Source organism: Pseudomonas sp. RIT778 (assembly GCF_019718735.1).
Classification (GTDB): Bacteria; Pseudomonadota; Gammaproteobacteria; order Pseudomonadales; family Pseudomonadaceae; genus Aquipseudomonas; species Aquipseudomonas aphyarum.
This window is the reverse complement of sequence record NZ_JAIHBA010000009.1, coordinates 1-115,343: the sequence shown is the minus strand read 5'-3', so window position 1 is coordinate 115,343 and position 115,343 is coordinate 1. Positions and strand designations below refer to the sequence as shown.

95 protein-coding genes (1 of these 95 running past the window's edge) are annotated in these 115,343 nt (G+C 60.4%); 49 read left to right on the top strand and 46 right to left on the bottom strand.

Annotated features, from left to right (window positions below; all coding sequences use genetic code 11):
* The 5 genes in view from K5E37_RS07515 to K5E37_RS07495 are tightly spaced (at most 15 nt apart) and all read left to right on the top strand, a layout consistent with a single transcriptional unit that may run on beyond the window.
* On the top strand, positions 1 to 242 hold the final stretch of the coding sequence (locus K5E37_RS07515) for a non-ribosomal peptide synthetase (protein WP_221533507.1). Its footprint begins 3,871 nt before the window's first position; 242 of the gene's 4,113 nt are visible here — the last part of the coding sequence; its start codon lies off the left edge, out of view; its stop codon occupies positions 240 to 242.
* Complete coding sequence (locus K5E37_RS07510; protein ID WP_221533506.1) at positions 239 to 9,325, top strand: non-ribosomal peptide synthetase; 9,087 nt, start codon at positions 239 to 241, stop codon at positions 9,323 to 9,325. Before K5E37_RS07515 ends, K5E37_RS07510 begins: the two co-directional genes overlap by 4 nt.
* Complete coding sequence (locus tag K5E37_RS07505) at positions 9,322 to 10,011, top strand: hypothetical protein (RefSeq protein WP_221533505.1); 690 nt, start codon at positions 9,322 to 9,324, stop codon at positions 10,009 to 10,011. Before K5E37_RS07510 ends, K5E37_RS07505 begins: the two co-directional genes overlap by 4 nt.
* Positions 10,004 to 10,210, top strand: coding sequence for an MbtH family NRPS accessory protein (locus K5E37_RS07500; RefSeq protein WP_127797766.1), 207 nt, complete (start codon positions 10,004 to 10,006; stop codon positions 10,208 to 10,210). Before K5E37_RS07505 ends, K5E37_RS07500 begins: the two co-directional genes overlap by 8 nt.
* Before the next feature lie 15 nt (positions 10,211 to 10,225).
* Positions 10,226 to 11,095: a TauD/TfdA family dioxygenase gene (locus tag K5E37_RS07495; protein WP_221533504.1), complete on the top strand. Its 870-nt coding sequence runs from the start codon at positions 10,226 to 10,228 to the stop codon at positions 11,093 to 11,095.
* A gap of 45 nt (positions 11,096 to 11,140) precedes the next feature.
* On the opposite strand, the gene K5E37_RS07490 is transcribed toward K5E37_RS07495, so the two are convergent.
* The 7 genes from K5E37_RS07490 to K5E37_RS07460 form a co-directional block, all read right to left on the bottom strand.
* Entirely contained in the window at positions 11,141 to 11,830 is a 690-nt protein-coding gene (locus K5E37_RS07490) for a hypothetical protein (RefSeq protein ID WP_164872140.1), read from the bottom strand.
* Positions 11,799 to 12,839: a GSCFA domain-containing protein gene (locus tag K5E37_RS07485; RefSeq protein ID WP_221533503.1), complete on the bottom strand. Its 1,041-nt coding sequence runs from the start codon at positions 12,837 to 12,839 to the stop codon at positions 11,799 to 11,801. Before K5E37_RS07485 ends, K5E37_RS07490 begins: the two co-directional genes overlap by 32 nt.
* A gap of 37 nt (positions 12,840 to 12,876) precedes the next feature.
* Positions 12,877 to 13,392 carry a GNAT family N-acetyltransferase gene (locus K5E37_RS07480; protein ID WP_207985866.1) on the bottom strand — a complete coding sequence of 172 codons (516 nt, stop codon included), beginning with the start codon at positions 13,390 to 13,392 and terminating at the stop codon, positions 12,877 to 12,879.
* 61 nt (positions 13,393 to 13,453) lie between these two features.
* Positions 13,454 to 15,013: an MFS transporter gene (locus tag K5E37_RS07475; protein ID WP_221533502.1), complete on the bottom strand. Its 1,560-nt coding sequence runs from the start codon at positions 15,011 to 15,013 to the stop codon at positions 13,454 to 13,456.
* Entirely contained in the window at positions 15,010 to 16,101 is a 1,092-nt protein-coding gene (locus K5E37_RS07470; RefSeq protein WP_221533501.1) for an HlyD family secretion protein, read from the bottom strand. The genes K5E37_RS07475 and K5E37_RS07470 overlap by 4 nt, the downstream gene beginning before the upstream one ends.
* Positions 16,102 to 16,172: 71 nt before the next feature.
* Positions 16,173 to 16,586 carry a cupin domain-containing protein gene (locus K5E37_RS07465; RefSeq protein ID WP_085604959.1) on the bottom strand — a complete coding sequence of 138 codons (414 nt, stop codon included), beginning with the start codon at positions 16,584 to 16,586 and terminating at the stop codon, positions 16,173 to 16,175.
* A 31-nt stretch (positions 16,587 to 16,617) separates the two neighbouring features.
* Positions 16,618 to 17,373, bottom strand: coding sequence for an SDR family oxidoreductase (locus K5E37_RS07460; RefSeq protein ID WP_221533500.1), 756 nt, complete (start codon positions 17,371 to 17,373; stop codon positions 16,618 to 16,620).
* A gap of 251 nt (positions 17,374 to 17,624) precedes the next feature.
* Between K5E37_RS07460 and K5E37_RS07455 the strand changes: the two genes are divergently transcribed.
* Positions 17,625 to 19,193 (top strand): winged helix-turn-helix domain-containing protein, encoded by a 1,569-nt coding sequence (locus tag K5E37_RS07455; protein WP_221533499.1) that lies wholly within the window; start codon positions 17,625 to 17,627, stop codon positions 19,191 to 19,193.
* Positions 19,194 to 19,197: 4 nt separating this feature from the next.
* On the opposite strand, the gene K5E37_RS07450 is transcribed toward K5E37_RS07455, so the two are convergent.
* The 5 genes from K5E37_RS07450 to K5E37_RS07430 all read right to left on the bottom strand — a co-directional run bounded on the left by K5E37_RS07450 (position 19,198) and on the right by K5E37_RS07430 (position 24,206).
* Entirely contained in the window at positions 19,198 to 20,247 is a 1,050-nt protein-coding gene (locus K5E37_RS07450) for an NAD(P)-dependent alcohol dehydrogenase (RefSeq protein WP_085604950.1), read from the bottom strand.
* Positions 20,248 to 20,366: 119 nt separating this feature from the next.
* Positions 20,367 to 20,882: a phage infection protein gene (locus tag K5E37_RS29400; RefSeq protein ID WP_256578495.1), complete on the bottom strand. Its 516-nt coding sequence runs from the start codon at positions 20,880 to 20,882 to the stop codon at positions 20,367 to 20,369.
* 82 nt (positions 20,883 to 20,964) lie between these two features.
* Positions 20,965 to 21,219 carry a transmembrane sensor/regulator PpyR gene (locus tag K5E37_RS07440; RefSeq protein WP_085604944.1) on the bottom strand — a complete coding sequence of 85 codons (255 nt, stop codon included), beginning with the start codon at positions 21,217 to 21,219 and terminating at the stop codon, positions 20,965 to 20,967.
* A gap of 227 nt (positions 21,220 to 21,446) precedes the next feature.
* On the bottom strand, positions 21,447 to 22,085 hold the full coding sequence (locus tag K5E37_RS07435) for a response regulator transcription factor (protein WP_221533498.1): 639 nt from the start codon (positions 22,083 to 22,085) through the stop codon (positions 21,447 to 21,449).
* 153 nt (positions 22,086 to 22,238) lie between these two features.
* On the bottom strand, positions 22,239 to 24,206 hold the full coding sequence (locus K5E37_RS07430; RefSeq protein WP_221533497.1) for an alkyl/aryl-sulfatase: 1,968 nt from the start codon (positions 24,204 to 24,206) through the stop codon (positions 22,239 to 22,241).
* 105 nt (positions 24,207 to 24,311) lie between these two features.
* On the opposite strand from K5E37_RS07430, the gene K5E37_RS07425 reads away from it, so the two are divergent.
* From K5E37_RS07425 to K5E37_RS07410, 4 genes are all read left to right on the top strand, one after another.
* A complete protein-coding gene (locus K5E37_RS07425) occupies positions 24,312 to 25,235 on the top strand; it encodes a LysR family transcriptional regulator (RefSeq protein WP_221533496.1) in 924 nt (307 codons plus the stop codon).
* A gap of 91 nt (positions 25,236 to 25,326) precedes the next feature.
* The gene (locus K5E37_RS07420) at positions 25,327 to 26,550 is read left to right on the top strand and encodes a colicin E3/pyocin S6 family cytotoxin (RefSeq protein ID WP_085604932.1); all 1,224 of its coding nucleotides are present in this window, start codon (positions 25,327 to 25,329) and stop codon (positions 26,548 to 26,550) included.
* A 7-nt stretch (positions 26,551 to 26,557) separates the two neighbouring features.
* Positions 26,558 to 26,803 (top strand): colicin E3-like toxin immunity protein, encoded by a 246-nt coding sequence (locus K5E37_RS07415; protein WP_085604928.1) that lies wholly within the window; start codon positions 26,558 to 26,560, stop codon positions 26,801 to 26,803.
* A gap of 40 nt (positions 26,804 to 26,843) precedes the next feature.
* Positions 26,844 to 27,095: a pyocin S6 family toxin immunity protein gene (locus K5E37_RS07410; RefSeq protein WP_085604926.1), complete on the top strand. Its 252-nt coding sequence runs from the start codon at positions 26,844 to 26,846 to the stop codon at positions 27,093 to 27,095.
* Between the two features lie 68 nt (positions 27,096 to 27,163).
* Here K5E37_RS07410 and K5E37_RS07405 read toward each other — a convergent pair whose 3' ends face one another.
* Positions 27,164 to 28,495, bottom strand: a complete 1,332-nt coding sequence (locus K5E37_RS07405; RefSeq protein ID WP_221533495.1) for an amidohydrolase — start codon at positions 28,493 to 28,495, stop codon at positions 27,164 to 27,166.
* 193 nt (positions 28,496 to 28,688) lie between these two features.
* On the opposite strand from K5E37_RS07405, the gene solA reads away from it, so the two are divergent.
* From solA to K5E37_RS07390, 3 genes are all read left to right on the top strand, one after another.
* Positions 28,689 to 29,852 carry an N-methyl-L-tryptophan oxidase gene (gene solA, locus K5E37_RS07400; protein ID WP_221533494.1) on the top strand — a complete coding sequence of 388 codons (1,164 nt, stop codon included), beginning with the start codon at positions 28,689 to 28,691 and terminating at the stop codon, positions 29,850 to 29,852.
* 400 nt (positions 29,853 to 30,252) lie between these two features.
* A complete protein-coding gene (locus K5E37_RS07395) occupies positions 30,253 to 31,863 on the top strand; it encodes a DUF6119 family protein (RefSeq protein ID WP_221533493.1) in 1,611 nt (536 codons plus the stop codon).
* A gap of 466 nt (positions 31,864 to 32,329) precedes the next feature.
* Positions 32,330 to 34,165 carry an ATP-binding protein gene (locus K5E37_RS07390; RefSeq protein ID WP_221533492.1) on the top strand — a complete coding sequence of 612 codons (1,836 nt, stop codon included), beginning with the start codon at positions 32,330 to 32,332 and terminating at the stop codon, positions 34,163 to 34,165.
* A 125-nt stretch (positions 34,166 to 34,290) separates the two neighbouring features.
* Here K5E37_RS07390 and K5E37_RS07385 read toward each other — a convergent pair whose 3' ends face one another.
* Positions 34,291 to 34,761: a lysozyme inhibitor LprI family protein gene (locus K5E37_RS07385; RefSeq protein WP_221533491.1), complete on the bottom strand. Its 471-nt coding sequence runs from the start codon at positions 34,759 to 34,761 to the stop codon at positions 34,291 to 34,293.
* A gap of 223 nt (positions 34,762 to 34,984) precedes the next feature.
* Complete coding sequence (locus K5E37_RS07380; protein WP_074690741.1) at positions 34,985 to 35,347, bottom strand: DUF6124 family protein; 363 nt, start codon at positions 35,345 to 35,347, stop codon at positions 34,985 to 34,987.
* Between the two features lie 573 nt (positions 35,348 to 35,920).
* Here K5E37_RS07380 and K5E37_RS07375 point away from each other — a divergent pair.
* Positions 35,921 to 37,135, top strand: a complete 1,215-nt coding sequence (locus K5E37_RS07375; RefSeq protein ID WP_221533490.1) for an aldose 1-epimerase family protein — start codon at positions 35,921 to 35,923, stop codon at positions 37,133 to 37,135.
* A 58-nt stretch (positions 37,136 to 37,193) separates the two neighbouring features.
* Here K5E37_RS07375 and K5E37_RS07370 read toward each other — a convergent pair whose 3' ends face one another.
* Positions 37,194 to 37,730: an AAA family ATPase gene (locus K5E37_RS07370; protein ID WP_221533489.1), complete on the bottom strand. Its 537-nt coding sequence runs from the start codon at positions 37,728 to 37,730 to the stop codon at positions 37,194 to 37,196.
* Between the two features lie 302 nt (positions 37,731 to 38,032).
* Between K5E37_RS07370 and gabP the strand changes: the two genes are divergently transcribed.
* Positions 38,033 to 39,439 carry a GABA permease gene (gabP, locus tag K5E37_RS07365; RefSeq protein ID WP_221533488.1) on the top strand — a complete coding sequence of 469 codons (1,407 nt, stop codon included), beginning with the start codon at positions 38,033 to 38,035 and terminating at the stop codon, positions 39,437 to 39,439.
* A gap of 59 nt (positions 39,440 to 39,498) precedes the next feature.
* On the opposite strand, the gene K5E37_RS07360 is transcribed toward gabP, so the two are convergent.
* The 5 genes from K5E37_RS07360 to K5E37_RS07340 all read right to left on the bottom strand — a co-directional run bounded on the left by K5E37_RS07360 (position 39,499) and on the right by K5E37_RS07340 (position 44,826).
* The gene (locus K5E37_RS07360; protein ID WP_221533487.1) at positions 39,499 to 40,071 is read right to left on the bottom strand and encodes a DUF4157 domain-containing protein; all 573 of its coding nucleotides are present in this window, start codon (positions 40,069 to 40,071) and stop codon (positions 39,499 to 39,501) included.
* A gap of 25 nt (positions 40,072 to 40,096) precedes the next feature.
* The gene (locus tag K5E37_RS07355) at positions 40,097 to 40,537 is read right to left on the bottom strand and encodes a DUF6130 family protein (RefSeq protein WP_085604885.1); all 441 of its coding nucleotides are present in this window, start codon (positions 40,535 to 40,537) and stop codon (positions 40,097 to 40,099) included.
* A gap of 32 nt (positions 40,538 to 40,569) precedes the next feature.
* Positions 40,570 to 42,081, bottom strand: coding sequence for a diguanylate cyclase (locus tag K5E37_RS07350; protein ID WP_221533486.1), 1,512 nt, complete (start codon positions 42,079 to 42,081; stop codon positions 40,570 to 40,572).
* A gap of 157 nt (positions 42,082 to 42,238) precedes the next feature.
* Positions 42,239 to 42,745 carry a peptide-methionine (S)-S-oxide reductase MsrA gene (gene msrA / locus K5E37_RS07345; protein WP_085604879.1) on the bottom strand — a complete coding sequence of 169 codons (507 nt, stop codon included), beginning with the start codon at positions 42,743 to 42,745 and terminating at the stop codon, positions 42,239 to 42,241.
* Positions 42,746 to 43,224: 479 nt separating this feature from the next.
* Positions 43,225 to 44,826 carry a sensor domain-containing diguanylate cyclase gene (locus tag K5E37_RS07340; RefSeq protein WP_221533485.1) on the bottom strand — a complete coding sequence of 534 codons (1,602 nt, stop codon included), beginning with the start codon at positions 44,824 to 44,826 and terminating at the stop codon, positions 43,225 to 43,227.
* 220 nt (positions 44,827 to 45,046) lie between these two features.
* On the opposite strand from K5E37_RS07340, the gene ycaC reads away from it, so the two are divergent.
* Positions 45,047 to 45,679 carry an isochorismate family cysteine hydrolase YcaC gene (gene ycaC, locus K5E37_RS07335; protein WP_221533484.1) on the top strand — a complete coding sequence of 211 codons (633 nt, stop codon included), beginning with the start codon at positions 45,047 to 45,049 and terminating at the stop codon, positions 45,677 to 45,679.
* Between the two features lie 77 nt (positions 45,680 to 45,756).
* Here the strand turns inward: ycaC and K5E37_RS07330 are convergent, their stop codons facing one another.
* From K5E37_RS07330 to K5E37_RS07320, 3 genes are all read right to left on the bottom strand, one after another.
* Positions 45,757 to 46,494: a Fic family protein gene (locus K5E37_RS07330; protein WP_007958137.1), complete on the bottom strand. Its 738-nt coding sequence runs from the start codon at positions 46,492 to 46,494 to the stop codon at positions 45,757 to 45,759.
* Positions 46,491 to 46,754 carry a hypothetical protein gene (locus K5E37_RS07325; protein WP_007958136.1) on the bottom strand — a complete coding sequence of 88 codons (264 nt, stop codon included), beginning with the start codon at positions 46,752 to 46,754 and terminating at the stop codon, positions 46,491 to 46,493. Before K5E37_RS07325 ends, K5E37_RS07330 begins: the two co-directional genes overlap by 4 nt.
* Before the next feature lie 177 nt (positions 46,755 to 46,931).
* Positions 46,932 to 47,921, bottom strand: a complete 990-nt coding sequence (locus K5E37_RS07320; protein WP_221533483.1) for a zinc-dependent alcohol dehydrogenase family protein — start codon at positions 47,919 to 47,921, stop codon at positions 46,932 to 46,934.
* A gap of 126 nt (positions 47,922 to 48,047) precedes the next feature.
* Here K5E37_RS07320 and K5E37_RS07315 point away from each other — a divergent pair, with 126 nt between their 5' ends.
* The gene (locus tag K5E37_RS07315; RefSeq protein WP_127797798.1) at positions 48,048 to 48,929 is read left to right on the top strand and encodes a LysR family transcriptional regulator; all 882 of its coding nucleotides are present in this window, start codon (positions 48,048 to 48,050) and stop codon (positions 48,927 to 48,929) included.
* A gap of 11 nt (positions 48,930 to 48,940) precedes the next feature.
* On the opposite strand, the gene K5E37_RS07310 is transcribed toward K5E37_RS07315, so the two are convergent.
* From K5E37_RS07310 to xylA, 4 genes are all read right to left on the bottom strand, one after another.
* Positions 48,941 to 50,077 carry a sugar ABC transporter permease gene (locus tag K5E37_RS07310; RefSeq protein ID WP_221533482.1) on the bottom strand — a complete coding sequence of 379 codons (1,137 nt, stop codon included), beginning with the start codon at positions 50,075 to 50,077 and terminating at the stop codon, positions 48,941 to 48,943.
* Complete coding sequence (gene xylG / locus K5E37_RS07305; RefSeq protein ID WP_221533481.1) at positions 50,078 to 51,634, bottom strand: D-xylose ABC transporter ATP-binding protein; 1,557 nt, start codon at positions 51,632 to 51,634, stop codon at positions 50,078 to 50,080. It lies immediately after the preceding gene.
* A 166-nt stretch (positions 51,635 to 51,800) separates the two neighbouring features.
* Complete coding sequence (xylF, locus tag K5E37_RS07300) at positions 51,801 to 52,802, bottom strand: D-xylose ABC transporter substrate-binding protein (protein WP_007958130.1); 1,002 nt, start codon at positions 52,800 to 52,802, stop codon at positions 51,801 to 51,803.
* Between the two features lie 142 nt (positions 52,803 to 52,944).
* Positions 52,945 to 54,261, bottom strand: a complete 1,317-nt coding sequence (gene xylA / locus K5E37_RS07295) for a xylose isomerase (protein ID WP_221533480.1) — start codon at positions 54,259 to 54,261, stop codon at positions 52,945 to 52,947.
* 202 nt (positions 54,262 to 54,463) lie between these two features.
* Here xylA and K5E37_RS07290 point away from each other — a divergent pair, with 202 nt between their 5' ends.
* A complete protein-coding gene (locus K5E37_RS07290) occupies positions 54,464 to 55,639 on the top strand; it encodes a XylR family transcriptional regulator (protein ID WP_221533479.1) in 1,176 nt (391 codons plus the stop codon).
* Positions 55,640 to 55,647: 8 nt separating this feature from the next.
* Here K5E37_RS07290 and K5E37_RS07285 read toward each other — a convergent pair whose 3' ends face one another.
* The 5 genes from K5E37_RS07285 to K5E37_RS07265 all read right to left on the bottom strand — a co-directional run bounded on the left by K5E37_RS07285 (position 55,648) and on the right by K5E37_RS07265 (position 62,155).
* Positions 55,648 to 56,910 (bottom strand): FAD-binding oxidoreductase, encoded by a 1,263-nt coding sequence (locus tag K5E37_RS07285; protein WP_221533478.1) that lies wholly within the window; start codon positions 56,908 to 56,910, stop codon positions 55,648 to 55,650.
* Positions 56,900 to 58,492, bottom strand: coding sequence for an aldehyde dehydrogenase (NADP(+)) (locus K5E37_RS07280; protein WP_221533477.1), 1,593 nt, complete (start codon positions 58,490 to 58,492; stop codon positions 56,900 to 56,902). Before K5E37_RS07280 ends, K5E37_RS07285 begins: the two co-directional genes overlap by 11 nt.
* Before the next feature lie 80 nt (positions 58,493 to 58,572).
* Entirely contained in the window at positions 58,573 to 59,520 is a 948-nt protein-coding gene (locus K5E37_RS07275; protein ID WP_221533476.1) for a dihydrodipicolinate synthase family protein, read from the bottom strand.
* Positions 59,521 to 59,574: 54 nt separating this feature from the next.
* Complete coding sequence (locus K5E37_RS07270; protein ID WP_221533475.1) at positions 59,575 to 60,501, bottom strand: 4-hydroxyproline epimerase; 927 nt, start codon at positions 60,499 to 60,501, stop codon at positions 59,575 to 59,577.
* 22 nt (positions 60,502 to 60,523) lie between these two features.
* The gene (locus K5E37_RS07265) at positions 60,524 to 62,155 is read right to left on the bottom strand and encodes an APC family permease (protein ID WP_221533474.1); all 1,632 of its coding nucleotides are present in this window, start codon (positions 62,153 to 62,155) and stop codon (positions 60,524 to 60,526) included.
* A 239-nt stretch (positions 62,156 to 62,394) separates the two neighbouring features.
* On the opposite strand from K5E37_RS07265, the gene K5E37_RS07260 reads away from it, so the two are divergent.
* Positions 62,395 to 63,165, top strand: a complete 771-nt coding sequence (locus K5E37_RS07260; protein WP_085604835.1) for an AraC family transcriptional regulator — start codon at positions 62,395 to 62,397, stop codon at positions 63,163 to 63,165.
* Positions 63,166 to 63,226: 61 nt separating this feature from the next.
* Entirely contained in the window at positions 63,227 to 63,508 is a 282-nt protein-coding gene (locus tag K5E37_RS07255) for a hypothetical protein (protein ID WP_085604833.1), read from the top strand.
* A 56-nt stretch (positions 63,509 to 63,564) separates the two neighbouring features.
* Here K5E37_RS07255 and K5E37_RS07250 read toward each other — a convergent pair whose 3' ends face one another.
* Complete coding sequence (locus tag K5E37_RS07250; protein ID WP_127797811.1) at positions 63,565 to 63,993, bottom strand: hypothetical protein; 429 nt, start codon at positions 63,991 to 63,993, stop codon at positions 63,565 to 63,567.
* 143 nt (positions 63,994 to 64,136) lie between these two features.
* On the opposite strand from K5E37_RS07250, the gene K5E37_RS07245 reads away from it, so the two are divergent.
* Positions 64,137 to 66,263 carry a TonB-dependent receptor domain-containing protein gene (locus tag K5E37_RS07245; RefSeq protein ID WP_221533473.1) on the top strand — a complete coding sequence of 709 codons (2,127 nt, stop codon included), beginning with the start codon at positions 64,137 to 64,139 and terminating at the stop codon, positions 66,261 to 66,263.
* Between the two features lie 10 nt (positions 66,264 to 66,273).
* Here the strand turns inward: K5E37_RS07245 and K5E37_RS07240 are convergent, their stop codons facing one another.
* The 12 genes from K5E37_RS07240 to K5E37_RS07185 all read right to left on the bottom strand — a co-directional run bounded on the left by K5E37_RS07240 (position 66,274) and on the right by K5E37_RS07185 (position 81,405).
* Positions 66,274 to 67,029 (bottom strand): ABC transporter ATP-binding protein, encoded by a 756-nt coding sequence (locus K5E37_RS07240; protein WP_221533472.1) that lies wholly within the window; start codon positions 67,027 to 67,029, stop codon positions 66,274 to 66,276.
* Entirely contained in the window at positions 67,023 to 68,084 is a 1,062-nt protein-coding gene (locus K5E37_RS07235) for an iron ABC transporter permease (protein ID WP_221533471.1), read from the bottom strand. The genes K5E37_RS07240 and K5E37_RS07235 overlap by 7 nt, the downstream gene beginning before the upstream one ends.
* A complete protein-coding gene (locus K5E37_RS07230) occupies positions 68,081 to 69,268 on the bottom strand; it encodes an ABC transporter substrate-binding protein (RefSeq protein ID WP_221533470.1) in 1,188 nt (395 codons plus the stop codon). The genes K5E37_RS07235 and K5E37_RS07230 overlap by 4 nt, the downstream gene beginning before the upstream one ends.
* 64 nt (positions 69,269 to 69,332) lie before the next feature.
* Complete coding sequence (locus tag K5E37_RS07225; RefSeq protein WP_221533469.1) at positions 69,333 to 71,747, bottom strand: TonB-dependent receptor; 2,415 nt, start codon at positions 71,745 to 71,747, stop codon at positions 69,333 to 69,335.
* Positions 71,748 to 71,841: 94 nt separating this feature from the next.
* The gene (locus K5E37_RS07220; RefSeq protein WP_221533468.1) at positions 71,842 to 72,819 is read right to left on the bottom strand and encodes a FecR domain-containing protein; all 978 of its coding nucleotides are present in this window, start codon (positions 72,817 to 72,819) and stop codon (positions 71,842 to 71,844) included.
* Positions 72,820 to 73,335 carry a sigma-70 family RNA polymerase sigma factor gene (locus K5E37_RS07215; RefSeq protein ID WP_221533467.1) on the bottom strand — a complete coding sequence of 172 codons (516 nt, stop codon included), beginning with the start codon at positions 73,333 to 73,335 and terminating at the stop codon, positions 72,820 to 72,822.
* A gap of 84 nt (positions 73,336 to 73,419) precedes the next feature.
* Positions 73,420 to 74,604: an aminotransferase class V-fold PLP-dependent enzyme gene (locus K5E37_RS07210; protein ID WP_221533466.1), complete on the bottom strand. Its 1,185-nt coding sequence runs from the start codon at positions 74,602 to 74,604 to the stop codon at positions 73,420 to 73,422.
* Between the two features lie 14 nt (positions 74,605 to 74,618).
* The gene (locus K5E37_RS07205) at positions 74,619 to 75,863 is read right to left on the bottom strand and encodes an MFS transporter (protein WP_221533465.1); all 1,245 of its coding nucleotides are present in this window, start codon (positions 75,861 to 75,863) and stop codon (positions 74,619 to 74,621) included.
* A 13-nt stretch (positions 75,864 to 75,876) separates the two neighbouring features.
* On the bottom strand, positions 75,877 to 77,730 hold the full coding sequence (locus K5E37_RS07200; RefSeq protein WP_221533464.1) for an IucA/IucC family siderophore biosynthesis protein: 1,854 nt from the start codon (positions 77,728 to 77,730) through the stop codon (positions 75,877 to 75,879).
* A gap of 45 nt (positions 77,731 to 77,775) precedes the next feature.
* A complete protein-coding gene (locus K5E37_RS07195; protein ID WP_085604799.1) occupies positions 77,776 to 78,924 on the bottom strand; it encodes an NAD/NADP-dependent octopine/nopaline dehydrogenase family protein in 1,149 nt (382 codons plus the stop codon).
* 28 nt (positions 78,925 to 78,952) lie between these two features.
* Positions 78,953 to 79,996 carry a PLP-dependent cysteine synthase family protein gene (locus tag K5E37_RS07190; RefSeq protein ID WP_085604796.1) on the bottom strand — a complete coding sequence of 348 codons (1,044 nt, stop codon included), beginning with the start codon at positions 79,994 to 79,996 and terminating at the stop codon, positions 78,953 to 78,955.
* A gap of 14 nt (positions 79,997 to 80,010) precedes the next feature.
* Positions 80,011 to 81,405, bottom strand: coding sequence for a Y4yA family PLP-dependent enzyme (locus K5E37_RS07185; RefSeq protein ID WP_221533463.1), 1,395 nt, complete (start codon positions 81,403 to 81,405; stop codon positions 80,011 to 80,013).
* A gap of 587 nt (positions 81,406 to 81,992) precedes the next feature.
* On the opposite strand from K5E37_RS07185, the gene K5E37_RS07180 reads away from it, so the two are divergent.
* From K5E37_RS07180 to K5E37_RS07045, 28 genes are all read left to right on the top strand, one after another.
* Positions 81,993 to 82,880, top strand: a complete 888-nt coding sequence (locus tag K5E37_RS07180) for a CoA ester lyase (RefSeq protein ID WP_221533462.1) — start codon at positions 81,993 to 81,995, stop codon at positions 82,878 to 82,880.
* Between the two features lie 15 nt (positions 82,881 to 82,895).
* On the top strand, positions 82,896 to 83,297 hold the full coding sequence (locus K5E37_RS07175) for a ParB N-terminal domain-containing protein (RefSeq protein WP_221533461.1): 402 nt from the start codon (positions 82,896 to 82,898) through the stop codon (positions 83,295 to 83,297).
* Between the two features lie 160 nt (positions 83,298 to 83,457).
* Positions 83,458 to 85,662, top strand: coding sequence for a TonB-dependent siderophore receptor (locus K5E37_RS07170; protein WP_085604784.1), 2,205 nt, complete (start codon positions 83,458 to 83,460; stop codon positions 85,660 to 85,662).
* A 101-nt stretch (positions 85,663 to 85,763) separates the two neighbouring features.
* On the top strand, positions 85,764 to 86,135 hold the full coding sequence (locus tag K5E37_RS07165) for a fe2+ zn2+ uptake regulation protein (protein ID WP_127797827.1): 372 nt from the start codon (positions 85,764 to 85,766) through the stop codon (positions 86,133 to 86,135).
* A 206-nt stretch (positions 86,136 to 86,341) separates the two neighbouring features.
* A complete protein-coding gene (locus tag K5E37_RS07160; RefSeq protein ID WP_221533460.1) occupies positions 86,342 to 87,298 on the top strand; it encodes an AraC family transcriptional regulator in 957 nt (318 codons plus the stop codon).
* A gap of 141 nt (positions 87,299 to 87,439) precedes the next feature.
* Complete coding sequence (gene benA, locus K5E37_RS07155) at positions 87,440 to 88,795, top strand: benzoate 1,2-dioxygenase large subunit (protein ID WP_127797829.1); 1,356 nt, start codon at positions 87,440 to 87,442, stop codon at positions 88,793 to 88,795.
* Positions 88,795 to 89,283 (top strand): benzoate 1,2-dioxygenase small subunit, encoded by a 489-nt coding sequence (benB, locus tag K5E37_RS07150; protein ID WP_221533459.1) that lies wholly within the window; start codon positions 88,795 to 88,797, stop codon positions 89,281 to 89,283. The genes benA and benB overlap by 1 nt, the downstream gene beginning before the upstream one ends.
* Before the next feature lie 46 nt (positions 89,284 to 89,329).
* Entirely contained in the window at positions 89,330 to 90,337 is a 1,008-nt protein-coding gene (gene benC, locus K5E37_RS07145) for a benzoate 1,2-dioxygenase electron transfer component BenC (RefSeq protein WP_221533458.1), read from the top strand.
* 27 nt (positions 90,338 to 90,364) lie between these two features.
* Positions 90,365 to 91,126: a 1,6-dihydroxycyclohexa-2,4-diene-1-carboxylate dehydrogenase gene (locus tag K5E37_RS07140; protein ID WP_221533457.1), complete on the top strand. Its 762-nt coding sequence runs from the start codon at positions 90,365 to 90,367 to the stop codon at positions 91,124 to 91,126.
* Positions 91,127 to 91,148: 22 nt separating this feature from the next.
* Entirely contained in the window at positions 91,149 to 92,270 is a 1,122-nt protein-coding gene (locus tag K5E37_RS07135) for a muconate cycloisomerase family protein (protein ID WP_221533456.1), read from the top strand.
* 18 nt (positions 92,271 to 92,288) lie between these two features.
* The gene (gene catC, locus K5E37_RS07130) at positions 92,289 to 92,579 is read left to right on the top strand and encodes a muconolactone Delta-isomerase (RefSeq protein ID WP_221533455.1); all 291 of its coding nucleotides are present in this window, start codon (positions 92,289 to 92,291) and stop codon (positions 92,577 to 92,579) included.
* Between the two features lie 38 nt (positions 92,580 to 92,617).
* Complete coding sequence (gene catA, locus K5E37_RS07125) at positions 92,618 to 93,532, top strand: catechol 1,2-dioxygenase (RefSeq protein ID WP_221533454.1); 915 nt, start codon at positions 92,618 to 92,620, stop codon at positions 93,530 to 93,532.
* 321 nt (positions 93,533 to 93,853) lie between these two features.
* Entirely contained in the window at positions 93,854 to 94,369 is a 516-nt protein-coding gene (locus tag K5E37_RS07120; RefSeq protein WP_007949952.1) for an Hcp family type VI secretion system effector, read from the top strand.
* A 123-nt stretch (positions 94,370 to 94,492) separates the two neighbouring features.
* A complete protein-coding gene (locus K5E37_RS07115; RefSeq protein WP_221533453.1) occupies positions 94,493 to 97,399 on the top strand; it encodes a type VI secretion system tip protein VgrG in 2,907 nt (968 codons plus the stop codon).
* Complete coding sequence (locus tag K5E37_RS07110; protein ID WP_085604753.1) at positions 97,396 to 102,117, top strand: RHS repeat-associated core domain-containing protein; 4,722 nt, start codon at positions 97,396 to 97,398, stop codon at positions 102,115 to 102,117. Before K5E37_RS07115 ends, K5E37_RS07110 begins: the two co-directional genes overlap by 4 nt.
* An 8-nt stretch (positions 102,118 to 102,125) precedes the next feature.
* Positions 102,126 to 102,566 carry a hypothetical protein gene (locus tag K5E37_RS07105; RefSeq protein ID WP_085604750.1) on the top strand — a complete coding sequence of 147 codons (441 nt, stop codon included), beginning with the start codon at positions 102,126 to 102,128 and terminating at the stop codon, positions 102,564 to 102,566.
* Between the two features lie 242 nt (positions 102,567 to 102,808).
* A complete protein-coding gene (locus tag K5E37_RS07100) occupies positions 102,809 to 103,087 on the top strand; it encodes a hypothetical protein (RefSeq protein WP_085605178.1) in 279 nt (92 codons plus the stop codon).
* Positions 103,088 to 103,108: 21 nt separating this feature from the next.
* Complete coding sequence (locus tag K5E37_RS07095) at positions 103,109 to 103,372, top strand: PAAR domain-containing protein (RefSeq protein WP_039771176.1); 264 nt, start codon at positions 103,109 to 103,111, stop codon at positions 103,370 to 103,372.
* 183 nt (positions 103,373 to 103,555) lie between these two features.
* Positions 103,556 to 104,608, top strand: coding sequence for an isopenicillin N synthase family oxygenase (locus tag K5E37_RS07090; RefSeq protein ID WP_221533452.1), 1,053 nt, complete (start codon positions 103,556 to 103,558; stop codon positions 104,606 to 104,608).
* Positions 104,609 to 104,651: 43 nt separating this feature from the next.
* Complete coding sequence (locus K5E37_RS07085) at positions 104,652 to 105,461, top strand: MetQ/NlpA family ABC transporter substrate-binding protein (RefSeq protein WP_085604744.1); 810 nt, start codon at positions 104,652 to 104,654, stop codon at positions 105,459 to 105,461.
* Positions 105,458 to 106,258, top strand: a complete 801-nt coding sequence (locus K5E37_RS07080) for a methionine ABC transporter ATP-binding protein (protein ID WP_221533451.1) — start codon at positions 105,458 to 105,460, stop codon at positions 106,256 to 106,258. The genes K5E37_RS07085 and K5E37_RS07080 overlap by 4 nt, the downstream gene beginning before the upstream one ends.
* The gene (locus tag K5E37_RS07075; protein ID WP_221533450.1) at positions 106,255 to 106,926 is read left to right on the top strand and encodes a methionine ABC transporter permease; all 672 of its coding nucleotides are present in this window, start codon (positions 106,255 to 106,257) and stop codon (positions 106,924 to 106,926) included. Before K5E37_RS07080 ends, K5E37_RS07075 begins: the two co-directional genes overlap by 4 nt.
* A gap of 8 nt (positions 106,927 to 106,934) precedes the next feature.
* Positions 106,935 to 108,491, top strand: a complete 1,557-nt coding sequence (locus tag K5E37_RS07070; RefSeq protein WP_221533449.1) for a sugar ABC transporter ATP-binding protein — start codon at positions 106,935 to 106,937, stop codon at positions 108,489 to 108,491.
* The gene (locus K5E37_RS07065; RefSeq protein WP_221533448.1) at positions 108,484 to 109,509 is read left to right on the top strand and encodes an ABC transporter permease; all 1,026 of its coding nucleotides are present in this window, start codon (positions 108,484 to 108,486) and stop codon (positions 109,507 to 109,509) included. Before K5E37_RS07070 ends, K5E37_RS07065 begins: the two co-directional genes overlap by 8 nt.
* Before the next feature lie 31 nt (positions 109,510 to 109,540).
* Positions 109,541 to 110,596 carry a substrate-binding domain-containing protein gene (locus tag K5E37_RS07060; RefSeq protein WP_221533447.1) on the top strand — a complete coding sequence of 352 codons (1,056 nt, stop codon included), beginning with the start codon at positions 109,541 to 109,543 and terminating at the stop codon, positions 110,594 to 110,596.
* A 9-nt stretch (positions 110,597 to 110,605) separates the two neighbouring features.
* Positions 110,606 to 111,271 (top strand): sulfite oxidase-like oxidoreductase, encoded by a 666-nt coding sequence (locus tag K5E37_RS07055; protein WP_085604732.1) that lies wholly within the window; start codon positions 110,606 to 110,608, stop codon positions 111,269 to 111,271.
* 388 nt (positions 111,272 to 111,659) lie between these two features.
* A complete protein-coding gene (locus K5E37_RS07050; RefSeq protein ID WP_221533446.1) occupies positions 111,660 to 114,047 on the top strand; it encodes a TonB-dependent siderophore receptor in 2,388 nt (795 codons plus the stop codon).
* A 42-nt stretch (positions 114,048 to 114,089) separates the two neighbouring features.
* Positions 114,090 to 115,343: APC family permease (locus K5E37_RS07045; protein WP_221533445.1), on the top strand; the 1,254-nt coding region annotated here is incomplete at its 3' end.

Below are 115,343 nucleotides of genomic sequence, written 5' to 3'. Positions count from 1 at the left end.
TGGCTGCCTATGAGTGCGCGCCGCGCGCCGGTCGCGTGGTGCTGATCCAGGCGCGGGAAGATTTCAGCCGCCATCAGTTGCATGAACTGCGCGGTTTCTGGCGACGCCGCGCAGGCAGCGGTTATCTGGCGAAACTGGTCAGCGGCGGGCACTGGGACATGCTTGAAAGCGCGGAAATCCATCGGGTCTCGCAAATCATCCGTCGGGAGCTGCAACGCTTCGACGCGCAGGAGGCGAAATGATGAGTGCGTCCAAAGACATGCCGTTGCTCACGCGTTTTGCCGAGCAAGTGCGGCGAAATCCGCAAGCAATGGCGGTGATCGATCAGTCGGTCACGCTGACTTACGCGGAACTGGCCAGCGCCAGCGAGCGCATCGCCCGAGGGTTGCTGGCGCGCGGTGTCGAACCCGGCCAGTCGCTGGCGTTGTGCATGCCGCGTTGCTGGCAATGGATGGCGGCGATTCTCGGCGCGTTGAAGGTCGGTGCAGTGGTGGTGCCGCTGGATCGAGCGAGCCCGCGCAAGCGTCGGGAGTTGATGCTGGCGGATGCGGCGTGTGTCGGCCTGATTACCCTGGATGAAGAACCGCTGTGGTCGCCTTCTTTGTGGCAAACCAGCGTCGAGGCCTTGCTCGATCAGCCGGACGCTCCGCCGCAAACACTGGCCGAAGACTTCGCCGAGGTGATGTTCCTGTTCTACACCTCGGGCACCACCGGCACCCCGAAAGCGGTCGAGGTGGGTGAACGCGGCTTGCTGCGGCTGGCGCACAGCGACGGCTATATCGAGATTCGCCCGACGGACCGGTTTGCCTGCCTGTCCAACCCGGCGTTCGATGCGTGCAGTTTCGAGCTGTGGGCGCCGCTGCTCAACGGCGGTTGCTGCGTGATGATCGCCGACGAGGACGTGCTGGATGCGCGACGTCTGGCCGAAGTTCTGGAGCGAACACAGGTCGACAACCTGTTCATGACGGTGTCGCTGTTCAATACGTTGATTGCCGAGTGGCCGTCGTGTTTTTCCAGCGTGCGGCAGGTGCTGATCGGCGGTGAGCAGATCAGCGCTGCCGCCGTACGCGGATGGTATCGGACCAATCCTGAGAGCCGCTGCCGGATTTTCAACGTCTATGGCCCCACCGAGTGCACCACGTTTGCCTTGTGCTGGCCGATCAGCCGCGACTTTGCCGGTGACTCGGCGCCGATTGGCCGACCGTTGCCGGATACCGGCGTGTTGGTGCTGGATGAGCAGCAACGTCCGGTGCCGGCGGGCGAGGTGGGCGAGCTGTATTTGAGTGGCAGCGGTGTTGCCCGTGGCTATCGCAACCGGCCCGAAGAAACCGCCCGTCAGTTTGTTCGTTTGCCCGACCTCGACGGCGGTGCGCAGGTGCATTACCGCACCGGAGACCTGGTGCGGCGCAATGCCGAAGGCTTGATCGAGTACCTGGGGCGGGTCGACCGGCAAGTGAAGATTCGCGGCTTCCGGATCGAACCGGGGGAGGTGGAGCAACGGCTGCTGGAGTATCCGGGCGTGGCGCAGGTGTACGTCTGCACCCGGCGCCAGGCGGCTGAAGATCATCAGTTGCTGGCGTTCATCGTGCCGCGCGGGGATCTGGACTATCACGCCTTCGAAAACCATCTGCGGGCACAACTGGCGCCGTATATGCGGCCGCATCAGTTGTTCCTGCTGGAGCGCCTGCCGCTGACGGCCAATGGCAAAATCGACCGTGACGGGTTGCTGGCCCAAGGGTTGAGTCCGTGGCATCCAGTCTTGGCGGCTACAGAAGACGAGAATGCTTCACCAGCGCTGGAATGGTTGTTGAGTCAGGCCCGTTCGCTGCTCGGTCAACCGGCCCTGAGTGCGCAGGATGACTGGCTGGGCAGCGGCGGCGATTCGCTCAAGGCCATGCGCCTGCGCTCGGCGATCCGTGTTCGTTGGCAGCGTGAGGTCGTTCTCGACACGTTGCTTAACGAGCCTTTCTCGTCATTGGCCGAACAACTGACCGGTGAGCGGAACTGCGATTCGATCTACCCGCCCGCGCCTCCGATCAGTAACGCCAAACGCCTGCCGGCCACTGCCGAACAGCGCCGTTTGTGGCTGTTGCAACAACGCTCGCCGACCTCGACTGCCTACAGCGTGCCGCTGATTCTGCACCTGGCGGCGGGTGTCGAAGTCGCGGCACTGGCCGAAGCCGTTGGACGTCTGGTATTGCGTCATCCGGGGTTGCGCACTGCATTCGTAGCGGGTGCCGACGGACTCGATCAAGTAATCGCCGAGCAGGGGCCGACCTGTCGCACCTTCGCAGTCGGGCATTTCACCGAGGACAACTGGCATGCCTTCGCAGAACTGGTGTTCACCGCGCCGTTCGACCTGACTACGCCCAACCTGTTTCAGGCCTGGCTGTTGCCGTTCGCCGATGGCAGCTGCCGGCTGTTGCTGAACCTGCATCACATCATCGTCGATGGCTGGTCGGTGAACCTGTTGTTCGACGACCTGAATCAGCTCTACACCGATGTCCTGCAAGGCCACGACAGCCCGCATCCCGCTGCCCGATTGACGACGCTGGAGTTTGGCCAGTGGCAGCGCCAGTGGAGCGTTGATCCGCATTATCGCGACCAGCGACGTGCCCTGGCCGAGTTGCATCGGCGTCATGAAGAGCCATCGCCTGCATTGATGCCAATGCGCGAAATCAGCCCGGACGCGCGGTTGCACCGAGAACTCTTGGGCACCCTGAGGAGCGCTGCCCTCGAACGTTTTTGCACCCAACAACGGCTGACCCGTTTCGAAGTGCTGTTCAGTGTCTTCGCCTGGAGCCTGTACGCCCTGACCGGGTGCGAGCGACCACGCATCGCCAGCCCGGTGTCCAACCGGCCGCTGGCGGAGTTCGAAGACACCGTCGGCATGTTTGCCAACACCGTGCTGATTCCCACTGGCGTGGAAAACGCTTTGACCCTGAGTGAGCAGTTGCGCAAACAGACCGCCACCGTGCGCGAAGTGCTGGCGTCGCAGGACGTGTCGCTGGCGGATCTGGTGGAAGACCTGCGGCTGTCGTCGAGCCCCTCGCTGTTCGATTTCATGTTCGTGCTGGAAAACACCGATTACGCGGCGCTGAACGATTCCAGCCTGCGCGCCACGCTGGAATTCAACGAGCAGTTGCACGCCAAGTGTCCGCTGACGTTGTTGATGGTGGGGAGCGGGTCGCAACTGGAATGCTGGTGGGAATATCAGTGCAGCTATTTCGATGCCGAACAGGTGCGGGCGGTGAGCGCACTGTTCCGCCGAGGCTTGGACCTGTTGCTGGAAAGCCCGGCGGCCACGCTCGACGATTTGCTGGGTCCGTATCGACTTGGTTTGCCACCCGCCAGCGAAGGTCCGCAGATTGCGCTGCCGTTCAACACATTGGCGGATGGGTTCGAGCATCAAGTGCATTCCACGCCGGAGGCGGTCGCGCTGGTTCAAGGCCAGCACCGCCTCAGCTATGGCGAACTGAATGCGCTGGCCAATACTCTGGCGGCCACCCTGATTGAGCGTCATCCCTTGCCGACCGAGAACGCGCCGCTGCATGTCGTGCTGTTCCTCGATGCCTCGGTGGAGCACATCGTCGCCTTGCTGGCGCTGGCCAAACTCAACCTGACCGCCGTGCCGCTGGATCCCGCCTATCCGGTGGCGATCCAGCGTCAGGTACTGGAGCAGGCGCAGCCGCTTTGTGTGCTGTTCAGCGACGCGACCAATGCTGCACTCGACGACCTGAACGCCGGACGATTCGCCACGCATCGGGTCGATCTGCACGCCGATGCCAAAGCGTTCGAACGTCCGCGCCACGCCGGCGAGCGGCCGCTTTACACGCTGTTCACCTCCGGATCGACCGGCACGCCGAAAGGTGTGCAAGTGTCGGAGCGCACCCTGTGCAACCTGCTGCAATGGCAGCGCACCGAAGGGCAGTTGCCGGCGAAAGCGGTGACCCTGCAGTTCTCGATGCTGTCGTTCGATGTGTCGTTCCAGGAGATTTTCAGCACCCTGTGCGGCGGCGGTTGTTATCACCTGATCACGCCGCGCTGGCGTCAGGATGCCGAGGCGTTGCTGGATTACATGGTCGAGGCGCGGATCGAGCGGCTGTTCCTGCCATACGTGGCCTTGCAGCATCTGGCGCAAACCGCCGTGGCCCGGGGCATTTACCCGTCGGCGTTGCGCGAGGTGATCACGGCCGGCGAGCAGCTGCTCTGCACCGATGCGCTGCGTAACTGGTTCGGCGGCATGCCGCAGGCCTCGCTGTTCAACCACTATGGCCCGACTGAAACCCATGTGGTCAGCGCCTTGCGCCTGCCGCCCGTGGCGCGGGACTGGCCGTTGCGCGCGCCGATCGGCCATGCCGTCGGCAATGCGCGGTTGCTGCTGGTGGATGAACACGACCGCCCGGTGCCGATCGGCAGTCGCGGCTATCTGCTGGTCGCTGGGCCGATGGTTGCCCGTTGCTATCTGGCTGATCCTGCCCTGAACGCTGCGCGGTTTGGCGAGCTGGCAGACGGCTGTTTGTACTACCGCACCGGCGATCTGGCGTGGGCCGATGCCCAGGACTGCCTGCATTACGTGGGACGTGACGATCAGCAGATCAAACTCAGCGGCCATCGTCTGGAACTGGGGCAGATCGAGGCGGCGCTGATGCAAGTGCCGGAAGTGGTCAACGCGGTGGTGGCGGTTCAGGCCGATCCGCCACGGCTGATCGCCTGGCTGCAACTCGATGGCGAACCTGCGACCTCGCAACAATTGGATCGTCAGGTCGCGCGGTGGCTGCCGGGCCATGTGCGAATCGATGAATACCGACGGATCAACCGCTGGCCACGCACCCCCAGTGGCAAAATCGACCGCAAGGCCTTGCCGAATCTGGGCGAGGCGTTGGAGCGGCGCAGTACGTCACAACCGGTTGTTCAATTGAGTGCGCTGGAGCGGCAACTGAGCGAGTTGTTCCAGGCCGTGATCGGCCGTGATATTGAGCCGGAGCAGACCTTCTTCGAGGCCGGCGCCACTAGCCTCGGCCTGATGCGTTTGCATGGCCGTTACGCCGAAGAACTGCCGCACAAGGTGACGATGGCCGATCTGTTCGAACACGTCACAGTGCGGCGTCTGGCGGCGCATCTGTCCACCGCGCCGGTGGCAGCGGCGGAGCGGGTACGGCAATCCGATGCAGGCCATCAACCGATGGCGATCATCGGCATGTCGGTCAATGTGGCCGGGGCGCAGAACCTGTCCGAGTTCTGGGCGATGGTGCAAGGCAACGAGCTCGGCATCGAGCACTTTGCCGCCGAAGAAGGCCTGGTCGGTGCCCGCAGTCAACTGGCGGGCATGCTCGATTTTGATCCCGAGTACTTCGGCATCAGCCGCCAGGAAGCGCGCCTGATGGACCCGCAACAGCGGCATCTGCTGATGGCGTGCGTGCAGGCCCTGCAACACGCGGCCATCGTTCCATCGGCGGACGGCCCGCGCATCGGCCTGATCGCCAGTTGCGGCGAAACCACCTACTTCCAGCAAATGCTGCGCGAAACTGCCGAAGACGATCTGCCGGACGGCTTCCAGCTGGCGCTGCACCACGACAAGGACTTTCTGGCGACCAAAGCCGCGTATCACCTGGACCTCAACGGCCCGGCCCTCAGCGTGCAGGCTGCTTGCGGCAGTTCGCTGATCGCCGTGCACCTGGCCAGTTCGATGCTGCGTCAGGGCGACAGTGACGTGATGCTTGCGGCCGGGGTGCTGATCGACCCGACCCTGACCGAGGGCTACCGGCATCGCTCGCAGCACATCTTCTCCGCCGACGGTCTGTGCCGTCCGTTCAGCGATGACGCCAGCGGCACCCTTGGCGCCAGTGGTTACGGCGTCGTGGTGCTCAAACCGCTGGCCAAGGCGCGGGCCGACGGCGACAGGATCTATGCGCTGCTCGAAGGCTCGGCGTTGAACAACGATGGCCGGGCCAAGATGAGTTACACCGCACCGTCGGTGGCCGGGCAGAGCGCGGTCATCCGCGATGCCTTGAGCCGCGCCGGGTTGACCGGTGCCGACATCGGCTACATCGAGGCCCACGGCACCGGCACTTTGTTGGGCGATCCGATTGAGGTCGCGGCGTTGACCAAGGCTTTCGGTGACGCACCGGCCGGCCATTGCGCGCTGGCTTCAGTGAAAAGCCAGATCGGTCATCTGGGCGCGGCGGCGGGGGTGGTCGGGCTGATTCGCGCCAGCCTCGCGGTGTTCCATGGCGTGCTGCCAGCGAACCTCGGATTTGGCCGGATCAACCCGCAGATCGATCTGGAACATTCGCCGTTCTACGTGCCGACCACGTCCCGGCCATGGCCGCAAGGGCGGCGGCGACTGGCCGGTGTCAGCAGTTTCGGGATTGGCGGGACCAATGCGCATGTCATCGTCGGTGCTGCGCCCACGGCGCAGGAAGGGGTCGAGGAAACGGTCCCGCTGCTGATGATCTCGGCCCACAGTCGAGCGGAGTTGCTGCGCGATATCGCGGCGATTCGCGAATATCTGCAAAAGAATCCTGAACAGCAGACTGCGTTGCTGCGGCACTTGCAGTCAGGTCGCCGGCAACTGCGTTGGCGCTTCGCGGTGGTCTGCCGGCCGGGTGATGACGTTCCATTGCAGCCGATCTCGATCAAGGAAATCACCGCTTCGGGCGCGCAACTTAAAGTCGTTGATCAATCGCCGCAGGAACTGTTGGACGCTTGGTACGAAGGCGCGAATATCCAATGGCCGCAGCGCTCGGCACCGCCGCCCTGGGATTTGCCGCCGTCGTCGTTCGATCTTCAGACGTATCGTTTCCAGACTCCCGTGGCTAACCAACCTGACGCGCCAGCCCTTGAGCGACAACCGCTGGCGGACTGGTTCCACCAGCGACAATGGGTGCGCACCCGGCGACTGAGCGTTACGCCGACGGCGGGATCCCGTGAGGTGCTGATCCTGTGCAGTCATGACGCGCCCGAATCGACCTTGCTGACGAGCTTGAACGCTGTATACCGACGCGTGATTCATGTGCGCGCCGGCAACGGCTTCAAGCGTTTGAACCCGGACCGTTTCGAGCTTGATCCGCTGGACACCGAAGCCCTGAACCGGTTCCTCGCCGAGGTTGCAGAACCTGAACTCGGCGAACTCGACTGGCTGCATGCCTTGCCGCTGGCGGTGTCGGGCGCGGTCAACGAGCAATCGCTGGATCTGGCGCAGTGGGCCTGTCTGGACACGGTCAGCGCATTGATGCAGGCCTGGGGGCAGACCGCGCGCACGACACGCCTGCGACTGTGGTTGATGTCATGGCAGGCGTGCCCGGTGGACGGCGAGGTTCGGCGTCCCGAGCTGGCAGCGCTGGCCGGCATCACCGAAGTGGTGCCGCAGGAATACCCGGTGCGTTGTCACTGGCTGGATTTGCCGTCGTCTCGACTCGAAACGCAGGCCGCAGTGTTGGCGGCATTGCTGGCCGATCCTTCGTCGTTGCCTCGGCGAATGGCGGCGCGCGACGGTTACCTGTGGCAGCCACGCTTGATGCCTCAGCCAATAACCGGCCCAACAACCACAACCGGACTTCTGCCAGAAGACGGCACGTTTCTGGTGCTGGGCGGCAGCGGCGGCATCGGCCGAACCCTGTGCGAACACCTGCTACAGGCACCCGCGCGCCGTGTAGTGCTGATTTCGCGCCAAGGGCAATTGCCTGAGTCACTGGCGGCGTACACGTCGCGGATCGACTGCATCAAAGCAGACATCGCTGACCTGCCACGCTGGCCGCAGATCCTCGATCAACTGGCCGTTCGTTACGGTCGCCTGAGCGGGGTGATTCATGCGGCGGGCGTCGGTGCGGGCAGTCTGATTCGTCACCGCGATGCCCGGCAAATGGCCGAGGCGATGGCCGCCAAAACTCGCGGCATGCTGGCGGTCGAAGCCTTGATCGAACACCTGACACCGGATTTTGTCCTGTACTGCTCGTCGATGTCGGCACTGTTCGGCGGCGCGGGGCATCTGGACTACGCAGCGGCCAGCGGGGTGCTCGACGGTTTCACCCACTATCGCCCGAACCCCGCCGACACTTGCCTGCGCCTCGTAATCAACTGGGACATCTGGCGCGACATCGGCATGGCCACCACCAGTAACGGCGCAGACGCCGCGCATCTGGAGCATCTGACGGTGGGGTTGTCGGCCGAAGAGGGCTGTCGGGTGTTCGATCTGGCGATGGCGACCCAGCTGCCGCAACTGCTGATCTCCACCACCGGCATCGACACGGCGCGGCGGTTTTATCCGGTTCGTCACGGTGCTGTGGCCACCCCGGTCGAGGCGCCGAAGGGCGTGGATCTTTCGACGCGTTTGCGTGAGTGCCTGTGCAAGTGGCTCGGTGTGGCCGAGCTGGAAGATGACGATTCGCTGTACGACCTGGGCGCTGATTCGCTGACGCTGCTCGACCTGATCGACGAACTGCAAGCGGCCACCGGCGAGGTGTTCCAGCTGTCGCAATTCAGCCACAAGGTCAGCCTGAGCGAGGTGCTGGGACTGGTCTCGACCGCTACGGTTGAAGAAGTGCCCCACGGCTGGCGCGACGCAGTGCGGATCGATCAATGGCATGCCGGAGCCGGGCGTGACTGGCTGTACCTGATCCACCCGGTGGGCGGCGATGTTCAGGCCTATCGGGAACTAGTGTCGGCGCTGCCGGCGGAACTGGGCGTGTGTGTGATCGCCGACCCGGCGCTGCGCCTGCCGCAGTTGCCGAACATCAGCGTGGAGGAGCGTGCACGCTGGTATCTGGAGGCAATCAAGACCCACCTTCCGCACGGCTGCGCTTGGCGGCTGGCAGGTTGGTCCTTCGGCGCATGGGTGGCGCAGGCGCTGTGTCATCAGGCCCAGGCTGACGGATTCAGACAACCGTTGTTGTACCTGATCGACCCGCCCGCGCCGGATGCCGGTGCGGAACTGGCCGGCATCGACGAACAGACCATCGAACAGGTGTTCCAGCGTGAGTTTGCCCAACGCTGGCCGGAGGTCGAAGGGCAAAGCATGGCCGAAGAGCGTCAGGCGTATCTGCAACGGCTGACGGTGTGCTGCCGCAACAACATGACCAGCATGATCGACTTCCAGCCTCCGGCGCTGGCGACCACAGCGGTGCGGCTATTCATCGCCGGGCACGCCAATCCTTATGGGCTGGGCAACGACTGGAGTCCGGATGACCTGCAACGCAACTGGCAAGCCTTGCTGCCGCAGTTGCGCAGCTGGCAAACCCTGGACACCGATCACTACGGCATCGTGGCGGGCCGCTGGGCGCGGTTGCTGGCCGAAGTCATCGGTACGGATGAGCCTTCGCCATGAGTGAACCAATCTCGATGCCGCGATGGTGGCTGACCTTGACCAAGGTGTTGTGCGAAGCCGAACCGGACAAGCCCTTGCGTCTGCGCTTGAGCCGACTCCACGGGCAGGTGCCGTTTCAGCTGTTTCATCTCTGGCAGGCCGACGTGGTCATGCCGATGCTCGGCGAAGCCTTGCCGGAGCATCGGCAGGCGCTGCTCGCGTTGCAAAGCCTGCATCAGCGGGCGGCGCTCGGTGTGATCGGGCGTCAGGGCGAATGGCGGGCCGCGCTCAAACCGGTGTTGCTGACGCTGTATCGCAAGGCCTATGCCTACGACGCGGCTTACGCCAAAGCCCACGCCAGTGCGCTGACCTACGGCCTCGCACCGGCCAACACCGCCATGATTGCCGAGCACTTCGGCGATGCCGAAGCGTTCGCCGAGTACTACGCGCAACTGAATACCGAGGCCGCTGCGACCACGTTTGCCCAGGCCCATGCCAGCGCCAACGCCGAAGTGTCGGCCAGGGCCTTCGCGGACGACGACGCAGACACCTGCGCGCAGATTTGCGGGGCATCCGTGCGGGTTTACGTCGGGGCTTGCGCGCAGACCGATGAACAGCGACATGCCGCACTCAACCATCTCGCCGCCGGGCTCGAGCGAAGCCTGGCCACGCTGCAATCCCGTTCAACAGGAGAACGACATGAATGACGCACAACTGCAATTCGATGTGGTGATCAACGCTCAGGGCCAGTATTCCCTGTGGCCGGCGGGCAAGCCGATGGCCAGCGGCTGGAGCGAGGCGGGGATGCGCGGCGAACGCCAGGTCTGTCTGGATTACATCAACGAGCACTGGATCGACATGCGCCCGCGTTCGCTGCGCGAGCAGTCATCAGCGTCGTTCCAATAAAAAAGGTGAGGGAACATGGATCAGTTGGCACTCAAGGCAATCGAGCGCATCGCCGCAGAACGGCGCGCGCCGTATCAGCACATCACGCTCGAGCGGATCACGCCGATCATCGGGGCCGAGATCGGCGGCGTCGATCTGTCGCAACCGTTGAGCGACGAGCAGCTCGCGGAAATCCGCCGGGCCTTTCTGGAGAACCACGTGGTGGTGTTCCGCGATCAACATCTGACGGTGGACGAGCACAAAGCGTTTGGCCGGCTGTTCGGTGAGCTGCGGGCGCTGCCGGTGGAGGATATCGACGGCAATGACCCGGAGCTGGTGGTGATCCGCGCCAATGCGCAATCGCGCTACGTGGCCGGCGAAACCTGGCACACCGACGGCACCGCCGATCTGGCGCCGTCCATGGGTTCGATGCTGTACGTCAAGGAAACCCCGGCCATCGGCACGGGCGGCGATACGCTGTTCGCCAACATGCACCTGGCGCTGGAAATGCTGTCGCCGACGATGCAGCAGTTTCTTGGCGAACTGACGGCGATCCACGACGGCGCGATTCCGTGGAAGGGTTATGAGGCGCCGGCCAATCTGCCGAAAACCGAACACCCGGTGGTGGTTCGTCACCCGGAAACCGGGCGAAAATCGTTGTTCGTCAATTCCGGGTTCACGTCGCACATCGTCCAGTTGTCCGGCGGTGAAAGCCAGGTGCTGCTGGACATGCTGTTCGATCTGGTGGCGCGGGAGCCGGCCCTCAGTTGCCGCGTGCGCTGGGCGCCGAATACGCTGGTGTTCTGGGACAACCGTTGCACCCAGCACCATGCGGTCTGGGATTATTTCCCGCACTCGCGGTATGGCGAGCGGGTGACGATTCTGGGGACGCAGCCGAAAGCTTGAATCTAAAAAAACGGCGGGAGCGGCGACACCGTTCCCACCGGTCATTCACAGACCTTGTTTGAGCAGTTGCTCGACGATCAACTCGCCGAACGCCAGATTCCCGTGCAGCGGGTCATCCACTTCGCAGTACGCCGAACGCTGAAAACCCTGCTCATCGTTCGCCGCTGCGCGCACGTCGATCAGCTCGATGCCGAGTCCTTGCAGGCGCTCGATCAGCAGCGCCTGCGCCGCCATGAACACTCGCGAATCGGACAACTCCGGCACCCGCTGCGGCGGCAGCACGGCGAACACTTTGAGGTTCATCGCACGGGCCTGTTCATAGAACGCCAGCGCAGGTCGGGACAAGGTGTCGACGATGGATTCGAACAGGGGACCTGCGAGAAAACCTTCGTCGAATTCGCCGTCCGGTGTCTGGTAGCACGTCCAGTTCGGCGCGGTGGCGAGGTAGTGCAGGCTCAGGCCGAGGGTGCTGACCAGCGGCACCCCGACCTTCGCCAGTTGCGGTACTTCGAACGGCTCAAGGGCCTGGCGATACAGGCGCTCCATCTCGGCCTCCCGGAACACTACGTCATGGCGGGTCAGGCTGAAAAAGTCGATCGCGAAATCCCGGCCGGTGCCCAGCGGGCCGCCGCTGAACGGCAACTCACGGGCCTGCGCCGCCTTGCCGATGACCCCGGCATGGGAGTCGCCCAGCAGCAGAAACCTAGGCGTAGTAATCGAGCACGGCGTCTTCACAGACAAGCTCCTCGCTGGACACGCAGGTGGAGGGCACGCTGGCCGGCGTGTGCACCGGTTGAACCGCATCGAGCCCGGCGAAAAACTGCTGCATGACGAACGCCACGCCTTCGGGCGTGACCTCGCGCTGGTTGGGTTGGTAGAACGCACCCTTGAACGGTGTACCGGTGATGATTTCGTAGGAGGGAAAATAGTCGACGTCGTGCAGGTCTTCGCACAGTTGCCCGGCGACGGCGCGCAGAACCGATTTGGAATAGGTGGTGGCGCTCAGCACATGCTCGCCCGTGGCGGTCGCGGTCAGGGGCACTGGTGACACGGTCAGCAGAACGCGCAGCTGCGGGTTGATCGAACGCATCAACTCCAGCGCCCGAACCATGTCGCCATAGGTGTCCATGAAGCCGAAATTGCAGAAGCGGTGCAGCTGCGGATCGAAGGTGCCGCGCACGGTGCCGGGGCACACGGGGTACACCAGACCGGTCTGACGGTTTTGCCAGGCTTCGGTCAGACCGAGAGTGAACACGAACACTTTGGCCCGGCGCAGGGCGGTGCGAATGGCGTCGAGGGTGGCTTCGCGCGATCCGAACAGCGCGTCCTCGCTGGCAAAACCGTCGGGCTCCACGGCGGGGCGGAACGGGTCGAAGAAACGCCCGTCATGGGCCCAGGTTTCGTCGGGCGGCAGGCTCACGCCCAGCGCCCATTCCAGCCATTGGCACAGCATCGCCGGGGTGTACAGATTACCGGTGCGGAACGAGAACACCCCGTAGTTGTGGGCCTTCCAGTCGGCTGCGGGCAGTTCGGCCGGGGCCGGTTCCGCTTCCAGCCAGTTCATGCCGCGCTCCACCAGCGCACGACCGATGTGCTGGGCGAAACACGAGCCGGCGGTGACGACGGCGTCCTTGTTGCCGATTTCGAACTGCGGCGTCCACAGTTGATCGATGTGCAGCGCGGGCTTGTCAGCCACGGCGGTGCGCCAGAAAGCGCGGGGTGGCAGGCATTGATAAGGATTCACGACGAGGGCCTCCTTGGCGGTCGCTGATAAAACGGGGTCAGCTGATTTGATAGCGGTAGATCAGGTCGTCAAACCATCGATCTCCAATCTGATAGGCCTGCGGCACGCGGCGCTCGAATACAAAACCGCATTTCTCCAACACCTTGCAGGACGCGATATTACCGTCGGTCACGGTCGACTCCAACGAGTCCAGGCCGATGGCGGCGGCATAGTCGATGATCGCCTGCCGCGACTCGGTGCCAAAGCCTTTGCCCTGATGCTCGGGCAACAGCAGGCAACCCACCTCGGCATGCCCCGGCGACAGGATGCGAAATCCGGTCACGCCCAGTTCCTGCGCGCTGGCCCTGTCGGTCACCACCAGACACAACCAGTGATCCGACTGCGGCCCCCAGGCCGGAAGCCGATGCTCGAAGCCTTTGCGCACCTGGTCCTCGGCGATTTCACCGAACACGTACTGCATGGTTTGCGGCTCGGAATGCAGCCTGAGGAACAGCGGCCAGTCGGATTCGACCATCGTGCGCAGGTCCAGGCGTTGCGTGGTGAGCTCGAGCATCCGCTGCTCCTTGCAAGGGCGGAAAGGGAAGACGGTTTTTTACTGGGTGTGGGGCGAAAGATCAATGGTTTGATCCGGCGTGTTTCGCAAAGCCGATCTTGATCGCCACCAGCAGCGGCGCCGCCACCGCAAACAGCAACGTCACTGCCATGAACGCACTGTCGAAGGCGATCACCAGCGACTGCTCCGACACCGTCCGCCCCAGCAGACTGGTCGCGGCACGGGCCGCCGCCGCAGGTTCCATGCCTTTGCCCGTCAGCCAGGCGCCGGTGCTTGTCAGCCGTTCGATGAGCGCGGGACTGCCGGGTGTGACGCTGCTGCCCAGGATCACGGCGTTGGCCGCATGCCCGTGTTCGATCAGCGTTTGCAGCCCGGCCACGCCGATCAGACCGCCCAGTTGCCGGCCGGTATTGAACAGGCCGATACCGGCCGCCAGATTGCGGCTGTTGAGGTGAGTGAACGCGATCAGGGTGATCGACAGAAACAGAAAGCCCAGCCCCAGCCCACGCAGCAGGATGGCGCCCATCATGTCTGCGCTGCCGCTTTCGCGGGTCGAACCGGACAACAGCCACATGGCAATCATGATCATCAGGATGCCAAACGGCACCGTGGCAAACGGCGCCACGCCGCGCGCCTGCATCAGCCAGGCCGCGATCAGCAGCGCGCCGACAAACAGTGCGCCGCTGGGCAACAACAGCAGGCCGGCGTCGGTCAGGGTGAAACCGAGCACCGACACGGCAAAGGCTGGAATCAGGTAGGCGCTGCCGAACAGCGCTGCACCTGCGACGAAGCTGACAATGAAGGCGAACGAGAAATCGCTCGACCTGAACAGACTGAAGTCGAGCACGCCTTTGCCGTTGCTTAACAGTTGCTGGCCCAGAAACCCCAGCAGGGCTGCGCTGCCGAGCAGCGTCAGCCAGACGATGCGCGGCGCTTCGAACCAGTCCCAGCGTTCGCCCTGGCTGAGCACGTAGGTGAAGCAGAGCAGGGCGGTGGCGCTCAGCAGCACGCCCAGACCGTCGAATGGATGCTGGCTGGCTCGGGCGGGTGTCGGGGTGGCCGTGATCAGTAACAGTCCGCTGGCAATCATGGCCAGCGGCACGACGCTGAGGAAAATCCAGTTCCATGACTGGCTGTCGACCAGCCAGCCTTGCAGGGCGGGCGTCAACGTGGCGGAGGCGACCACTGCACCGATGGCGAACAGCGCTTGCAGCGCGGGTTGCAGCTGGCGCCGGTAGCTGCGAAAGATCAGCACCTGAGCGGCCACCAGCAGTGTGCCGCCGGCAAAACCCTGCAGGATGCGCAGCGCTATCAGCAGATCGAGCCACGTGCTGCCGGCAGCGATGGCGCAGGCCAACCCCATGGCCAGGGTCGCAGCGACGATGACGTTGCGCGGGGCGAAGCGCGCCAGCAGCCACGACGCCGTAAGGAAACCGATCAGCTTGAACCCGGTGTAGCCGATGTCCAGCCAGGCAAATTCGTCAGGTGTGGCGGCGGTGTCACCGATGATGTCGTTACGGCCCAGCACCAGCGCAGTGCCGGCGATCGCTTCGGTGAGGCTGGCCAGCAGAATGCCGATCATCAACAACACGCCGGGCCGGGCTGCGGCAGACCGGTTCATGACCCGTCTCCACGCTCCACGTCGACCCGCGCCGACAGCCCCGGCACGATGCGCCCCGGCAAAGGGTTGTTGGCGAGGCGGATTTTCACCGGCACCCGCTGCACCACCCGGACGAAATTGCCCGTGGCGTTGTCGGTCGGCAACAGGCTGAAGGCCGAGCCGCTGCCGGGGGCAAAGCTGTCGACCACGCCCTCCAGCGCGTCGTCGGGGTAGCCGTCGACGGTGATCCGCACCGGCTGACCGGGCTGGATATGCTCCAGCTGGGTTTCCTTGAAGTTGGCCACGACCCACACGTCCTGCACCGGAACGATGTCGAGCAAGGCCACCCCCGGCGTGACGTAACGGCCGACCCGCACCTGACGGTTACCGACCACCCCGGTGACGGGCGCACGCACCACGGTGCTGTCCAGGTCGATCCGGGCCAGATCCTGCGCCGCCTCGGCCTGCGCCATGGCCGCGAGGGCCGCGCCGCGCTGGGCCAGCAGCACGGCGAGGCGTTGGCGCTGAGCCTCGACCGACGCCGAAGCAGCGTCCACCGCCGCAGAGGCGCGCGTCTGGGCCACCGCCGTCTCATCGACCAGCGCCATGCTCACGGCATTGCTGGCGATCAGTTTGCGGTTGCGGTCGTGGGTCTTGCCGGCGAGGTTCATCTGCGCGGCGGCGGAGCGGCGCTCGGCCTCGGCCTGACGGATCTGCGCATGTTGCAGTTGCGTCTGGGCATCGACATCACTGAGGCGCGCCTGCGCCGACTTGAAGTTGGCTTCGGCCTGGGCGAGGCGGGCGCGATAGTCTTGATCGTCGATGCGAAACAGCACGTCGCCGCTTTGCACCGACTGGTTGTCGCGCACCTCGACGCGGGTGACGTAGCCGGCAACCTTGGCCGCCAGGGACGTGACATCGCCACGCACATAGGCGTTGTCGGTCGAGATACTTTTGCCGCCGTACAGCACGGCATAACCGCCCGCCACAATCGCCAGAGCGGCGGCGCACAACAGCAGTCCTGCCGCCTTGCGCTTGCCTTGGCGCGGTGTCGCGGGCGTCGTTTCGGACTGCGTCGTGCTGGCGGTGGTGGGCTGGGGCGCGTTCATGATCGGGGTCCTGCTCAAAGCCGACACCTCCGGCAGTCGGGCTGCCGAAGGTGGATTGGCGAATGGATCGGTTACGGCTTGACGGGTTTGACCAGTTCGGTCTCGCTGCTGTCGAGCACGAACACCGCCAGCAGACGGGACGGTTCGGTGGTGCTGGCATTGGCGCTCACCGCGTGGAAATCACCCGGTTGTTCGACGAAGTTTTCCCCGGCCTTGTAGACTTTCTCCGGCGCGTCGCCGACCTTGCTGCGCACGGCGCCCTCTAGCACCGTGGCGTAGATGAACGCGGACTTCGGATGAAAGTGCGCCGGCGACGATCCACCGGGCGCGTATTCCACCAGCACGCCCCGCATGGATTTGCCGGGAACGTTGGGCAGGGCGCGGTCGAACACCACGGTGACCTTGCCCCCCTGCGGCTCGGCGGCCGAGACGGATGAGATTGAAAGGGCCGCAAACGTGGCGGCCAGCAGGATTCGGCTGAACATGGCGATACTCCTTCAAATCAGGTGGGGTGTTTCAGCGCTGGGTCGATTTCGCCAGCCAGTCTTCAAAGCGGGTTGGGCCCAGGCGTGGATTGCTGCTGCCGGGGGTGAGCGACTGGTCGTCGAGCACATCGCCGAAGTAACGGGCGTGCACGTCCGGGATCACTTTGCGGGTGTCGTGGGTGGCGCGGAAAAAACGCCGGACCAGCTCGTCGAGCGGCATGGCTTCGGGGCCGGCAATTTCCTGCGTGCCGTTGATCGGCGCTGCCAGTGCCACATCTGTCAGTGCAGCGGCGACGTCGTCAGAAGCCATGGGCTGAATCAACGCCGGGGACAGGCGCACTTCCTCGCCGACGGTGGCGGATTGGGCGATGCCGCCGACAAATTCGAAGAATTGCGTGGCTCGCACTAGGGTGTACGGAATGCTCGACGCCTTGATCAGGTTCTCCTGCGCGACCTTGGCGCGGAAGTAGCCGTTGGCAGGCGAGCGCTCACTGGCGACGATCGACAGCGCCACGTGATGGCGAACCCCGGCGGCGGCTTCGGCGGCGAGCAGGTTGCGGGTGGAGGTCTCGAAGAAGTCGAGTACGGCTTGGTCTTCCCACGAAGGGGCGTTGGAAACGTCGACCACCACCTGGGCGCCGTCCATCGCTTCGGCCAGGCCTTCGCGGGTGATGCTGTTGACGCCGGTGTTAGGGGAGGCGGCGCGGGCGTCGTGGCCGCGTTCGCGCAGATTGTTCACAAGTTTCGATCCGATGAGGCCGGTGCCTCCGATAACGACGATCTTCATGGCATCTCTCCACTTGCCGACGGCAACCATTGCTGTCGATGTGGGTTGAGCATGCCTGTGGCGCTCGGGCGAATCCTTGTGGTGACCTTGGATTTGCCTTGTTTTTTTGTCCAGACAGGCCAATCCGTCGGCAGACGCGTAGACCAGCGTGCAGACCGGTGCGGTGGCCCAGGGTCTGCCGTATCATTGAGCGCACGACAATCGCCCGCTCGGACACGGAGTCGGGGGCGCCAGACAAGAGAACAGCCACCGTGCCATTCGTGTTTGAAGACTACGTGCTCGACCAGCAGCGCCGGGAACTGACCTGGCGCGGGGAGGTTGTGACTGTCGGGCCGCAGGTCTTCGATCTGCTGTTGCTGCTGGTCAGCAACCGCGAGCGGGTGGTCAGCAAGGACGAACTGTTGAGCGCTGTGTGGAGTGGCCGGATCGTTTCCGAGTCGACCATCACCAGCCACATCAACGCCGTGCGCAAGGCCATCGGCGACACCGGTGAGCAACAACGTCTGGTGCGCACGGTGCCGCGCAAGGGCTATCGCTTTGTCGGTGAAATCATCCCGTGCGATAGCCCTGTCAATACGCCTGAAGCGCCTGCGAAACCCGAGGTGGCCGCGACACTTGTCCTGCCGGAAAAGCCTTCGATCACCGTCCTGCCATTCCAGAACCTCAGCGGCGACCCCGAACAGGACTACTTCGCCGACGGCATCGTCGAAGACATCATCACCGCGTTGTCGCGAATGCGCTGGCTGTTCGTCATCGCTCGCAACTCCAGCTTCACCTACAAGGGCAGGGCGGTGGATGCGCGAGGTGTCGGTCAGGAACTGGGTGTGCGTTATGTGCTGGAAGGCAGCGTGCGCAAGTGCGGCAACAAGATCCGCATCACCGGCCAGTTGATTGATACCTGCAGCGGAACGCACCTGTGGGCCGAGCGCTTCGAAGGCCTGCTCGACGATATTTTCGAACTCCAGGATCAAGTGGCCGAAAGCGTCGTGGGCGCCATCGCGCCGCAGTTGGAGCGCGCGGAAATCGAGCGGGCCAAACGCAAGCCCACTGACAGCCTCGATGCCTACGATTATTACCTGCGTGGTACGGCCAAGCTGCATATCGGCACCCGTGAGGCGATCGAGCAGTCATTGGCGCTGTTCTACCGGGCGCTTGAACTGGATCCGGAATTTGCCTCGGCGTATGGCATGGCTGCGTGGTGCCACTTCTGGCGTAAGCTCAACGGCTGGATGACCGACCGGCCCCGGGAAATCGCCGAAGGTGCGCGGCTGGCACGAATGGGTGTGGAACTGGGGCGCGACGACGCCGTGGCGCTGACCCGCAGCGGTCATGCCCTGGCCCATCTGACCGGGGATGTCGACTGTGGCATCGCCTTGCTCGATCGGGCTCGACTGCTCAATCCCAACCTGGCCCCAGCGTGGTTTCTCGGCGGTATCCTGCGTGCCTTGCGTGGCGAAACCGACGCCGCCATTGCCAACCTCGAACATGCCGTGCGTCTGAGCCCGCTGGATCCGGAAATGTTCCGCATGCAGGTCGGGATGGCGCTGGCGCATTTCTTCGCCGGTCGTTTTGACCTCTCGGCTTCCTGGGCCGAGAAAGCGCAGGGAAACCTGCCCAGTCTATTGGCAGCGCCGGCCTTGATCGCCGCAAGCAATGCGCTGGGCGGGCGAGCCGACAAAGCCGGGCAGGCCATGGAACGGGTGCGTCAGCTGGACCCGACCTTGCGGGTGTCCAGCCTGAGCGCGTGGCTGCCCATTCAACGGCCTGAAGATGTTGCCCGGTTTGCCGAAGGTTTGCGGTTGGCGGGGTTGCCGGAGTAACGGTTCAGCCAGCCAGCGTCGCGTTATCGATCACAAAACGATATTTCACATCGCCCTGCAGCATCCGCTCGTAGGACGCGTTGATCTGGTCCGCGCGAATCAGCTCGATGTCGGAAACGATGCCGTGCTCGGCACAGAAATCCAGCATCTCCTGAGTTTCCGGAATACCGCCGATCATCGAACCGGCGATGGTCCGGCGCTTCATGATCAGGTTGAACACGTTCGGTGACGGATGCGGCGAGGCGGGGGCTCCGACCAGCGTCAGGGCTCCATCGCGCTTGAGCAGCACCAGAAACGCATCGAGATCGTGAGGCGCGGCGACGGTGTTGAGGATCAAGTCGAAGCTCTTGGTGTGCGCGGCCATTTCCTCGGCGTTGCGCGACACCACGACCTCATCGGCGCCCAGTGCCTTGGCGGCTTCGCGCTTGGACTCGGAGGTGGTGAACGCCACGACATGCGCGCCCATCGCATGGGCCAGTTTGATGCCCATGTGGCCCAGGCCACCGATACCGACCACACCGACCTTTTTGCCCGGCCCGGTGTTCCACTGACGCAGCGGCGAGTACGTGGTGATGCCCGCACACAGCAGCGGCGCGACGGCGGCCAGTTGAGCTTCAGGATGGCGGATGCGCAGCACGTAACGCTCATGCACCACGATGTTTTGCGAATAACCGCCAAGGGTCCAGCCCGGTGCGTCCGGGGTCGGGAAGTTGTAGGTGCCGATCATGCCGTCACAGTAGTTTTCCAGACCGGTTTCGCAGTCGTCGCAGTGTTTGCAGCTGTCGACGATGCAGCCGACCCCCACCAGATCACCGACCTTATAGTCGGACACATGGGCGCCGACCGCCGACACGCGGCCGACAATCTCGTGCCCGGGTACGCACGGGAATTGCGTCCCGGCCCATTCGGCGCGCACCTGGTGCAGGTCGGAGTGGCAGATGCCGCAGAAGGCGATATCGATCTGCACATCATGGGCCGCCGGCGCGCGGCGATTGATCTGCATCGGCTCAAGGGGTTTATCGCCGGCGTGGGCACCGTAGGCGTGTACGAGCATGGGAGTAGTCCTTGATGAATGTGTCGAAGGACCATTCTTCCCGGATTGCTCGCACAGCCTGTAGTGCATTTCTACCGATTACTTGCCTGATCCTGCGGATCGATTTCGGTGAAATCACGTCAGTCCATCGAGAAATGCATTCGCATGTTCATCGCGGCGTCGTACTGATTGCTGGCTACCCGGCGTTCGATCAGGCGATCGGATCCGCCCTCGGCAACACGGCGTTCGAGCAGGCGATCGGAGCCGCCTTCGGCAACGCGACGTTCGATCAGGCGATCGGAGCCACCTTCGGCAACGCGACGTTCGATCAGGCGATCGGAGCCGCCTTCGGCAACACGGCGTTCGATCAGGCGATCGGAGCCACCTTCGGCAACGCGACGTTCGATCAGTCGGTCCGATCCGCCCTCGGCGACGCGCCGTTCCATCAGCCGATCCGAACCCCCTTCGGCAATCTGCGTAGGCGCCTTTCTGGCCCGGTACTGTTGCACTGATGAAGTTTCTGAATCCGGAGCACTGGTTTCCTGCCTGTTGGCAACCGGCATGTCGGGCAGGCAATTTGCGCCGAATGCATGAGTGGCAACTATCCAGGTGGCTGAAACAATGGCGACGGGTAATACCAATCCAATAGTTTTCATCGTGATCATCCTGAGTCGTGGTGGGATTTCGTTAATGAACTTCCGGGTGCAACCAGACAGGTTTTAATTCAATCGATTACTTCTAATGAGGAATGCCATGTTCCTGCGTGGCCAGGCGAATTCGGTTATGTGCAATCAGGCGCATCACATAACCCAACTTGATCGCGGTCGGCCCGAGGATCGTCATCCCGTGCGCACCGACCAGCGTGGGCAAGGTCAGGTGAGCGTCAAACACATAAGCCAGGAAAATCCCCGCCATCAACATGCCCAGACCGCCGATCAGCAATACGTGGGACAGCTTCAGCACGCGATGCGAGTCTTCAAAAAAGTCATACATGTTGTTCAGCCATCCCTGCGTTAATAAGTGGGTGGACAAGTTTCGGCGCGAACGGAAACCGCGAAGTCAATGACTTTGCAGGGCGTTGCATTTGATGGAGGGATTTTACTGTTGGCGGTAGGGATCAACCATGTTGCATAAGTCTGGTTTTATCCTTCCAGCGTATGGAGAAGTCATACCAACGTATATAAACAACTTTCAATGTGCGCTGAACAAGAGCGTTACATCTAATGGTTGATACCCAGACTTTCGGCCATTCGAACCAGATCGGCGAACGACTGCGCACGCATTTTGCGCATGGCCTGGCTGCGATGGATTTTCACGGTGATCTCGCTCAGGCCGATGGCACTGGCGATCTGTTTGTTCATCAGGCCCGAAACGGCCAATGCCATCACCGATTGTTCTCTGACCGTCAGTGTCCCGTGGCGTGTGCGCAACTCTTGATGGCGGCGTTCGCACTCGCGGCGCGACCTGTCCCGCGTATGCGCGGCGACGACGGCATCGATCATTGCCTGCTCGCGAAACGGTTTTTCCAGGAAGTCGACGGCACCGGCTTTCATGGCGCGAACGGTCATGGCGATGTCGCCGTACCCGGTCATGAAAATGATCGGCAGACCGATTTTGGCGTCGGCGAGCGCCTGCTGAAAGACCAGCCCGCTGGTGCCTTGCAATCGCACATCCAGCACCAGGCAACTGGGCAGGTCAGGTCGCTCGAATTTCATGAAGTCGGCGACCGAACCGAACAGCTCGACCTGCAGGCCGATGGAGCGCAACAGGCTGCCAAGTGCCTCGCGCAGAGGGGCGTCATCATCGATGATGAAAACGATGGGTTCCGGGTTTTGGTCGGGTGCTGATTCTACTTCCATACGCTGGATGGCTTCGCGGCGATCGGGTTGCGCAGGATGCTGAACAATTCAACGGAAAGCTTTGCCCGAGCCTCCGGTTTTCATTGGATTTTTCTTGGGTAAGCGTCCAGAGGCCATCGACCGCGTGTTCCGTCGATCAATGGCCTCGGTGGGTCAGTTTCCTGCACGGGCGACAATCGCGAAATTCCCCGGCGCCTTCTCCAGCAGCCCCAGAAATCTCACGAGATCGACCTTGCTGCCATCCACTTTCAGATCATCGGAAGTTAGCGTTTCCTTGAGTCCGGCGGTGCCGCCCAGCAGCTGGACGAACAGGTCCTTGGTGACGGTCAGCGTTGTGTTGGCGTTCGCCGCGGTCGGGCCTTTTCGGTAGTGCAGCACGGCGTTCTCGATCCATAGCACGAACGATTCATTCGTATCGGTCAGCACCAGATTGAACGTCCAGTTCTTGCCATCCGCCGCCGGCCCGTCGAGGCTCGCGGCCATGGCTTCGAGGAAGCGTTCGGTGGGCGTCTGCTTCATCAGTTCGATCAGGTCGGAGCGTTTGACGCCCTTGGCTGGCGGGCCGTTGCGCAGCTCCATGGCCGCCGTCAGGTAGCTGTTGCGCCAGGTCGCCGATTCCGCCTGATAGCCCATCTGTTCGTACGCGCGGGCCAGCAGTTCCTTCGCGGCCGTGTCGTCGGGTTTGACGAGCACGGCCTGATCCAGCAGTTCGGCGACCCAGCGGTATTCGCCCTTGTCATAGGCCACGCGGGCGGCTTCAACTACTTTGGCGTTACCTCCCATCAATTCGACGTAGCGCTTGGCGGATTCCTTGGGCACCAGAGGATTCAAGTGCGCGGGGTTGCCATCGTAGGCGCCCAGGTACATTTGGTAGATCGCCTTGACGTTGTGGCGCAGGTCGCCGTAATAGCCGCGAGTGCCGAAGTACGAGGCCAGCGAATCCGGCAACTGGATCTTGTCGGCGATCTCGTTGGGGGTATAGCCGGCGTTCATCAGGCGCACGGTCTGGTCATGCAGGTATTTGTAGACGTCGCGGTGCTTGGTGATGAATTCGCGGATCCGCTCGTTGCCCCAGATCGGCCAGTTGTGCTGACCGAAGTAGACCTCGGTGTCGCCCAGCTCGTCGAGGGCGATTTGCGTGTAGTCGGACCAGCGCAGCGCATCGCGCACCTTGGCGCCACGGATCGGCAGCAGGTTGTGCATGGTCTGCGCCAGCAGCTCCGCACCGCCGTACGCCTTGAGCGCGGGGATCGAAAAGGTAAGCTCGGCCGGGGCTTCCGCGCCGGGCATGTTGTGGAACACGAAGCTGACGCCGTCGAGCTCCAGCGGCTGGATCGGCTGGTCGATGATCTGCGTCGGCGGCAGGATGCCCATGCTGCCGTAGGCGACGTTCTTGCCCAGCCCGGTGTCGACAATGCCGGTGGCGCCCGGCGTCAGGTTCTTGCCGAACTGATACATCGAACGCCGCGCCATCGCCGGACCCGCCAGGATGTTTTCGCTGGTGGCTTCCTCCATGAACCCGGCGGGCGCGACGATGGGAATGTTGCGCTGGGCCACTTCGCTGCTCGAGGTGATGCCCAGCACACCGCCGAAATGGTCGGCATGGTCGTGGGTGAAAATGATCGCGGTGACGGGCTTGTTGCCCAGATGCTCGCGCGCAAATGCCAACGCCGCTGCGGCAGATTCACGGGAGGTCAGCGGGTCGACCACGATCCAGCCGGTTTGCCCGTCGATCAGCGTCATGTTGGCGATGTCGAAACCGCGCAACTGGTAAATCCCGTCGCGGACCTTGAACAGGCCGATCTGCGCGTTGTGCATCGCGTGCCGCCACAGGCTCGGGTTGACGGTGGCTGGCGCCTGGCCTTCGACGAAGCGGTACGCATCGAAATCGATCAGGACATTGCCGTCGGAGCCAAGGATCTTGCCGGTGGGGCGGGCGATGAAACCACGCTGGGCATCTTCCATATCCCGGTTGTCGCTGAGGTCCAGGCCCTTGATCGACGCCTGGATCACCGCTGCCGTGGCGGGCGTGGCATCTCCCGCAGCGACGCTCGGCTTGTTGTCACAGCCGCCGAGGGACACCAGCGTCAGGGCAATGATCGTGTAGAGGGTCGGTTTCATTCTTGTTGTTCTCCGAGGGTCGAATGCGCTCCAGCCTAGGGACAGGGCGGTGATGTATCCAATGCATTGTTTACATCCGGATAATGCGTCGCTAGCATCGGGCGAATGGACCTTAAACGACTTTCACACCTTCTCGCACTGGCCGATGAACGCCATTTCGGCCGCGCGGCCGAGCGCGTGCACCTCAGCCAGCCGGCCCTGAGCCGCAGCATTCAGGCGCTGGAAAGCGAAACCGGGCAGCGCCTGTTCGATCGCGACACCGGCGACGTACGCCCGACGCCGGCGGGGGAGTTCCTGATCGAGCGGGCGCGGCGGCTGCTGTTCGATGCCCGTTCGCTGGAGCGGGACATGGCGCTCTACAGCGATCGCCAACTGGGCAGCCTCGCCTTTGGCGTCGGCCCGTTCCCGGCTGCGATGTTGATGCATCAAGTGGTGCCGCGACTGCGTCAGGATCACCCGGCGGTCACCCTGCGCGTGGAAGTGAACAACTGGCAGATTCTCGAGGCGCGGCTGCGCGCTGAGGCGATCGAATTCTTCGTTGCCGATATCCGCAATTTCACGGCGGAATCCGATCTGCTGATCCGTTCGCTGGGCCAGGTTTCGGCAGGCTTCTTCGTACGTCCGGAGCACCCGCTGGCCGGGCGTAAAGTGCAGATGGGCGAACTGGAAGGCTACGGCATCGCCACGACGCGCCTGCCGGAAGTGGTGAAACTCGAGACCGCCCGAACCCTCGGCATCTCCACCCGCCAGGCGCTGCCCATCGTGCTTGAGTGTGATGATGTGGCGTTGCTCAAGACCGTCGCTGGCTCAACCGACACCATCCTCGGCGTCATCCATGGCGCCGTGGCCGAAGACGTTCGGGTGGGGCGTTTGATTGAGCTTCATGTTGTCGACAGGCCGGGATTTCATTCTGAAATTGGCGTGGTGAGTTTGCAGGGTAGAAGCCTGTCGCCGACGGCTTTGTGTGTGATTGAGGCGGTCGTTGCCGAGATGCAATTCGTTCACGTCGAACAATCCCCACGTCTTTAGAGATACGTCCTACAGCCACGATTTTCCTGCTTCGTTAACGTCGTGCAGCCTCTTGCGAGGGGCTGCCGATGCATGAACGAAAGGACAATCAGTGGCTGGTCAAAAGGACATTCCCCGGGTTTACAACCCACCGGCAGGCGACGGGCATCACGTCACCTACCGCTACATGACGGCCACCGAACTGGCCGATCAGCAAGAACGACAAAACAAGTACGACGCCATGCTGGCGAGACAGGATGCTTTCGAGCGTAGCCGTGAGGTGGCGGCGAACAAGCCTGATGCGGTGCGTGCCGGCTGCGTGTTTGCCAAGTCCTGTAGGTTGCCGGACGCGATCATCGATTACTCGAATCCTTCGGGGATGGTGCCGACTGACAGCCTGAAGGATTACGGCGAGCTGATTTTGCTGGGTGGCCGGGAAGCCGATGACAGCGGTGGCGTTGCACTCAAGAAAATCAGCGGCACGGCAATTCCTGCGGGGCTGGGCACTTTTGCCCTTGCGGGGGAAGCGTTCAAGGCGTTGCCCGCGATGGCCTCTGCTGCTGTCATCAGCCCGCTGCTCGGTTTGGTGGCGATGTTCATGCCCTCGAACCTGGGCGACAGCGCGCTTTACACCGAAGACCAGTTGCTCGCCCTCAAACAGGCCCGAACCCGTGTGCGCTTGCGTGTTGAACAGCAGGCCGACGGGAGCCTCAAGGGTTACGGCTTCTACACGGGCAAGAATCGCGATTGGGAAATGGTAGATGTCGTGCAGTTCACGGCACGTGGTAGCCGGTTTATTGCAGACCTTGGTGAAGGTGTTGAGCTGGTCTGGACGCCCGCCGTGGACGGTTCCGACATTCTTGGTATTCCGGCACTGGAGGCTGCTCCGCAGGCGCCGCATATCTGGGTGTATCCGCCGACGAAAGCGGCGGACGGGATTCTGGTGAATCCGGTTTATCCGCCGGAGTATCGGGATTTCATTCTGGTGTTTCCGGTGGGGTCGGGGGTAAAACCGTTATACGTTGTACTGAGCACCGCACGTAAAGGTTTGGCACCTGCAGGCCATAGCTACCATAAGCCGCCGACTACAGAGCAAATCACCGCATTTCCAGACCTGAAAAAAGTTAGAGACAAAAATCCGGTTCAGGGCGGAGGAGGACTTCGCAAGCGTTGGACAGATGCCAAAGGAAAGAAAATCTACGAATGGGACTCAAGGCATGGAGAGCTAGAAATGTACCGAAGCGATGGGACTCACCTAGGGGCCTTCGATCCCTACACGGGTGAGCAACGCGAAGGACCTATAAAAGAAAGAAGCATCAAAAAAAGATATCTGTGAGGACGAGATGGGACTGGAACTGAGACTGGAGTGGTACGACGCAGCAACCCAGGAATTCCAGGGCGAGGAGTCGTCAAGAGATCTGGGGGATGATGAATCAGTATTGAATGCCCTAGGCATTCCAGTAGAGGGCAACATCAATAATGGCAGCTTCAACGTCGTCGAAAAGTGGGTTGCGACCATTCAGCCGTACTTTCAGCATCAGATCGCTCTGAGTACCAACGACTATCAAATTTCGTTTGATTACAGCTAGCACCGACAGACAGCCTGACTGACAGTAAAGGGGTCAAGCCATGCTCTTTCTTTCAATAACCGGCTTTTACCCGGATGACGTCCAAGACGACACGCTGCAGTTCGAGTTGGATATCGGCGGTAGCGAAATGAATGAAAAAGTTACACAGCTCATTGAATCCAAGCCCCTGAGCGCACTGGAACCTGGTGAGTTGTTACTGAGTGAGGATCAGGTAGCGGCACTGGGAGCCCTGCTGAATGTCACCTTCCCGAGCGGTCTGGAGTATTTCATGGGCACCTGTGCGAAGTACTGAAACTGCGGAGAGCAAAGGGGGCGGATGTATTCACGAGAATACATCCGCCCCCTTTTCACATAAGCCAATCAGCCCCGCTGACCCCGGCCCGGATAATTGAGCACAAACTGCACATGCGCCTTCACCCCGGTGGCCATTGTCGCGTCATCGGCGGTGAAGTAGGGGCTGTGGTTGTTCGGCGCTTTACTCATGTCCTGGCCTTCCGGCGTGGCGCCGAGGAACACGAACAGTCCCGGCACCTTGCGTGCGTAATAGGAGAAGTCTTCGCTCGGCGACAGCGAGGCGGGCAGGCGCTCGACCTTGCCCGGTGCTGCCAGCTCAAGGGCCGGGATCATGGCTTCGGTCAGGGCCGGATCGTTGGTGGTCACCGGCGCATTGTTTACCAGCAGCAGATTGGCCTGGGTCTCGTAGGCGCTGGCGATGCTGTTCACCAGCGGCGGCATTTTTTTCAGGATCGTGTTGCGGATATCAGGGTTGTTGGTGCGAATGGTCCCGGTCATTTCCACAGTCTCGGGAATGATATTGGCCGCCGAGCCGCCGTTGATCGTGCCGACACTGATCACGCCCATGCCCTGCGTGAGATCGACGCGCCGACTGACCAGCGTCTGCAATCCGCTGATGATGCCTTGACTGGCGACAATCGGATCGACACCGCTCCAGGGCGCCGAACCGTGAGTCTGCTGGCCCTTGACCGTGATGCGAAACGAGTCGCTGCTGTTGAGCACGGTTCCGGATTTGTAGAACAGATGCCCGGTCGGATAACCCGCCATCACATGCACCCCGAACACCGCCTCAACCTTGGGCGAATCGAGCGCGCCATCGCGGATCATCGCTTGCGCGCCGATCAGGGTGTCCGTCTGGAATTCATCGACATCGGCCGCACCTTCCTCGGCCGGCTGAAACAGAAACACCACCGTCCCACGCACCTGATCCCGATGCTCGGCCAGCACTTTCGCGGCGCCCAGCAACATCGCGGTGTGGGTGTCGTGCCCGCAGGCGTGCATCACCGGCACGCTCTTGCCCAGCCGCGTGCTGGTGGCCTGACTGGCGAACGGCAGGTTCGTCATCTCCTTGACCGGCAGTGCGTCCATGTCCGCGCGCAACGCCACCACCGGCCCCGGCAATCCGCCTTTCAGCACCCCCAGAACACCCGTCTTGCCGACCCCGGTGCGCACTTCAATGTTCGATGCTTTGAGCCGTTCGGCCACCAGCGCGGCAGTCTTGAACTCTAGATTGCCCAGCTCTGGATGCTGATGAATCGTGTGGCGCAGATCGACAACTTCTTGATTGACCGCGCTCACGGCGCCATCGACCCAAGGCGCATCGGCGGCATGGCTGGCAGTGGCAACGAAGGAGGACAGAACGGCGAGGCACAGCGAGGTTTTGCAGAAACGGATCAAGGCGGGACTCTCTCTTATGGTTTTTATTGGCGTCAGAGGGTATGCCGCGATGCAAGGCGGGACAAACGAGTCTGGCCGGTAATCGCACGGCTTTTGGTTTTTCGCGTTTTTGCCTGAGCGCGGCTTTCAGCGGATTGTTTTCCGTCGCCTGATCCGCTTCACTGTGGCTCTTTTGCCTGAGCGGAAATCAATCATGGAACGATGCGAAGCACTGGTCATCGGCCTCGGCGCCATGGGCGCGGCCACGGTGTATCAACTGGCGAAGGCCGGGGTCAACGTGGTCGGCATCGACCGCCACCATCCGCCGCACACATTCGGCTCCAGCCATGGCGACACCCGCATCACCCGGCTGTCCGTGGGCGAGGGCGCGCAATACGTGCCCATCGTGCGCAACTCCCACCGCATCTGGCGTGAACTGGAAGCGCTGTCGGGCGAGTCCCTGTTCGAACAGACCGGCCTGCTGGTGCTGACCTCTAGCCCCGACTTCGACCCCGCCGACGAAACCGACTTCACCCTGCGCACCATCGCACTGGCACAGACCTACGGCATCAAACACGAAGTCCTCAACGCTGCCCAGATCCGCCAGCGCTTTCCGCAGTTTGCCCAGGTGCGCGACGACGCCATTGGCTACTTCGAGCCCGAAGGCGGTTTTGTACGGCCCGAACGCTGCATCGATGTACAACTCAGATTGGCCGAACAACACGGCGCCACGCTGTACAAGGGCGAGACCGTGACCCACATCAGCTCGGACGTAGAGGGCGTCACCGTCACCACCGACCAGCGCACCGTGCGGGCGAACAAACTGGTGGTCACCGCCGGCAACTGGGCGGGCGGCTTGCTCGGCGCGCCGTTCGACAGACTGCTCAGCGTCTATCGGCAAAAACTGTTCTGGTTCGAAACCGAGCCCGACGCAAAACTGGTCGGCCACTCACCCACGTTCATCTTCACTCACGGCCCGGACGACGATTTCTATGGCTTTCCCGCATTGCCGGGGGAGGGCAGTTTGAAGGTCGCTACGGCGCACTATCACAGCGCATCCACGCCTGAAACTCTGGATCGCACAGTCTCGGCCGAGGAAGAACGCGAGATGTACGAGCAGCAGGTGCAGGGGCGCATTGCCGGACTGACGGATCGGGTGGTGAAGTCAGCGGTTTGCGCCTACACCGTCACGCCGGATCGGCATTTCATCATTGATGAGCATCCACGGTTGCAGCACACGTTGGTGGTGTCGGCGTGCTCCGGGCACGGGTTCAAACACTCGGCGGCGCTGGGGGAGGCGTTTGCGCAGTGGTGTTTGCGGGGGGAGAGTGAGCTGGATCTTTCGTTGTTTTCGGTGGGGCGGTTTGGGAGGGAGTGACGGTGCTTGGGAGTGACTGCTATTGGCCAGAAGCAGACATTTGCGATTTATTTTATGGGCCCCAGCATAGTCATCGTGGTCGGCTACCATGCCCAACTGGTTCGTCTCTGGTTCTTTCAACCCAAGATTCAATTCCACTTTAAGAGGCTTCCGCTGAATTTGACGGGCAAAGGCACCCGGCCGGGTTCAGTTTTGTCAGCTCCATATCCGGCACTTCCGCATATCGCCTCGCTGGTGGGGGCGCGCAGTGAGCGCTCCGGTTCGGAGTAGGTGATGTATTGAAAACTTCTAAATTACTGATTCTATTGAAGAATATACTTTCAGAAAATAAGGTGTTGCAGTCCATGCTGGCAAATGGCAACTTCTCATTCGGATCCGGCCATCTTCGAATGGAAACGACATGCCAAACACTTATAATATCTATAAAATTAAACATCATAAGATAAAAGAACTTAAAGAAAAGCTTAAATCCGTAGGGCTAGTTGAGCAAAAGACTCTTCCGGCTTTCAATTATTCTAAAACTTTCTATTTTTCAGAAAACATCAAAGGGAATGATGTTTGGTGGTGGGAAACCTATAAAGAATTTTTCAACGATAATGTAAAAGAACCAAAAAACACTTTTAATTTTGGCGTTCTGCTGTGCCAAAATCTAGAGGACGAAGAAAAGATTTATGCTGTAAGCTTAGGAAAGTCCCACTTTTATCTCTCGAAATTTATTCACCTCGATTTTGGAATCGATCTTGCATTACATGTTGCAGACGAGAGCTCGATATTGCTGAAAAAAAGCCGCTACTTCACGGGCACAAAACGACAAGACGTGTCCTCCTATCAACGCTTTCAGAAAGATAGCTATGAGGCAGGCGAATCGGTCGACCACTTAAAGCTCAAGGCAGCTAACAAGGAAATATGGGGCGATCGCAATATAATTTTTGCCGATTCCATTCAGATGGATATGGATAAACAACCTTTGGAGTTGTCCGCAATTTTTCAGCTGATTGATGAAAGTTTCTGTGGTGAAAAGATTATACATTTACCTAAGCTTGAATCAGTTGGAGCCGAGGCAACAAGTGAACTTGACAAGCTACTACTTGAACACCTCACCAATGCAAGCGGTGAAGTTATAATTGAAGAGTTTCAGGTACATGGCATAGCAATTTGCTTTAGCTTTCATGATTATGATTATGAAATTAAAGCGAAGGGAGAAGGCAGTAACTATCGCAAGACTTTGGGTAATAATATAGATATCCAGTCCATCTCGGATTTCTTGGCAGAACATCCCGATATAACTGATATTAACAACGTTACTATTCAATTCAAAAACGAAGATACAGGACGTTTTACGCGATCACTGAAGGAAATTCTTGACTGCCCAATCGAATACGAAGAGCAACAATATTTTTTGAAGAATGGAGAATGGTTTCTCTTTAATCAAACGTTCATGGAGTACCTGAGGCGATCGTTAGGCAGTATTGAAATCAAGCTAGAAGAGCCATTGGTTGAATCCGCATTCATTGCTTGGCAAAAAGAGAAAAAGAAAAATGCTAAACCGGAAGATGACAAAGTTGACTATCGAGAGGCCTATTTTAATCAGAAAATATGCGTCGAGCGAGGTTATCAGCTTTTAGATCGAGTTCTGACAAATATCAAATCACTTGAACAAAAAAGACGTAGCTATCAAGTAGAGATTGCCGACATCTACAACGATGGAGAAATTATATCGGTAAAAATCTCAAAGAAAAAACCGGAACTAATCTACAATATTGAGCAGTCCAGAGATGCCATTACTCTGATTAAAAACAAAACAATAAAATTTGATGAAAAACTAGATATTGCCGCACTGTGGTTTGTATTTGAGGATGATGTTAAAAAAATCACCGACATTAATTCCATTCAATTCCTTTTGGCTGTGGAGTCTTGGCACAAACTAGTCACGAGTCACGGGCTCATACCCAGGATCTATATATCTAAACACGAAAGAGATATCGACAAGGAAGAAAAGGAAAAACCATAGACCTCAAACAAATGAGTGTACTGTAGTTGGACTTAATCTTTAGACTTTAAAGCACACAATGCATTGGATTACCGAGTAGCGAAGTCTTAAGAAGTCATTAGTAGATTACGACCTTTTTGTAGGTGTAATCATCGTTTTGAAAGGGTGGTGAGCAACTGTAACTTATGGGGGAAACAAGAGTTAAGACACGTAAGGTTGGTGAACTCGCCGGGCGTCTATACTCTAGCGTGTTTTTCGACATTAAAGTTTTCGCGTGCTCCCACGCTTGATCGGTGAATGGTCGTTTGGCCTGAAGCGCTCATTTGTGGGTGAATGCTTTCGACTAGGAGCTGACCTTTGCAAAGACCGCAACCGGCCGGAGCCTGCAATCCACGCTTAGTAATAATCCGCCAGGTGCATACGCTTGTTTAATAACTTTGATGCCTATCGATAGTGACTTCATTGATTTGTATTTTGAGTATATATAATGTCTATTAGCAAAATTTGGTCAAGTGACATAAAAGGGTATCGCACTGATATTGAGCCTGAGAAGCATCTAAGACTTCAAAGGATGAACTTCTTAATTGGCCCAAACAATAGTGGAAAAAGTAGACTTCTTCGCACTTTATTTTCAAGCCCTGTAAAGAATTTAAGCATCGGGTTGGGTTGGCAATTTCAAGAGGCTTGCCACCAGCTTGGCGAAATTTTCGATATCATTTCAAGAGGCGGAGCAATTGTTGGATTAAGTTGCAGTAGATTTATGGAGCTTTATTCTGGATCATGTAAAAGTGTAGAAGAAATAAAATCTATAATGAATGACCTATCGAAGGTGTTGAGTGACGCGGCTAACCCTAACCTAGTCTATTCCGGCGGCGGGGACTTGAGTGCCTATTACGAGCTTCAGAGAATAGTTAGACATGGCTTACCTATTGAAGAGCTTAATAGGATTATAAGCGTGAGCAGCAAGGTTGCCGATTCCAAGCGACATTATATCCCGATACTTAGAGGGATGAGGCCGCTAGGGGATGCCGCAGATCTTTATTTTGATCGGACAATTAAGGACTATTTTTACTCATCACCAAAAGATGCTTTAAATATTGTGACGGGATTTAATCTATATGATTTATTGGCTCGATTTTTGTTGGGAGAGCCAGAAGAACGCGAGAGAATTAAAGAGTATGAGCGCATATTGGGTAATGAGTTTTTTGGCGGGAGGGATATTACATTAATTCCTCAGTATGGAAAAGATACAGTAGCTGTTAAAATTGGAACTGACAATCAATTTCCCATATATGATTTGGGGGATGGGCTTCAGCAGGTAATTATCATAACTTCGGCCGCGTATCTAGAGAAGAGTACCTCAATTTTTTTTATTGAAGAGCCTGAAGCATGTCTTCATCCTGGCCTACTTAGAAAACTAGCGTTATTTTTAATAAAACATACAGACCATCAATATTTAGCTACCACTCATTCAAATCATTTACTTGACCTTGCCGAAAATAGTAAGGATGTCATGATTCACAAAGTCTATAAATTTGAGGATGATGGGCGCGCTTGCTTTCAAATTCAAGAGTGTACCAGGGATAGGGATTTATTAGCAGAACTAGGGGTGCTAGCTTCTTCTGTTTATCTCGCTAATTCTACAATTTGGGTTGAAGGAATAACTGATCGGCTTTATTTGAAAGCTTTCCTGGCTAAATATTTGGAAGGTTTGAATGACTCTGTTTTTAAAGTGAAGTTAGAGGGGATGTTGGAAAATTTCCACTATGCCTTTGTTGAATATCAAGGTGGCACCCTCGGTCATTGGGGGTTTGATGATGGAGAAAACACGGATAGGCTAAATGCATCTAAACTTTGTGCTGCAGCCTTTCTTATTGCCGATGGGGATATCATAAATAAAGGCGTCCGGTCTGAGGTGTTGAGTAGAGAATTACAAGATCGTTATCACTTATTGCCGTGCAAGGAGATTGAGAATTTACTACCACTGAATATTATTGAAGAGGTTTCAAAAAATATATTTTTGCGAAAAAAATCTAAGACCACAGTTGGGTTGGAGATTTCAAACCTAAGTAAAATATCGAGCAAGGCAGTATCTGTATCAGAGCACGGTATCGGTTATCACTTAGATAAATGTCTGGGCTTGAAAGGACGGGGAGCCACCGCTCGGCGTGTATTTGCAGATGAAAGTGGGACTATAAGTGAAAAAGTCAAATTTTGCCGAGAGGCAGTCGAGATTATGAGGACAACAGATTGGAGTTTGTCCGACGGGGCTAAAGATTTGTGCGCAAAGATTTTTGCGCACATCGTAGCATTCAATCATTAATTTTTTGTAGGTTATTGAATCGTTATTAGAAATCTTGCTTTCGATGTTATTCAAATAGGAAAAATGGGGGCGGACTTGTTTTTAGATTTATTTTTACGGAAAATAAGTTGGTTTCCTTTTTTTGATTAATAACGCTCTGGATTCCACGGGATGTTTTGCAAAAAAGAGCTTCGAGCATCTAACTCATCAAGCTCGCAACGCAATGCGGCAAGACTTATCCACGCACTGGCTCTTTCCGAAACCCCGCCATAGAAATTGCAGTGCTCGCGCACATACGTTCTCCATGAGGCATGTTCTTGCTCGAACTGCTGCCGAGTGGCGCGTACGTCATCCGAAATTTCAGGCACTTTTGCCAAAGAGTCCGCGTACAGACGCTCAACGGCAGCACGCTTTTGAACGGCGAGGTGCTCCATGCATTGCGTGACCTGCAAAATACTGTTGCCGGCCACATCACATGCCTTTTGCTCAATAGCGGCACCCCACACATGGGAAATCGAGAAGGTCAGTAACACAAAAACGCATGATTTCATGAGAGGAACGCCAAGGTCGTATGGAGTGAAATGCTTCAACGACCCGCTTTGATCAGGTGTGATCATCTACCGCGCGGAATACAACAAAGACTTTGAAATCGGATCGTGGCAAAAGACAGACCTTTTCTAAAGGCGAGGACTGAACGCCGTTAGTAAAAAGTTCACAAGACTTCTCGATTCAGAAGAACCAGCCCGATGCAACGTCTGCTTCAGGCCGATAGCTGCCATTTACTGTGGCAGCTTCGGCTGGCATCGTTTTCTCAAGCCGTCATGATGAAGGGGTTGGCTTTCAGCTCTTCACCTCAACATGATCCAACGCCTGATTCACCGCCAACTCACTCAACATCACCAACTGCGCAATCCCGATCGCAGTCTTGCGATGGGCAGGCTCCAGCGTGGCCGCAAAGTTATTAAGCATTTCGCTGGCCGATCCCAATGATTCGCTGGCGTTGGCCAAGAGGGATTCAGTGTTGTAGGCCGGGTTGGCCATGTACATGGGGTCGTGCTTGTGATGGCTGCCCATGATCCGTTGCTGCGGGGTGAGATAGTGATCAAGCGCGCGTTCGGCCGCTTCGTTGAGCGTTCGGGAGTCGGGAAATTTGTAAGGAGAAACCGGGTCGGTTTCCGGTGGGTTCGGTGTTGGTTTGAACATAGATGAATCTCCAGCACTTATTAAAGGGGAGTCATCCACTCTCGCTACCAAACGAGGGGTGGCGACCATACGCAGGTTGGTAGACCGGAGCACTGGAACCGGCGCTTCCGAAGAAGCCCTGAGCATGGCCACCATAAATCCAGTCGCATGAATGCAACTGCATGAGGTGACGCGATGCGTCAGCGCTGCGGGCTACCAAACCCGATCACTATTTTTCAGTGACCCGGAAACGATAAAACCCGCACCCCAGACGCACAAGCCGGCGGATTCTGGCGTAGTCGTAGGCAATGACGCAAGACGCTGTAGCCGTGGGGAAGTAATGCCGGGCGTTTCTAAACACCATTCGAAAAACGCTTAAACACGCCGCCCTCGTCATGTCGAAATCAGACGCCCATGCCGCTCCAGAATAAAAGCGAACTCCAGCCTGCGGGATAACACGTTCACATCGATTTCAATTCTCCTCTCCGTACCCATTCTTTCTCGTCATCTACCAGCGCACGTCACTTTTTAAGCTTGATGAAACGTTTCAGCAGGTTTATAAAAAAGGCACAACTCCAAGAAAAGGCTGCCCCCATGACCCCGCTCAAACTCGTTGTTGCCCTCAGCGCACTGTCCGCTGCCTCCCACGCCATGGCCTGGGATTACGTTCTGCTCGACACCGACAAAGCCGCTCAGAACTGGCAGATCACCAGCCAGCAACTCGGCGTGAAAACCGATAAACCCTTCAGCGTCAGCCTGCGCACTTTGCATGGTGGTCGGCAGGAGGGCGTCAGCATTGTCGACATCGATAACGGCACGATGAAACTCTCGGTGGTGCCGACGCGGGGAATGAACGTCTTGCAGGCCTCGGTCGGTAATGTGCGCATGGGCTGGGATTCGCCGGTCAAGGAAGTGGTCAATCCGTCCTTCATCGAACTCAATGGCCGCGGTGGTCTGGGCTGGTTGGAGGGTTTCAACGAACTGGTGACCCGCTGCGGATACGAATGGGTCGGCCACCCCGGCGTCGACAACGGCGAACTGCTGACCCTGCACGGCCGGGCCGCCAACATTCCTGCGAACAAAGTCACTCTGCACATCGATGAAACGCCACCGTACGCCATCACCCTGCGCGGTGAGCTGAAAGAGCAGGCGTTCAAGAAAGTCGACTTCTCCGTCGCCACCGAACTGGTCACCGAACCCGGCAGCGTAGTGTTCGCGCTTAACGATACCCTGACCAACAACGGCGACTATCCGAAGGAATACCAGGCGCTGTACCACAGCAACTTCAGCACCCCGTTCCTGGAGCAAGGCGCTCGTTTCGCCGCGCCGGTGAAACAGGTGTCGCCGTTCAACGACAAAGCCAAGGGCGATTTGGCCGAATGGCAAACCTATCGCGCACCGACCAAGGACTACGACGAAACGGTTTACAACGTCGTGCCGTATGCCGATGCCAAGGGCGATACGTTGACCGTGTTTCATAACAAGGCCGGCAGCCTGGGCGTTTCGGTTGGCTTCAATACGCAGACATTGCCAGTGTTTTCCCTGTGGAAGAACACCGATACCCAAGGTCAGGGTTACGTCACCGGGCTGGAGCCGGGGACGAGCTTTTCCTACAACCGCCGTTATCAGCGGCCACTGAACCTGGTGCCCACCATCGGGCCGAAGGAACACAAACAGTTCCGCATCAGTTACAGCTTGTTGGCGGATAAGGCGGCAGTGGACAAGGCCTTGAAGCAGGTGAGCGACATTCAGGGCGGGCGGGAGACCGAGGTGCGGCAGGCACCGTTGGTTGATCTGACCAAGGGCTGACACCGGCCAGAAAAAGGGAGGCTGATTTATTTTTCCTAAATAAATCAGCCTCCCTTTTTTAAACCAACAAGTCGTTGCCCGTTACCGGTAGCCGTTCGACGAAATTCGCAATCTCCCGCGTCCCACGTAAATGCACCACCGGAATCTCCGGCCCAATGGCCTGGCGCACTCCGTCGATTCCCGGCCGGTAGCCCCGGTCGAAATTCCACACAAACTTCAGAAAGGTCAAAAACGCCCGATCGATTTTTTCTCGACAACCCGCAGGAAGATCCGGGCGAGGGCGGTTCATCACGCTGCGTTTAATCACGCGGACGAGGCAGGTAAGGCGTGGAGTATCGAGCCAGATAATCAGGTCGGCGCGAGGCAGGCGCATGTCGAAGGTTCGTCGGGCGTAGTTGCCTTCACAGACCCAGGTTTCTGCCGCGACGGCTTGACGTACGCGGGTGCGAAACTGCTCGGCGTCGGGCTCGATCCAGCCGGGTTCCCAGAACAGTTTGTCGAGGTGGATCACCGGCAGGCCGAGGCGTTCGCCGAGGGCGCGGGCGAGGGTGGATTTGCCGCTGCCGGCGTTGCCCAGAATGACGATCCGTTGCATGGGGACTTCCTGTCGCGAAAAAAGCCGGCGATTGTGCAGGAATCGGCTCTCCGACAGAAGTCCGAACGCCACTCACCATGTCGAAATCAGACGCCCCCATGCCGCTCCCAGGCTATTTGCGATCAACGCCAGGCACGTAAGGTGACGCATCATTTCATCGCCCTGCGTCGTCGTCCGACCGATTTTTAACGCTGCAGCGCTTGAGGTGCGCCGCTCTGGAGCAGGGCAACAGGAAGAAATGATGATCGCCTGACACGTCGTCAGTACGCCCAAACGTCGATCACCAGAGAACAACAAAAACAATGAATAGCCTGAACTCGAAGGACTCGAACGGTCAGTTGGCGCAGGGCTTCAAGCCGCGTCATGTCACCATGCTTTCCATCGCCGGCATCATCGGTGCGGGGCTGTTTGTCGGCTCCGGCCACGCCATTGCCGCCGCCGGCCCGGCCGTCTTGCTCGCTTATCTCTTCTCCGGTCTGCTGGTTGTGCTGGTCATGCGCATGCTCGGCGAAATGGCCGTGGCCCATCCGGACACGGGATCATTTTCCACCTATGCCGATCAGGCCATCGGGCGCTGGGCGGGGTTCACCATTGGTTGGTTGTATTGGTGGTTCTGGGTGCTGGTCATTCCGATCGAAGCGCTGGCTGCCGGGCATGTGTTGAATCAGTGGTTTCCTCAGGTCGATGCGTGGTTGTTCGCGTTGTTGTCGATCATTTTGCTGGTGGTGACCAACCTGTTCAGCGTGTCCAAGTACGGCGAGTTCGAGTTCTGGTTCGCGATGGCCAAAGTGGTGGCGATCATCGGGTTCATCGGGCTGGGTTTTGCGGTGTTGATGGGCTGGATTCCGGAGCGTGAGGCCAGCGGATTGAGCCGGTTGATGGAAGAGCACGGCGGTTTCGCGCCCAATGGTTTGTCGGCGGTGGTCGGCGCCTTTATCACCATCATGTTCAGTTTTATCGGGACCGAAGCGGTGACCATCGCGGCCGCCGAATCGAGCAACCCGGCGCAGAACATCGCCAAGGCCACGCGCTCGGTGATCTGGCGCATCGGCGTGTTTTATCTGCTGTCGATTTTCGTGGTGATTTCGGTGGTGCCCTGGAACGATCCGCTGCTGGCGTCCGTCGGCTCTTACCAGCGCGCGCTGGAGTTGATGAACGTTCCCAACGCCAAATTCCTGGTCGATGTGGTCGTGCTGATCGCCGTGGCCAGTTGCATGAACTCCTCGATCTACATTTCCTCGCGAATGCTGTTCTCGCTGGGCCGACGCGGCGATGCCCCGCAACCGCTGAAAGTGACCTCCGCTGCGGGCGTGCCGAGGGCGGCGGTGATTGCCAGCACCGTGATCGGCGCCGGGGTGACGCTGTTCAGCTATTTCATGCCGGCCGGGCTGTTCCAGTTTCTGCTCGCCAGCTCCGGCGCGATTGCGTTGCTGGTGTATCTGGTGATCGCGGTTTCGCAATTGCGTATGCGCCGGATGCTGCGTCGGCAGAACGTCGAGCTGACGTTTCGCATGTGGCTGTTTCCGTGGCTGACGTGGCTGGTGATCGCGTTCATCTGCGCTGCGCTGGCGGTGATGATGGTGACGCCCGAGCATCGTCTGGAAGTGACGTCGACCATTGGGCTGGCGCTGGCGATTTCCTTTATCGGGCTGGTGACCACGCGGCAGCATGGGCAGGTGAGGGCGGCGGTTTCGGCGGGTGAGGCCTAGGGTTTTTCTGATGCTTGAACGGTGGGGCTATCCCCGGCATGGACGCAGGGGATGTCCGATCATCGGGCTTCGGCTCGCAGCCAACGTCTGACTTCGCCCTGTATCGCGTAGGCCGGCGCCTCGACCGCATTGAAATCCTGCGTATACCGCTGAGCAAACCCTTCGACTCCCCATTCCTGAAACTGCTGCACATGCTTCAGTTCGTGCGCCCAGAGCGCCACGTTCTGCTCTGCGGTCTCAGCGTCGCGGAACAGGATGATGTCGATCAGCGTCACCGCGCCGACATCCGGGTTTTGCAGAATGGCCGTGGCGGCGTTGTATTGGCCGTCGTCGGTGATTTTGTAGTGCACAGCATCGAGCACGGTGGGGTCATACCAGCGCAGCAGTTGCTCCCGGATATGCGGGGGAATCGATTTGATGTCGGTGCTGGCGGCTTCGGCGCGGGCCTGAATCAATCCCATGGCCAGCGCGGGAGCCGCGATCCGAAAGAGGTCTTCAGACAGACGTTCCGGGTCCGGCAGGCAAATGCAGCTGTCGAGGCATACTTGTTTTTCGCCGGCAGGGCAGGTGTCAGCCTGGGCCGGCGCTACAAGGGCAAGCCAGGTGACGAGGCTGATAAGCGTGGAGGGCATGGGCGCTTTTCGATGTATGGCCTCTTCAGGGCGTCTTCTCGGGAACGACAAAATTGACTGTCGCACTGGTGAGAACCCGGTGAGTCGGATCCGCCACTTCAAGCAGAACCTTATGATTGCCGGGTGTCAGCCCCACCAGGATGATCGGATCTTCACTGGTGTGCGCCCAGGTGCCTTTCCAGTCGTCGACAGTGACATGCAGGTGACCGAGACGAGGTGATACTTCCGCCGCCGCATTGCCAAACACCGGCATGATTCGGGCATGTTCGGTTCGGTACTGGATGATGACAACACCACGGGCAAGTGGCGCAGGGAGGGGCGGGTAGGCGATGAGCTGCGGCGCCGATTCGGATTGCACCGGGAGTATTGCGGGTGGCTGTAGTGTGTCAGCCCCTTGAACATGCGCCGTCATGCAAGAGACGACACCCATGGCAAGGGCGAACAGGTGTTTGGGGGGGAGGGGCATGGTGGTTTTCTCCCGCGTGGTTTCACTTAAGGCTAGATCAAGCCGGGCAGTTTCACCGACCTGTTTCGCCCCAAGGCCTTGGCACTGTACAGTGCCTGATCGGCGGCTTCGATCAAACCTTGCACGGGGGTGAGTCGGGAACCGGCGGCAGTGGCAATCCCGATGCTGACACTCACTCGTCCCAACGGGCTGGATTCGTGGGAAATGTTCGCTTGCTGCAACCGGTCGAGGATCAGTTGCGCCACGATCTGCGCACCTTCGCTGTCGGTATTGGGCATGATGACGCCCATCTCTTCACCGCCATACCGCGCCACAAGATCCGAGGGACGGCGCACGCACGTCTCCACGACGTTGCCAACGCGTTGCAGACAATCGTCGCCGGCAACATGCCCGTAGGAATCGTTGAACAGTTTGAAGTAGTCGATATCAATCATCAGCAGTGCCAAGGACGTGCCGTCGCGCTGCGCTCGTCGCGCCTCCAGGTCCAGCGTCACATCGAAACAGCGTCGATTGGCCAGACCGGTCAGGGCGTCCTTCATCGCCAACAGCTCGAGTTGCCTGTTTGACGAAAGCAACTGCTGCTGAGTGCCCATCAACTCCGCTTCTACTTGGGTTCTGCGTCGGATATCCAGTATCAAAAACCAGCCGATGAGACCGGTAAGCGCCAGCAAGCCCGTTACCACCACGGCCGATAGCAGCGCCTCCGTTCGCCACGCGGCGAGGGCTTCGCGTTTCCCGAGAGCGACGGTCGTGATCAGCGGCAGCCGGTCACTTTTGCGAAAGGCGTAGAGCCTTTCCACACCGTCCAGGCTGGACGTGAACGAGGCGGTGCCGACAGAGCGATCCACCAGGTACTTGGCGTAGATCGGCGACTTTGAAAAATTGCGCCCCATGTCCTGCTCGCGGAAGGGGTAGCGAACCAGCAACGTACCATCGGTATAGGACAATCCGATGGCACCCTCCTGGCCGACATCGATCTTTCCAAACAGCCGCAGAAAGTTTTCGATGCCCAAGGTCACCGCGACCACTCCGGCAAACTCACCGCGAGCATCATTGAAGCGTCGACTGACGGTGATGACCCATTCCTGATTGGAGCGGCTCTGAATGGGCGGACCGATAAAGGTCTCGGGGGAGGGATCATCGCGGTGATGAATGAAATAGGCCCGATCACTGCTATTTGCCCCGGCCGGAATCGGCCGGTTGGAGGACATCAGCCAGCGTCCCTGACTGTCGTAGATGGTGATGCCGCTGAGCTGTGGCATCAGCGGCTCCTGCCGGTCGATCAGCGAACTGATCCGCTGGATCTGAACGGGGCCACTGCCTTCGGTTTCCAGGCGTTCGACGAGCCCGAGCAAAAGCGCCGAACTTTGGCGGACAATGCCTTCGGAATAGGTGACAAGCGCCTGGGTCAGGTTCAACCCGTGAACGTCCACTTCCTCCAGCGCTCGCTCTCGAGAGGCCAGCACCTTCCAGACAGTCAGTGAGGCCAGGGAACAGCCGATAACCAACAGCAAAAGCACAACCAGGTGCGTATCTCGCTTCACGTCACTACCTTATGGAAAGTCCGTTTTTCCGTTCCAGAGGCTATTGGATCAAGGCAATAACGGCAGCCGTTCGTCCTCATCGTGCGCAAGGATACAAGCAGTCAGGTGTCGCTGCAGCAATAGATGAACGGGTTACTGCACCGACCCCCGCTGCACCTCAACCGCGTTTCGGCAGCTTCCAGTTCGGGCGAATGAAGTGGCAGGTGTAGCCATTCGGAATGCGCTCGAGGTAATCCTGATGCTCCGGCTCCGCTTCCCAGAACGGTCCCGCCGGTTCGATTTCGGTAACCACCCGGCCTGGCCAGAGGCCTGACGCGTCGACATCGGCCGCAGTGTCTTCGGCGACATCGCGTTGCTGCTCGTTCAGGTAATAGATCGCCGAACGATAGCTCGGACCGAGGTCGTTGCCCTGACGGTTGGGCGTGCTCGGATCGTGGATCTGAAAGAAAAACTCAAGGATCTGCCGATAGCTGATCACGGCAGGGTCGAAGACGATTTCGATGGCCTCGGCGTGATTGCCATGGTTGCGGTAGGTGGCGTTCGGCACGTCACCGCCGGAATAACCGACCCGCGTCTGTAGCACGCCGGGGTAGCGGCGCAACAGATCCTGCATGCCCCAGAAGCAGCCGCCGGCGAGAATGGCAGTTTCGGTTTGAGTGGTCATGGCATGTCCTTCCTCTCGAGTGGGTCGCAGATGTTCCTTGATATGAGGGAGTGTGAGCCGATTCCAAGGTTGAGCCGGTAAATAAATCGTGAAGCGTCGGCTTACGGTGTTTGCCCACCACCGGCGAGCCAACCATCAGGCTCCATTTCTTTGCCACACGTTGCGGCTACTTTCAAAAAATGCCGCTGACTGGCTGAAACCCTGATGGGCAAACCGGGTTCTTCGGTACGAAGTCTGGAAGCAAGCGCTGGTTGAGCTTTTGGCTTCTTGTGTTTCATGGACACCTCTCGTGCCTGGTTGCTTGAATCGAGGTCCAGCGGAAAGACGCCTTTTCTTCGCATCCTCTGTGTTCTGTCCGGATCAGGCAGTAGATGGTATCGAAGGCGAGGGTGCCCACGTAATCAGGCGTGAGGGACGGCTGCTGTAGGACGCTGCTTATGTACGTGAAGGACGCTGGAATTGGCTGGTTTTAGTTGCACTCAGCGATCCGTGCGCGGCATCGCCGCAATCGGCTGGATTTGCCGGGATGCCTGCGCCGAGCACCAGCGGTTCCGCCCTTGCTGCTTGGCCTGATACAGACAAGTATCGGCTGACTTGAGCAAAGTGGCCGGGGTCACCGCATCGTCAACCGGATAACGCGTGGTGATCCCGGCACTCGCAGTGACATACCCCAGTGGATGCCCGGCATGTTCAAGCTCCAGCGAGCGAATGGTCTGCAGAATGTCTTCAGCCACCTGAATTGCCCCGGCGCTGTCGGTGTTGGGCAGCAGCACGGTGAATTCCTCGCCACCGTAGCGAACAGCCAGATCCGAAGGCCGCTTGACCGCTTTGCGAATCCCGTCGCCGACCGCGATCAGGCAGTCATCGCCGGCAGCGTGACCGTACTGGTCGTTGTAGCGCTTGAAGTAGTCGACATCGAGCATGATCAATGACAGCGGAGAACCCTGACGTCGGGCCAGGCGAATCTCATCCGTCAGCGCCGCGTCCAGTCGACGGCGATTGCCGAGGCCTGTGAGGCTGTCGGTCAGCGCCATGTCGCGCATGGTCTTGTGCGCGGAACGGATCTCCCGTTCCATCGCCATCCGCTGGCGCAACTGGCTCAGGACGATGAGCCCGAAACAGGCCAGCACCAGAATCAGGAGCACCAGCACGAAGCCGTTTTTCAGCAGGTCCTGGCGCCACGGCGCGATGATGGAATCCCGGGACAAACCGGCCTCGACCACCAGCGGGTAAGTGGTTAGTGCGCGATAGCCGTAAAGCCGCTCAGTGTCGTCAACCACCGCCCTGATCTGGACAATGCCCTGATTGGCGTTGGGCAGGTAGGTCTTGAAGATCTCGCTGTTCGCCAGGCTTTTGCCGACCACCGAGGCAATGAACGGCCGGCGCACGAGAATCGTGCCGTCGCGCATCGCCAGCACCAGCGCGCCTTTGTCATCGATGCGGAAGTCACCGTAATAATCGACGAAATAACTGACCTTGACCGTCCCCAGCAGCACGCCGGCGAACGAGCCATCGGGGTTATTCAAACGTCGTGAGATCGGAATGATCAGGTCGTGGGTGGAACGGCTCTCCACCACCTGACCGATGCGCACGCGCCGGTCTTCATGGGTGCGGTGGTACTGGAAATAATCACGGTCGGCGTTGTTGGCGGTCTCGGGCGTGACCTCCTTGTCGGTCACGATCCAATGGCCGTCCGGACCGTAGATGAACAGGCCGTGCAGCTGCGGCATGATTTTCGACTGCTGGATGAGCAGCTTGTGAATCCGCGCCACATCCAGGTTCTGCAGACCATCGCCTTCGACCCGCTCGGCCAGCCCCGCAGTCAGCACATCGACTTGGCGGATGGTGTCCTCGGCATGCTGCGCCGTGGCGCGGGCGAGGTTGGTCACCGAATCACGCGCGGACGCAAAGACCGAACGATAGTCGCGCCAAGTCCGCCAGCTCTCTACCGCCAGAAAGGCCACGACCACCATCAGCATGAAACTGACGGTCAGCCGAAAGGTCGAGCCGGCCTTCACCCCTTTGCGGGGCGCGCGCGGTGCTTCATCTGGAGTGGGCGCTTGCGTCTTGCGTCCGGGCATCAACATTTCCCTGGAGGTCGTTCTGAGCGGGTGAACATTATGACAAGGATAGGCGCGAAGGTCGGGGTGGCTGTGTGAACTGCCTGGCAGTTTGAGTGGATTGTCCGTTTTGGGTTGACGGTGAAACGCTTTTCAGGCGATTTATCGCTTTCAGGCGAGTCAGTAATCTGTGCCCATCTTGAACGCAAACGCACTTCCACAACTAAAAAGGGATTCAAACATGAGCACTCCATCCTACAACCGCCTGAACAAAGACGACGCCGTAGTTCTGCTGGTCGACCACCAGACCGGTCTGATTTCTCTGGTTCAGGACTTCTCGCCAAACGAGTTCAAGAACAACGTGCTGGCGCTGGCTGATCTGGCCAAATTCTTCGAGTTGCCGACCATCCTCACCACCAGCTTCGAACAAGGCCCGAACGGCCCGCTGGTGCCGGAGCTCAAGGAAATGTTCCCGGACGCGCCGTACATCGCCCGCCCAGGCCAGATCAACGCTTGGGACAACGAAGACTTCGTCAAGGCGATCAAGGCCACCGGTCGCAAGCAGATCATCATTGCCGGTGTCGTGACCGACGTGTGCGTAGCGTTCCCGACCCTGTCGGCGCTGGCGGAAGGGTTTGACGTGTTCGTGGTGACCGACGCTTCCGGCACCTTCAACACCACCGTGCAGCAAGCCGCGTGGAACCGCATGACCCAGGCCGGCGCACAGATGATGAACTGGTTCTCGGTCGCCTGCGAACTGCACCGCGACTGGCGCAACGACATCGAAGGCTTGGGCAACCTGCTGTCCCAGCGCATCCCGAACTACCGCAACTTGATGAATGGTTACGCGGCACTGACGGCGCATCAGAAATAACCGGATGCTGGATGGACGAAAGCCTGCTTTGAAAAAAGCAGGCTTTCGTTTTTATTGCGTTACTCCGGACGCGCCCGTCATTCGATTGGCTGAGCTCTATAGGTTTTATAGAGCTGCTGAATCTCTGGGTCGTCAAGGCTCCCGTACGTAATGCCTTCTTTGTCCAGACCATCCAATCCTTTTATGCCGCCGATCATCTCCGGCCATTCGTCACGGCTGGAGATGTCGATGACGAACGGTAACAGGTAGGTGTCGAGATGCCCTTTGAACGGATCTTGAATTTCATTACTGAGTGCGCGGAGATACTCGTCCTTGTTGGTTTCTGACCAATCGATGGCAAACCTCGTCCGATAGCACAGCTCCATGTACACGAGCAGTATTGTGCGGCCATTGCCATCCAGAAACGGGTGAGCAGAGGCGAGCTGCCCCATCACTTCCCCTGGACGATCTCTGAAGCGTTTCTTGTTTGCTGCAAGTTCAAGAGCGTACTCGACGGACCTTTTAATGAGGTCGGGACGTTCAAAGACTGTGTGGTGAGGATCTTCTTTCGATCCCTTGAAAACAGCGAGGTGGGGGACGAGTTCGTTCCTGTCTTTTCCCGCCCAGGGATAGAAACCGGAGAACAGGATTTCATGTGTCTTTAGAACGGATTTGAAATCGATGGTTTTTCTCTTTGCCAGATAGGCCAGAGCGTCTTCGATACTCGCTTCGAAGGCGAGATGCTCGGACTCTTTTACTTCAGTGGGGTCTTTGAGCTTGAGCGAGTTTTGAAGGTAACCCGCTGTTTCGAAATCGCCGAAAGGATCAAATATCATGCACTAAGCTTCTTTTTTGAACGCCTCTTTTCCTCAAGGTAGCGTCCTTGGTACGACATGATTTCGGACTTGTTCAGCACACCTTTCTTTTTGAGGTTGACGAGCAATTGCTCAACACCGTCCAATTCAACTACATCTCCTGCCAGACGAGTGATGGTAACCGCCATGCAGCTCATGCTGTCACGGTCTGCGGTAACGTGATGTGCCTTGGCAAGCCGACGAACCTCGGTTGCGACGCTGTCAGTGGCTGGTTTAGTCATTATGAAAGCCCTTGTTCACTTGCTCTGAGCATAGCATGACGCCGCTTCCGCAGATTTTCCAGCCGGCGCGTCCCGAACAGCCACAGCCTGATGAACGGCTACGCAAGCTCGCAGCCATCCAAAAACCAATGCTTTCGTCGTTTCTACCGCAAACAGAAGAGCAGGGGGCTCGTCACCTCAAACCGTGACGACAATCTTCCCGACCTGCTGATTGGCCTCAAGAAAACGATGCGCTTCCTGAATGTCATCCAGGGCAAATGTCCTGGCAATTATCGGTTGCAGCGCGCCCGATGCCAGTCCTTCGCCGATGAAAGTCTTGGCGCGCGCCAGGATGGCCGGGTCGGAGACGATCTCCGTGTAGAGGTAACCCTTGAGGGTCAGGCATTTGCCCAGCACGGTGAACAGCGGGAACGGCGTCGGTTCCGAGCTCAGGGCGCCGTACTCCAGCAGGATGCCGCCGCGCGCCATGCTTTGGGTCAGCGGTTCGAACGACGGGCCGCCCACCGGATCGAACACCACCCGCGCGCCTTTGCCGTCGGTCAGCGCCATGACCGCTGCAACCATGTCTTCTTCATCGCTGACGACCACGTGCGCCGCGCCGGCGTCGAGCAAGGCCTGTTTCTTGGCGCGGGTTCGGGTGACGGCAATCGAGGTGGCGCCGACCATTTTGGCGATCTGGAAAGCTGCAAGACCGACGCTGCTGGAGGCGGCGGTGACGATCACGAAATCGTCCTTTTGCAATTTGGCCTGTTCGACCAGCGCACCCCACGCGGTGACGTATTGCATCCAGGACGCCGCCGCTTGTTCAAACGACAGGTTCTGCGGGTGCTTGACGGTGAGGTGGGCGGGGATGTTGGCCAGTTCGCCGTAAGTGCCCCAGCGCGCGATGTCCAGCGGCGGAATCAGGCTGACGGCATCACCGATCTTGAACTCGCTGGCGTTGGCGCCAACCGCCACCACCACACCGGCAGCCTCGTAGCCAAGACGGCTGGGAAACTCCGCTTCCTGTAGATAGGCATGGTTGCGGAACATCACTTCGGCGCGATTCAGGCCAAAGGCTTTGACCTCGATCTGCACTTCGTCCGCCGCAGGTGCCGGGACGTCGACGTTTTCCAGTTTCAGGACGCTCGCGTCACCGTATTCATGAATCCTGACAATGCGTGCCATCTGTACTTCCTCGGTTATCGATGAATTTGCACCGGCATTATCCGGTGCCATGGACGCCAATTTAGGCTTTGGCCTGCTCCGGATAAAGGCCTAGGATGGCGCAACACTAGAAACAACGAGTTTCCAATGGATCGCCTCACACTCATGGCCACCTTCGTCAAAGCGGTCGAGCTGGGCTCCTTCAGCGCGGTGGCGGACGAGCTCAACCTGTCCCCGCAAATGGTCGGCAAGCAGGTGAAAATGCTCGAGCAGCATCTGGGCGTTTCGCTGCTCAACCGCACCACTCGCAAGCAGAGCCTCACCGATTTCGGCCGCACGTTCTATCAGCGGGCGAAGCTGATTCTGGCCGACATGGACGCCGCCGAAGAAATGGCCGCCGTGACCCGGGGCGTGCCCAGCGGTCGGTTGCGGATCAATGCGCCCGTCACGTTCGGCGTCAGCTCGCTGTCGCCGAAGCTGCTGGAGTACATGGTCCGATACCCGCAAGTATCGGTGGACCTGACGCTGTCGAACGAATTGGTCGACCTGGTGGACGGCGGATACGACGCGGTATTCCGCATCGGCGAACTCGCCGACTGCGGCCTGAAGGCACTGCCGCTGATGCCCTATCAAATGGTGCTGTGCGCAGCGCCGTCCTACCTCGCACGCCGCCCACCGATCACCACGCCTTGGGACCTTCAGGAACATGAATGCCTGGCGTTCGCCTATTCGGACGGCCGCTCGCACCTGCGATTCGAAGGCCCGGAAGGCTGCATCGACGTGCCGATTAAAAGCCGATTGACGATTAATCAGGGCGATCCGTTGCTGTCCGGAGCAGTGGCGGGGCTGGGGGTGGTGATGTTGCCGCTGGAGCTGGTCAAGGATTCGCTGCGAAGCGGGACGCTGGTGAGTCTGCTGCCGCAGTACAAGGTGCCGGTTTCGCCGATGAATCTGTTGTATGCGCCGGATCCGAGGCTGACACCCAAACTGCGGAGCTTTATCGATTTCGTGCGGGGGGCGTTCGGGTAGATACCACCCGATCAACGCCGCCCGGTCCGCGTACTCACATCCACCCAGACAGCCAACACCAGAATGCTGCCCTTGACGATCATCTGCCAGTAACTGTCGACGTCGAGCATGGACATTCCGTTGTCCAGGCTGGTGATGACCAGGGCGCCGAGGAGGGCGCCATAGACCGTGCCGGAACCGCCGCGCATCGAGGTGCCACCGATGAAGCAGGCGGCGATGGCGTCGAGTTCGCCCATGCTGCCAGCCGAGGGGGAGCCGGCGGCCAGGCGCGCGGTGTTGACCACGCCGGCGAGGGCGCACATCACGCCCATGATCCCGAAAATCCAGAGTTTCACGGCCTGCACATTGATACCGGACAGGCGCGTCGCTTCCATGTTGCTGCCCACCGAATAGACACGTCGGCCGAACACGGTCTGGCTGGTCACGTAGCTGAATCCGCCCAATAGAATCAACAGAAGCAGGACCGGCACGGGAATGCCGTCATAGCTGTTGAGGGTCTGGACAAACCCGGCCAGCACCGCGCCGATCAGCAACACGCGTGCCACGTCACGCACCAGTGAGTGTGCCGCGAGGCCGTGAAGGGCGCGATTGCGCCGTTGTTTCCAGGTCAGGAACAACGTCAGTGCGAACAGCAGGACACCCAGACCCGCGCCGATCGTATGCGGCAGATAACCCTGGCCAATGTAGACGAGTTCCGGCGACACCGGAGCGATGGTGGTGCCGCCGGTAATTCCCAGCAAAATCCCCCGGAACGCCAGCATCCCGCCCAGCCCCACGATAAATGACGGAATGCGCAGGTACGCCGCCAAGTAACCGTTGGCGAGGCCGATCAGCAGTCCGCACACCACCACAAGGCTCAGGTTTGCCAGCAGCGGTACGTGATAGACAACGTCGAGAATGGCTGCCACGCCACCGAGCAGGCCCAGCAATGAGCCGACCGACAGATCGATCTCGCCGCTGATGATGACCAGCACCATGCCGCAGGCGAGGATCCCGGTGATGGACATCTGGCGCAGCAGGTTGGAGAGGTTGCGCGGTGTCAGGAATCCGCCCTCGGTCTGCCAGCTGAAGAACAGCCAGATCAGCGCCACGGCAAACACCAGTGCGAGCATCTTGTAGCGGGTGAAAAGTTGTTTGACCTGATTCATTTACGCGGATTTCCGATCTTTATTGTTATGGCTGTCAGGCTGGCTGAGTGCCGCGGCAAGCACCTGTTCCTGTGTGAGGTCATGGTTGATGAAATCGCCCTGCAACCGGCCTTCGCCGATCACCAGTACGCGGTCGGAAACGCCGAGCACTTCGGCCAGTTCCGAAGAGACCATGATGATCGACACGCCTTCGGCGGCCAGCATCCCCATCAGTTTGTAAATCTCGTACTTCGCGCCGACATCCACCCCTCGGGTTGGCTCGTCAAGGATCAGCACCCGGGGCCTGGTCAGCAGCATCTTCGCCAACACGGCTTTCTGTTGATTGCCTCCGGACAGGCTGGTGATCGGCAGGAACGGGCTCGCGGTCTTCAGGTGCAGGCGCGAAATTTCCCGATCGATACTGCCCAGTTCGGCTTCGGCGTCGATGCGGGTCAGCTTCGAGAAACTGTCCAGCACGGCCAGGGTGATGTTCTGGCCGACACCCAGGTCGGGAATGATCCCCTGACGCTTGCGGTCTTCGGGCACCAGGCACACGCCGGCGCGGATTGATTTGAGCGGCGTGCGGGTGTCTATGGGGTGACCGTCCAGCCAGACTTCACCCTCGTGCCGACCGGGGTAGGCGCCGAACAGCGCGGTCACAAGCTCCGTGCGACCTGCACCGACCAGCCCGGCGATGCCGAGGATTTCCCCGCGTTTGAGGCTGAACGAAATGTCGTCGACCCGTTTGCGTTTGGGGTTGTCGACGTCGTAGCAGGTGATGTGGCGCGCCTCGAAAATCACCTCGCCGATATCGTGGGGGGCGGTGGGGTAGAGGCTGCTCATTTCCCGACCGACCATCTGGGTGATGATCTGTGGAATATCCATATCCGCCATGGCGGTCGTAGCGATGTGTTTGCCGTCGCGGATCACCGAAATGGTGTCGCACACGGCGGCCACTTCATCGAGCTTGTGGGAGATGTAGACGCAAGCGACGCCCTTGGCCTTGAGGTCGCGGATGATGTCCAGCAACACCTCGATTTCCGAACGGGTCAGGGCCGACGAAGGTTCATCGAGGATCAGCAGGCGCGCCTGTTTGTTCAGGGCCTTGGCGATTTCCACCAGTTGCTGATACCCGCCGCCGTACTGCGAAACCGGCAGCGACACGTTCATGTCCGGCACTTTCAGTTCGCGCATCAGCGCTTCGGCGCGATGGATCATCGCCGGGTAATTCATCCGTCCACCCGGCAGCGTCAGTTCATGACCCATGAAAATGTTTTCGGCCACTGACAGGTCGGGCACCAGCGTCAGTTCCTGGTGAATGATGACGATACCGGCGGCTTCTGTTTCGCTGATCGACTGCGCCTTGAGCGGCTGACCGTCCCAGAGGATTTCACCGTCCCAGGTGCCATGGGGATAAACCGCAGACAGGATTTTCATCAGCGTGGACTTGCCGGCGCCATTCTCGCCGCACAGCCCGACGCATTCACCCGGCCGGACCTTGAGGTCGATGCCGTTGAGCGCTTTGACACCGCCGAAGGTTTTGACGATGCCGTTCATTTGCAGCAGAAAGTCGGACATGGAGAGAGCTCGCATAACAAAGGCTCACATGGCACTGATCTTTGTGGGAGCGAGCCTGCTCGCGAAGGCATCAGCACATTCAATCGCGATGCAGGCTGAAACACCGTCTTCGCGAGCAGGCTCGCTCCCACAAGGGTTTTCGCATAACCAGGGATTGATGCCTTTGTTACTTTCCGGCGAGCTGCGCCTTGGTATAGAAGCCGTCCTGTTCCAGCAGGTCGATGTTGTCCTTGGTCAACGGAGTCGGGGTGAGCAGGATGGTGTCGACTTTTTTGCTGCCGTTGTCGTACTGCGAGCTGTACGCGGGTTTCTCGTTGCGCGCCAGTTGCACCGAGAGTTTGGCGGCTTCGGAGGCAATCAGTTTCAGCGGTTTGTAGACCGTCATGGTTTGAGTGCCGGAGATCACCCGCTTGACCGCTGCCAGGTCCGCGTCCTGTCCGGAGATCGGCACCTTGCCGGCCAGTTGCTGAGCGGCCAGGGCCTGAATGGCACCGCCGGCCGTGGCGTCGTTGGAGGCGACGATGCCGTCGATTTTGTTGTCGTTGCGGGTCAGGGCGTTCTCAACAATGCTCAGCGCCTCGGTAGGGTTCCATTCCTTCACCCACTGCTGGCCGACGATCTTGATATCCCCCTTGTCGATGGCCGGTTGCAGCACTTTCATCTGACCTTCGCGCAGGACTTTCGCGTTGTTGTCGGTGGGCGCGCCACCCAGCAGGAAGTAATTGCCCTTGGGCGCTGCGTGCAGCACGCCGCTGGCCTGCATTTCGCCGACCTTTTCGTTATCGAAGGAGATGTAGGCGTCGATATCGGCGTTGAGTATCAGGCGGTCATAGGACACGACCTTGATCCCGGCTTTCTTCGCCTCGGCCACGGCATTGGTCAGCACGGTGGCGTTGAACGGCACAATGACGATGACATCGACGCCACGGGAAATGAGGTTTTCGATTTGCGAAATCTGCTTCTGCTCGTTGGCATCGGCCGACTGCACGAAGACCTTGGCGTCCATTTTCTCCGCTGCCGCAACGAAGTAATCGCGGTCACGGGACCAGCGTTCCAGCCGCAGGTCATCAATGGAGAAACCGATTTTCGGGTGGGCAGCGTCGGCCATAACCGGCAGCGAAAGCAACGCCAGGGCGCCGGCAAACAGCGTGCGTTTTACGTTCTTCATGGTGGTGCGTCCTTTTATTTTTGTTTGAAAGACACGGCCTGACGATGAATATCGGGCTGGTGGAACTGTAGAGAATCAGCTGACGCAACGGACTACAGATTTGTCGCGCAAATGTCACAGCACCCGCAGTCCTCGTTGGCGATCAGCGATAGATGAAACGGTTGACGACGTTTTCGAGCATTTCCTGCCGGCCGCTGACGGCTTGCGGATTCAGTTCGTTGACGAAGGCGTGCTCTGCCAATGTCTGGAGGTTGAACTCGCCTTCAAGAACCGCCTGGCCGAACGGCTGCTGCCAGCCGGCGTAGCGTTGGTCCTTGAGCCGTTGCAGCTGGTCGTTCTGGACCATGGCGGCGGCCCGCTCGAGCGACAGGGCGAGGACGTCCATGGCCCCGACGTGACCGTGAAACAGATCGACCTCGTCGAGGCTCTGGCGGCGCACCTTGGAGTCGAAGTTGAACCCGCCATTGCCGAAGCCGCCGGCCTTGAGGATTTCATAAGTGACGAGGGTCATTTCCTCGACGCTGTTGGGGAACTGATCGGTGTCCCAACCGTTTTGCGGATCGCCGCGGTTGGCATCAATGCTGCCGAAAATCCCCAGCGAGACGGCCGTCGCCACCTCGTGATGAAAACTGTGACCGGCCAGGGTCGCGTGGTTGGCCTCGATGTTGACCTTGATTTCCTTTTCCAGACCGAACTGCTGGAGAAAACCGAACACCGTGGCGCTGTCGTAATCGTACTGGTGCTTGGTTGGCTCCTGCGGTTTGGGTTCGATCAGCAGGTCACCTTTGAAGCCGATCTTGTACTTGTGCTCGACCACCATGCGCATGAAGCGACCCAGTTGTTCGCGCTCGCGTTTCAAGTCGGTGTTGAGCAGGGTTTCGTAGCCTTCGCGACCGCCCCACAACACATAGTTGGAGCCCTTGAGGCGTTGAGTCGCGTTCATGGCGCTGAAGACCTGGGCGGCGGCGCAGGCGAACACTTCAGGATCCGGGTTGCTGGCGGCACCGGCGGCAAAGCGCGGATTGCTGAAACAGTTGGCAGTGCCCCACAGCAGCTTGATTCCGCTTTCTTCCTGATGGCGTTCCAGGTGATCGACCATTTGGGCGAAGTGGTTGCGGTACTCCTTCAGCGAGTGGCCTTCAGGGGCGACATCCGTGTCGTGAAAGCAGTAGTAGTCGATACCCAGCTTGGAGAAAAACTCGAACGCGGCCTGCGCCTTGCCGATGGCCAGCTCCATCGGGTCACCGGCGTGTTGCCACGGACGCTTGAACGTCCCTGCGCCGAACAAGTCGGAGCCCGGCCAGACAAAGGTGTGCCAATAACAGGCGGCCATGCGCAGGTGTTCGCGCATGGGCTTGCCGAGGATGATCTTGTCGGCGTCGTAGTGACGGAAGGCAAGGGGAGAATCGCTGGCAGGACCTTCGTAGCGAATCCGGTCGACATCGGGGAAGTACGGCATTGGCAATGTCCTTGTTGTTCTTGGTTGTTGTTCTCGGTTGTTGTTCTTGGGGCGTGTCCCGATACTAGCAACGGCCCTGTGCCTGCCGATTACGAAAATCACCAACACGGAGTGCGATTTTGCGTATTGAGATTCGCCCTCTGCGCGCCTAGTCTGTGCAGACCGCCTCTACGGCAAGGGGCCCGGAACAAGCCTGAAAACAATGAAAACCGTACCGCCTGTTCACCGCATCGCCCTGTTGTTCAACGGGAGCAAGATCTATGACCGCGGCATCATCAGCGGCATCGGCAACTACCTGAGCAGCACGCGCGCGTCCTGGGATCTGTTCCTGGAAGAGGATTTTCTCTGCCGCTTGAAAGGCATCGAGCGTTGGCAAGGTGACGGGATCATCGCCGACTTCGACGATCCGCTGATTGGCGAGGCGCTGGCCGACATCAAGATGCCCGTGGTGGCGGTGGGCGGTTCTTATCAGGATGAGCGGGCCTATCCCAAAGGCATCCCGTACGTCGCGACCGACAACAACGCGCTGATCACCATGGCTTATGAGCACTTGATCGAGGCCGGGCTGCAACGGTTTGCCTGCTTCAGCCTGCCCGAAGCGCAGGCGAACCGATGGGCCCAGGAGCGCGAAAAGGCTTTTCTAAAATTGATGCAGCGGGACGGTTTGCACGCCGAGGTCTACCGCGGCATGGGGACCAGCGCGCCGCTGTGGGACAGCGCCGTCGAACAGCTGATCGCCTGGCTTCAGAGCCTGCCTAAGCCGATTGGCATCATCGCGGTCAGTGACGCCCGCGCCCGGCAGTTGCTGCAAGCTTGCCTGACCGCCGGAATCGCGGTTCCGGAGCAGGTGGCGTTGATCGGCATCGACAACGACCCGCTGACCCGCAGCCTGACACGGGTCCCGCTGAGTTCGGTGATCCAGGGCACTGAAACCATGGGCCGCACCGCCGCGCAACTGCTGCACCAGATGCTGCACGGCAAACCATCAACGGGCGCGCATGTCCTGATCCCGCCTGAAGCGATCAACGTGCAGGTGTCGAGCCTGCATCAACCGTTGGGCAACCCCTACGTGATGCAGGCGCTGCTGTTCATCCGCCAATATGCCTGCCAGGGCATCAAGACCGCGCAGGTGGCGGCTTATGTCGGCGTGTCGCGCTCCTCGCTGGAGTCGCACTTTCGCGCGGTGCGTGGTTGCAGCGTGCATGACGAGATTCTGCGTTTCAAACTGGCGGCGGCCACTCGCGGGCTGGAAAAAACCGACACGGCGATTGCGGACGTTGCCCGCACGTGCGGTTTCAAATCCGCGCAGTATCTGCACACGGTGTTTCGCCGAGAGTTCGGGTGTACGCCCCGTGAATATCAGCAGGGCGCCAGATAGACGGCCACTCAAAAGCGATCCAGCCGATAAGGCTCGCTCGACGGAAGAACACGAGTCACGTTCTGCGTCGATGGCAAGGCCATCCCCCCAACCATCTCCGCCGTCACCGCCGCCTGCGTCAATCCCAGATGCTGATGCCCGAACGCAAGCAGCACTTTCCCGCCACACACCCGATCAATCACCGGCAACGAATCCGGCAGCGACGGCCGAAACCCCATCCACGGTGTGGCTGCCTCGACATTCAGCTCCTTGCGAAACAACCCCTTGCTCAACCGATGCAACTGCCAGGCGCGGGCCATGGTGGGTGAGGCTTCGAGGCCGGCGAATTCGACGGTGCCGGCCAGGCGCAGGCCTTCGGACATCGGGGTCATGATGAATTTGCGTTCCAGCGAGGTGACGGGGAAGGGCAGTCGGTTGTGTTCGTGAGGCAGCATCAGGTGGTAGCCGCGCTCAGTGTCCAGCGGGACGTTTTTGCCGGTCAGTGCTGCGGTGAGTTTTGCCGAGTGGGCGCCGCAGGCGATCAAAACCTGGCGAGCGGACAGCGTGCCGGTTCCGGTCATCAGGTCGACGCCATGCTCATGCAGTTGCCCGCCCTGAACCGCCTGCTTTACAAACTGCACGCCGCTGGCTTTCGCCGCTTCCACCAACTCACGCACGACGCGGTAGGGATCGATGAAATGCCCGGTTTTTGGGAAAAACAGTCCGCCCTGAATCTGTTCGCTGAGTTGCGGCGCGGTCTCGCGTACCGCGCCGGTCTGCCACCAATCGACTGGCACCTGCTGCTGTTGCATGCGTCGCTGCAATGCTTCGAGGGCCGGGCGTGAGTCGGGGCGCTCGAACACCAGCAGCGAACCTTCCATCTTCAGCAGGTCGGGCCGCTGGATGTCGTTGAGCAAGCGGTGCCAGGCGTCGAGCGAGCTTTCATTCAGTGCCCGCAATCCGGCAACGGTACGCTGGTAAGGCGCCGAGCGCAGGTTCAGCAACAGCCGCGTAAACCAGGGCAGGGCCCGGGGCAGGTATTTCCAGTCCAGGCGCAGCGGCCCCATCGGGTCCATGAGCATGGCCGGCAGGTGTTTGAGGATCGAGCGGTCGGCAATCGGAAACACTTGCTCGGTCGCCAGGTGCCCGGCGTTGCCGAACGAGGCGCCGTGGCCCGGTTCCTGCGGGTCGATCACCACCACCCGCAAACCCTGACGGGCAAGGCGCAGGGCACTCGCGACGCCGATGATGCCGGCGCCGACCACGGCGATGTCGTGCGGGTCATTCGGCATTTTTCGCGGTTTCCCTTTGGCCATCGAGCAAGCGACGCAGCGACAGTGGATTGGCGTGTTTGAGCGCGGTCGGCAGCAGGCTGTCGGGGAAATCCTGATAGCAGACCGGGCGCAGGAAACGCAGGATCGCCGCGGTGCCCACCGAGGTGGTGCGCGAATCGGAAGTCGCCGGGAACGGCCCGCCATGCACCATCGCATCGCAGACTTCAACGCCGGTCGGCCAGCCGTTGACCAGCAGGCGCCCGGCCTTGCGCTCCAGGGTTGGCAGCAATGCGCGGGCCTGTTGCAGATCCTCGTCATCCAGGTGCAGCGTGGCGGTCAGTTGGCCTTCCAACTGTTCGAGCACCTGACGGATTTCAGCGTCGCTGGCGCATTGCACAATCACGGACGCGGCGCCGAAGGCTTCGGCCTGCAACGAATGATCGGCGAGGAAATCGGCGGCTTCGGTGACGAATACATGGGCCTGGCCCTGATTCGGGTCCGTTGCTCGCTGGCCGACAGCGGCAATGCGCGCCCGGGCATTTTCCGCGAGGGCATTCACGCTGGATTCGTAGGCATTGAAGATCCCCGGCGTCAGCATGGTCTGCGCGGGGCTGCGCTGGATGAGTTCGGTGGTGGCGCCAATGAAGTCGTCCAGCGCCGGCCCCTTGTGGGCGATGACCAGACCGGGATTGGTGCAGAACTGGCCGGCGCCCAGCGTCAGCGAAGCCACATAACCTTGGGCCAGTGCTTGGGCGCGGTTCTGCAGCGCTGCCGGAAACAACAAAACCGGGTTGATTGAGCTCATTTCCGCATACACCGGAATCGGCTCGGACCGTGCTTGTGCTGCTTTGATCAGCGCGAGCCCGCCACTGCGCGAACCGGTGAAGCCGACCGCCTTGATCCGTGGATCGCTGACCAGCGCAATCCCCACTTCGCGGCCGGAGCCGTACAACAACGAGAACACACCTTCTGGCAAACCACAGGCCTTGACTGCCCGAGCAACGGCGCGACCAACCAGTTCGCTGGTGCCGGGGTGGGCGCCGTGGGCCTTGACGATCACCGGGCAACCGGCGGCCAGCGCCGAAGCGGTATCGCCACCGGCCACCGAGAACGCCAGTGGAAAGTTGCTCGCGCCAAACACGGCCACCGGGCCCAGTGGAATCTGCCGCTGACGCAGGTCCGAACGCGGCATTGGCTGGCGTTGCGGTTGCGCTGTATCGACTCGCACATCCAGCCATTCACCGGCCCGCACGGTGCGGGCAAACAAGCGCAGCTGCTGGCAGGTGCGACCCCGTTCACCCAGCAGGCGCGGGCGCGGCAAGCCGGTTTCGGCCATGGCGCGGTCGATCAGTTCGTCGCCGAGGGCTTCGATTTCGCCCGCGATGGTTTCAATGAATTCAGCCCGCGCCTCAAGCGATGTCTCGCGATAACGGTCGAGCGCCGCCCAGGCCAGTGCGCAGGCCTGCTCGACATGTTCGGCAGAGCCGCCGGCGTAGGCCGGTTGCAAAGGCGAGTTTGTAGCGGGGTTGATTCCGTGGATGACGTCGCGGTCGCCGGTGAGGGTTTGCTGACCGATCAGCAGTTGGCCCGTCAGAGTCATGGCGCATTCCTTATCAATAAAGCAGGTCACGAATAAGGCCCGCCGCCGTGGGTGGCGGCGGGCTTGAGCGCAGCGGCAGGTCAGGCGAAGTTCTGTTCCGCCGACCAGTTTTCGTACCAGTGACGGAACAGCGTGTACTGGGCGTCTGCGTAACGGCGTTGCGAGTCGCTGAGCGCATCGGTTTCGTTGAAATGCAGGGTGTATTCCTTGTCGCCGTTGAGCACCATCAGGTGTTTGTAATACAGCACCAGATCCGTGCCTTCGTCGAAGGACGACAGCACTGCCAGCGCCGATTCCAGCTCACGGGCCTGACGTCGGGCCTTGGCATCACCCTTGGCCGCCTGCTTGCTCAGGGCCACCAGTTGCAGCACTTCGCGGGGCAGGGCGTTGCCGATGCCGGTGATGGCGCCGGTGGCGTTGCAGTTGACGAAACCGTGCACGACCTGGGTGTCGACACCCACCATCAGGGTCACGTCATCGTCCTTGGAGGTGATGTTTTCAGCGGCGTAGCGCAGGTCGGCGCCACCGCCGAATTCCTTGAAGCCGATCAGGTTCGGATATTCACGGCGCAGTTCGAAGAACAGGTCGGCGCGGGTGGCGAAGCCGTAGTAAGGGCTGTTGTAGATCACCGCCGGCAGGTTCGGCGCGGCTTGCAGAATCGCCGCGAAGTGGGCTTTTTGCGCCGCCGCCGAAGCGCCACGGGACAGTACCCGAGGAATCACCATCAAACCCTGCGCGCCGACTTTCGCCGCATGGGCCGCGTGGGACACCGCTTCACGGGTGTTGACCGCGCCGGTGCCGACGATGGTCGGAATCCCGGCCGCCACCAGCCGCGCCACGCCCTCCTGACGCTCGGCTTCGGTGAGCAGCGGCCAGTCGCCCATGGAGCCGCAGTACACGACGGCGCTCATGCCGACGTCGATCAGCTCGCGACCCTTGGACACCAAGGCGTCGAAGTCCGGTTTGCGTGTGGCGGTGCAAGGGGTCATCAGGGCGGGCATGCAGCCGGTGAAGATGTTGTCGCTCATTATTGTTCTCCTTGGAACGGTCATTCAGAGGGGTTTGAAGTGCAGCGCGGCGGCTCAGATGCCCCACGCGAACGGATCTGTTTCGTCGATCAGCAACGTGCTGTCGGCGGTCATGTGGGCGCGGCCGGTGATGTAGGGGCGGACGCGATCGCCTTCCCATTCGAAGCGGCCTTCGAACTGGCTGCCGGTGATGCTCGCCTGCACCCAGCGCTCGCCCGGCGCGAGTTTTTCGTCGGCGGCCAGGCACGCGAGTTTGGCGCTGGTGCCGGTGCCGCAAGGGGAGCGGTCGTAGGCTTTGCCGGGACACATGACGAAGTTGCGGCTGTCGGCCTCGGCGTCATCGGCGAACAGTTCGATGTGGTCGATGACCGCGCCGTCCTCGCCATGCATGCCTTGGTCTTCGAGGGCCTTGAGCATTTTCCAGGTGAGGTCGGTCAGGGTTTCGACGTTGTCCATCGTCAGCGTCTGGCCGTGTTCGGAGACCAGGAAAAACCAGTTGCCGCCGTAGGCGACGTCACCGAGGAAACGGCCGTATCCCGGCACTTCCACCGCCACCTGCTTACGGAATCGATAAGCCGGCACGTTGCCCAGAGTCACGGCGCCGTCTTCATGCAGCGTGGCGCTGACCGGGCCGACCGGCGTGTCGATCTTGTGCACGCCCGGTGCGATCAGCCCCAGGTGTTGCAGCGATGCAACGAGGCCGATGGTGCCGTGGCCGCACATGCCGAGGTAACCGGCGTTGTTGAAGAAAATCACGCCGCAGGTGGCGTCCGGCGACACCGGCTCGCAATACAGCGCGCCGACCAGCACATCGTTGCCGCGCGGTTCCAGCAGGCAGGCGCGGCGCCATTGGTCATGCTGATTGCGCAAGGCGTCGCGTTTCTCGGCCATGGTGCGGCCGGGCAAGTCGGGAAAACCTTTCATCACCAGACGCGTGGGTTCGCCGCCGGTGTGGGAATCAATGACGTGTACTCGTTTCATGGACAGATCCCGTTAAGTGATTTCAGTAAGCGCCGGCAGTGCGCGGGTTGGCGGCGGAGGCAGGGGACGGCGAAGCGACTTCGCTCTCATCCTCTTCGGATTCCAGGCGCAGCAGGTGCGACGGAACGCCGGTGGCCGCGCCCCAGTAATAAATGCCCATCGCACAGGCGGCGACGACCAGGGTGTCGAACGGATGGGTGAGGATGCCCAGGCCGCCGAAGGTGCCGAGTTTCGACAGGACGATGGTCACCGCGTAGAAGGCGATCAGCCACGCGGACGAGCGCACCTGCCGGGACAGGCTGAGGTGGGCGGTCGGTACGAAACGGCCGCAAAGCAGGTAGACGACGAACATCAGAATTTGCAGGCCGAGAAGCCAGGACACGGTGTTCCAGCCCGACCAGTAAACGATCAGCGCAGCGATGATGAACGACACCGGCCCCAGCACGCCCATGCACTTGACCCGGAACGGGCGCGGCATGTCGGGTGCATTGCGACGCAGCGCGGCGACGGTCACCGGGGCGACGGCATAGCTCAGCACCAGCGCGGCGGACACCACGTTGATCAGCGCTTCCCAGGACGGGAACGGCAGGGTCCAGAACACCGACAGGGCGAAGGTCAGCCACAGCGCCGGACGCGGGATGCCGGACTTCGCGTCGATGTGGGTGAAGACCTTGAAGAACGTGCCGGTCTGCGCCCAGCCGTAGATCACCCGCGGTGTGGCGTTCATGTAGATGTTGCCGCAGCCGCTGGGGGAGATCACCGCATCCGCCACCACCAGATACGCCAGCCAGCCCACGCCCAGCGCCAGGGCGATGTCGCGGTACGGCAGGGCGAATTCCTTGGAAACCCCGGCCCAGCCATTGGCGAGCAGTTCGGTCGGGATGCCGCCGAGAAAGGCGGTTTGCAGCAACACGTAGATCGCAGTGGAAAGCAGCACCGACAGGATCAGCGCAATCGGAATCGTGCGCTGGGGATTTTTCACTTCGCTGGCCACCGAGATGATCGGGGTCAGGCCGAGGTAGGCGAAGATCACGCCGCCGGCAGAGACGGCCATCTCTATGCCCGAGAGTCCGAAAGGGGCGAAGCCCTGGACCTGAAAGTTCTCCGGTTTGAAGAAGGTGAACAGCACGCCGATCACCAGCAGCGGCACGATGAACTTGAACACGCTGACCAGATTGTTGGCTTTGGCGAAGGTCTTCACGCTGCGGTAGTTGAGCAGGAAGAACACGCACAGCAGGCCGAACTGCACCAGCCAGCCGAGCAGGGTCGGGTCACCGCTGCCGGCCTTGGTCAGGCTCGGAAACCAGGCCGCCGCGTATTGGCGCGAGGCAACCACCTCGATCGCCACCAGACTGGAAAACGCGATCAACGTGATGAAACCCATCAGGTAACCGAGCAGCGGCCCGTGGCTGTAAACCGGGTAGCGCACCACACCGCCAGCGCGGGGCAATGCCGCGCCCAGTTCGCAGTAGACGATGCCCAGCAGCAACACGGCGAACCCGCCCAGCAACCAGGAAAAAATCCCCGCCGGCCCGGCAATTGCCGAGACGTGACTGGCCGCGAACAACCAGCCGGAACCGAAGATCGCCCCCAGCCCGATAAAGGTGAGGTCGATCAATGAAAGTTGTTTTTTGAACTTGCCTTGGCCTGACATGGCATCGCCTTCTTGTGAGTTATTGGATAGGCAGGTGTGAGTCACTGGAACGGCTAAACAGTGAACTCATCAGGCGTCGGGCGATTGATGTTTTGCGCAGCTGCGGATGACGAAATCGGCACAGTTGCGAAGAAAGACAGCGGCGCTCGACACGCCGCAAACGTTGCTGCAATCTGCACGCGAACGCCTCAGGGCGGGCACGTTTTCAGGCCGATCCACTCACCGGGGAAGACCTTCACATGCAGAACGCATTTGCGATCCTCTGTCAGGGCGATGAGCGCCATCGGCCGCATACTCTCGATGCACTGCTGGGCGGCGTGGCACCGCTGTTGCCGATGCTCGACGTGATTCCGAACGCGGCGATCTTCATCAAGGACGTGCAGGCGCGGTACGTCCTGGCCAATCGCACGCTGGTGCAGCGCTGCGGCCTGAAAGACCTGAAACCGCTGCTCGGCAAGACCAGTGCGCAGGTGTTTCCGGCGCAACTCGGGCCGGGTTATACCGAGCAGGATCGGCGGGTGCTGGAAGAGGGATTTGTGCTGGAGGATCAGCTGGAACTGCACCTGTACGGCAGTCGAGAACCGGGCTGGTGCCTGACGCACAAGCGTCCGCTGTACAACCGTGACGGCGAGATCATCGGCCTCGCGGGGATTTCGGTGGACCTGCAATCGGCCAGCGAAACCCACCCGGCGTTTCAGCGCCTGGCAGCGGTCGACGAACACATCCGGGCGCATTTCAATCGTCGGGTAACATTGGGCGAGCTGACACGGATCGCTGGTATTTCGGTGGCGCAGCTGGAACGTTATTGCAAACGGGTGTTCCACCTGACGCCGAGGCAGATGATCCAGAAAGTGCGGCTGGAACATGCCCATCGCCTGTTGCACACCGAGCTGCCGATCACCGAGGTGGCGCTGCAATGCGGCTACACCGATCACAGCGCTTTCACTCGTCAGTTCAAGGCATCGACCGGGTTCACCCCGCGTCAGTACCGGCAGGCGACCACCCAGTGAATGTCCGGCGGTAGCGACTAGACTCCATGGATCACGGTTGTCTTTCGAGGGGTGAAACGGGATGAGCAGACCAGTCGCGCTTCACTGCTCGTCGTGGCTCTTGATCGCCTTCAGCGTGATGCTGGCTTCGGGATGCTCAAACAGAGCGCATTACCCGCCATCAGGCGTTGGTGACAGCTGTTACGCCAAGGCCTTGCCGACGGTTGGGGAGGGCGGTCTGGCCTGGGGCTCCAGCCTGAACATGGCCCGGCAAAAATCCATGGCCAACTGCATGCGTTACGCCGGGCGCTCCGGAGGAACGCCGGACACCTGCCAGGTGGTGTTGGCCAAGTGCAAGAATTGACGGCGTGATCCAGGCGCCACCCCAACGACCGGTGGCGCTGTTGTCTTGCGACAAAACTACCGCGAGCGTCTCAATGATTGCGAAAGGGCCTGTCTGGCGATCAGTGAGGCGACGTCCTTGGCACCATAGCAACGGAATTTGACACTGTAGGCGTCTGTGTCGAGACGGACGATCTTCGTCACGAAACCGCCTTCGACGGTGACCTTGCGGATCGCCGGCATCGGTATCTCGACATCCAGTGTCCCGTCCTGAGCCATGCGGTTCATGGCATTGGCATTCAAGTAAACGGCGTTTTCGGTGACGGTGACTCTGCCGCCCACCCACAATCCGCCATAGTGATTTCTGAATCCCTCGAGCACCCCGGCTAGTACGCCGACATTGCCGCTTCCCACGACCTCGTAGAACTCGCCCACATCTTCGTAGTTCAGTTCAGCATCGGTCACCAGAAAGTTGACCATCTTCGACTTCAGAACTTCTTCGGCCATCCCTGCATCTCCTTGTTCAAATCACAGCCCGGAATTTCAGCCGCCTGTTTACCTGACAAAAAACAAAATCGCCATGTGTTTCCTTCGTTCTTTCATACGTCGCAGTTGTCACTGTCCGTTCCCGCCTGTCTGGAGTTCACCCGATGCCTTCGCTCAAAACCCTGCCCGCTGCCTTGCTGGGGCTGGCCCTTGTCTGCCCGGTCAAGGCGCAATCCCAGGGGCTGGAACTGGGGCAAGTGCTGATCGGGGCCGAAGATCAGAGCGGTGAAGATGTGTCGGTGGAAGAGGCGAAGGCTCGTCTGGCCCAGGTGCCGGGTGGCAGCAACGTGGTCGATATGCGCCAGCCATTGCAGGGCCGGGTTGCCAGCAATCAGGACGTGCTGGCGTATCAACCGGGTGTCTATGCCCAGTCAGCGGGCAACGAAGGGACGAAAATCTCGATCCGTGGCTCGGGCATCAACCGTGCTCCCGGCGCCCACGCGTCGGGGCTGTACACGATGCTCGACGGTCTGCCGCTGACCGGCCCCGGCGGCACGCCTTACGAATTACTGGAGCCGCTGTGGCTCGACCATGTGGAGGTGCTGCGCGGTGCCAACGGTTTTGATCGCGGCGCGCTGGCCCTTGGCGGCGCCGTCGATTACGTCAGCCACACCGGCTACAACGCGCCGCTGCTAAATGTGCGCTATGTCATGGGCAGCCACGGTTATGCCCAGCGACAAGTCAGCTCCGGCCAGGTGCTGGGTGACTTCGATTACTACCTGTCGATGACCGACGCGCATTCCGACGGTTATCAGGATCACACCGCCAGCAAGAGCCAGGGCGTGATCGCCAACTTCGGTTATCGCTTCAATCCGAATCTGGAAACCCGCTTCTACATCCGTCACCGCGAGACCGACAACGACCTCGCCGGCCGGGTGACCAAGCACTCCATCGAGCACGATCCGCGCGCGGCCAACCCGGCCTATGTGACGCGCAACGACAGCCGCGATCAGCCCGGCAGCACCTTCATCGGCAACAAGACCACGTACTACATCGATGACGATTCGAGCATCCAGACCGGTCTGGTTTATCACGATTACCCGATGGATCTGCGCGAAGGCCCCAACCGCCTGAAGGTCGCTTACACCGATGTCAGCGGCACGTTCGACTACAAGCGCCGCGACACGCTCTGGGGCATGGAGAGCAACAGCACCGTGGGCCTGCGAGTGACCAAACACCTGCCCAACGACGGGGCCAGCGAACGGGTGCGGATTCCCACCGGCAATACCGCCGGTTATGCGCCGGGCACGCACATGCGCAACTTCACTTATCAGGGCTCGGATTCGGTCCTGCACGTGGGCAACGACCTGGAAATCGCCGACGACCTGTGGCTGACCACCGGCCTCGCCGCGATCTACACCCGCCGCGAAAGCGCGGTGACCTATCCCGAAGGTGGCGGCAAGACCAGCCTCGGTGACTGGGATTACGCGCCACGTCTGGGCCTGCGCTATCAGGTGACGCCGGACCTGCAACTGTTCGGTAACCTCAGCCGCTCGCTCGAAGCGCCGCATCCTTGGTCGCTGATTTACAGCTCCAACGTGCGCTTCCCGGCCGGCAGCGGCGCCGCTACCGGTACCCAGCGTGATCCGGTCAAGCTGCAGAACCAGACCGCGACCACCCTGGAACTCGGCGGCCGTGGCGACAGCGCACTCGGCGAATGGAGTCTGGCGTGGTACTACGCTCAGGTGCGCCACGAATTGCTTTCGGTGTTGCCGGACGCCAACGCCACCACGCCTTACGAACTCAACGCCAGCCCGACCGTGCACCAAGGTGTTGAAGCCAGCCTGAACAGCAACCTGTGGTCAGCGAACGATGGCGGCAAGTTGAGCCTGCGTCAGGCCTACACCTTCAGCGATTTCCACTACCGCGACGACGACCGCTTCGGCGACAACCGCTTGCCGGGCCTGCCGATGCATTACTACCAGGGCGAGCTGCGCTACGACTTCCCGCAGGGCTTCTTCGCGGCGGTCAACACGCAACTGGTCTCGAAAACGGCAGTGGATTACGCCAACAGCTATTACGCCGATCCTTACGCCACCTTCGGCGCCACGCTGGGCTACAACGCGCCGAAGGGCGACTGGCAGACCTGGCTGGACATGCGCAACCTGACCGACAAACACTACGCCGCTACCGTTACGCCGGGTTATGACGATAAAGGACTGGACGCCGCACGCTCCACGCCGGGTGAGGGCATGGCGATGTATGTCGGGGTGTCGTGGAGTCTGCTCTGAGGGCCAGCCATCAGACAATGTCATCGATCAGAATATGACGCTGCCCGCGACTGCATTGCTCGATCCGCGCCTCGACCTTGTAGACCGTGCGCAGCATCGGCTCGGTGATGACTTCATGGCTGGGCCCGCTGCCATGGGCCGTGCCGCCCGCGATGACCAGCACCTGATCGGCAAAACGCAGCGCCTGATTCAGGTCGTGGATGGCGATGAACACGATCACCTCGCGTCGGCGCGCCAAGGCTTTCATGAAGTTCAACACCTGAACCTGCCGGTGCATGTCGAGTGCGCTGGTGGGTTCGTCCATCAGCAGGATTTCCGGTTCGCGCACCAGCGTCTGGGCGATTGAGACCAATTGCTGCTGACCGCCGCTCAATTCCCCCAGGTTGCGGAATGACAGTTCGGTGATCCCGAGCGCGTCGAGAATCTCGTCCACCAGTTTCAGTTCATCGTCGTGAACTGACCAGTTGGGCGTCAGCTGCTTGCGCGCCAGCAGCACCGATTCGTACACCGTCAACCGGGCGCTGGCGTTCAGGCCTTGCGGCATGTAACTGATGCCCTGCGTGCCTTTTTTCGAACCTTCCAGAATCACTTCGCCCGGGCCGTCGATCAGCCCGGCCATGCGTTTGAACAACGTCGATTTGCCCGCCGCATTGGGGCCGACAACCGCCACGACCTGGCCACCGGTAAACGTCGCGGTACTCACACCGGAAATGATCTCGCGCTGCCCGTAGCGGGCGCCGAGGTTGTCGAGCCGGATCTTCACCATGAGTTTTTCTTACCGTTGAGAATCAGAGAAATGAAGAACGGCACGCCGATCAGTGACGTGACCACGCCGATGGGGAATATCGCCCCCGGGATCAGGGTCTTGCTGACCACCGAACTGGCGGACAGGATCAGCGCGCCGGTCAGCAACGAGGCCGGCAGGAAAAACCGCTGATCCTCGCCGATCAGCATCCGCGCGATGTGCGGCCCGACCAGCCCGATAAAGCCGATCGTGCCGACGAACGCCACCGGAAACGACGCGAGCAGGCTGACCATGATCAGCGTCTGAAAACGCAGGCTGCGCACGTTGATACCGAAGCTGGCAGCCTTGTCATCACCCAGGCGCAGGGCCGTCATTGCCCACGCGCGTTTGGCGAAGATCGGCAGGGTGATGAGGATCACCACGCAGATCACTCCGAGTTTCGGCCAGGTGGCTTTGGTCAGGCTGCCCATGGTCCAGAACACCACGGCCGCCACGGCTTGTTCGGTGGCGAAGAACTGCACCAGCGCCAGCAGCGCATTGAAGGTAAACACCAGCGCAATGCCGAGTAGCACGATGGTTTCGGCGGTGACGCCACGGCGCATGCTCATGAAGTGAATCAGCAGTGCCGAGAGCATCGCCATGATGAACGCGTTGAGCGGCACCATGTATTGCGCCGCCAGCGGAAACAGCGCCACGCCGAAGGCCAGCCCCAGCGCTGCGCCGAAACCGGCCGCTGCAGAAATACCGAGGGTGAAAGGGCTGGCGAGCGGGTTGTTGAGGATGGTCTGCATCTGCGCCCCGGCCAATGAAAGCGCTGCGCCGACAGCGACCGCCATCAACGCCACCGGAAGGCGGATGTCCCACATCACCACCCGAACCTGGGCCGATGCGGTGTCCGGCGAGAACAACGCACCGAGCACTTCGCTGAGGCTGTAACGGGCCGGGCCGAGCGCCAGATCGAGCAGCACGCTGAAGATCAGCAGCACGGCCAGTCCAAGCAGAATCAGCCGTTTACGCAGCACCAGCCGCCGGTAAGTGACGCTCTGCACAATCGGTGCTTCGCCCAGCGAACTCATGGTTTGGCCTCGGTTTTTTGCAGGCTGACGAAATAGCCCGGCTCGTAAGGCACCGGCAGAAAGCGTTCGTGCATCTCGCGAAATGCCGCGTCGGGATCAAGATCGGCGAACAGTTCCGGGTGGAACCATTTGGCCAACTGCTGAATGGCCACGAACTGGTAAGGGCTGTTGTAGAACTGATGCCAGATCGCATGAAACGCCTGAGTGTCCTGCGCCTTGATACCGGCGTAGGCCGGGCGCTGGGTGTACCAGGCCAGTTTGCGTCGGGCTTCGGTGAGATCCGCGCCCGGGCCGACACCGACCCAATGGCCGCCCGGGGCAAAGGCTTCCCAGTCGGCGCTGGTGACCACGACATGGTCGGGGTTGGCGACGATCACTTGCTCAGGGTTCAGTTGCCCGAAGGTGCTCGGAATGATTCGTCGGGCGATGTTGTTGCCGCCGGCCATGTCGACGAACAGGCCAAAGTTCTCGTTGCCGAAACTCAGGCAGCAGTCATCGGTGTAGCCGCCGATGCGCTCGATGAACACGCTGGGGCGGGCAGGGTGGCGCTTCTCGATCACGTCGGTGACGCGATGGATCTGCTGGTTACGAAAGTCGATGAAGGCCTCGGCACGCTCTTCCTTGCCGAACAACTTGCCGAACAGGCGCATGGTCGGCTCGGTGTTCTGCATGGGGTTGTTGCGAAAGTCGACGTACACCACCGGGATCCCCAAGGCGTCGAGTTTCTCGATGTAGCGGGCATCCTCGGTCGCGTGCTGCGCTTCGATGTTGAGGATGATCACGTCAGGCTTCTGCGAGATCGCCTGCTCGATGTCGAAGGTGCCGCTCTCGAAACCGCCGAAGGTCGGGATCTTGGCGATGTCGGGGAATTTGCGCAGGTAGGCGTTGTAGGTGTCCGGGTCGGACTGGATCAGGTCCTTGCGCCAGCCGACGATGCGTTCGATAGGATTCTGCGTATCCAGTGCGGCGACCAGATACAACTGGCGGCCTTCACCCAGAATGACCCGGCGCACCGGCAAGTGAACCTTGACCGTGCGGCCCTGCAAATCGGTAACCGTGCCCAGTGCCGGATCCGCTTCGGCAGCCCGTGCGCTGCTCGGCATCAATGAAGAAATCGACAGACCCAGCAGCCCGGCGAACAGCAGGGCGGCGAAGGTCTGGCGGCGGCGAAAAACATTAACCATGGTGTATGCCTTTGCAAAAGCCGGATCGGACCACGACGCCAGGCGCCGCACCGGGCCGGACGTTTCAGAAATCGACAGTGGCCGAGAGCAACAGGGTACGAGGCGCGCCCTGGGAGAACGCGCCGTAGGAGGCGACGCCGGACCAGTATTCACGGTCGAACACGTTCTGCACGGTGGCCCGGAAAGTGGTCGGTCGTTCGGCGATGCGCGTGGCGTAGCGGGCGCCGACGTCGAAGCGGGTCCAGGCGTCCAGTTGTTGAGTGTTGGCCTGATTGACGTACTGGCTATCGGTGTAGATCGCGCCGCTGGTCAACGTCAGGCCTTCGATCTGCGGGACGTCCCATTCGGCCCAGAGGTTGGCTTGCACCTCGGGAACGCCGACCGGTTTGTTGCCACGGTTGGCAGCGACGCCGGTGCGGGTCAGTTCGCCGTCGAGCAGCGTCACGCCCCCGATCAGGCGTGTGCCTGTTGCAATCTCGCCCGCCATGTTCAGTTCGACGCCACGGTTGCGCTGTTCGCCATTGACCGAGAACACCCCGGATGCCAGTTCACCGCTGGGCTTTTCCAGCTGAAACAGGGCGATGGTGGACATGAAACGGCCGTAGTCGAACTTGACCCCGACTTCCTGCTGGCGGGACACATAAGGGGAAAAGATCTCGCCCGCGTTGGCGGCGGCGGACGGCGCGATGTCACCCTTGCTCAGGCCTTCGACGTAGTTGTAGTAGAACGAGACATGGTCCCAGGGCTTGGCGACGACCCCGAACAGCGGGGTGGATTTGCTTTTGTCGTAGGACGTGGTGACGAAACCGGCCGCGTTGTAGTTGTCCGACTTGATGTTCTGCTGACGCACGCCGAGTGTGACTTGCAGGCGTTCGTCGAGCACCGACAGGGTGTCGGCAAGGGCCACGCCCGACAGCTCGCTTTCGGAAACCTTCGGCGTATCCGGTTTGGCGATCGCGGGTTTCGGGCGGTCGATCGGGTGGTAGATGTTCGACAGGATCGCCGGCCCGGGAATAATGCCTCGGGACAAGTTATCGCGGTAGCGGGTGACTTGCAGCGCGGTGCTGTGACTGATCGGCCCGGTGTCGAACCGAAGCCTTGCACCGGCATCGACGGTGTAGCGCTGGACTTCGAATTTGTAATAACCGGGGATCGACGACGTGTCGCCCGCTTCGTTGATGATGGTCGGGGTCTGGTCGGACATGCGCGCGACATCCGACTTTCCTCCACCCGCGTGGGCGAACACGGTCAGGTTGTCGTTGAGGTCGTATTCGCCGCCGAGCAACGCCGATTTGTCGCGGGTTTCCGACCAGCCCCATTCCTGGCTGACGCTGGTGCGGCCGTTGGCTGCGGATGGAATCTCCACGCCGGAGGCGATCAGGAAGGGGCGGGATGCAGCGTCGAAACTTTCTTTCTGATTGATCAGATCCAGCGTGGTGCGCAGGCGTTCGCCCTGATAGTCGAGGGCAATCGCGCCGATGCCGACCTCTCGGGATTGCTTGTCGATGGCCGTGTCGCCTTGCTGGACGCTGCCATTGACCCGTACGCCGAAGCGGCGTTCTTCACCAAAACGCCGGCTGACATCGAGGTGCCCGCCGAGCTGGGTATTCAAGGCGTAACTGGTGGTGAAGCGGGTCAGGTCTTCGTCCAGCGAACGCTTGGGCACCACATTGATCACGCCGCCGACGCCGCTGTTGGGCGACATGCCGTAGAGCAGGGCGCCGGGGCCTTTGACCAGTTCGATCCGTTCGGCGTATTCGGTGAACACCCGGTAATTGGAGGCCACGCCGTACACGCCGTCGAACGCCAGTTCGCCGAGATTGCCTTCGCCGACCGGAAAACCCCGGATGAAGAAAGAGTCGACAATCCCGCCTGTCTGCCCGGTGGAACGTACCGAAGAGTCGCGTTCCAGCAAGTCGCCGACCGTGACAGCCTGCTGGTCCTTGATCAGCGTCGAGGTGTAACTGCTGACGCTGAACGGCGCGTCCATCGCATCGCGGTTGCCCAGAATGCCGAGGCGCCCACCGCGCGCGACCTGACCGCCCGCCAGCACCGGCGGCAAGCTGTTGGCGCGCTTGTCGATGCCTTCGACCGTGGTGTCCGACAACGTGACCCGGCGCACCACCAGCGTCCACGTTCCGTCACTGCGCGCGACCATTTCCAGACCACTGCCTTCGAGCAGTCGGGACACCGCTTCCTGCACCGAGTAGCTGCCGGACAATCCCGGGCTGACGAGGCCTTCGGTGATCGACGGCTGAAACGACAGGGCGATGCCGGCATCCACGGCGAAGCTCGACAGGGTCACGCCCAGCGGGCCGGGCGCGATGTTGTAGGCTCGAACAGTGACCGCGTCCAGTTGCGCCGGCCCGGCTGCCTTGGCGAGCGCGCTGCTGCCCAGGCCCAGCACAACGCCGAGCAACACACTGCGCATAACGGGCTTTAGCAGACGATCCGCAAACAAGGGTCGTGCAACGAGCATGAAGGGGTGACCCTATGGACGAGGTGGAATGGTTGTTCCTTTCATTGCCAGCCGAGATCAAAAAAAGTATCACCTGCGCGGTTATTTTTTTTGCTCAGGCGGGTGAGAGCGTCACCCAGTAACCGCTCAAGTGCCCGGAGACGAGCACGGGATAGGTTTGCGCCAGCATGTTCAGCGAGCGTTGGGTATCGCTGATGGGAAAGGCTCCGGAAATGCGCAAATCGGCAATGGCCGGGTCGCAGCGCACAAAGCCTCGGCGATAGCGCGCCAGTTCGACGACGAAATCCGCCAGCCGCATTTTGTCGGCCATCAGCATGCCCTGGGTCCAGGCGCCGACGTTGCGGTCGGTCGGGTTCATTGCGCCGAAGGCTTGAGATGAAAAGTCGGTACGTTGCCCGGCGCTGACGATGACGGGCGCACTTTGAGGGCTGTCGGCCAACTCGACCTGCACAGCGCCTTCGAGCACTGCGAGTTGGGTGCGCGGTTGCCATTCACGAACGGTGAAACGCGTGCCCAGCGCCTGCATCCGGCCCTGACGGGTGCTGACCAGAAAAGGTCGAGGTTGCGCGGCGTTGTCCGGCGCGGTCTGCACCAGGATTTCGCCTTCGCGTAAATGGATCAGCCGCTGCCGGGTGTCGAACAGGACGTCGATGGCCGTGTCGGTGTTCAGGGTGATTTGCGAGCCGTCGGCCAGGGTCAGTTCGCGGCGCTGGCCGACGGCTGTGTGGTAATCGGCGGACCATTGCTGCGATTGCGCGAGTTTCCAACTGCCCCAGCCGGCGGGCACCGCTGCCAGCAGCAAGGCCAGTTTGCTGAGGGCTGCGCGACGTTCCGGGTTGCTCGGGCGATCCAGCGCCGACATCGCCAGCGACGGCGGCAGGCCGCCGAACTTGCTTTGCAGCAACTGCGCTCGGGCCCACGCCCGGTTGCGCTCGGGGCTGCTGACTTTCCAGTATTCCCACTCTGCACGCTCGGTTTCGCTGAGGTCGTTTTCACTCAGGCGCATCAGCCACTCGGCGGCTTCTTCGAGGATTTTCGGATCGAGCGGCGGTTCACTGCGTCGCGTGAGCATTCATTCCACCAGCATCAGGCACTGCACGAAAGCCTGTTTCATGTAGCGCTTGACGGTGATCAGCGAGACGTCCAGCTGTTCGGCAATGTCGGTGTATTTCAAGCCGCCGATCTGCGACAGCAGGAACGCACGTTTGACCAGCGGCGGCAGGGTGTCGAGCATCGCGTCGATTTCGTGCAGGGTTTCCAGCACCACGAAGCGCAACTCGGGGGAGGGCACTTCCGGCGCCGGCAAATGCGCGAGGGCATCGAGGTAGGCGCGTTCCAGTGCCTTGCGCTGATACCAGTTGATGAGGATGCCCTTCGCCACGCAACTCAGGTACGCCCGGGGCTGCTCGATGGTCGTGACCTGGGAGGCGAGGATCCGGGTGAAGGTATCCTGCGCCAGATCCGCCGCATCCATGGCGTTACCCAGTTTTTTCTTCAGCGTGGCGTACAGCCAGCCGTGATGGCCGCTGTACAGCGCTTCGATCACGCGCAGATGGTTGTCGTTGTTCGCGGGAAGGGTTTCGCTCATGGCTGCAGTGTTTTGCAATTGAGAAGTATTCCCAATGCTAGTTTACAAAGAGCCTGCGACGCAAGCGCGAATCAGCATCCGTTTTCAGGCGCGGGGCATTCTCAACAACGCGTTTACCATGGCATCGATTTCGGCCTCGGTGTTGTAGGCGTGCAACGATGCGCGGCTGACTTCCAGCAGGTCCCGTTGCTGCATGTCGAGCATCGTCGAGCGGAAAGTCGAGGTGGTGACGTTGATGCGTTTTTCCTGCCCCGCCAGCCATGCCTGGACTTGCGCCGCTCCGGCGTCCTGGCAGGTGAAGGTGACGATGCCTGACTTGACCGCGCCCCGATCCTGTGGCGTAACCCCCGGCACATCAGCCAGGCGATTGCGCAGGTGGGCCGACAATCGTTGAATGCGCTTCCACATCGGTTCGATGCCTTGCGCCAGCGCATAACGGGCCGCCGCGCCCATGCCCAGTTTCGCCGCGACGTTGCATTCCCAGTTTTCGAAGCGCCGGGCATCGCCGCGAATCCTGAAGGTGTCCGGGGTCAGCAATGCAGCCGCATGCAGGTCGAGAAACGCTGGCTCAAGGTTTTCGCACAAAGTCTTTTCGACATAGAGAAACCCCATGCCCCGAGGGCCGCGAAGGTATTTTCGGCTGGTGGCAGCGAGCATATGACAGCCGATTTTCTGCACATCGATCGGCATCTGCCCGACGCCCTGACAGGCATCCAGCAGAAACAGAACGCCGGCTGCGCGGGCGAGGGCGCCAATCTGTTCGATGGGCTGCACCGGGCCGCCATTGGTGGCAATCACCGGCAGCGACACCAGGGCAACCCGGTCATCGCCGAGCATGTCCCGCAGCGCCGGCAATGACACCTGTCCCTGTTCATCGTTGGGAATGACCCTGATCTCGATGCCGCGCTGTTGCTTGAGTTGCAAATAGGGAATGTAGTTGCCGGCGTATTCGGTGGTCGACGTCAGCACCACATCACCGGGCCGCAGCGGCAATGAATAGAAGGCCATGTCCCAGGCGCGGGTCGCGTTTTCGATCACCGCGATCTCTTCGGGTCGCGCGTTGATCAGTTGGCCGATGGCGTCGTAGACATCCTCCACTTCCCGGGCGTGTTGCCCGGCGGCTTCATAACCGCCGATCCGGGCTTCAAGTTGCAGGTGACGGGTCATTACTTCGATCACCGGATCGGGCATCAGCGCCGCACCGGCGTTGTTGAAGTGAATCAATTGCTCGACACCCGGAGTGTCGGCGCGCAGTTGTTCAATGTTCAAAGCAAACTCCTTGATCAGTCACCCGGCGGGATCTGGCTCGGTTGCATGACCATGGGCCGGTAGCGCAACGCAACGATGGGAATCAGCGCGAGGATGTAGGCGAGGCAGACAAACAGGTAGGTGTACTGCAAACCATAGACCTGGCTGAGCAGACCACCGGCCGAGATTCCGGCAATGGACGCGAATTGCGCGGTGCTTTGGGCAATGCCCAGCACGTAGCCCTGGCGCGAGCTGTCGGCGGTCTTGGAAATCAGCGCCATCAACACCGGCGTCGTGGCACCGAGCAATACGCCCCAGATGAAGTAGGCGCCGACGAACACGATCGGGTTACGCGTGACGCCCGCGAGTGCCGTCAGCGCGATGCAGCCGATCACGACATAAGTGATGCGTTGCAAGGTGTCCTGCTGGGAACGGTGCTCGAAGTAACGCGACCATGCCGTTGCCGACAGAATGAAACCCAATGCCAGCAAGCCATAACACAGCCCGACCACCGAGTTGCTGACCTCGAACACTGAGCTGACATACAGCGAGAACGATGTCTGCGGCAGCATCCGTGCCAGCAGCAAAATACCCATCACTCCCAGTAGCGAAAGAAGTGGCGTGCCTTGCCAGACGCTGGCGGTGTGGCTGGTCGGAGCGGTTTTATTGGCGACCGGTGCTTTCTTCACCGGCGGCACGTCCGGCAACGTGACGGCCGCGACCACGGTGCAGATCGCGCACAGCACCGCCGCGATCATGTTAATCCAGAAGAACGTCGCGTAATCGAGGATCAGGCCGCCGACCACCGCACCGAGCAACGAGCCGACGTTGGTGGAGATCTGCAGGATCGCGAACAGCCGCGCTCGCCGCGAAGGCGCCTCGATACTCACGCCATAAGCCTGGGCCGGTGCGATGTAACCGGCGAAGGCGCCTTGCAGGAAACGCAGGATCAGGATCACCCAGATGTCACTGCACAGGGCCAGCCCAAGCTGGGTCAATGACAGGCCGGCGAGGGCGCGGATCATCATCAACTTGTGGCCGTAGCGATCGCCGATACGGCCCCAGAATGCACTGGTCAGAATAATGCCCAGCATCGGCCCGACGTACACGGCGATGCTGGCGAAGCTGAAAAGCGAATCTGACGAGGTTAGCCCGCGCAGGTGGACAGGCCAGAACGGCCCGCTCATTTCCATCGCGCCCATCGAAATGAGCTGGATCGCGAACAGAAGATAAATCAGGACTCTTACGCGCGAACCCGCGATGGCACCTGCTTGGGTCATGAGTCAGCCTCGGTTATTGAACGACATTGAGCGGGTTGGTCAGCGTGTGCTGAATCCGGTAATTGGAGTACTGCATCATGTGCATGCGCAGCAACGAACGGGTCGGCCACGGATCATTGAGGAAAGCCTTGCGTTCGACTTCCCACAGATCCGGCGCGACACGCTCGCGCACCGCCGCGAACGCCTGCTCGGTCTCTTCACGCAGAATGTCCCACATCCGGTTGTTGTCCAGCGCGTACTCCTTGGTCAGCCACAGGGCCATTTCATGCAGGTGCGTGAGGAACGCCGCGTCGAGCACGAACATGCGCACTGGCTCGATATCGCCCTCGAACACCGTTGGCAGAATGCCCGGCTGCACGTGCGGTTGCAGGGTGTAGCCGCGTCCCTCCAGCAATGGAGCGTAGGTCCTGCCGTCGCCGAAATCGCGGATCAGCAGACTACGTGCTTTGCCATCCGGGGAAAACAGCACCATCGTGTTCTGCTGGTGCGCTTCGAGCCCGATCCCGTACAACAGGTAGATCGCCACCACCGGGTGGGTGACCACTTTGGCGTACTGACGGAACCAGTCTTCGACCTGCGTGGCATTCGCCCGAACGCCATCGCGCTCGATCAACTCGGTGAACAACGGTCGACCACTACCCGGCAAACGAGTGAACAGTGACGCCACGGTAATTGGCAGGCATTCATCGCTACGCTCGAACGCTTGCTGGCTGGCCCGGAACACCACCGACAGATGCCGGCCGGGGTGATCGTCCTGAGTGATCGCGTTCTTGTAACGGACACCAATCTCTTCCGGGAAAATTTCCAGGCGCTGCCCGAAACCGTTTTCGACCTCGAGGATCTTCGTGATGACGGTGCTGATGCGCGGCCCCATATGAATCGACTTGGCTTGCAGGCTGCGCAGCTCGCTGGTCATCCACACGGCAATCGGTAACTTGATCAGCGGCGCGCTCTCCTTGAGCACCGGCATCATCGTGCGGTACGACATGGTCGGCAGGGTCTGGATGTCCGGGCCGTCGGTGATCAGGATGCCTTCTGCGATTTCCGCCGCGAAATTCTTCAGCACGTAGGCCTGCAAATGCCACGCGTGAATCGGCAGCGGCAACCACTGGCATTCGTCGAGGCCCTTGTTGTTCAGCGATGCTTTCCATTGCTCCCATTGCGTCGGGAAGTTGCCGGCAAACCAGCTGCGGTAATCGGTGACGTGGGGCATGCTTTCGCTTTTCGCCATGTCGGCCCGTAGCGCGGCAATGCGCAGCGGCACCTGGGCGTTGAATTCCGGCGACAGTTGCTCGACTTCCTCATCGCTGAGGCCCGGGCGGGCTTTCCAGGTCGGATAGTAGGGGTGACCTTCCAGCGAGCCCCACTGGTCGAGAAGGATCGCAGCGTCCTTGGTGCTGGCGTGCTGGCGCAGATAGTCGGTCAGGCTGTCGAGGCCTTGTTCCCGGGCGGCGGTGGCCAGTCGTGCGTTCCATTGCTGGCGATGCTGACGGGCGTGGGCGTCGTTCATCAGGCTGTTTTCCATGTCCGACTTGAGCCCGGCGATGCCTTCATCGGTCGGTTCGAAATCGAAGCTGTCGCGCAGCACATCCAGCAAATCCTGATGGGTGTAGATCACCTGGCGTACGCCTTCATCGGTCATCAGGATCACGTCGCCGTCATTGACCACGGTGTCCGCCGGGCCCTTGGCGATGTTGGAAAAGAACACCTGGGAACGGCCGTCCTTCAGCGCGTACGTGGCCTCGTTGCCGGCCTCGGAGAAGCGCAGCCCCGAGCGATCCAGAATGTTTTCGGCAAACAGGCAACGGATCATCCGTCGCAGGGCGTTCTTGCGGGAGTAGGCGATGAGTGTCTTGAAGTCATCCATATCAGCTATCTGCTCGTCGAGAAATTAATGAAAAGTTGAACCCGCTCACGCCGTGCGCGGCCAATGGCGGGGGAAGTAGTCGAGCGCCGAGTCGCGCAGGCCCTGCATATAGGAAACGCTCCATTGCAGGACTTCTTCGATGTAGGGGACTTTCAATTCGAAGCGCCGCGCCATTTCCACCAGCAGCACAAGGCCGTAGGCAACGTCTTCGTTGAAGGCGCGGCTTTCGCGCTCGATCACGTAGCCGGCGCGGTTGTCGTCGGCCGGAATCATCGGGGCGAGGATGTCGTTGTAGGCCTGGTTGGTGCGCAGGATCGACAACATGCTGCTCTGATCGCGGATCTGCTCGCCGTAGGCTTCGACAATTTCCTGCTTGAGGGATTTGACCGACGACAGGTCGATGCCCATGCGCTGGCTGATCACGTTGCACAGTTCCTGGCTTTCCTGATCCATGCGTTCGAGGAAGTAGGCACCCAGCTCGGGGCATTCGGTCCACCAGCACATACGTTGCGGGAAGATCTTGCGGTGCCACTGGCCGTAAGGGCCGATCAAGCCGTAGATCACCGAGCTGTGCATGATCGGGTTGCCCGGTGTCAGGGTGATTTCCAGATAGTGGTCGAGCATCGTCACGCAGGGGCCGTACAGCGTGGTGAGGATTTGTTCCAGGTGTTGCCGTGATTGCGCTGATTCCCGGTCGTGCAACGCGACATACAACTGGCTCTTGCCGCCGCCCATCTTGACCGACACACCCGGCTTCAGATCGAACGCGGTGTGCGGCACATCCTTCATGCCCCAGATCACCACGTTCGAGCGCTCGCCCAGCGAAGCTTCGGCCAGCCAGTCGAAGCCGCAGAAACCCGGGATCGCGCCGACGTACACCGGTTTGCTCGAACTCAAATGCGGAGCGATGGCTTGCAGGGTTTGCGGTCGTGCATGGGCTGGTACGGTGATGATCACGATGTCGGCGTCGGCAACCACGACGCTGGCATCGGTGCTGACCTGATCCGGTCGTGCGCTCAGCGTCGAGCCGTCCGGCATCAGCGCCTGCATTGGCGAGTTGGCGAGGTGACGGTCGATCACCTCTTGATTGTTGGTGAGCATCGAAACCTGAACATTGGGCAGCTGTTTAAACAGGATGGCATTCAGGTGCCCGGTCCGGCCTGCGCCGCAGATGGCGACTTTCAGCGGTTTCATACAGAGACATTCCTGTGTGGGAGGCGCGTCAGGCGACGCTCAATTGCAGGGGAGTGGCGTCGGATTCCAGCCAGCGGGTCTTGCCCAGCCAGCGATCCAGTTGCGGGGCGACGCCCGGGTCCAGCAGGTCGCGTTCTTCCAGCCATTTGTCGTCGAACACGGTGTGCAGGTACTTCTCGCCGCCGTCGGCAATCGGCACGACGACGTTGCCGGTCAGCGTGCCTTTGTGAATCAGCTCCAGCGCCTTGAAGATCGCACCGCCGGTCGAACCGCCGACCAGCAGCGCCAGGTTGCGTGCGATGTAGCGGGCGGTTTCGAACGCCTGAGAGTCGGTGACCTGCAAGCCCAGGTCGATGCAGCTGTAGTCGAGGACCAGGCCGACGGTGTCGCCGGCCGGGGTGCCAGTTCCCGACTGGTAATACGGATAGCCGGGATGGCCGAAGACAATGGAACCGGCCGGTTCGACGGCGACGGTGACGATGTCCGGGTTATGCAGTTTCAGGCCGCGGGCGATGCCGGTCATCGAACCGCCAGTGCCGACGCAGCCAACGTACGCGCCGATCTGGCCTCCGGCCTGGGCGATGGCTTCACGGACGAAATCGCTGTAGCCGCCAGCGTTGGCGGCGTTGTCGGACTGGTTCATGAACACCGCGCCGGGGATCTGCGAGGCCAGTTCGGCGGCCAGCCGTTGACGCTCGACCACGGCCACTTCGTCTTCCCGGTACGTGCCGGCGACGAAGCGGATTTCGGCGCCCAGGGCCTTCATCACCGCGATCTTGTCCTGCGCCGCATGGTGATCAACCACCGCAATGAAATGCAGGTCGAACTCCACGGCTGCCATCGCCAGGCCGATGCCGGTATTGCCGGAGGACGATTCCACGACCACGCCACCGGGTTTCAACTTTCCGGACTTGAGCGCCGCCAATACCATGTTTCGCGCCATACGGTCTTTAATACTGCCGCCGGGATTGTTCTTCTCTATCTTGAGCAAGAGTCGGGCGTTGGTATCCGGAACATCAATGCCCAACATTGGTGTATTGCCAATAAGATCCGAAACTTTATTCAGTATCATCTGGACGTCTTCCCTTAATAGTCAGGTGTGAATGCGTAGTTACCTTCCGTACAACAAGTCGCCGTCAGTCGCCGTGGCAACGGGTGGCGATGAAATTCGTTTTCCAGCAAGTCCATCTGATAACCGGCGGTGTTGGCGTAGATCAATAAATCGCCGGTTTGTGGTGTTGTTTCGAAGTGGATCAGTCGATGAGTGATCACATCATCGTCCAGGCAACTATGCCCGGCGATATAGGCTTGCATCGGAACTTGTTTTGATTCTTTCGAAGTGATCAGGATTGGATCGACGAGGTATTCAGACGAGAACCAGGTTTCGCACGCGCTGAAACTGCTGCCTTCGGCAAAGATCACAATTTTGTTGTCGGCCAGTTGTTTGGTGCGGGTCACGCGAAAGACGGTAATGGCTGCTTGATCCACCAGACTTCGGCCTGGCTCCAGTGCCAGTTTTATATGCTGGTTCTTCAAGTAACCGGCAATGGTTTTTCCTGGGGAATGCTCCGACTCCAGAAATAAGTCCAGCCACTGGCAAGCCGTCAGACTGCTGCCATAAGGATAAAAAGAGTTGGGTACTCGACGATTCTGATAATTAGCAGGGTTGTTGTCGTTCTGCAAAAAACTGCCGTACTCCTGCGGGTCGACATAGCGCATCGGCAGGCCACCACCGATGTCGATCATGACCGGGTCAAGGCCCATTTCCCTGGCTGCATCGAAAAAACCGGTCACTTCACGGAAAGCCTGCACCCGGGTTTCGTAGCCGTAACCGCCGAGGTGGAAATGGAAACCTTCGAAGTGCAACGACTCACTAGATTCAGTCAGCCATTGCAGGCACTGAAACACGTCATCGGCGCCCATGCCGAAACGGCTAGTCGGGCAACTTGTCGGCCTGTAACGCAGCAGGACTCGGGCTTTGGCCGATGGCGGAGATGTGTTGAGCAGTGCTTTGAGCTGGCTGAACTCTTCCCGTGAATCCACACAAATCAGCGAACCGCCTTGTACCAGTGCTTGATGAAACGCGGTCGTTTTGGCCGGCCCGGTTGCGCACAAATGTTCCGCTTTGGTCCCGGCGCGCAGCGCGGCTTGCAGCTCAAACAGGCTCGATACGTCAGTGCCGATGCCTGATGACGCAGCCGCAGCCAGCAGGCATTGGGACTTGTTGGCTTTGGCGCCGTAGAAAATCGCGTAGTCAACCGCGTGCTTTTTCAGCACCGATTGCAGCGCCTGGGCGTTGGCCTCAAAGGCATGTGGCCACACCAGATTCAGCGGCGATCCGTGTTGTTTAACAAGCTCAACAAGTTTTCCCGGTGAATGTTGAAGAAAGTTTTCGATAACAGGGTCAAGTAACGGTTTCAGCACTTTTGTGTACTGAGCTACAGTTGTTTCTTTAATAGGCGGCGCAATTAATTCAGGCATAGAAAACCTCTGGCGTAAATAATCGCCATATGTATGTTGCGTGTTTTTGCTGCTCGTCAGATACGAATTTTTAAAGAGGTGGAGGCGGATGACAGATCCGCTCTGGAATTAAACAAGGGGCATGTTCTTTCATAAAATTTTCACAAATCTGTTTCATGAGAACCCCACTCCTTAAGGCTCAGGCAGGCAAGGAAAAGGCCAATAAAATGTGGCCTTGTCGCTTTTGAAGTGCCATTACCTGACATGTAAATGACATCATTGCGCCGAACTTTCCGTGAACAAAATCGCAGGTCTTGATTTGAGTCTCGACCCTGTCAGCGGCTCGAACAATATTGCGAACAGGAACGATTATCAAGTAAGGTTTTCAAATATTTTTGAATGAACACACACAACAGGGGAGTGCGAAGCCATTTGTTCGCCTGCTCAAGTAAGCGCTCGCGTATTGATTAAAAAATCCCTTAACGCCTTGTTATTCAAGGTGTTGACGGTTGATTCAATACGCGTGGAATCAACCCGTTTTTTCCCCTGTAACAGGTGTTCGAATTTTTTTGAAAACCCACGACTGAAGCACGCTCAGGAGAGTCCCGATGACTGTTCGTCACAGCACCAACGCCACGCTTCCCATCAGCTACCTGTTCGTTCCCGGCAACCGTCCGGAGCGTTTCTCCAAAGCGGTCGAAGCCGGGCCGGACGCGATCATTCTTGACCTCGAAGATGCCGTTCATCCGAACAGCAAAGCCGTGGCCCGGGCATCGATCTGGGCCTGGCAGCAGAGCACGCCCGAAACCGCCTGCCAGCGTTACATCCGGCTGAACAGCGTCGGCAGCTCGCTGTTTCGCCAGGACATGACGTGGCTGGGCGACATGCGCTACCCCGAGCGCTGCGCGGGGATTTTCCTGCCCAAGGCCGAATGCCCGGAGAGCCTGTCGCGCTTGGTCGAGCGCCTGCTGGAATGGAACCCCGAGCTGCAAATCGTCGCCATCATCGAGACCGCCAAGGGCCTGCATCAGGTCGAGGCGATTGCCGCGATTCCCGGGTTGGCGCGGCTGGCATTCGGTTCGCTGGATTTCTCTCTGGACATCGATTGCAGCCAGATTCCCGAGGCGTTTCTGTTCGCCCGCAATCGCATCGTGCTGGCTTCGCGGGTGGCCGGTTTGCCGGCGCCGATCGATGGCGTGACCCCGGCCATCAGCGACATGGCGGTGGTCGAGCGCGACTCGCGTTATGCCCGGTCGCTGGGGTTCGGCGCCAAGCTGTGTATCCATCCTTCGCAAATCGCCACGGTGCAGAAAGCCTTCCTGCCCAACGCCCGCCAACTGGCGTGGGCGGACCGGGTCCTCAACGCGGTGGCGGGGGGCAGTCACGCGGTGCAAGTCGACGGCGAAATGGTCGATCTGCCGCTCATCGAGCAGGCCCAGCGCCTGCGGGACATGGCCAGCCAGTACGCGCTGATCGCCAACGCGGATGCCTGTTGAAACCGGGGGTGAATCATGGGACATGGTTACCAGATTGCCCTGCGTGCGCTGTGCGATGTGCGGCAATCCGAGCAGGTCGATCCGCTCAACGTGCAGCGCCTGCGTGAGGCGATCATCCGGGCCGGGCACTGGCTCGAGCCGATCATCGTCGAGCGCTCCCGAGGCATCGTGATGGACGGCAATCACCGGTTCAACGCGGCGCGGGCACTGGGGTTGAAACGCGTGCCGTGCATCCAGCTCGACTACGCCGACCCACGTGTCTGTGTGCGCCACTGGCAAACCGGGCAAGCGTTCGAAGTGGCGCAGATTTTCACCACCATCGAGCGCGGCGAGCTGTTCCCGTACAAGACCACCCGGCACGCGTTCGACCCCGCGCTGCCGGTGGTCTCCATCCCGTTGCAATGCCTGTATGACTGACCCGCGTCGGAGGGTGGGTTTCGCAAACTCATCCTCCGGCGTTTTCCCCTCCGGGCGATCCGCTCAAAAAAATATCCGATCCTGCTGATACTTTTTCGATTGTCGACTGGCAAATAGGAGTCATTACCATTTTCAGCCACTCGAGAAGGACCCAAACGTCATGTCTGTTGCAAGCCGACCCTGCAGTGAACGCGCACTCACACTGGCCATTCGCACCGCGATGCTGAGTTCCATTCTGGCCGCAGGAAGCGCCACTGCCTGGGCAGCAGACCCCAAGCAACCCGAGCAACAGGACGCCGTCGCCACCGAAGGGCTGACGCTGGACACCACCAACGTCAACGCCCGTTACAACGGCGCGACCGCATTGCCGGAAGTCCTCGCCGGGGGCCAGGTCGCCCGTGGTGCGCGGCTCGGGATGATGGGCAACAAGGACGTGATGGACACGCCTTTCAGCGTGACCAGCTACACCGCCAAGACCCTCGCGGATCTGCAAACCGTCACCGTGGCCGATGCGCTGGAACGCGACCCATCGGTGCGCTCCACCGGGCAGACCGGCGGGATCGTCGATTCGTTTTTCATCCGTGGATTTGCGATAGGCGAGGGCAACCTTGGCGAGCTGGCCTATGACGGTGTGTACGGCGTCGCGCCCAACTATCGGGTGTTCACCGAATACGCCGAACGCGTCGAAGTGCTCAAAGGGCCGGGCGCGCTGATGTACGGGATTTCGCCCAACAGCGGCGTCGGCGGTGTGATCAACATCGTGCCCAAGCGCCCGCTGGCTGAAGACCTGACCCGCTTCACCGGCAGTTACGCTTCGGACTCGCAAGTGGGCGGCCATCTGGACATCAGTCGGCGTTTCGGTGACGAAAACCAGTTTGGCGTGCGTTTCAACGGCAGCCTTCAGGGCGGCGACACTGCGGTGGATGATCAGCAAAGGGATCTCAACATCGGCGCCATCGCCCTCGACTACCAGGGCGAGCGCTTGCGCCTGAACCTGGATTTCATCAGCCAGAAAGAGAGCTTCGATGCGGCCTCGCGCCCGTTCACCATCGCGCCGGGCGTCGAGGTTCCATCGGCGCCAAATGGCCGCACCAACCTGCCGCAGGACTGGGGCTGGTCGGACACCAAGGAGCAATCGGCCTTGCTCGGCGGCGAGTATGACCTCAACGATAACCTGACGGTGTTCGCCCACGCCGGTGGCGGTCGCTCGGACGTCAAGCGCATGTCCGACCAGGTGCCGCGAATCCTCAACGACGCCGGTGATACCAGCAACATTCCCGGCTACTACAAATTCAACGTTGACCGTTCAACGGCGGACGTGGGGATGCGAGCGCTGTTCGCCACAGGCCCGGTCACCCACACCACCACGGTCATGGCGACCCGTTACCAGGACGAGTTGTCCCGAGGCATCAACAACGGCACGGAAATTCGCTCGAACATCTACCATCCGGTGGACGTACCCAAGCAGTACATCAACTCGCCGAAAGTGCTGCGCATTTCCGAATCGGAACTGTCCGGCATCGCGTTGACCGACACCCTGGGCTTTCTCGATGACCGGATTCAGTTGACCCTCGGCGTGCGCCGTCAGGACATCGAGTCGCGTAACTACAACGCCTCGGGTGCGGTCAGCTCGCGTTACGACGACAACGCGACGACGCCGCTGGCGGGCGTGGTGGTCAAACCGTGGGACGACGTTTCGCTTTACTACAACTACGTCGAAGGCTTGAGCAAGGGCGACATCGCCCCCGGCACGGCGGCGAACTCCGGCGAAACCTTCGCACCCTACAAGTCCAAGCAGCACGAAATCGGCGTGAAGTACGAACACGGTACGTTCATGACCACTCTGGCGCTGTTCCAGATCGAGAAACCGAGCGGCGAAATCGGCGCCGGCAACGTGTTCTCGGTGCAAGCCGAACAACGCAACCGTGGCGTCGAATTGAGCATGTTCGGTGAAGTGGCGCCGGGCACCCGCCTGATGGGCGGCGTGACCGTGCTCGATGGCGAACTGACGGATTCGGCCACCGCCGCCAACCGTGGCAACAAACCGGTGGGCGTGCCGGATGTCCAGGCCAACCTCTGGGCCGAGTGGGATACACCGTGGGTCGAAGGTTTCACCCTGACCGGCGGCGCGATCTACACCGACAGCCAATACGTCAATCAGGCCAACACCCAGGAGCTGCCTTCCTGGACTCGCGTCGACGCCGGCGCTCGCTACGCCACCAAGATCGAAGGGCGGCCGACGACATTCCGCGCCACGGTGCAGAACGTGTTTGATCGTGAGTACTGGTCGGGTGTGGCGTCCTACGGCGCGTTCTCCCCGGGCTATCCACGCACGTTGCAGTTGTCGGCGACTGTCGACTTCTGATCGGGGGGCGCACTTGATGGCAGGACAGTCGAGTGCGCCTTCTTCTATATAGCTACGCACAGCGGTTGATCACAGAGCCTTCAAGGAAAAGGAGTATTCGAATGTTAACCAGCCCGGCATCGACTTCCTCTGGTACGCCATTGCCGATCCCGAAAGGCCAGCGGGCCTTCGATTTCGAGCGCAGCACCAATGAGCATATCCGTGAGCTGCTGCATTATTACGGGCTGCGCACCAGCCTGATCCGAATCAAGGTGATCGATGCCTTGCTGGTTGCCGCACGGGAAGGGCGCGCCGTTGGCGGACGCGGGGTGCATGGGTATCTGCAGGCGTTTGTCAGCGGCATCCAGTTCATTAGCGTCAGGGAAGTGCTCAAGCGTTTGTGCGAGGAGGGCGTCATCGTGTTTCAGCCGGACAAAAGCTACCGGTTTACCGGTGAGGCCTACGCGATGCTGGAGCAGCATGCTGATCGCTGACTGATCGCGTTTGCCGGTCTGACCAAAACCACCTGTTCGCAGGTGGTTTTTTCGTTGGGGCCGTCAATCCTGATACGCTGAAAGCGTTCGATCAGCGGACAGTCAAACCTTCGTCCAATTGCCCGATCCGGCACGCCGGCGTACTGTGACCGGTGATGGCGTAAACCGTGACCATCACCATAACGACAAGATCGAGTGCCTTGCCCATGGACAGCCGCCTGCTGAGCGACCGCAGCAGCGTGTTTCGCCACGCTGACCCGTATGCCGTCTCCGACTATGTGAACCAGCACGTCGGCCAGCATTTCATCGGCCTGTCCAAAACCACCCACCCGCAAGCCAGTCTCAACCATCGCAAACTCGCTGATCTGGATCTGTGCCGCATCAGCTATGGCGGCAGCGTTCGCGTGACGTCGCTGGCGCTGGAAACCGTGTATCACCTGCAAGTCCTGCTGCAAGGCAACTGCCTGTGGCGCGGGCACAAGCGCGAGCATTATCTGGTGCCGGGCGAATTGCTGTTGATCAACCCGGACGATCCGGTCGACCTGACCTATTCCGACGATTGCGAGAAATTCATCCTCAAGGTGCCGGTCAGCGTGCTGGAGTCGGTATGCGACGAACAGCGCTGGCTGCATCCTGCCGGCGGCATCCGGTTTCTGCGCAATCATTACCGGCTCGACGAGCTGGAGGGGTTTACCAACCTGCTGGGCATGATCTGCCAGGAAGCCGAAGCCAGCGACCCGTTGCTGCGGGTGCAGGAACATTACGCGCAGATCGTCGGCAGCAAACTGATCTCGTTGATGAACACCAACGTCAGCCGTGAATGCCTGAGTTCGCCGAGCGTCAGTTTCGAGCGGATCCTCGACTATATAGAGCGCAACCTGAAGCTGGATCTGCCCGCCGAGCACCTGGCGGCCCAAGCGAACATGAGCCCGCGTTCACTGTACGCGCTGTTCGAACGCCAACTCGGCGTGACCCCGATGCAGTACATCCGCCAGCGCAAGCTGGAACGCATTCATGCCTGTCTCAACGATCCGAGCTGCCCGGTGCGCAACCTCACCGAACTGGCGCTGGACTACGGCTTCCTGCACCTCGGGCGTTTCTCTGAAAGCTATCGCCAGCTGTTCGGCGAATTGCCGTCCGTGACCTTCAAACGCCGTCACTGAATTCCCGCCCCGAAACAATCTGAAGCACCTGCCGCGCCGTCCTGCACAAAACGGATAGCGCTCTGCAGGATTCGGATATTGCCGCCCGCGTTGCCTCCCTAATCTGACCTGGCCTGAACAATAACAATGGAGGCCCCGGCCATGTCCCTGGGAATCGACTACCTCAATGCCATGCTTGAAGAGGACCCCGAGAAGGGGGCCTACCGCTGCAAGCGGGAGATGTTCACCGATCCGCGGCTGTTCGAACTGGAGATGGCGCACATCTTCGAAGGCAACTGGATCTACCTCGCCCACGAAAGCCAGATCCCCAACGCCAACGACTTTCTGACCCTCACCATGGGTCGCCAACCCGTGTTCATCGCCCGCAACAAGGCCGGTGAACTCAATGCCTTTCTCAATGCGTGCAGCCATCGCGGCGCCATGTTGTGCCGGCACAAGTCCGGCAACCGTTCCAGCTACACCTGCCCGTTTCACGGCTGGACGTTCAACAACAGCGGAAAACTGCTCAAGGTCAAAGACCCAAGCGAAGCCGGCTACCCCGAAGGCTTCAACTGCGAAGGCTCTCACGACCTGACCAAAGTCGCGCGTTTCGAGTCCTATCGCGGCTTTCTGTTCGGCAGCCTGAATGCCGATGTGAAGTCGCTTGCCGAGCACTTGGGCGAGTCAGCCAAGATCATCGACATGATCGTCGATCAGTCCCCCGAAGGCCTGGAAGTGCTGCGCGGTTCCAGCTCCTACATCTATGAAGGCAACTGGAAACTCACCGCCGAAAATGGCGCCGACGGCTATCACGTCAGCTCCGTGCACTGGAACTACGCCGCCACCCAGAACCAGCGTCAGCAGCGCGACGCCGGCGAAGAAATCAAGACCATGAGCGCCGGCAGCTGGGCGAAGAAGGGCGGCGGTTTCTACTCGTTCGACCACGGCCACTTGCTTCTCTGGACCCGCTGGGCCAACCCCGAGGACCGTCCAGCCTACGAGCGTCGTGATGAACTGGCCCGGGACTTCGGCCAGGCCCGCGCCGACTGGATGATCGAGAATTCGCGCAACCTGTGCCTGTACCCCAACGTCTACCTGATGGATCAGTTCAGCTCGCAGATCCGCATCGCCCGGCCGATCTCCGTCGACAAGACCGAGATCACCATCTATTGCATCGCCCCCAAAGGTGAAAGCGCGGAGGCCCGGGCCAAACGCATCCGCCAATACGAAGACTTCTTCAATGTCAGCGGCATGGCCACTCCGGATGACCTCGAAGAATTCCGCTCGTGCCAGACCGGCTACGGCGCCGGGCGAGGCTGGAATGACATGTCCCGTGGCGCGACCCATTGGGTCGAAGGCGCGGACGCGGCGGCCGAGGAAATCGACCTCAAACCTTTGTTGTCCGGCATGCGCACCGAGGACGAAGGCCTGTTCGTGCTGCAACACAAGTACTGGCAGGAAACCATGCTCAAGGCGGCTTCCACCGATAAAAACCTGATCCCCGTGGAGGCTGTGTGATGAGCAACCTCTACGACACCGTGCGCGATTTCCTCTACCGCGAAGCGCGCTACCTCGACGACGGCCAGTGGGATCAGTGGCTGGAACTCTACGCCGCCGACGCCAGTTTCTGGATGCCGGCCTGGGACGACCACGACACCCTGACCGAAGACCCGCAAAGCGAAATCTCGCTGATCTGGTACGGCAACCGTGGCGGCCTCGAAGACCGGGTGTTCCGGATCAAGACCGAGCGCTCCAGCGCAACCATCCCCGACACCCGCACCTCGCACAACCTCAGCAACATCGAGATCGTCGAGCAGGGCGAAGGGCAATGCCTGGTGCGCTTCAACTGGCACACCCTGAGCTTTCGCTATCAGGTCACCGACAGTTATTTCGGCACCAGCTTCTACACGCTCGACCTGCGCGGCGACCAGCCGTTGATCAAGGCCAAGAAAGTCGTGTTGAAGAACGATTACGTCCGTCAGGTCATCGACATCTACCACATCTGATCGAGACGGCGGCGAGCCGGGCTCGACGCTGTGAGCGAGGTGCACCATGAGTTTCCAGATCGCACTGAATTTCGAAGACGGGGTTACCCGTTTCATCGAGGCCTCGGGCCACGAAACCGTTGCCGACGCGGCCTACCGCCAAGGCATCAACATCCCGCTGGACTGCCGCGACGGCGCTTGCGGCACCTGCAAATGTCTCGCCGAGGCCGGGCGTTACGCCATGGGCGACAATTTCATCGAAGACGCCCTGAGTGAAGACGAACTGGCCCAGGGTTACGTTCTGACCTGCCAGATGCGTGCCGAAAGCGATTGCGTGGTGCGGGTGCCGGTCGGCTCGCAGGTGTGCAAGACCGAACAGGCAAGTTATCAGGCGTCGATCAGCGATGTCCGTCAGCTTTCCGAAAGCACCATCGCGCTGTCGCTCAAGGGTGAATCCCTGAGCAAACTGGCGTTCCTGCCGGGGCAATACGTCAATCTGCAAGTGCCCGGCAGCGAGCAATCCCGCGCCTATTCCTTCAGCTCGCTGCAGAAGAACGGCGAGGTCAGTTTCCTGATCCGCAATGTTCCCGGCGGCTTGATGAGCAGCTTCCTCATCGGGCTGGCCAAGGCTGGCGACAGTCTGAATCTGGCCGGGCCGCTGGGCAGTTTTTACCTGCGCGAGATCAAGCGTCCGCTGCTTTTGTTAGCAGGCGGCACCGGGCTGGCGCCGTTCACCGCGATGCTGGAGAAGATCGCCGAGCAGGGCAGCGAACATCCGGTTCACCTGATCTACGGCGTGACCAACGATTTCGATCTGGTGGAACTCGACCGCCTCGAAGCCTTCGCCGCGCGCATCCCGAATTTCAGCTTCGGCGCCTGCGTGGCCAATCCGCAGAGCCAGCACCCGCTCAAGGGCTACGTCACCCAGCACATCGAGCCGTGCCACCTCAATGAAGGCGATGTCGACGTGTACCTGTGCGGCCCGCCGCCGATGGTCGAGGCGGTCAGTCAGTACATCCGCGAGCAGGGCATCACGCCGGCGAACTTCTACTACGAGAAATTCGCGGCGGCCTGAGTCTTCTTTCTGAATTGCGAGGTTGTCATGAACAACAGATTCGCCAACAAGGTCGCGCTGGTCACCGGCGCGGCGCAAGGCATCGGTCGCCGGGTGTGCGAGCGCTTGCTGGAGGAGGGCGCGCAAGTCATTGCCGTCGACCGCTCCGAACTGGTTCACGAACTGCAAGGCGAAGGCGTGCTGTCGCTGACCGCCGACCTTGAGCAATACGCCGATTGCGCCCGGGTGATGAGCGCCGCCGTCGATACGTTCGGGCGCCTGGATGTGCTGGTCAACAACGTCGGCGGCACCATTTGGGCCAAGCCGTTCGAGCACTACGAAGTCGAGCAGATCGAGGCCGAAGTGCGCCGTTCGTTGTTTCCGACGCTGTGGTGCTGCCACGCCGCCTTGCCGTACATGCTCAAGCAGGGGCGCGGCGCGATCGTCAATGTGTCGTCGATTGCTACCCGCAGCCTGAACCGCGTTCCGTATGGCGCGGCCAAAGGTGGGATCAATGCACTGACTGCCTGCCTGGCCTTTGAAAACGCCGAGCGCGGGATCCGGGTCAACGCCACCGCGCCCGGCGGCACCGAAGCGCCGCCCCGGCGCATCCCGCGCAACGCCGCCGATCAGTCCGCGCAGGAGCAGGCCTGGTATCAGGAAATCGTCGCGCAAACCCTCGATAGCAGCCTGATGAAGCGCTACGGAACCATTGACGAACAGGTCGGCGCGATCCTGTTTCTCGCCTCGGACGACGCCTCCTACATCACTGGTGTAACCCTGCCGGTCGGTGGCGGGGACCTCGGTTGATCACGCTTGAATGGACACTGAAATGAACCGGATCCTGATTGAAAACCTGTCGGCGATCATCGTCGACCTGCCGACCATCCGCCCGCACAAACTGGCGATGCACACGATGCAGAACCAGACGCTGGTGATCCTGCGCCTGCGTTGCAGCGACGGTATCGAAGGCATTGGCGAAGCCACCACCATCGGCGGCCTGGCCTACGGCTATGAAAGCCCGGAAAGCATCAAGGCCAACATCGACGCGCACCTGGCGCCGGCGCTGATCGGCCTGGACGCGGGCAACATCAACGCCGCGATGCACAAGCTCGACAAGATCGCCAAGGGCAACACCTTCGCCAAGTCTGGCATCGAGAGCGCATTGCTCGACGCCCAAGGCAAACGCCTCGGCCTGCCCGTGAGCGAACTGCTCGGCGGCCGGGTCCGCGACAGCCTCGAAGTGGCCTGGACCCTGGCCAGCGGCGACACCGCCCGCGATATCGCCGAGGCCGAGCAAATGCTGGAGGCGCGGCGGCACCGGATCTTCAAATTGAAGATCGGCGCCAACCCGCTGGAGCAGGATCTGAAACACGTGGTGGCGATCAAAAAAGCCCTGGGCGAGCGCGCCAGTGTGCGGGTCGACGTCAACCAGTACTGGGACGAATCCCAGGCGATTCGCGGCTGTCAGGTGCTCGGCGACAACGGCATCGACCTGATCGAACAGCCGATCTCGCGGGTCAATCGTTCCGGGCAGGTTCGCCTGAACCAGCGCAGCCCGGCGCCGATCATGGCCGACGAATCCATTGAAAGCGTCGAGGACGCGTTCAGCCTCGCCGCCGACGGCGCCGCCAGCGTCTTCGCCCTGAAGATCGCCAAGAACGGCGGCCCGCGCGCCGTGTTGCGCACCGCGCAAATTGCCGAAGCCGCCGGCATCGCTTTGTACGGCGGCACCATGCTCGAAGGCTCCGTCGGCACCCTGGCCTCGGCCCATGCGTTCCTCACGCTCAGGCAATTGACCTGGGACACCGAGCTGTTCGGTCCGCTGTTGCTGACCGAAGACATCGTCACCGAGCGCCCGCAGTACCGCGACTTTCACCTGCACATTCCACGCACCCCGGGCCTGGGCCTGACGCTGGATGAAGAGCGTCTGGCGCGTTTTCGCCGGCACTGATTCCCCAAGGAGAACGCCATGCTGTTCCACGTAAAAATGACCGTGAAATTGCCCGCCGACATGGACCCGGCCGTTGCCACAAGGCTCAAGGCCGACGAAAAGGAACTCGCCCAGTGCCTGCAACGCGAAGGCCAGTGGCGCCACCTCTGGCGCATCGCCGGGCACTACGCCAATTACAGCGTGTTCGACGTGCCCAGCGTCGAAGCGCTGCACGACACCCTGATGTTGCTGCCGCTGTTTCCCTACATGGAAATCGAGATCGACGGCCTCTGCCGCCACCCCTCGTCGATCCACACCGACGACCGCTGAGCCCGGACTCGACCCCACAACAAGATGAGGTGAACACCATGACCGTGAAGATTGCCCACACTGCCGAACTGCAAAAGTTCTTCGAAGAAGCCGCCGGTTTTGCCAACGATGGCGGCAGCTCGCGTCTGAAAACCATCGTCCTGCGAGTGTTGCAGGACACCGCCCGGATCATCGAAGACCTTGAGATCAGCGAAGACGAATTCTGGAAAGCCGTCGATTACCTCAACCGCCTGGGCGGCCGCTCTGAAGCCGGGCTGCTGGTGGCCGGCCTCGGCCTCGAACATTTTCTCGACCTGCTGCAGGATGCCAAGGATGCGCAGATCGGCTTGACCGGCGGCACGCCGCGCACCATCGAGGGCCCGTTGTACGTGGCCGGCGCGCCGTTGTACGAAGGTGAATGCCGGATGGACGACGGCAGCGAGGAGGGCGTCGCCACCGTGATGTTCCTCGAAGGCCAGGTGTTCGATCCGCAGGGCCAGCCGCTGGCCGGCGCCACGGTCGACCTGTGGCACGCCAACACCAAGGGCACGTACTCGTTCTTCGACCAGAGCCAGTCCGAATACAACCTGCGCCGGCGGATCATCACCGACGCCGAAGGCCGCTACCGCGCCCGCAGCATCGTGCCCTCCGGTTATGGTTGCGACCCGCAAGGCCCGACCCAGGAATGCCTCGACCTGCTCGGCCGCCACGGCCAGCGCCCGGCTCATATTCATTTCTTTATTTCCGCACCGGGGCATCGGCACCTGACGACGCAGATCAATCTGTCGGGGGACAAGTACCTGTGGGATGACTTTGCGTATGCGACCCGTGAGGGGTTGGTCGGGGAGGTCGAGTTTCTGGAGGATGCAGCGGGACGTCGTGCTGAATTGACGTTCGACTTCCAGTTGCAGCAGGCGCCGGACGCGGCGGCGCAGCAGCGCAGTCAACGGCCACGGGCGTTGCAGGAAGTCTGACTTTGGAGCTCTGATCGGATTGGCGGAACTGCGCAAGAAGTTGCGCAGTAGTCCGTCATAAAACCACGGTAAGAATCGCTGGAGGCCTTGCCGATCAAGGCCTCCAGCCAAGTGCGCAAGAAGTTGCACAGCACTGCGCAACTTCTTGCGCACTTTTTCGCTGTTTCCTACAGCCAAAAACGAATAAATCCCACGTGGACTTGGTAAACCCTTGATGGGTAATGGCTATGTGATAGCTGGCACGACTTTTGATAACTCCTTGGCCACCTGGGCAGGCAATCACGCCGTCCGGTTCTGTCTTTTGAGCAAGGAGCACACCCCATGGCAACACCAGCGTACATGTCGGTTACCGGCGAAAAACAAGGCCTGATCACTGCCGGCGCCTTCACCGCCGACTCCGTTGGCAACACCTACCAGGAAGGTCACGAAGACCAGGTCATGGTTCAGGCTTTCACCCACGACGTGATCATCCCGCGCGACCCGCAATCCGGTCAGCCAACCGGTCAGCGCGTGCACAAGCCAGTCGTGATCACCAAGGTCTACGACAAGGCTTCGCCGCTGCTGCAAGCCGCACTGACCTCCGGCGAGCGCATGAGCGAAATCGTTATCCAGTGGTACCGCACTTCGGCTCAAGGTACCCAAGAGCACTACTACACCACCAAACTGGAAGACGCGATCATCGTCGCCATCAACAACAAAATGCACAACTGCCAGGATCCAGGCAACGCGCACTTCACCCACCTGGAAGAAGTGCAGTTCACCTACCGCAAAATCACCTGGACCCACGAAGTCTCCGGTACTTCGGGTTCCGATGACTGGCGTGCTCCAGTCGTTTAATCGCGGCTGATGGTTGTACCGTCTCGGCCAGCGCTGCTGGCCGAGATCATGAGTTTTTAAAGATTTTTCCGCCAGATCCTTAGCGATCTGGCGGCGTCGCAGCACTGTGCGAGGGACAAGGGAATGTTCTCACCGGCCAACCAGCCCCATTTCAATCTGACCATCGATGGCGCGGACAGCGATTTTCAGGTGCTGTCGTTCACCGGTCGGGAAGCCCTCAACACGCCCTTCGAATTCGAGCTGGAACTGGTCAGCGAAAAGGCCTCGATCAACCTCGAAAGCCTGCTGCACAAACTGGCGTTTCTTCAGCTGTCGCCGAGCGGCAGCGGGATCCACGGGCTGATCTACAGCATCGCCCAGGGCGAGGCGGGCAAGCGCCTGACCCGCTACAAAATCTCGTTGCGACCGCAGCTTTCGTATCTCGCGCACCGCTTCAACCAGCGCATTTTCCAGCAGATGACCGTGCAGCAGATCATCAGTCAGGTGCTGGAAGAGCACGGCATCCTCGCCAGCGATTACCACTTCCAGCTCAGCGCGATCTATCCCGAGCGCATCTACTGCACGCAGTACGATGAAAGTGACCTGCATTTCGTCCAGCGCCTGTGTGAAGAGGAGGGGATTCACTACCACTTTCAGCACACCGCCAGCGGCCACAAACTGACCTTCGGCGATGACCAGACGGTGTTCCCGAAACTCGCGCCCGTGGCCTATCAGCAGGACTCCGGGCTGGTGGCGGACCAACCGGTGGTCAAGCGTTTCGGCCTGCGCCTGGCCACCCGCACCAGCCGCACCACGAGGCGCGATTACGACTTCGTCAAACCGAAGATCGAGCTGGAAAGCGACGCCAAGAGCAGCGCCCAGCCGGACCTGGAAGATTACGACTACCCGGGCCGCTTCGTGGACCGCGAGCGTGGCAAGCACCTGGCCAACCGCAACCTCGAACGCCACCGCAGCGACTATCGCCTGGCCGATGGCAACAGCGACCAGCCGATTCTGGTCACCGGGCATTTTCTGGCCCTGACCGACCACGCCAACCCGACGTGGAACGACCTGTGGCTGCTCACCGAAATCTTCCACGAAGGCAAGCAGCCACAAGTGCTGGAAGAGTCGGTGACCAGCGACACCACCGACCTGAAGGACGATTTCCATCAGGGCTATCGCAACCGCTTCAACGCGATCCCGTGGGACGTGCCGTACCGTCCGCCACTGGACCACCCGAAACCCAAGGTTCTCGGTTCGCAAAGCGCCGTGGTTACCGGTCCCGAAGGCGAAGAAATCTTCTGCGACCAATACGGGCGGGTGAAGGTGCAGTTCTTCTGGGACCGCGAAGGCCAGCACGACGACAAGACCACCTGCTGGATGCGCGTGGCCTCCAGCTGGGCCGCCGAAACCTTCGGTTCGATCAACATTCCGCGGGTCGGCATGGAAGTGCTGATCACCTTCCTCGAAGGCGATCCCGACCAGCCCTTGATCACCGGCTGCCTGTACCACGGCGCCAATCTGCCGCCGTACAAGTTGCCGGACTTCAAGACCCTGGCCACGGTCAAGAGCAAGGAATACAAGGGCAGCCGCGCCAACGAACTGCGCATCGACGACACCACCAGCGAGATCAGCATCGCGCTGCGCAGCGATCACGGCGCGAGCGCGATCAACCTTGGTTACCTGACCCACCCGCGCCCAAGCGGCGGTCAGCCTCGGGGTGAAGGTTTTGAGTTAAGAACCGACCGCCACGGCGCCGTGCGTGCCGGAGCCGGTCTGCTGATCACCACCGAACCGCGTCCGAACGAATCGAAACACCACAAGGACCTGCCGGAAACCGCCGAGCGCCTGGCCACCGCCAGCGACCAACAGGACGGTTTCGCCACACAAGCCAAAGAGCTTCAGGCCCAGGAAGCGGGCGATCAGGACGACGTGGCCAAGGCCTTGCACGCGCAGCATCAAGGCGTACTCGGCAGTGGCCCGGCGAACCTCACCGCCAACGAATTTCCCGAGTTCACCGAGCCGCATCTGGTACTCGCCAGTCCCGCCGGCATCGCCCTGACCACGCCGCGCTCCAGCCACATCGCCACCGGCGAACACCTGGCACTGAGCAGCACCGGTCACACCAGTTTTTCCATCGGTAAACGACTGCTGGCCAGTGCCAGTCGCGGCATGCGCCTGTTCGTACAGAGCATGGGCTGGCGGCTGGTGGCGGCGTCCGGCGACATCGACGTCAAGGCGCTGAAGGACAGCATCAACCTGCTGGCCAAACTCAACATCACCGCCAACGCTGACCGCATCACCATCACCGCCAAGACCGAACTGGTGATCCAGGGCGGCGGCAGCGCTACGACCTACAACGCCGGCGGCATCACCCACGCCACCAGCGGCCCGTACACCGCCCACGCGGCGAACTTCGCCTACACCGGCGCCAAAAGTCTGGCCGGCGTGTTCCCGGAACCGCCGAAACCGGGCAAGGGCAATCTGGAGCTGTTCAACCAGTACGCCGGGAGACAGGGCATCAAGGACGGCGATTACGAAGTCATCGATGCGCTGGGCAAAAGCATCAAGGGCAAGCTCGACGCCAAGGGTTTCGCCAGCGTTGCCGGCGCCGCCCCAGGGCCAGCGCGGGTGCTGTTCGGCAAGGATCCGGCGGACACCTGGAGCGACGGCAGCTACATCGGCAAACCGGAATGGCCGTTGAATCCGCCGGGTGCTGAGGACATTCCGAGCCAGGTGCAGTCGATGGTCGCGCAGGCGCTGCCGAGCAAGAACTGGGACATGTTGGAGAAGGGCAAGGAATTGGCACAGACAGGGATGGGCGCCGTGCAGACCGCGCAAGGTGCGATGCAAACAGCGCAGCAGGTGAAGGGTGCAGTGCAAGGCGGAGCGGCCGGGCTGCCGAAACTGGCGAGTGCGGCATTGCCGAGTGCGTCGGGGATTCTCGGGGCGGCGAGCAAGGCGGGCAAGTTGCCAACGCTTCCGGCTCCAGCCCTGCCAAAAACTTCCTTGAAAACCCCGGGCCTGCTGGCGGGAGAGGTGTTGTCATGACGACTGGATCCGATGGTGCGAAAACGCGTGAGCCGCAAGTCGCGGTGGTGCCACTCAATACGATCGATATTCAGGATGTCGGACGCGGCGCTGCCAAATTCGATGCCTGGTTGCAGTCCATCAGCGGCGGTGTCGTCACACTCGATCGGGTCAAGAACGTCGCGGGTGCTCTTCCCGTCGTGGGCAACATCATGGCGTTGGTAGATGCCCTCGGAGACATAGTGACTCTGGCCAAAAGCAAACAGCGTCAAGTGCTGGATTGGGTCAGCCTGGGTATCAACCTGATTGGTGTATTGCCTGCGCCGCCGACCATGGCTTCTGCGCGCATGACATTACGCCCGACCCTGGGGCTGGTGCGTCAGGAACTGCGAAACAGTGCCAAGACACTGCTGGGAGACTCCCTGATCGAAGTGCTGATCGGGCATCTGAACGCGACCATCGTCGGCACCATCGATGACTTCGTAAAACAGGCACAACCCAAACTGGCGGGCATTCTCGACGACGCTGGAAAACTGGGTCAAAGCGCGGTGAACGAAATTGCCAAGGGCCTGGAGAAGGTGGTCAATGGCAAGCTCGATGCGAAGGGCGACCTCAATGCGGCCGGTTCGAAAATCACGGCGGCGCGCGGTCAGTTGTTGCACGACCCCAAGGCGGCTATCAGCAACATTTTCGGTGCCGCTTTCAGTGCCTACAAGGCTGCAGGCAAAGGCGTTGCCAACAGTGCCGCTAAGAACTTGCTGCCGGAGAAAGCCAAGGCTCTGGTACTGAGCAACACCTCGATGCTTCGCACGCTGGGGGTGGAGCTGCAATCCCAGATGAAAAAGCTTGGTGACCCGGGCGTTCAGCATTCCATTGGCTGGCTGTTGCAGATGTTGGCGGGCTCGGTAGCAACCTGGCGCAAGCGGCGCTCTCATGGTCAGGCCGCCAGTGTCAAACCGGGGGCCACGAGCAAGGCTGAACAACGCGCCGGCAAAGGCCAACTGGAGTTGCAACAAAGCCAGGCGCGAGCCCGTTCTGATGCCAGTGATTGCAAGAATGTCGTCCCGACAGGTACGAAAAGGAACATCAGCTTTGCACGCGGCACGGAAACCATCACCCACACGGATTTCCGTTTGCCGGGCCCGTTTCCCATCGTCTGGAACCGTACTTATTACTCGAATCTGGAGGCCTACGACAAAGGCAGCCTGGGTGCTCGCTGGATCAACGAGTTCACCACTCGTTTCGATTATGTGGATGACGGGTTGGTCTTCCATGCGGCCGATGGCCGAAGTCATGAATATGCCTTGCCCAAAGTCGGCGAAGCCCATCATGACCCGATTGAAAACCTGACTCTGATTCGCTCAGGTGAAAATCAATTGCTGCTGTGCCGTGGCGTTGAGCGAAAAGAAACCTACGTGCGTCGTGGGGCACGCTTTCTGCTCGCCGGCATCGAACTGCGCAGTGGTGCTGGAATCATGCTGCACTATGAGCACATGCATGGTGATGAGCCGGTGCTCTCTGACCTTCTCACCTATCAGGGGGACGTTACAAAGGTTCATCTACAACTCGGAACACTGATCGATGACCACGGGCGTCTGACAGGTTTGTGGGAGATTGCCGATGGCATCCCTCAGCGCCAACTGTGTGCCTATCACTATGATGCCTTGGGAGATCTGGTTCAGGCACAGGATGAAAACGGTTATGCCTGGAATTATGAATTCCGGAGCCATCTGATCACGCGATATACCGACCGGACCGGGCGGGGCATGAATTTGCAATGGCAGGGGGACGGCTCCGATGCCAAAGCGATTCGTGAATGGGCGGATGATGGAAGCTTCGATACCCGACTTGAGTGGGACGAAAACATTCGTCTGACCTACGTCACTGACGCCCACGGCAATGAGACCTGGCACTACTACGACATTCTTGGCTACACGTACCGTATCCGGCATCCGGATGAGCGTTCGGAATGGTTGTTCCGCGATGAGGCCAAAAATGTCGTGCGACATGTCCACACCGATGGAAGCGTTGATCGGTTCAGCTACGACGAGCGTGGCAATCTTCTCGAACACATCCGTGCCGATAACACCGTAGTGCATTACGCATACGATGATCTGGACCAACTGATCAAGGTTAGTGATGCAGAGGGCGGACAGTGGACCAGAGCTTATGACGACAGCGGCAATCTTGTGGAAGCTGTCGATCCTCTGGGTAACAAGACAGAGTACACCTACACATCTGCCGGCTATCCGGAGACCGTCAAGGATGCAAACGGGGCAGAGAAGAAATTCGAATACAACGATGCCGGTCAGTTGACCGGATACACAGATTGCTCCGGCAAAACCAGTACTTGGGAGTATAACGGCCTGGGTCAGTTGATTTGCTTTACCGATGCGGCAGGGCAGGGCACCGAGTATGAGTATGCGGCTGGTCAACTGGTGTTGATCAGGCATCCGGACAAGTCTGAGGAACGTTTCAGTCGCGATGCCGAAGGGCGCCTTTTGGCCCATGTCGACAGCCTGAACCGCTGCACCACCTGGAACTACAGCGCCGCCGGCCTTATCGTCGAGCGAGTGGATGCGGCTGAGCAAACGTTGCGCTATCGCTGGGACCGTCTCGGTCGTTTGACCGCTTTGGAGAACGAAAATGAGCGTAGCGCCCATTTTCATTACGATCCAATGGGGCGGTTATTGGAGGAAACAGGTTTCGACGGCCATATCACGCGCTACCAGTACGACTCTGAATCAGGTCGTTTGAGCAGCAAGCTTGATGGCGAGCGGCGAGTGGCTTTCCAGTTCGACCTGATGGGCCGTCTGATAGAGCGTCGTGCGAGTCTGGGCGTACAGGTACAAAGTGAAACATTTGCCTACGATGGCAACGGCAATATGACACTGGCCGAAAATGATCACAGTCGCTTGCAGTGGTTCCACGATCCGGCGGGTAACCTGCTGCGTGAACACCAGCATTATCTGAGTTTGGAGCAGCCACGGATCGCAGTCTGGCAACATGAATATGATGCCCTGAATCAGCGAGTAGCGACTGTGCGACCGGATGGCCAAAGAGTCAGTTGGATGACCTACGGCAGTGGGCACTTGCTGGGATTGAAAGTGGATGACCACGAATTGCTGGCCTGGGAGCGTGACGATCTGCATCGCGAAATCGCCCGCCATCAGGGTAATCATTTATTGCAGACGCAGAAGTGGGACCCGGCTGGGCAGTTGCAGGAGCAATTGTTGGGTCGCAGCGATGACAAGCGCACGTTGCTCAAGCGTGAATATCAATATGATCCTGCGGGTCAACTGATCCTTCTCAACGACACGCGACGCGGGCCGCTGACGTATCAGTACGATCCGGTGGGGCGCCTGATCAAGGCGGCGAGTCGACAGGGTGTGGAAACTTTCGCCTTTGATCCTGCCGGTAACTTGCTTGATGAGCCGGTTCAACAGATGCGCCGACCTCTGGATCAGGACCCGATGCGTAGCAAGCGGGTGGACAACCTGCTGCGTGAGTACTCGGGCACCCACTATGAATACGATGATCGAGGCAATCTGATACAGCGTTGGCACAACGGCAGTATCGCCAGAATGCGCTGGGACTTGTTCGACCGTTTGGTTCACTTTGATGATGCTCGACTGGAAGTCGAGTATGCCTACGATGTATTGGGACGCCGCCTTTACAAGAACTCGACTGCGCATTTCATGCGACGGCCTGAAGCCGGATCACAGTGGAACGACAATGAGTTTGTCCGCAAGCAGCGAGAGTCGGGTTGTGGTTTCACATTGTATGGCTGGGACGGCGATACGCTGGCCTGGGAGAGCAGTCCGGCTCTGGTTGATGGTGATCCCGGGCGCACGGTGCATTACATCTATGAGCCGGGTACTTACATTCCGGTTGCGCAAGCTTTGCGACACCAGCCAATCATTCTGATGGGGCAGCCTGACTTCAGCGGCGAGTATCAGTTGGAGGACGACCCGCTGTGGAATCACGTACCTGTGGCGCTGCCAATCGACGTCCTGAGTTGGTATCAATGCGACCGAATGGGGACTCCTCTGGAGTTGACCGACCAGAATGGCGAAATAGCCTGGAGCGCACAGTACAAGGCATGGGGGAGCGTGGCTGAACAGCGCTCGCCAATGGCGCAGCAACAGGGTATTGGCAACCCGCTTCGCTTCCAGGGGCAGTATCACGATCAAGAAACGGGGCTGCATTACAATCGTTATCGTTATTACGATCCGTTGATTGGACGCTTTATCAGCAAAGATCCCATCGGTTATGACGGTGGGTTGAACCTCTTTGTGTATGCGCCGAGTCCACTGGGCTGGATTGACCCGCTAGGCTTGGCAAGATGTCCGTGTGCCGATCTGAAGAAAGGCAACCCTGAAGGAACCGGGCCATTCAGAGGCGGATCTTATGGAGGCACCACAGCCTCGGGGATCGAGTCGCATCACATGCCGGCAGATAGCACCAGTCCGATAAAGAGAAGCCAGGGGCCTGCAATTCAAATGGAGCCCTATGACCATGGCCAAACAATGAGTCACGGTCACCAGGGTAATCCCGGCAAAGCCTATCGGGCTCAGGTCCAGTCAAAAATTGAGGTGGGGGACATGAGGGGAGCAATGGCGATGGAGATCAGAGATGTGCGCCGTGTTGCCACTCAGGTCGGACAACCCAGAAAGTACAATGAAGCAATGCAAGAAATGCTGGCGTATGCCAAGTGCCGTAAATTTCTGGATAAGTGAGAGAAACCATGAATGATCAAGCGTTCAAAGTGTGGCGAGACAAACTGGTTTCATTGGATCGCTACGAGAACCCGGAAGATGCTCGTGAGTTCTCGGCGCTCGTGAGCAGTGTCCGCGACGAACTCGATGCAAAAACCATTGATGTACTGCTGTCGACCTTTTGCGATGACGACGACTACGGTGTGCAAGAGCGCGTGTTGGGTGTTCTTGATCATGCTGAAGCGGGCGTTTTTGCTGAAAGGCTTGCGGTGAACTTCTCAACGTTGCAAAGCCAGGCAAGTGGCAAGGAATGGCCTCTTATTCTGATCGGTCGTGTCGTTAACTCGGATAACGCAGAGAAGATCAAGGCGATTGTCGGGGCCGCGAAGAAATCCCCGGGTCTTGACGCCTTTATTCGAAGTGATGAGTTCCTGGATGAGTATCCGGAGATCGAAAGTTACTTCGCCTGATGTGACTCAAGGCTCAGGGCCGGCATGCAGAGGATAAAGGGGGGATAAAGGGGACGGATTTATTTTTGCCAACATCTATCAGAACCTGGATGACGAGACGCTGTTGAACTGGTGGCTCGAAGTCTGACGACCCTGAACCCACAATCGAATGGAATCGGATCAACAAATAAGGAGTGGCTGTGAGCGAACATGAGCGGGTTTATCCCAGCGCCGCGCAGAACGCGGTCTGTGAAAAATACGGGATGTCTGTGCTTCCTCCTGAGGAAATGGTCGCTATCGCCATCGAGTCGCTAGGGAACACACCCATTTATGGCACACGCGTTCGTTTGCCGGATGGGGGGAATGTCAGCTGGTTCATCCACGGCGGCACGCATTCCGCGGCGATTGATTTTTACCAGCCGGTTTGTATTGAACACTTGCCCGAAATGCTTCCGCTGGTGATGAAATATCTGTGCTTACCCACGGGTGCAAAATTCATCATCGATACCCAAGGGTACGAAGACGTGTGGATGGCTGAGTAACCTGGTCAAAGGAGTGAGAGCATGAAAGACGCAATTCGCTTGGGCGACTCCACCACCCACGGTGGCAAAGTCCTCGAAGCCTTCTCCCGGACCGACCTCAACGGCAAGCCGATTGCCGGGCTCGGTCACAAGGTCAGTTGCCCGTTGTGCAAAGGGATTTTTCCGATTGCCGAGGGCAGCAGCACCTACACCGTCGATGGCGTGCCCATCGCGCTGGACGGCATGAAAACTGCGTGTGGGGCGGCGCTTATTGCCAGCGGCCCGAAAGGCGCGGTGGTCAGCTGAGTCCTGTAGTCAGACAGACCTAAGCTAATGCAAAAAAGATATTTGTTCGGTGTTTTTAATATCGTTTAGTTTTGTTTCATAGACGAATCAAAAGCATCAAACCGATAGACCTCCCGATTGCCATGACGGCACACGCTGAATCGATCACGGACTCTTCAGGTTTGATTCACACGGGAGTGAATCATGCCGCACACCTCAGACATCACCGCATTACCCATCCTCGACCTGTCCCTGCTCGACGGTACGCCGTCGCAACGCCAGGCCTTTCTCGATGACTTGCGCCATGCCGCCCGCGATGTGGGCTTTTTCTACCTGACCGGCCACGGCATCGACGCTGGACTGCTCCAGCAAGTACAAGACCACGCACGCCAATTCTTCGCCTTGCCCGACAGCGAGAAAACCGCCGTCGGCATGATCAATTCGCCGCACTTTCGCGGCTACAACCGCGCCGCTTCCGAGATCACTCGAGGGCAGCCTGATCAACGTGAACAGTTCGATCTGGGCGCCGAGCGCGACGTCTTGCCGTTGAACGCCGACAGTCCGTTGTGGGCGCGCCTGCAAGGGCCGAATCAATGGCCCGAGGCGTTGCCGCAACTCAAGCAGCTGCTGCTCGACTGGCAGCAGGCGATGACCCAAATGTCGCTGCGTCTGCTGCGCGCTTTCGCCCAGTCACTGTCGCTGCCGGAAGACGCTTTCGACCGGTTGTACGGCGACAAACCCAACGAACACATCAAGCTGATGCGCTATCCGGGGCAAGCCTCGACGGCGAGCAATCAGGGCGTCGGTGCGCACAAGGATTCGGGTTTTCTCAGCTTCCTGCTGCAAGACCGACAGGCCGGTCTGCAAGTGGAAATCGAAGAGGGGCGCTGGATCGATGCGCTGCCTCGGGACAACACCCTGGTGGTGAATATCGGCGAGCTGCTGGAGCTGGCCACCAACGGTTACCTGCGTGCCACGGTGCATCGGGTGGTCTCGCCACCGGTGGGCAGCGAGCGCTTGTCCATCGCGTTTTTCCTTGGCGCGCAACTGGATGCAGTGGTGCCGCTTTATCCCTTGCCGACGGCGTTGCTGCGCGAGGCGCGGGGCCCGGCGAGTGATCCGCTCAACCCGTTGTTCCGCGATGTCGGCTGGAATTACCTCAAGGGCCGACTGCGCTCCCATCCCGATGTCGCGCAACGCTTCTACGCCGATGCGTCGAATACCAGCACACCGCTTCGCAAGACCGCCAACGCCTGATCCATCACTCGCAAAAGGTCGCTTTCCCATGTTGAAAAAAGCAGTGTTGAAAAAAGCAGGCCTGACCCTGGCCGTCCTCGGTGCGCTGGTGACTTCGTTCAGTGCTCAAGCGCTGGAGCCATTGCGGGTTGCCGCCGACCCGGTGCCCCACGCGCAGATTCTGACGTACATCCAGAAGCTCGATCCGCAGCTCAATCTCAAGGTGATCGAAATCCCGCAGGGCGTGAACTCCAACGAGCTGCTGGTGCACGGCGATGTGGACGCCAACTACTTCCAGCATCTGCCGTACCTGCAATCCCAGGAAAAGGCCCTCGGCGAAAAACTCGCGGTGGCCGCCACGGTGCACATCGAACCGCTGGGAATTTATTCCCACCGCCACAAAACCTTCGCCCAGGTGCCGGACAAAGGCACGGTCGCGGTGCCGAACAACGTCACCAACCTGAGCCGCGCGCTGTACCTGTTGCAGGACAATGGCCTGATCAAGCTCAAGCCCGGTTTCAATGACCCGGCGGCCGATCAGGCGACGCCCAAGGACATCGCCGAAAACCCTAAACACCTGAAGATCCTCGAAATCGAATCGCCGCAATTGCCACGTGCGCTGGACGATGTGGACCTGGCGGTGATCAACGGCAACTACGCGCTGGAAGCCGGGTTGGTGCCGGCCAAGGATGCGCTCGGTCTGGAGAAGGCCGAACACAACCCGTACGCCAACATTCTGGTGACCACGCCGAAACTGGAAAACGATCCGCGCATTCAGCAGTTGGCCAAGGACCTGACCTCGCCGCAAGTCGCCAAATACATCGCCGAGAACTTCAAGGGTTCGGTGATCCCGGTGGCGGATGCCAAGCCATGATCGTCGTCGAGCAGTTGAGCAAGACCTATCCGTCAGCGTCGACCCCGGCGCTGGACCAAGTGTCGCTGAGCATTCCCGATGGCGCGATCTACGGAATTCTCGGGCGCAGCGGCGCGGGTAAATCGACGCTGCTGCGTTGCCTCAATCTGCTCGAACGTCCGGATGCCGGGCGGATTCTGCTGGACGGCGAAGACCTCACGGCGCTGTCCGATAGCGAACTGCGCCGCCAGCGTCAGCGCATCGGCATGATCTTCCAGGGCTTCAACCTGCTGCATTCGCGCAACGTGTTCGACAACGTCGCGGTGCCGCTGGAAATCGCCAAAGTCGCCAAATCACAGCGCCATGAACGGGTTCGGGAGTTGCTGGATCTGGTGGGCCTGGGCGACAAGGCCGAAGCGTTTCCATCGCAACTGTCTGGCGGTCAGAAGCAGCGGGTGGGCATCGCTCGGGCCCTGGCGGCTCGGCCGGCGTATCTGCTGTCGGACGAAGCCACCAGCGCCCTCGACCCGGAAACCACCGCATCGATTCTGGAGCTGTTGCGCGATATCAACCGCCAGCTCGGTTTGACCATCGTGCTGATCACCCACGAACTGGACGTGGTCAAGTCGATCTGCGATCACGCCGCGTCCATGGCCAATGGAAAACTGGTGGAGGCGGGGCCGGTGGCCCGATTGCTCGCCGATCCGCAGTCCACCCTCGGCGCTTCACTGCGACCCAGTTGCGGCTTGCCGCTGGGGCACGATGCGCCCGGTTTGAGTTTTCTGCGGCAATACGGCGTACGGGCGGCCCACTCATGAACCGCGTGATCGACTGGAATGAAATCCTCCAACTGGTGCTCAACGCCACCGGCGAAACCCTTTACATGGTGCTGCTCGCCGGGCTGTTCACGCTGCTGATCGGCCTGCCGCTGGGGGTGTTGCTGTTCATCAGCCGTCGTCAGGGGCTGTACCCGTTGCCGAGGCTCAATCAAGCCTTGGGCGCGCTCATCAATCTGGGCCGTTCGTTGCCGTTCGTGGTGATGCTGATTGCCCTGATCCCGCTGACCCGGCTGGTGGTCGGCACCACCCTGGGCAGCACTGCCGCCGTGGTGCCGATCACCATCGGCGCCTTTCCTTTTTTTGCGCGGATCGTCGAGAACGCCCTGGACGAAGTCGAAAAGGGCCGGATCGAAGCGATCCTCGCCATGGGCGGTGACATCCGCCATGTGATTTTCAAAGTGCTGTTGCCCGAAGCGCTGCCGGCCCTGCTGGCGGGCATCACCCTGACGCTGGTGATGCTGATCGGTTTTTCCTCCATGGCCGGGGTCATCGGCGGCGGCGGACTGGGCGATCTGGCGATCCGCTACGGTTATCAACGGTTCAACAATGAAGTGATGGTCGCCACCGTCGTGGTGTTGGTCATCCTCGTCCAGGGCGTGCAAAGCCTGGGCGATCGACTGGTGCGTTCGCTGGCTCATCGACGTTAAGGAATTTTATGGGTGCGCCTGTCGCCGTGGTCTCCGAACCACTGATTCGTGTACGTGAACTGAGCAAGACCTTTGGCTCGAACCGGGCGCTGGACCGGGTCAGCCTGGATATTTTTCCCGCCGAAGTGGTGGCGCTGCTCGGCGCCAACGGTGCGGGCAAATCGACGCTGGTGAAGATCCTCGCCGGCAGCCAGACCCATGATGGCGGCGAGATCTGGATCGATGGCCAGCCCCGGCATTTCAGTTCGCCGCTGTCGGCGCGCCGCTTCGGCATCGTTGCGGTTCATCAGCAGATCAACGAAGGCATCGCGCCCGGATTGAGCGTGGCGGAAAACCTGCTGCTCGATGAACTGTGCCGCCCCGACGCGGACTTCTGGCTCAATCGCAAACGCCTGCTGGAGCGCGCCGCGAGCATCGCCGCCGGCCTCGGTCTGGTGCTGCCGCTGGAGCAACCGATCGAACACCTCGGCCAGGCCGAACGGCAACTGGTGGTGCTGGCTCGCGCCTTCGCGCTGCAACCGCGACTGCTGATTCTCGACGAGCCCACGGCGGCCCTGTCGGATGCCGAAGCGCAGCGCCTGTTCGGGCTGATCGACACCTTGCGCAGTCGTGGTGTGGCGATTTTGTACATCTCCCATCGGCTGTCCGATCTGCAACGGGTGGCCGACCGCGCCGTGGTGTTGCGTGACGGGCAACTGGCCGGTGAGTTCAGTGCCCGGCAATTGCCAGAGGCGTTGGAAGCGATGCTTGGTCAGGCGCTGGAAGCCCACGTCTACACACCGCGAGCGGCGGGGCGCGAAGTACTGAAATTGCGCGACGTGAAAATCCTGCCGCGCACTCAGGCTTTTGATCTGACCCTGCACGAAAACGAAGTGGTGGTGCTGACCGGGTTGCTCGGCGCCGGCAAAAGTGAAATCGCCGAAGTGCTGTTCGGGCTGCGCAAACCGGTGTCCGGCTCTCTGCGACTGGACGGCATCGACTGGCAACCGGGCTCGCCCCGGCAGGCGATCCAGAGCGGTGTGTTCTTCGCCGCCGAAGACCGGGCCAGCCAATCGTTGGTGCCGGATTTTTCATTGCGCCGAACCCTGACCTTGCCGTTTCTCGAACGCTTCACCCGGGGCGGTTTCATCCGTAACCGTGCCGAAGCGGCGGCGGTCGAGGCGCAAGTCTCGGCGTTGGGAATCAAGACCGCCGGCATCGATGTGCCGATGAGTGCCTTGTCTGGCGGCAATCAGCAAAAAGTCGTGCTCGGTCGCTGGCTGCTCGGCGAGGGCCGGGTGCTGATCCTCGACGAGCCGTTTCAGGGCGTTGATGTGCGTGCCCGGCGCGAGATCGGCCAGTTGTTGCGCGACAGCGCCGCTGGCCGCGCCACGCTGGTGATCTGCTCGGACGTCGATGAGGCGCTGGAGATCGCCGACCGGATTCTGCTGGTGCGCGATCACGCGGTGGTGGCCGAGTACCCGCGTGCCGGGCTGGATCGCGCCACCCTGGTCGCGGCGCTGGCCGGCAGCGATCCGCAAATTTCTATTGTTCATGCCGCGCCAAGGAGTAGAGCGAGTGCCTGATTCGAGTTCCCTGTTGTCATCCGCCCCGGCGCCGTCCGAGCGCTTCGTGCAAGCGCTGATCCGGTACGGCCTGCTGTGGGTGCTGGCGTTGATCGTGGTGTTTTTCAGTGTGGCGGAACCGGCGTTCCTGCGGGTCGGCAACCTGTTCAGCATTCTGCAGTCGGTGTCGATTGTCGCGCTGCTGGCGCTGGGCGTGACGCTGACCATGGCTGTCGGCGGGCTGGATCTGTCGATCGGTGCGGTGGCGGCGATGAGCCTGATGATCGCCAGTTACGTGATGGTGGTGCTCGGCTGGGGCGCGGTGCCGGCGGTGCTGATCAGCCTGGCCGGTGGCGCACTGGTCGGGCTGCTCAACGGCTGGCTGATCGTGAAGATGCGCGTGCCGGACATTCTCGCGACGCTCGGCAGCATGTTCCTGGTGATCGGCGTGCAACTGATTCCCACGGGCGGTCGTTCGATTGCGGTGGGCATGACCCTGCCCAATGGCGACGAAGCCGAGGGTTCGTTCAGTGCGGTGTTTCTGGCGCTGGGTCGCGGACGGCTGTGGGACATCGTGCCGATTCCGGTGTTGATCACGGCGGTGGTTGCGGTGGCGGTGTGGCTGTTTCTCGAACGCACGCGCATCGGCCGGCTGTTCTATGCGATTGGCGGCAACGAGCAGGCGGCGCGTCTGGCCGGTGCGCCGGTGCAGCGCTTCAAGTTGCTGGCTTATGTGCTCTCGGCGCTGCTGGCCTCGCTGGGCGGTTTGTTACTGGCGGCGCGATTGGGGCGCGGTGATGTCAGCTCTGGCAATGGTCTGGTGCTCGATGCACTGGGCGCTGCGCTGATCGGTTTTGCCGTGCTCGGGGCGAAGAAGCCCAATGCGTTCGGCACGCTGGTCGGCGCGTTGCTGGTGGCTTCGTTGCTCAACGGCCTGACCATGCTCAACGCGCCGTATTACGCGCAGGATTTCGTCAAGGGACTGGTGCTGGTGCTGGCCCTGATGTTCACCTTCGGCCTCGCGCATCGGGCGCGCTGAGCCGTTTCATTGATGCTTCAAGGAACGATCCATGCACGGTTCAATCAAGCAGTTCGCACGTCATTGCCTCGCGGGGGCGCTGCTCTCGGCACTGGCCTTCAATGCGCAGGCCAAGGCCTTGCCCGGCGCACCGGCGCCGTTCGATAAAGGTCAGGTACAGATCGCGCTGGTGGGTTATCTGTTTTCCGGGGATTTCCCTGAAGCCTATCTGCGCGGCGTCGAGAAACAGACCGAAGCGCTGGGCGCCAACCTGCGGGTGTTCGACGCGCGGCAACAGGCGGCGAGCCAGGGCGAGATGATCGATCAGGCCGCCGACCTCGGCGTCGACGGCATCATCGTCCAGTTGGGTCTGGCGGAAACCCTCAAAGGCCCGATCGACCGGGCGCTCGCCAAAGGCATCAAGGTCGTCGCGTTCGACGTCGACCTGAACACGCCGCAAGTGACTCAGGTCGAGCAGGATCACCACGCACTGGCGCGTCTGGCACTCGATCAAGCGGTCAAGGACAACGGCACCCGCTTCGACGCCGGGTACGTTTACATCAGCGGCTTTACGCCGATGGAGCGCCGCGACGAGATCTGGAGCCAGGTCAAGGCGAGCAATCCGGGGATCATCGAAAAGGCGCGCTTCGGCACGCTCAATCCGCCGATTGCCAACTCGGTGGCCGATCAGGCCAGCGCCGTGCTGCGGGCCAATCCGGGGATCAGCGTGATCTTCGCACCGTTCGACGAGTTCGCCAAAGGCGCGAAGATCGCCGTGGACGAGGCCGGTCTGAGCCGCAAGGTGAAGATCTACAGCGCCGACATTTCCACCGCCGACATCCAGATCATGAAAGAGCCGGACAGCGCCTGGGCCGCCACCGCTGCGGTCAATCCGCAAGTGGCCGGCGCGATCAGCGTGCGCAGCCTGGCGATGCTGATCGCCGGGGAAAATCCGGGGCATAAGGTGCTGGTGCCACCGACCCTGATCACCCGTCAGCAACTGCTGGATCTGGACGTGAAAAACGTACGGGACCTGGGGCAGAAACTGCCGGCCTTCGGTGACACCGCCAATGTCGCGCGGGCACCGTGGATTCCCGTGGCGAACTGAGGAACCGACATGCACGACAAGGCTGCGCGCCTGCGCAAGAGCCGTTCGCCGAAAGCCGATGTGGCGCTGGGCGAACGGCTGCCGCCGGGGCAGGTGCTGACGGAGCGTTTCCCGATCCTGCACGAAGGCGAGGTGCCGGCGTATGACCTGGCGACGTGGTCGCTGCGCCTGTTCGGCACCTTGGCCAACCCGGTCGAACTGACCTACGCCGATCTGCAAGCGCTGCCGCAACGCTCGTTGCAATGCGACATTCATTGCGTGACACGCTGGTCGAAGTTCGACACCCGCTGGAGCGGCGTGCACCTGCAAGACTTGTTGCAGGCCCTGGACATCCGGCCGACGTCGTCCTTCGTCATGGCCCACGCCGATCACGATTACCAGACCAACCTGCGTCTCGATGACCTGCTGCACCCGGACAGCCTGCTGGCCACCCATTACGACGGTCAGCCGCTGACCGCGCAACATGGCTGGCCGCTGCGTCTGGTGGTGGCGGGGCGGTACTTCTGGAAGAGCGCGAAATGGCTGCGCGGGCTCGAATTCACCGATCAGGAGCAACCGGGCTTTTGGGAGCGCAACGGCTTTCATTTGCACGCCGATCCGTTCATTGAACAGCGCTTCAGCGGCGATGCGCTGGACATTGCCGAAGATGCCTGGCGGGAAAAGGACTTCGACTGACGGCATCTAACTTCGCACCGAAAAAAACACAGATTAATAACGCTCTCTACAACAACTTGGAGTGCGTTTTTGTGCGTGATTAGTTGTTGGTTAGTTGGGTGTTCATGTTGTTGCGCAAACACAAGTGTTGCTCAGGAAACACTCCATTCGTCGGGCATAACCTAAGCGTTATTGGTTCTTTTGCGGCAGGCGAGCGCTCGTCTAGCATCGGTAATCAGGGGGTTCTACTAACTTTGGGGTTCTTGCGCTCTAACAGCCGATAGTTGTCCAACACACTTGGCTGCCTTTCTGAATATCAAAACTACAGCAGAAATTGCCGTGCACCGATTGCCGACACTTCATGATTCGGCAGCGGCTGGTTATTAACTGCGATTCAAGGAGCTGTCGCATGATTCACCGTTCGCGTTCATTACTCGCCATCGCTGTTGTCAGTGCAATCTGGCAACTTCCTGCGCATGCCGAAGAGACTTCCGCGCGCGTCGACGATGATACACGGCTGGGTACCGTGCTAGTCACCGGCACCCGGGGCACCGCTCGTACGGTGCTGGATTCGCCGGTGCCGGTGGATGTACTGACCGCCGAGGACCTGAAGACCGCCGGCGCCAGTGGCGGCGAGCTGGGCCAGGCGTTGCAGACGCTGTTGCCGTCGTTCAGTTTTCCGCGCCAGTCCAACTCCGGCGGCGCCGACCATGTGCGCGCCGCACAGCTGCGCGGCATGAGCCCGGATCAGGTGCTGGTGCTGGTCAACGGCAAGCGCCGCCACACCTCGGCAGTGGTCAACGACTCGTCGAAAATCGGTCGCGGCACGGCGCCGGTGGACTTCAACTCGATCCCGATCAGCGCGATCAAACGCATCGAAGTACTTCGCGACGGCGCCGGCGCGCAGTACGGCTCCGACGCGATTGCCGGGGTGATCAACATCATCCTCGACGACGCCCCCGAAGGCGGCGAAGTGTCCACCAGCTACGGCGCCTACCACACCCATCAGGATGCCATCGGCAAAACCACCACCGACGGCCAGAACAGCGTGACCACCGCCAAGATCGGCACGCGGCTGGGTGAGGAGGGCGGCTTCATTCGCGGCGGTACCGAGTACAAGGATCGCAACCCGACCAACCGCGCCGGCTACGACGGTTTCGCCGACACCCCGGGCCAGCGCAACTACGTGATGGGCGACGGCGTGGCGCGGGACGTCAACGCCTGGTTCAACGGCGAATTGCCGTTGGCCGGCGGCAAGGCCTACAGCTTCGGCACCTACAACGAACGCCACACCACCGGCGCCGAGTTCTACCGCTACCCGTCCGAGCAGCCGCAGTTCTACCCCAACGGCTATCTGCCGCAATCGCTGGGCGACAACACCGACATCTCCGCCACCGCCGGTTACAAAGGTCTGATCGGCGACGACTGGGATTTCGACAGCAGCGTCACCCACGGTCGCAACCGCTTCGAATCGGCAACCCGTCGCACCCTCAACGTCAGCCTCGGCGCAGACTCGCCGACCCGCTTCGACACTGGCGACTACGAGTTGCGCCAGACCACCACCAACCTCGATTTCAGCCGCGAATTGCGCCTTGGCGGCCGCTCGTTCGTGCTGGCGGTGGGCGGTGAATATCGCTACGAAAACTACCTGACGTTTGCCGGGGACGAAGCCTCTTACATCGGCTCCGGGGCCGATGGCGCCAACGGCCTGCGCCCGAGTGAAGAGTCGGATCTGGATCGCAACGTGTTCGGCACCTACGCCGAATTGTCCGGTGATCTCAACGATCGCTTCTTCGTCGATGCCGCCACGCGCTGGGAACATTACGATGACGCCGGCAGCAAACTCACCGGCAAGCTCAGCGGTCGCTACAAGCTGACCGATCAATGGGCGTTGCGCGGTGCGGTGTCGAACAACTTCCGCGCGCCGTCGCTGGCCCAGAGTGGCTTCCAGAACACCACCAGCAACTTCGGCGACGGCGGCACGCTCACCGATATCCGCGTGCTGTCAGTCAACGATCCGATTGCCCGTGCCCTGGGCGCAGAAAAACTCGATCCGGAAACCTCGAAGAACTTCAGCCTCGGCCTGACGTTCCAGTTGAACGAGCGCTTCGATGCGTCGCTCGATGTGTTCCGCATCGACGTCAAGGACCGCATCACCCTGTCGCAGCGAATCGGCAGCGACGCGCTGGAAAGCTACATCAACGACAACTTCGGCGTGGCGGGCGTCCACGATGTCAATTTCTTCACCAACGCCGCCGACACCAGCACCGACGGCGCCGAACTGGTGCTCAACTACCATCAGCCGTTCTACGACGGGCAACTGGGGCTGACCACCGCGTACACCTACAACCACACCAAGGTCACCAGCACCAAGGGCACGCCGTCGCAGCTGACCGCCTTAGGGATCGGCAATGACGCGCTGGTCGGCGTCGAGGAACGCAACACCCTGACCGATGCTGCGCCCAAGGATCGCTTCGTGTTTTCCGCCAACTGGACCAGCGAACACTGGGGCCTGCTCGGGCGTCTGACCCGTCAGGGCGAGACCACTCGGGTGTTCGATTTCGGCGACTCGCAGCCGGAGCAAACCTACGGTGCGGTGTGGCAGCTGGACGCCGAGGTGACCTACAAATTCACCCCGAAATTCAGTATCGCCCTGGGCGGCAACAACCTGACCGACAACTACCCGGAACGCTCCGGCTCGGCCATCAACTACGGCGGTAACCTGCCGTACGACGTGCTGTCGCCGATCGGCACCAACGGCGCTTATTACTACGCTACCGCCACTTACGGCTTCTGAGTCTTTTCCGCCATGGATGGCGGATCATCAGCGGGAACCTTCATGACTCAAACCAATGGCCCCAAGCGGCACCTGCCGGTGTTCCAGGCATTGCTGATCACGCTGGGCATGGTCATCACCACCGACATTCTCAAAACCGCGCCGACCGTTGCCTTGAACGTCGGGCCGGAACATTTCTATTGGGTCTGGGTGCTCGGCGGACTGGCGTCGATGGCCGGGGCCTTGTGCTTTGCCGAGATGGCCACCGCGTTCCCGCATCCGGGCGGTGACTATCATTTCCTGCGCACCGCTTACGGCGAGCGTATGGGTTTCCTGTTTGCCTGGTCGCGGTTCTCGGTGATGCACACCGGGTGGATCGCGTTGTCGGCGTTCATGTTTGCCGACTACTTCAATGCGGTCGTGCCGTTGGGACATTACGGATCGGGGGTGTTTGCCGGTGCGATCATCGCCGCGTTGGTGCTGTTGAATCTGACGGGCAAGCACATTGGTTTCATTACTCAGACTGTGTTGGTGGGGTTGCTTGCTATCGGGTTCCTGAGTATTGCCAGCGCCGGGGTCTGGCTGGCATGGCAAGGGATCGAACCCGCGCTGCCCAGCGATCCGGTCGTGCCCGAACACACCGGCGCGGCAGGATTTTCTGCGGCGATGATCTTCGTGTTTCTGGCCTTCGGCGGCTGGAGCGATGCGGCGACGTTATCGGCTGAAGTGCGCGACGGTCGACGCGGGATCTTCATCGCCATGCTCGGTGCGCTGACGGTGCTGATGGCGATCTATCTGGCGCTGAACTGGGCGTTCGTCCAAGGGCTGGGATTCGAAGGCCTGGCGGCGAGCAACGCGCCGGCGGTGGAGTTATTGAACCGCGCCTTCGGTGCCCCGGGCGTGCTGCTGATTCTGCTGATGGTTGGCATCGCGGCCATCGCCACTATCAACTCAACCTTGCTGGTCGGCGCCCGCACCACCTACGCCGCCGCCCGCGATGTGGCGCAATTGCGCCGCTTCGGCGAATGGGACGAGCGCGACGGCGTACCGCGAAAGGCGTTGCTGGCCGAGGGGGCGGTGGCGTTGTTGCTGGTGTTGTTTGGTAGTTTTACTCAGAGTGGCTTCAACACCATGGTTGAGTATCTGACGCCGGTGTATTGGTTGTTTCTGAGCTTGAGCAGCCTGGCGTTGATTATTCTGCGCAGGCGTTTCCCCGAGGTGCCCCGGCCGGTGAGGGTGCCGCTTTATCCGCTGTTGCCGCTGCTGTTTTTTGTGTTGTGCGTTTACATGCTGTATTCCAGCGTGACGGTGGTGGGG

Bases quoted from the DNA above. Each gene is read 5' to 3' on its own strand.
- K5E37_RS07510 (WP_221533506.1), top strand. From the start codon at position 239: ATGATGAGTGCGTCCAAAGACATGCCGTTGCTCACGCGTTTTGCCGAG.
- K5E37_RS07505 (WP_221533505.1), top strand. From the start codon at position 9,322: ATGAGTGAACCAATCTCGATGCCGCGATGGTGGCTGACCTTGACCAAG.
- K5E37_RS07500 (WP_127797766.1), top strand. From the start codon at position 10,004: ATGAATGACGCACAACTGCAATTCGATGTGGTGATCAACGCTCAGGGC.
- K5E37_RS07495 (WP_221533504.1), top strand. From the start codon at position 10,226: ATGGATCAGTTGGCACTCAAGGCAATCGAGCGCATCGCCGCAGAACGG.
- K5E37_RS07480 (WP_207985866.1), bottom strand. From the start codon at position 13,392: ATGCTCGAGCTCACCACGCAACGCCTGGACCTGCGCACGATGGTCGAA.
- K5E37_RS07475 (WP_221533502.1), bottom strand. From the start codon at position 15,013: ATGAACCGGTCTGCCGCAGCCCGGCCCGGCGTGTTGTTGATGATCGGC.
- K5E37_RS07470 (WP_221533501.1), bottom strand. From the start codon at position 16,101: ATGAACGCGCCCCAGCCCACCACCGCCAGCACGACGCAGTCCGAAACG.
- K5E37_RS07465 (WP_085604959.1), bottom strand. From the start codon at position 16,586: ATGTTCAGCCGAATCCTGCTGGCCGCCACGTTTGCGGCCCTTTCAATC.
- K5E37_RS07460 (WP_221533500.1), bottom strand. From the start codon at position 17,373: ATGAAGATCGTCGTTATCGGAGGCACCGGCCTCATCGGATCGAAACTT.
- K5E37_RS07450 (WP_085604950.1), bottom strand. From the start codon at position 20,247: ATGCTCGTACACGCCTACGGTGCCCACGCCGGCGATAAACCCCTTGAG.
- K5E37_RS29400 (WP_256578495.1), bottom strand. From the start codon at position 20,882: ATGAAAACTATTGGATTGGTATTACCCGTCGCCATTGTTTCAGCCACC.
- K5E37_RS07440 (WP_085604944.1), bottom strand. From the start codon at position 21,219: ATGTATGACTTTTTTGAAGACTCGCATCGCGTGCTGAAGCTGTCCCAC.
- K5E37_RS07435 (WP_221533498.1), bottom strand. From the start codon at position 22,085: ATGGAAGTAGAATCAGCACCCGACCAAAACCCGGAACCCATCGTTTTC.
- K5E37_RS07430 (WP_221533497.1), bottom strand. From the start codon at position 24,206: ATGAAACCGACCCTCTACACGATCATTGCCCTGACGCTGGTGTCCCTC.
- K5E37_RS07425 (WP_221533496.1), top strand. From the start codon at position 24,312: ATGGACCTTAAACGACTTTCACACCTTCTCGCACTGGCCGATGAACGC.
- K5E37_RS07415 (WP_085604928.1), top strand. From the start codon at position 26,558: ATGGGACTGGAACTGAGACTGGAGTGGTACGACGCAGCAACCCAGGAA.
- K5E37_RS07410 (WP_085604926.1), top strand. From the start codon at position 26,844: ATGCTCTTTCTTTCAATAACCGGCTTTTACCCGGATGACGTCCAAGAC.
- solA (WP_221533494.1), top strand. From the start codon at position 28,689: ATGGAACGATGCGAAGCACTGGTCATCGGCCTCGGCGCCATGGGCGCG.
- K5E37_RS07395 (WP_221533493.1), top strand. From the start codon at position 30,253: ATGCCAAACACTTATAATATCTATAAAATTAAACATCATAAGATAAAA.
- K5E37_RS07390 (WP_221533492.1), top strand. From the start codon at position 32,330: ATGTCTATTAGCAAAATTTGGTCAAGTGACATAAAAGGGTATCGCACT.
- K5E37_RS07385 (WP_221533491.1), bottom strand. From the start codon at position 34,761: ATGATCACACCTGATCAAAGCGGGTCGTTGAAGCATTTCACTCCATAC.
- K5E37_RS07380 (WP_074690741.1), bottom strand. From the start codon at position 35,347: ATGTTCAAACCAACACCGAACCCACCGGAAACCGACCCGGTTTCTCCT.
- K5E37_RS07375 (WP_221533490.1), top strand. From the start codon at position 35,921: ATGACCCCGCTCAAACTCGTTGTTGCCCTCAGCGCACTGTCCGCTGCC.
- K5E37_RS07370 (WP_221533489.1), bottom strand. From the start codon at position 37,730: ATGCAACGGATCGTCATTCTGGGCAACGCCGGCAGCGGCAAATCCACC.
- gabP (WP_221533488.1), top strand. From the start codon at position 38,033: ATGAATAGCCTGAACTCGAAGGACTCGAACGGTCAGTTGGCGCAGGGC.
- K5E37_RS07360 (WP_221533487.1), bottom strand. From the start codon at position 40,071: ATGCCCTCCACGCTTATCAGCCTCGTCACCTGGCTTGCCCTTGTAGCG.
- K5E37_RS07355 (WP_085604885.1), bottom strand. From the start codon at position 40,537: ATGCCCCTCCCCCCCAAACACCTGTTCGCCCTTGCCATGGGTGTCGTC.
- msrA (WP_085604879.1), bottom strand. From the start codon at position 42,745: ATGACCACTCAAACCGAAACTGCCATTCTCGCCGGCGGCTGCTTCTGG.
- K5E37_RS07340 (WP_221533485.1), bottom strand. From the start codon at position 44,826: ATGCCCGGACGCAAGACGCAAGCGCCCACTCCAGATGAAGCACCGCGC.
- ycaC (WP_221533484.1), top strand. From the start codon at position 45,047: ATGAGCACTCCATCCTACAACCGCCTGAACAAAGACGACGCCGTAGTT.
- K5E37_RS07330 (WP_007958137.1), bottom strand. From the start codon at position 46,494: ATGATATTTGATCCTTTCGGCGATTTCGAAACAGCGGGTTACCTTCAA.
- K5E37_RS07325 (WP_007958136.1), bottom strand. From the start codon at position 46,754: ATGACTAAACCAGCCACTGACAGCGTCGCAACCGAGGTTCGTCGGCTT.
- K5E37_RS07320 (WP_221533483.1), bottom strand. From the start codon at position 47,921: ATGGCACGCATTGTCAGGATTCATGAATACGGTGACGCGAGCGTCCTG.
- K5E37_RS07315 (WP_127797798.1), top strand. From the start codon at position 48,048: ATGGATCGCCTCACACTCATGGCCACCTTCGTCAAAGCGGTCGAGCTG.
- K5E37_RS07310 (WP_221533482.1), bottom strand. From the start codon at position 50,077: ATGAATCAGGTCAAACAACTTTTCACCCGCTACAAGATGCTCGCACTG.
- xylG (WP_221533481.1), bottom strand. From the start codon at position 51,634: ATGTCCGACTTTCTGCTGCAAATGAACGGCATCGTCAAAACCTTCGGC.
- xylF (WP_007958130.1), bottom strand. From the start codon at position 52,802: ATGAAGAACGTAAAACGCACGCTGTTTGCCGGCGCCCTGGCGTTGCTT.
- xylA (WP_221533480.1), bottom strand. From the start codon at position 54,261: ATGCCGTACTTCCCCGATGTCGACCGGATTCGCTACGAAGGTCCTGCC.
- K5E37_RS07290 (WP_221533479.1), top strand. From the start codon at position 54,464: ATGAAAACCGTACCGCCTGTTCACCGCATCGCCCTGTTGTTCAACGGG.
- K5E37_RS07285 (WP_221533478.1), bottom strand. From the start codon at position 56,910: ATGCCGAATGACCCGCACGACATCGCCGTGGTCGGCGCCGGCATCATC.
- K5E37_RS07280 (WP_221533477.1), bottom strand. From the start codon at position 58,492: ATGACTCTGACGGGCCAACTGCTGATCGGTCAGCAAACCCTCACCGGC.
- K5E37_RS07275 (WP_221533476.1), bottom strand. From the start codon at position 59,520: ATGAGCGACAACATCTTCACCGGCTGCATGCCCGCCCTGATGACCCCT.
- K5E37_RS07270 (WP_221533475.1), bottom strand. From the start codon at position 60,501: ATGAAACGAGTACACGTCATTGATTCCCACACCGGCGGCGAACCCACG.
- K5E37_RS07265 (WP_221533474.1), bottom strand. From the start codon at position 62,155: ATGTCAGGCCAAGGCAAGTTCAAAAAACAACTTTCATTGATCGACCTC.
- K5E37_RS07260 (WP_085604835.1), top strand. From the start codon at position 62,395: ATGCAGAACGCATTTGCGATCCTCTGTCAGGGCGATGAGCGCCATCGG.
- K5E37_RS07255 (WP_085604833.1), top strand. From the start codon at position 63,227: ATGAGCAGACCAGTCGCGCTTCACTGCTCGTCGTGGCTCTTGATCGCC.
- K5E37_RS07250 (WP_127797811.1), bottom strand. From the start codon at position 63,993: ATGGCCGAAGAAGTTCTGAAGTCGAAGATGGTCAACTTTCTGGTGACC.
- K5E37_RS07245 (WP_221533473.1), top strand. From the start codon at position 64,137: ATGCCTTCGCTCAAAACCCTGCCCGCTGCCTTGCTGGGGCTGGCCCTT.
- K5E37_RS07240 (WP_221533472.1), bottom strand. From the start codon at position 67,029: ATGGTGAAGATCCGGCTCGACAACCTCGGCGCCCGCTACGGGCAGCGC.
- K5E37_RS07235 (WP_221533471.1), bottom strand. From the start codon at position 68,084: ATGAGTTCGCTGGGCGAAGCACCGATTGTGCAGAGCGTCACTTACCGG.
- K5E37_RS07230 (WP_221533470.1), bottom strand. From the start codon at position 69,268: ATGGTTAATGTTTTTCGCCGCCGCCAGACCTTCGCCGCCCTGCTGTTC.
- K5E37_RS07225 (WP_221533469.1), bottom strand. From the start codon at position 71,747: ATGCTCGTTGCACGACCCTTGTTTGCGGATCGTCTGCTAAAGCCCGTT.
- K5E37_RS07220 (WP_221533468.1), bottom strand. From the start codon at position 72,819: ATGCTCACGCGACGCAGTGAACCGCCGCTCGATCCGAAAATCCTCGAA.
- K5E37_RS07215 (WP_221533467.1), bottom strand. From the start codon at position 73,335: ATGAGCGAAACCCTTCCCGCGAACAACGACAACCATCTGCGCGTGATC.
- K5E37_RS07205 (WP_221533465.1), bottom strand. From the start codon at position 75,863: ATGACCCAAGCAGGTGCCATCGCGGGTTCGCGCGTAAGAGTCCTGATT.
- K5E37_RS07200 (WP_221533464.1), bottom strand. From the start codon at position 77,730: ATGGATGACTTCAAGACACTCATCGCCTACTCCCGCAAGAACGCCCTG.
- K5E37_RS07195 (WP_085604799.1), bottom strand. From the start codon at position 78,924: ATGAAACCGCTGAAAGTCGCCATCTGCGGCGCAGGCCGGACCGGGCAC.
- K5E37_RS07190 (WP_085604796.1), bottom strand. From the start codon at position 79,996: ATGATACTGAATAAAGTTTCGGATCTTATTGGCAATACACCAATGTTG.
- K5E37_RS07185 (WP_221533463.1), bottom strand. From the start codon at position 81,405: ATGCCTGAATTAATTGCGCCGCCTATTAAAGAAACAACTGTAGCTCAG.
- K5E37_RS07180 (WP_221533462.1), top strand. From the start codon at position 81,993: ATGACTGTTCGTCACAGCACCAACGCCACGCTTCCCATCAGCTACCTG.
- K5E37_RS07175 (WP_221533461.1), top strand. From the start codon at position 82,896: ATGGGACATGGTTACCAGATTGCCCTGCGTGCGCTGTGCGATGTGCGG.
- K5E37_RS07170 (WP_085604784.1), top strand. From the start codon at position 83,458: ATGTCTGTTGCAAGCCGACCCTGCAGTGAACGCGCACTCACACTGGCC.
- K5E37_RS07165 (WP_127797827.1), top strand. From the start codon at position 85,764: ATGTTAACCAGCCCGGCATCGACTTCCTCTGGTACGCCATTGCCGATC.
- K5E37_RS07160 (WP_221533460.1), top strand. From the start codon at position 86,342: ATGGACAGCCGCCTGCTGAGCGACCGCAGCAGCGTGTTTCGCCACGCT.
- benA (WP_127797829.1), top strand. From the start codon at position 87,440: ATGTCCCTGGGAATCGACTACCTCAATGCCATGCTTGAAGAGGACCCC.
- benB (WP_221533459.1), top strand. From the start codon at position 88,795: ATGAGCAACCTCTACGACACCGTGCGCGATTTCCTCTACCGCGAAGCG.
- benC (WP_221533458.1), top strand. From the start codon at position 89,330: ATGAGTTTCCAGATCGCACTGAATTTCGAAGACGGGGTTACCCGTTTC.
- K5E37_RS07140 (WP_221533457.1), top strand. From the start codon at position 90,365: ATGAACAACAGATTCGCCAACAAGGTCGCGCTGGTCACCGGCGCGGCG.
- K5E37_RS07135 (WP_221533456.1), top strand. From the start codon at position 91,149: ATGAACCGGATCCTGATTGAAAACCTGTCGGCGATCATCGTCGACCTG.
- catC (WP_221533455.1), top strand. From the start codon at position 92,289: ATGCTGTTCCACGTAAAAATGACCGTGAAATTGCCCGCCGACATGGAC.
- catA (WP_221533454.1), top strand. From the start codon at position 92,618: ATGACCGTGAAGATTGCCCACACTGCCGAACTGCAAAAGTTCTTCGAA.
- K5E37_RS07120 (WP_007949952.1), top strand. From the start codon at position 93,854: ATGGCAACACCAGCGTACATGTCGGTTACCGGCGAAAAACAAGGCCTG.
- K5E37_RS07115 (WP_221533453.1), top strand. From the start codon at position 94,493: ATGTTCTCACCGGCCAACCAGCCCCATTTCAATCTGACCATCGATGGC.
- K5E37_RS07110 (WP_085604753.1), top strand. From the start codon at position 97,396: ATGACGACTGGATCCGATGGTGCGAAAACGCGTGAGCCGCAAGTCGCG.
- K5E37_RS07105 (WP_085604750.1), top strand. From the start codon at position 102,126: ATGAATGATCAAGCGTTCAAAGTGTGGCGAGACAAACTGGTTTCATTG.
- K5E37_RS07100 (WP_085605178.1), top strand. From the start codon at position 102,809: ATGTCTGTGCTTCCTCCTGAGGAAATGGTCGCTATCGCCATCGAGTCG.
- K5E37_RS07095 (WP_039771176.1), top strand. From the start codon at position 103,109: ATGAAAGACGCAATTCGCTTGGGCGACTCCACCACCCACGGTGGCAAA.
- K5E37_RS07090 (WP_221533452.1), top strand. From the start codon at position 103,556: ATGCCGCACACCTCAGACATCACCGCATTACCCATCCTCGACCTGTCC.
- K5E37_RS07080 (WP_221533451.1), top strand. From the start codon at position 105,458: ATGATCGTCGTCGAGCAGTTGAGCAAGACCTATCCGTCAGCGTCGACC.
- K5E37_RS07075 (WP_221533450.1), top strand. From the start codon at position 106,255: ATGAACCGCGTGATCGACTGGAATGAAATCCTCCAACTGGTGCTCAAC.
- K5E37_RS07070 (WP_221533449.1), top strand. From the start codon at position 106,935: ATGGGTGCGCCTGTCGCCGTGGTCTCCGAACCACTGATTCGTGTACGT.
- K5E37_RS07060 (WP_221533447.1), top strand. From the start codon at position 109,541: ATGCACGGTTCAATCAAGCAGTTCGCACGTCATTGCCTCGCGGGGGCG.
- K5E37_RS07055 (WP_085604732.1), top strand. From the start codon at position 110,606: ATGCACGACAAGGCTGCGCGCCTGCGCAAGAGCCGTTCGCCGAAAGCC.
- K5E37_RS07050 (WP_221533446.1), top strand. From the start codon at position 111,660: ATGATTCACCGTTCGCGTTCATTACTCGCCATCGCTGTTGTCAGTGCA.